This is a genomic window from Rhodococcus sp. AB351, from assembly GCF_049538275.1.
Lineage (GTDB): Bacteria > Actinomycetota > Actinomycetes > Mycobacteriales > Mycobacteriaceae > Rhodococcus.
Genome location: NZ_JBMVFW010000015.1, coordinates 1 through 85,404, shown reverse-complemented (window position 1 = coordinate 85,404; position 85,404 = coordinate 1). Strand labels below are relative to the sequence as shown.

The following is an 85,404-nucleotide window of genomic DNA, read 5'->3' as shown; positions in this document are numbered from 1 at the left end:
CGGGTCTCCCGCTTCTACGGCGCCGCGTGCTGATCCGGGCTTTGTTGTCCTCAAACGATTCTGGTGGTTTCGACGTCGCTGAGCGCGGTCGGGAACACCGAAGTTCGGGATCAGGATTGCTTGCGGAACAGAATCGCGGAAGTCGGACGGCGCGGCGTCGCCGCATCCGGACCCGGTCCCGTGCATACACCGACCCGGATCATCACTTGCGGCACGCCCTCGATGCGGGCCGTTTCCCGCAGGAACGCACGTGAGGATTCGGATTCCGTCAGGTGCGTGACGGAGCAGGTGGCCAGTCCACGGGCGGTGCACGCGAGGAGCACGGCCGATAGGGCTTCACCGCTCCGCAGCCAGTCGAGCCGCGTGTCCGTCGTGGTCGACAGGAGAAGTATCGCGGCTCGGTCCTCCGTCTCTGCCGACTCGCCGGTCGCGTTGCCGGGAGGGAACTCCCGCTCGGTCGCCACCGTGCGCCGTCCCGGTGGGAGTGCGTCCGGAGGTATTCCGTCCGGGTACATCGCATGTCCGGCCCACCAAGAAAGTTCCGTCTGATAGGCAAGGTCGGAGCGGCGTTCGCCGACGATGCGACGGGACAACTCCTCGAGTGCCGGTCGCTCGTGTTCGGCGATGGCACTCAGGCGGACACCCGCGGGTTCGACTAACATCTGCAGAGCGCTCTCGGTCCGAGCCCACTCCTGCGGAGCCCCCATCGGTAACCGCTCGGTACGTCGGCGGCCGATCGCCTCTGCCATCCGGAGGTCGGTGTCGGTCACCGCGTCAACTCGGCGGAAGCGCAGCGTCGCGAGACAACGACGATTCGTCGCGTCCGGCATCCGTTCGACCACGGTCGCCCAGTATCGGGCGATCAACGCCGTCCGGAGATGGTGCAGCACCGCTCCGCAGGACAGCAACATCTGGCGACCGGACGGATCGGTGGCCGGCAGGATGCGATCGTTGTCGCTGAACAACGTGAGTCCGTCCGCGTCCAGGATCCACCGCCACGGCTGACTGTTGTGCAACGACGGCGCGCGACCCGCGAGCGCAACTGCTGACTCGAGAGTCCGACGGTCCGGCATCGTCTCCACTGCTGCCTCCGGGTTTCGAAAGCGTCACCTTCCAGTGTCACGTACAGCCATCGGATTTCGACGAGATTCTCGCGGGACGACCGTAAGCTGAACGGGTGTACTCGTACAAGGTGATCGAGATCCGCGAGGGCATGCTCGGCGGGAAGATGTCCGGCGGCAAGCTCGAGAAGATCCTCAACGATCATGCCCGAGATGGGTGGCGCCTGAAGGCGATCACCTCCGCCGACATCAAGGGACGGATCGGTCCCGGTGGCGTCGAGGGAATGCTCGTGACGTTCGAACGCGAAGAGTAGAAGTCATGTCGCAGCGGATGCCGGTACCCACCGGTAGCGGCAGTAGCTCCTGTCGGCCGTTGCCGGCGACCTGAGCCGAAGGACGGACAGGTGTCGTCGCAGCCGGAGGTCCGCTCGGGTTCGACACTGGTACTCGCAGTGCTGGCGTCGGGCCAGTTCCTGATGACGCTCGACAGCTCGGTGATGAACGTGTCGATGGCGACCGTCGCGCAGGACGTCGGCACCACGATCACCGGCATCCAGACCGCGATCACCCTCTACACCCTGGTGATGGCATCCTTGATGATCACCGGCGGAAAGGTCGGCACGATCCTTGGTCGACGTCGTGCGTTCGGCATCGGACTGGTGATCTACGGCATCGGCTCGTTCGTCACGGGACTCGCCCCCAACCTTGCGGTCCTGCTGCTGGGATGGTCGTTGCTCGAAGGTATCGGCGCAGCCCTGATCATGCCGGCGATCGTCTCGCTCGTCGCGGCCAACTTCCCTCCCGAACGACGTGCCGCAGCGTACGGCCTGGTGGCAGCGGCCGGTGCGTCGGCCGTGGCCGTGGGGCCGTTGCTCGGCGGGGCGGTCACGACATTCGCGTCGTGGCGCTACGTCTTCTTCGGTGAGGTCGTCCTCGTGGCGCTGATCCTGCTGGTGCTGCGTCGCATCGAGGACGTTCCCCCTCACCGCGTCCACCTCGATCTCGTGGGATCTGCTCTGTCCGTCGTCGGTTTGGGATCCGTCGTCTACGGCGTCCTGCGCTCGAGCGAGTGGGGCTGGGTCCGGGCCGCGCCCGGCGGTCCCGCCGTACTCGGCCTGTCCCCGGTCATCTGGCTTCTCGTGGCGGGCTCGCTTGTGCTCTACGCATTCGTGCGGTGGCAGACCGCTCTCATGGACAAGGGACGCGATCCGCTCGTCGATCCGAGGATGTTCGCCAACCGACAACTCGTCGGCGGGCTGACGATGTTCTTCGCGCAGTTCGCGGTGCAGGCCGGAGTCTTCTTCTCCGTCCCTCTCTTCCTATCGGTCGTACTCGAACTCAGCGCGGTCGAGACCGGTGTGCGGATCCTGCCGTTGTCGATCGCGCTGGTGCTGGCCGCAACAGTGATCCCGAAAGTGCGACCCCACGCCGATCCCCGACGCGTCGTGCGCGTCGGCCTGGGTTCGATGATCCTGGGAATCCTGATCCTCGTCGTCGGTATGGACCCGGGTGCCGATGCGGCCGTGGTGTCGATCCCCATGTTGTTGATGGGTCTCGGGCTGGGGGCGCTGGCTTCCCAGCTCGGCGCGGTCACGGTCTCGTCGGTACCGGATTCCGAGAACGCCGAGGTCGGCGGTTTGCAGAACACCGCAACGAATCTCGGGGCGTCGCTGGGCACCGCGCTGATCGGATCGATCCTGATCGCCACCCTCACCACGTCGGTCGTCGCAGGAATCGAGAACAACCCCGACATCCCGTCGTCGGTTCAGCAGCAGGCGACCACCGAGCTGGCCACCGGTGTGCCGTTCCTGTCCACGACGCAGTTGCAGGCCGGGCTCGACGAGGCGGGTGTCGACCCGTCCACCGCGGAAGCACTCGTCGCGGTCAACGCCGACGCGCGACTCGAAGCGCTGCGCGCCGCGTTCGCCGTGACATTGCTCCTCGCGATCGCGGCGCTGTTCGGGACCGGACGGCTGCCGCGACGAGCGGTCGGAACACCCCCGCCCTAGAAAACTTCGGCGGTGCGCGGGTCAGGACGCGAGCAGACGGCGGAACGAGCTGCGGTGAAACACGATGGGTTCGACGTCGGCGTCGGTGAGCAGTTCGTTGATGCGAAGCACGACGATGGCGTGATCGCCCGCCGGGACCTCCTGCTCCACCGTCACGTCCATGCGCACGCTCGTGCCGGACACGAACAGGGCACCGCCCTCGCGGCTCTCGATGTCGATTCCGGCGAAGCGGTCGCCGTTCTTCGCGGCGAGCACCCGCGCGGCACCGTCGTGCTCCTCGCTGAGCACGCTGATGCCCAGGTGCGGGAGCGACGACAGTCGCGGCCACGTGGTCGAGGTGTTCTGCACGCAGAACGAGACGAGCGGCGGGTCGAGCGACACCGGAACGAAGGTGCTCGCCGCCATCCCGATCCGCTCCCCGTCCACCTCCGCGCAGATCGCGACGACGCCCGAGGGAACGTGCGCGAATGCCTGACGCAGAGACGGTCCGTCGAGAGTGGTCATGAGGCGGCCTCGTTTCGGAGTGCGGCGGACAGCACCGGCGACCAGCGTTCGGCGTAGTCCGCAATACGGGTATCGGTTGTGTAGGTCGAATCGTGAAGATACAGGCCGGGCGCCGGGCTCGTGGCGCCCAGTTCCACCAGGACGGGCTTGAGCAGCAGGTCGGGCGCGAGTGCGTGAGCGGGCCCGGCACCGAGCATGAGCGGCACGGCGACGACGTCGCGCAACCCGTCACCGGTGGCGAACTGGTCGAGGAACAACTTGAGGACGCCCGTGTAGGTGGCCTTGAAGGTGGGGCTCGCGAATACCACGAGAACGGCGGCCGCGACGGTCTCGACCGCGGCGGCGACCTTCTCGTCGCCCCAGCCGAGCAGTCCCGCTCCGAGTGTGATCACGTCCACAACGTGATCGGGCTCTCGTCCGGTAAGCGCCGTGGCGAGGCGGGCTCCGGCGTCGAGGGTTCGAGATGCGGGCTTCGGGTTGCCCGCGACGACAACGATCGTCACTGGAGTTCACCTTCCGGATCGGCCCTCCGGTGGAGAGCGGAGTACCCCGCCATCCTTCTCCCCGGTCACACGTACCGGAACCGTTTCGATCCTTACGAGCGGAAACCTCGACGCCCCCTCGGTAGGGTCGGGTGGATGAGTGTCGCGGATTCACAGTCAGCCCCCACCGACGGTCTCGCGGGATGGGCGCTCGACCTGATGGACCGCCTCGGCGGTGTCGGTGCCGGCATCGCCATCGCACTCGAGAACTTCTTCCCTCCGCTGCCCAGCGAGGTCATCCTGCCGCTCGCCGGATTCGCCGCGAGCCTGGGCAGTTTCACCCTGTTCGGTGCGCTGTTCTGGACGACCCTCGGTTCGGTGGTCGGCGCTCTCGGCCTGTATTCGATCGGCCGCTGGGTGGGTGAGGACCGGATCCGTAAGGTCGTGCGGAAGTTGCCGCTCGTCGACGTGGAGGACCTCGATCGTTCGACCGCGTGGTTCGAGCGGCACGGACGCAAGGCCGTCTTCTTCGGCCGGATGGTGCCTGTCTTCCGGAGTCTCATCTCCATCCCTGCCGGTGTCACGCAGATGCCGATCTGGCAGTTCCTCGTCTTCACCACCACGGGCAGTCTGATCTGGAACTCGATCTTCGTGCTGGCCGGTTACCAGCTCGGCGAGAACTGGAGCGCCGTGGAACCGTATGCCTCGGTGCTGCAGTACGTCGTGATCGCCGTCGTCGTCGCGGTGATCGGTTACGCGCTCGTGAAGCGGATCCGCTCGCGGTCGAAGGACAGTGCTTCGGAGAGCCGCGACTGACGGTCAGCCCCACACGGTGATCGCAGTGCATGCACCCGCCACGACCAGGACGGTGACGATGTCCCCGAGCCGCAGTCGCAGCGGTGGGCGGGTCGCCGATCGAGGACCCCGCACCGACAGTGCATCGCCGAGATCGCGGACCTGCCGCATCGACACCGACACCACCGCGCCGACGGCGTCGATCACCTCCTGCCACCATCCCGCCGGATTGCGGAAGCCGGGCCGGCCGCGCACCTTGCGGGCGGCGAACAGCACGCGCATCTCGGCACGCACGGTCGGCAGCATCCGCAACGCCAGCGCGCACACCGTCACCCATTCGTCGACGGGCAGCCGCAACAACCGCAGCGGCGAGAACAGGACCGGCAGGGCGTCGACGAGATCGGACAGCCGCGTCGTCCACCCCACCAGCGACGCAAGGACCAGCAGCCCCACGCCGAGCAGAATCGTCCGGACGTAGGCGGTGAGTCCGCCACCCGCGGCGTTGAGCACCAGGCCGACGGCAAGGACCGCGAACACCCACCACGGAATCGTCGGGACCACCCCGCGCGGGATCCGCGCGACGAGCACGCCCACGACCAGCACGGCGAGCAGGATGCCGAGCCCGATCCAGCTCGGCGCCAAACTCACCGCCACCGACAGTGCCGCTGCCGACAACACCTTCGTACCCGCCCACACCCGGTGCAGGGGTGTCTCCCGCGGCACAGGTCGCAGCAGGATGACGGGGCGGCGCTGCCGCGTACGTGTGCGACTCATGTGATCACCGCTCCCGTCTGCTCCACGATGCGTCCGTCCTCGAGAACCACGGTGCGCGAGCACACCTCTTCCATGCCGTGCAGGTCGTGGGAGATGACGACGATGGTGACGTGCTCGACCGCGCGCAGGTGGGCGAGGATCGAGACGACCTCGCGGCGGCCCTGCACGTCCAGCCCGGCCAGCGGTTCGTCGAGCACGAGGACCCGCGGGGTGCGAGCGAGCTGGGCGGCGATCGCGACCCGCCGCATCTCTCCTCCGCTGAGCCGGTCGATCGGGCGGTCGATCAGTTCGGGACGCAGACCCACCCGGTGCAGGACGGCGGCGACGTAACCGCGGTCGGTGTGCGGGAGTCCGGCCACCTCGGAGATCTCCTGCGCGACGGTCGGTCGTTGCAACTGGAGCCGGGCCTGCTGGAAGACCATGCCCACTTCCCCGTGCAGGTCGGCGGTCGGGGTGTCGTGCAGGACGGCCGTTCCGTGGGTGGGGCGCATCAGTCCGGCGACGATCCACGCGAGCGTCGACTTGCCCGAACCGTTCTCCCCGACGACGAGCATTCCTTCGCCGCGGCAGATCGTCAGCGACACCTCGCGCAGGGCGGTGTGCGCCCAGGGCGTGCCGGCCGCGTAGACGTGCGTGACGTCGCGTAGTTCGAGAACCGGCTGCGGGAAGGACGGGGCGGTCGCCGGGACCGGCGACGGCAGTGGCTGCGGCGCAACCCGCGGGACGATCCGGCCGTCGGCGATGTGCACGACGCGGTCTGCGGCGCGGGCTTCGTCGTCGAGGTGGGTGACGAGCACGACCGCGGTGCCGTCGTGCGCGACGTCCGCGAGCAGGCGGATCAGGTCCGCGCGACTGTCCGCGTCGACCATCGCGGTGATCTCGTCGGCGATGAGCAGTGCGGGTCGCCGGGCCAGTGCGCCCGCCAGTGCCAGTCGCTGGAGTTGCCCGCCGGACAGATCCTCCGTGGCGCGGTCCTCCATCCCGGCGAGGCCGACGCGGGCGAGCAGATCCTCGACGTCGACGTCGTCGATCCCCCACCGCAGGTCCTCGGCGACCGTGCGACCGAGCACCTGACTCTCGGGATGCTGCAGGATCATCGCGGTGCCACCGGGGCGTCCCGGCCCGACGGGCCCGGGACGGTCGACCAGGCCGACGGTCGGCTCCAGTCCCGCGAGCAGCCGCACGAGTGTCGACTTGCCCGAGCCGTTGCCGCCGACGATCGCGACGAACTCCCCCGGTTCGATCGTGAGGTCGATGTCCGACAGGGCGTCGCGGTCGGTTCCCGGATACCGGTAGCCGACGAGCCGCAGGGCGACGGGCAGCGGAGCCGGGTCGGCGGCGGGGTCCTGCTCGGGCCAGTCGACCGACCGGGTCGCCCACGTACTGCGCAGGGCCACCACGCGGAAGATCCCGAAGCACAGCAGTGCGGTGCCCACGGTCCCGATGAGCACTGCGCCACCGATCCACACCCACCACAACCGCACCATGATCTCGAGGGTCCGGTCCCAGGTGTCGACGAACTGCTGGCCCGCACCGGCCGCCTCGAACGCCCGGATCGTGCCGCGCATCGACGCTTCGAGGGCCTCGAGCAGTAGCACCCGGGTCCGGTCGAACAGCAGCAGCAGACCGCAGGCGGCGGCCGCGAGCAGCAACCCGGCCGGGACGGAGCCGGCCAGCACCGCGAACACCGCCGCGTGACCCCACCGGCGGTGCGCGAACCCGACGAGCGTTCCGATACCGGACAGGACGACGACCGCGGCGACGGCGAACGGCCCACCGGCCACAAGCGCAACGACCCCGGCGGCGACCGTCGCGGCGACGATCGCGCGCAGGCGGCCGGTGGCGGCGAGGAAGGCGACGGGCAGCGCGACCAGCACTTGGGCGACACCGACGGGTATCAGTCCCGCGACGACCGACAGCACAGCCGTCAACGTCCCGAAGACCGCCGCTGCGGCGGCCTCCGGTGGTCGTAGAGGTCCCCGTGTCCTGGTCACCGATCGCACTGGGCCCAGTCTGCCAGCCGCTAGGAGGACCGCACGTTCTCCGGTGGCGTCATCTCCACCCGCACGCCGACGAGCCGGACCTCGCGTTCGTGATCGAACCGGTCGAGCAGTCCGACGGCCGCATCCGTGACGGTCGCGAGATCCGTGGTGGGCGACGGAAGAGCGACGCTCGCGGTGTGGGTGACGAACGGCGCGTAGCGGATCTTCAGCGCGACCCGCACTCCCTCCCGTCCCTCCCCGCGGACGTCGTCGACGGCCCGCGCCGCGAGGTCGCGCACGCACCCGACGATCGCGTTCCAGTCGCCGACATTGTGTTGGAAGGTCGTCTCCCGACTGCGCGACCGCGCCACCCACGGTTCCGCCGACACCTCCGTCGAACCCGCACCGGCGCCGAGTCCGACGAGCCACGGGCCGATCTTGGGTCCGAACCGCGCCGCCATCTCGTCGACCGGGGCACTCGCCAGCTCGCGGACCGTGCGGATGCCCATGTCGTCGAGTTTCTTCACCGTGCGCGAACCGATGCCCCACAACGAATCGGGTGAGCGCTCCCCCATCACCGCGAACCAGTTGTCGCGCGTCAACCGGAAGATCCCGCGGGGCTTGCCGAAACCCGTCGCGATCTTCGCGCGCAGGACGTTGTCGCCGATCCCGACGGAACAGTGCAACCCGGTCGCGTCGAGCACGGCGGCCTGCACCTCGCGTGCGAACGCCTCCGGATCGTCGTTCTGCACACCCATGAACGCCTCGTCCCAGCCGAGCACGTCGACGACCGTGCCGAAGACGCGGAGGGCGTCCATCACGACCCTGCGAGACCTCGTTGTAGGTGTCGGCGTCGACGGATCGGACGTGCCCATCCCTCATAGGTTCGCGCGATCGATCCCCCCGGCCACGACGGCGCATTCGCTACGACTTCTGCTATCCGCTGCAGAAATTTCCGTAGCGGATGGCGATTCTTGTAGCGGATGGACGATCACATGATGTGGTGCCGCCCCACGGGCAGGACGAGCGGCTTGCCGGAGACCGGATCGGAGATCACGCGACTGTCCAGACCGAAGACCGCCTTCACCGTCTCACCGGTGAGCACATCCGAGGGGTCCCCCGAGGCGTAGATGCTGCCGTCGGCCATCGCGACGAGGTGGTCGGCGTACCGCGCGGCGAGGTTGAGGTCGTGCAGCACCATCACGATCGTCGTGCCGCGATCGCGGTTGAGGTCGGTGAGCAGGTCGAGGACCTCCACCTGGTGGCTCACGTCGAGGAAGGTGGTGGGTTCGTCGAGCAACAGAAGGTCGGTCTGTTGCGCCAGCACCATCGCGATCCACACGCGCTGCCGCTGACCGCCCGACAGTTCGTCCACGGAACGCTCGGCGAGTTCGGTGGTGTGGGTGGCGGCGAGTGCATCGGCCACGGCCGCGTCGTCCTCGCGGCTCCAGCGTGAGAGCACCCGTTGATGAGGATGCCGACCGCGGCCCACGAGGTCGGCGACGACGATGCCCTCGGGTGCGATCGGCGACTGCGGCAACAGACCGAGGGTGCGGGCGAGTTTCTTGGCGGGCAAGCGGTGGACGTCCTTGCCGTCGAGCAGGACGTGCCCGCCGCGCGGCGACAACAATCGCGACATCGACCGCAGCAGCGTCGATTTCCCGCACGCGTTGGCGCCGACGATGCACGTGATCCGACCAGGCGGCACCTTCAGATCGAGATTTTCGACGACGGTGCGGTTGCCGTAGCCGAGTTCGAGATTCTCGGCGATCAGGGTGTGCGTTGCGGTCACAGCGAGCCTCCCGCGCGGTTGGAGCGAATGATGAGGTAGACGAGATAGGGCGCGCCGAGCGCACCCGTCACCACCCCCACCGGGTAGCGCGTGCCGAAGGCGTACTGGCCGACGAAATCCGCGACCAGCACGAGCAGCGCCCCGACGAGTGCCGCCGGGACGAACAGCGACGTGCCCCGCCCCACGATCCGCGCGGCGATCGGGCCGGACAGGAAGGCGACGAACGCGATGGGTCCGGCCGCGGCGGTGGCGAACGCGATGAGCCCGACCGCGGAGACGATCGCGAACACCCGCGTGCGTTCGACCCGCACGCCGAGTGCCTGCGCCGCGTCGTCGCCGAGCTGGACCATCGACAGGTTGCGTGTCTGCACGAGCAGCACGGGCCCGAGCACCAGGAGGGCGACGACGACGGGCACCGTCGCACCCCACGTCGCACCGTTGAGGCTGCCGGTGAGCCAGCGCATCGTCTCCTGCAGGTCCCACGTCGCCGCCGTGCTCAGCAGATAGGAGGTGACGCTGTCGAGCATCGCGGCGATGCCGATGCCGATGAGGAGCAGGCGCGTGCCCGCCACCCCACCGCGATAGGACAGCCCGTAGATCAGGAGGGCGACGGCCAGACCGGCGACGATCGCGAAGACCGACACTCCGGTACCACCGAGGCCGAGCACGATGATCGCGAAGGCCGCCGCGGCGCTCGCCCCGGAGCTGATGCCGATGATGTCGGGGCTTGCGAGGGGGTTGCGGAGCATCGTCTGGAAGGTGATGCCGCCGAGGCCGAAGCAGATGCCGGCGACCACCGCGAGGACCGCGCGGGGAAGTCTCAGGCGGCCGACGGCGAAGGTCGCCCCGGCCACGTCCTGTCCGAAGACGACGCGCAACACATCCGCGGGCGGATAGAAGGTCCGGCCGAACATCAGGCTCGCCACGAAGGCTGCGGCCACAAGGGTCGCGAGCGCGGCGATGACGAGACGACGACGTCGCCCGCGTCGTACCCGGTTCGCGGCGAGTTCGTCGATGCCGGTGTCGGTGGTCTCGAGTGTGGCGGTCACAGTTCGCGCAGTTTCTGCCGTCGGACGATGTACACGAAGAAGGGCGCCCCGATTAGCGCGGTGATGATGCCGACGTCGATCTCGGCGGGTCGCGCCACGATGCGGCCCACGACGTCGGCGGCGGTCAGCAGTCCCGCCCCGACGAATGCGGAGAAGGGCAGCAGCCACCGGTTGTCGATACCGATGAGCAACCGGCACAGGTGCGGCACGACGAGACCGACGAATGCGATGGGGCCGGCGATGGCGGTCGCCGCTCCGCACAGCAGCACAGCGCCGAGCGCGGCGATGCCGCGGGCGAGAGCGACGCGTTCCCCGAGTCCGGCGGCCATGTCGTCGCCGAGCGCGAGGGAGTTGAGGCTGCGCGCCGACAGCAGGCAGATGACGAAGCCGACGACGAAGAACGGCAAGGCCTGGGAGATGGCGTCGTAGTTCGCGCCGCCCACGCCGCCGATCTGCCACGACCGCACGCTGCCGGCGATGTCGCTGCGCGGCAGGATCACGGCGGTGACGAACGACGCGAGCGCCGCCGAAGTGGCGGCACCGGCGAGGGCGAGTTTGAGGGGTGTCGCTCCCCCACGCCCGAGCGACCCGATCGTGTAGACGAACACCGCAGCAGCGGCGGCACCGATGATCGCGATCCAGATGATCGAGGTCTGCGTCCACAGTCCGAACCACGCCATGCCGATCACGACGGCAAGCGAGGCGCCCATATTGACGCCGAGAATGCCCGGGTCCGCCAAGGGATTACGGGTCACCCCCTGCATCACGGCACCGGCGAGACCGAGCGCCGCGCCGACCAGCAGCGCGAGCACCGTGCGCGGGATGCGCTTGGCGATCGCGCCCTGACCGATGTTGTCGGTGGCGCCGCCGAGGGCCGCGACGATGTCGGCCCAGTCGACGTTGCGCGAACCGATCGTGATCGATGCGATCACCAGCAGGACGAGCACACCGAGCAGAACGAGAAGCCAGACGGAATTGCCGATGGCCGAGCGCCCCTTCTCGGGGGCGCTCGGCATCGACTCGTCGTGTAGTGCGGTCACTCCGCGTTCGTCTTGGCAGCTGCGTCGGAGAGCAGCTGGACGTAGTCGGAGAGGACCCAGGAGATCGCCAGCGGCGTCGGGTTCGCTGCGGTACCGAGCGGGCCGGAGCCGTCGAGGAAGACGATCGAGCCGTTGCGGACGGCGGGCATCTGCGACAGCAGCGGATCGGCCTCGAGCGCGTCGACGAGTTCCTGGTCGCCGTAGGTGACGATGATCTGCACGTCGTCGAAGACGTCGACCTGCTCGGCGCTGACCTTCTTGGAGAAGGCGTCGTCGGTGGAGGCGTCCGCGACGCTCTTCGGGGTGGCCAGTCCGAGGTCCTCGAAGAAGGCGGCGCGGGTGTCGTTGGCGGTGTAGAAGCTGACCTGGCTCAGGTCGGCGGTGTCGACGTGGGTGAGGAACATCGTCGCCTTACCCTCGAGTTCGGGGTGGGCGGCGGCCGCGTCGGAGATCTCCTGCTCGAGGCTCGCGACGAGCTCCTTGCCCTCCTCGGCCATGCCCATTCCGGCACTGTTGAGCTCGATCATGTCGCGCCACGAGGTGGCCCAGGGCGCCTCCGGGTACGCGACGACGGGAGCGATCTCGCTGAGGGTCTCGTAGTCCTCCTGCGTCAGACCGGAGTAGGCGGCGAGGATGACGTCGGGGTTCGTGTCGGACACGGCCTCGAAGTCGATGCCGTCGGTCTCGTCGAACAGCACGGGGGTCTCGGCGCCGAGTTCCTCGAGACGCTCCTCGACCCACGGCAGCATGCCGTTGCCGTCGTCGTCGCCGAAGTTGGCGGCTGCCATTCCCACCGGCACGACGCCGAGCGCGAGAGGCACTTCGTGGTTGGCCCAGTTGACCGTGGCGACGCGCTCGGGCTTCTCGTCGAGGGTGACGGTGCCGAGCGCGTGCTCGATGGTGATCGGGTACTCGCCCGAACCGGCGGAGCCGGAGTCGGCGGTGTCCGAGGAGTCGGAGGATCCACAGGCTGTGAGACCGAGGGCGACCGCGACGGATGCGGCGGCGATCGTCAGAAAGCGCTTCGAACGCATGGAGGCAGAACTCACTCTCGTACGGGGTGGGGGCTCGGCCCTATCTGCCGCGAGCAGTTAGGCGAGGTTTGCCTAAATCTAATGTCGAACCAGATCCGGCGCAATCGCTCGATCGGGACAGCCCCTGTAGCGATCGGGACATCACCCTGCGCGGAACATCCCGGGCGTCGTGCCGGTGACCCTGCGGAAGGCCGCACCGAACGCGCTCGCCGATCGGTACCCCACCTGTTCGGCGACGTCGTCGACGTCGGTGCCGTGACCGAGCAGCATCACCGCGCGCTGGGCACGCACCGCCGCGACCCAGCGCCCGAGGCTCAGGCCGGTCTCCGACCGGAAGGTGCGGGTGATGGTGCGGGTGCTCACCCCCAGTTCGGCCGCCCAGTCCGAGAGCGTCCGCGGATCACTGGGGTCCTCGGCGATCGCTTCGACGATCGGCCGCACGACCGCCGATGACGGCACCTGCACCATCAGTTCGTTCTCGGCGGGGGCGAGCACATCGATCACCATGCGTTCGGTTAGCGACCGCGACCCGTCGCCGAGATGTTCGTCCGCCAGCCGGTCGAGCAGCAGCCGCAGCAGCGGCGTCATCTCCACCGCGACCGGACCGTCGGACAACGACGGCGCCGAGTCGATCCCGAAATGCGCGGTGCGATACCAGGTTCCGGCGGGCATGACGCCCCAGTGGAGCATGCCCGCCGGAATCCACAGTCCCATGGTCGGGGTGATGGTCCACGTGCGCGAACCGATGGTCGCGGTGGACGCACCCCGGTCGTTCCACAGCAACTCGTGCGTCGGATGCGAATGCGCCTCGAAGCGGATCTCGCGGGAGACGAGCTCGTCCATGCCCGCGATGACGAACGGCACGTCGATCTCACCGGCCTCGTAGACCGGCAACGTCCTGCTCTCCGCCGCCTCGACACTCTTCACTCGGCCTCCTCCGCTGCACGACGACGACAATCCTCACACGTCGCGCTGCCGAGGCGCCGGTCAGGACAGGATCTCGACGTACCCTTCCGTGCCGTGCACGCGGATGCGCTGTCCGTCGCGGATGATGCGGGTCGCGTCCTCGACACCCACGACGGCCGGCAGCCCGTACTCGCGCGCGATGACCGCGCCGTGGGTCATCACGCCGCCGACCTCCGTCACCAGCGCGCTGACGGTGACGAACGCCGGGGTCCAGCTGGGGTCGGTGAACGCCGTGACCAGGATGTCACCGGGTTCGAGATCGGCCCGCTCCATGTCGGTGACCACGCGGGCGCGGCCCTCCACGACACCGGTCGACACCGCGATACCGGGTAGCGCCCCGTCGGGCAGTCCGTCACGGCAGTACGCGCCGGTGAGCGTCTCGCCTGTCGACAGCAGCACCCGAGGCGGCGTGAGCGTGGCGAACGATGCGAACTCCCGCTTCCGCTCCGCAACGAGGTCGCCGACCGGCCGCGGCGCGCGCACGACGTCCTCGAGTTCGTCGAACCGCAGAAAGAAGATGTCCTCCTTCTCGTTGATGACTCCCGCTCGGACGAGACGTTCCGCCTCGCGCAGCAGTGCCTGCTTGTAGACGAAGTAGCGGCCGATCATGCCGTACTTCGGGTACTCCCGATATCCCGCGAAGGCACGGACCCGGTCGACGAGCCTCTCGATCTCCTCAGCCTTCTGTTCTCCGTCTGGGAGTCCCCGCACGCGTTCTAAGAGTTCGCGCTTCTTCTCCTCCGCCTGGCGGCGACCCTCGTCGAAACGCTGTGTCGCGGCACCGGGTTCGAAGTTGTCGAGATTGCTCACGATCATCGGCACCAGCATCGTGGGGCGCTCACCCCACCTGGGCCGGGTGATGTCGATTTCCCCGACACACCGCCTGCCGTACCTGTCGAGGAAGTCCTCGAGTGCCGCTCGTACCTGCGGTCCGCCCTCACGCGCGCCGAGTGCGTCGAGGAAGCGTGCGTCGTCGAAGCCCTCCGCGTCGACCTGGCGCAGGAACGCTACGACATCCGGGTACGGGCGCGCGGCATCGGCGACGTCGAGCAGCGCCAACCCCATCTCCGAGGTGACGTTGTAAGGAACAGACCGGGAGATGACGTCCGCAACGTTCTTCTCCCCCAGCCATTCCCGACCCAGCTCGTTGAGCCGCTCGGCGGCCTGCATACCGGCGGCGAGCACCTCTCCGACCTCCTTACCGAACAACGATTCCTGCAGCTCGCGGATGTCGGCGCGCATGAAATCGAGCAGCGCCGAACCGGTTTCGTTCTCGATGAGACGCGCCGACTCGGCAATCGCGGCCTCGTTGCGCGCCACGAGTTCGGGCACGACGGCAGGGTCGATCTCGTCCGGGGCGGGTGGCAGACCGACCCGCGCGGCGGCAGGATCGTCCGGGCGCGTCGGGACGAATCCTCGATCGAGCACGGTTCGCAGCGCGTCGCCGAAGAGCGGGTCGGAACTGCCGATCATCCCGACGATGCCCGGCCCCTGGGTGGGTGAGGCCAGCATGGGCGTGACGTCGACGAACAGCCGCCCACCCGCGTGTCGCATGGGCGCACGGCTGGTCAACTGCCACATGGAGATTCCCAACGGTTTCAGCGGATCGGTCATCATCTGCTGGTGACCGACGGAAAGGTAGACGTGGTTGTCGTCGTCGCCGGCCTCCGGGACGGGGAACAGCGTGGTGATCGGGCGGCTCTGCACGATGTGGAAGACGCCGGCGGCCAAGCACCATTCGATGTCCTGGGGACGCCCGAAGTGTGCTTCGATGCGTCTGCCCAGCTTGACGAGTTCGACGAGGTGCGTGTCGCTCAGCACCGGTGCCTCCTGGCGCTGCGTCCGGTCCACGACCTCGCCGGCACGCACCGCGTACGCGTCGGCGTTCACCAGACCCGACACCAGGTCGTCGCCAAGCCCGGCGACCGCATCCACGCAGGACACCGTGCGATCCGAGGTGACGGGATCGGCGGTGAACAGCACACCCGATTCCTGCGGGAACACCATCCGCTGCACGACCACCGCCATGTGTACCTTCCGATGGTCGAAGCCGTTGTTCACCCGGTAGGCGACGGCACGCTCGGTGAACAGCGAGGCCCAGCATCTGCGCACGTGCCGGAGAACCTCTTCGACGCCCCGGACGTCCAGGTAGCTGTCCTGTTGCCCCGCGAACGACGCCGTCGGCAGATCCTCGGCGGTCGCGCTCGAGCGCACCGCGACGGGCACGTCCTCCCCGAGTTCGCGGACCCGCGCGGCGATCTCCTCCGCGATGTCGCCGGGGATCGTGCACTCTTCGATCTCCGTACGGATCTGCGTGCTCAGCGCTGCGATGTCGTCGGGTTCGGCCTTCGCGAGTCGCTCGAGCAGGTCGTCGACACGCGGTAGCTCGGAGAGCACCGTTCGATAGGCGTCCGTCGTCACGCAGAACCCGTCGGGCACGTCGACGTCGTCGATGCGCCACAACTCCCCCAGGCTCGCTCCCTTGCCACCCACGATCGACACCGCCGTGCGGTCGATCTCCCGAAAATTCTGTACGTAGCCCATTCCAGCTCCCCACCTGCGACTTCAATGCTGTGTGGGCGAGTATGAACCCAATTTTCGATCCTCATGAGGGCCGAGGATCCGGTATAACGTGAGAGGGGGAAGACGAATTCCGACGCTACAGCGGCGCGCCGAACTGCGAACCCAGCCGCAAGGCCTGATCCGCCACCCGTTCCGCCAGATCGACCCGCTCCTCGAGACTGCCGGTGAGCAACACCCACGAGCGCCCCGTGGCAGTGAGCGCGTCGACGAACCACTCCGTCACCTGCGCGCGGATGTGTTCGCCGTCCCGGATGCCGTCCTGCACGAACGGAACACCTTCATGATCGGTGAGCAGATACAGCGCTTGCCGGTCGCGGACACCGCGCCACGCCCGCTCACTGCTGCCGAGATAGCGTCGCTCCCACACGGTGGTCGCGAAGGCATCGGTGTCGCAGACGAGCAGCGGAGACCCCTCCCGTGCTGCCTGTTCCTCGAGTCGCGTCTGTTCGACGGCGATGTTCTCGAAATCGTCGCCGGTCCACACGATGTCGTCGACGGTTCCTGTGCCGAGCTTGTCGTAGGTGACCTGTCGGCCGTATTCCGGCACCCAGCCGGTTCGTTCCCACACACCACCGCGAGCCCGGAATCGGCGCACGAGTTCCCGGCTCACGGTGGTGGTACCCGTGGATTCGGCGCCGAGGACGACGATGCGGGTCGCGAGGCCGGCACGGGCCGGTGCGTCAAGATCGTCCCAGCGCCCAGCGAGATCGTTTCGACAGGCTGTGCCGGATGCGGGATGCGCGACACGCAGCGGGTCGACGCACACGTGCGTGGCCGAGAAGCGTCGAGCGAGTTCGTCGCCGTACTTCTCGCTGGAGACCACCGCATCGACCGGAACATCGGTGACGGTGCGCGCGGCTGCTTTCATACAGGCGACCTGCGCGGTCCATACGGTGTCCGATTCCAGATCCATCGGTGCGTCGCACGGGATCCCCGTCACGGTGACCGCCGTGTCGGCGGCGTGCGATTCGCGCATCCACGACACGCGGTCACCCAACGGAATCGTCTCCGCCGCAGAGGACATGACGACGACTGTGACGCGCTCGGCGACCTCTGCGGCACGCCGGACGAGGTGGTGGTGACCGACGTGGGGTGGATAGAACTTCCCGATGACGAGTGCATGCCGATACATCAGCGCACCTCCACGACTTCCCGCTCGGCCGCCATGGAGCGTCGCCAGGCAACCAGACCCCGGACGCACAGGAGTAGGAAGCCTGCGTACAGCAACGCCGTGAGCGTCAGTCCCTTGTGCAGGTAGAGCGGGATGTAGATCAGGTCGGCGGCGATCCACAGCAGCCACGACTCCCACCGTTTCTTCGCCTGTCCCCATGTCGCGAGCAACGACAGCACGGTGGTGGCTGCGTCCCAGAATGCGACGGTCGAGTTCGTCGCGACCTCCAGCAACGCCGTCAGCCCGATCACCGCAGCGACACCGACGACCGCGAGCACGCTCCACTCGGTCGTGTTCGTGCCCGTCACCGGCAGGGCATCCCCGTCCCTGCCCCGCGCCCAGTTGCTCCACCCCCACACGGCGAGCGCGATGTACACGACCTGCAGTCCGGAATCGGCGTAGAGCCCGGCGGTCGCGAAGAGCAGGATCCACACGAGGTTGTTGGCGATACCGATCGGCCAGTTGAGGATCGACTGCCACCCCACCAGGTACACGCACCATGCGCCGCTGACGAAGCCGAACACTTCGGCCCAGGTGGTGGGCGTACCGAGTGCAGTGAACGCCGTCGAGTTCAGAAATGCGATCATCATCGCCGCCTTTCGCTTGTGGCAGCGATTAGATCATGTTTGCTCTAAATGATGCAACGGTGAAATCGACTTCGGTGTTCTCGACGGCGCTATACGACGTCGAGAACACCGAAGTTTCGGGAATCAGCGGGGGTCGGGGCCCTCCACGAGCGGCAGGGATTCGTCGGCGGTCCACGCGTTGAGCGAACCGTCGTACACCGCAACGTCCGACCGACCTGCAGCTGCGAGCGCGTGCGCGAGTCCGGAGGCCGCGATGCCGCCGCCGCAGTAGGTCACCGGCTTGACGTCCGGGTTCAGAGCGCCCGCCTTGTCGAAGATCTCGCGCAGTTCCGCCGCCGGCTTCAAGCGTCCGGTCGACGGGTCGACGAGATCACCGAAGGGGATGTTGATGCTGCCCGGGATGTGCCCGCGTCGCGGGTAGGACGGGCTCTCCCCGCGGTAGGTCGCGGGATCCAGGGCGTTGATGATCAGTGTGTTCGGGTCGTCGAGCGACGCCGCGATCTCCTCCGTCGACCGCACGAGCTCGGGCCGGTGCTGCGAAGTGAACGTCGCACCGTGCGGGACCACCTGCTCGTCCGAGACCGGATATCCGGCGGCCTTCCAGGCGGGTAGTCCGCCGTCGAGCACGGCGGCGTCGTCGAAGCCTTCGAGCCGCAGCTGCCACCACAGTCGCGCGGCCCAGATGCCGTTCTTCTGGTCGTACAGCACCACGCGGCGTCCCTCGCCGATGCCGACCGCACCGGCGGCGGTGGCGAACCGTTCCGACGACGCCGCGGTGAACGGTTGCGGTGCTTCGTGATCGGAGAAGTCCGTGAACAGGTCGGCGTAGACCGCGCCGGGAATGTGCTCTTCCAGGTAGGTCGCCAACCCGGGTTCGATGTGCACGGACCCGTCCGGCGGCGTGCTCAGGTGCACGGTGGCGTCGACGACGACGAGGTCCTCGTCCCCCAACTGCTCGTACAGCCACTCCGCGGAGACGGTGTTCGGCTTCGTGTCGCTCATCGAGGTCCTCCTCTGCTCTCGGTATCTCCTTCCAGTAGAGCAGCCATACGACTTGGGTGGGTTCGTCCCCGCTCAGCGGGGACGAACCCACCGAAATCGACGTCAGTTCTGTTCGGTTCCGCTGACGGCGAGGTTGTTGCCCCGGGTCTCCGACGCGATCCACGCGGCGAGGATCGTCACACATGCGGTGCCGACGAGGATGAGGCTCAGCGGGAGACTGGATCCGTCCGACGCGACCAGCAGGCTCGCCGCGATCATCGGTGTGAAGCCGGCGCCGATCAGGCTGGCGAACTGGTAGCCGAACGACACCCCGGTGTACCGCACGTCGGTGCCGAACATCTCCGACAGCATCGGTGCGAGCGGCGCGTACATCGCCGACTGCACGACCTGCCCGAACAGCAACGCGACCGTGAGCAGCGCGATCGAACCCGTGTTGATCATCATGTACAGCGGGAAGGCATACAGCACCGCGACCGCCGCCCCCGTCAGACTCACGGCGCGACGTCCCACACGGTCGGACAACGCCGAGAAGCCGGGGATGGTGACGATGGAGACGACGGACATCAGCACGAGAACCCGCATGACGGTCGACGAGCTGTATCCCACCGATGTCGTGTAGGCAATGATGTGCGACGTGATCAGCGCGGTCATCGCGAACGGGCCGATACCCACCGCACACGCGAGAACGAGCGGGCGTGGACGTCGGAGCAGTTGCAGTACCGGCGGTTTCGCCTCGGCGGCGACCTCCGCTTTCGCCGCAGCCTGCTCGAAGACCGGACTCTCGACGACGCTCATGCGCACGTAGAGACCGATCGCCAGGAGCGCTGCGCTGGCGATGAACGGGAGGCGCCAGCCCCACGATTCGAACGACGCGTCCGGCAGCAGGGTCGCGAGCATCACGGCCGACGTCGACAGCAGGAATCCGATCGGCGAACCGAGCTGCATGAGCCCGGTCCACAGCCCGCGACGCCGGTCGTCGGCGTGCTCGGCGACCATCAGTGCCGCGCCACCCCATTCGCCACCGACGGCGACACCCTGCACGACGCGCAGCGTCACGAGCAGGACGGGCGCCAGCATGCCGATCTGGTCGTAGGTGGGCAAGATGCCGATCGCGAAACTGGCGATACCCATCATCACCATCGTGATGACGAGCATCGACTTGCGCCCGAGGCGGTCGCCGAAGTGCCCGAACACCAGGCCACCGAGTGGTCGTGCGACGTAGCCGGCGGCGAGTGTTCCGAAGGCGGCGATCGTCGAGACCGCCGAGTTCGACGACGGGAAGAACAGGTCGCCGAAGACGAGGGCGGCCATCGTGCTGTAGAGCAGGAAGTCGTAGTACTCGATGGTGGTGCCGAGCAGGCTCGAGAGGGTGACCTTCCGCAGTTGCGCGATGTCACCGGACGGCGGGCTCTGTACGTCGCGTGCTGTGTTCGTTTCCTCGGTGGGGGCCGACGCAGGCTGCTCCATTCAGCACTCCTGGGGATCGCAGGGACGGAATCGATGGGGTCACAGCGGTTGCGTGACGCCCATCACCTCGACTCTGTCGACCCGGGCGAGACGATCCAAGGACGCGCCCGCTCAATGGGACGTTCCCGGAAGGCTCAGGACCGAACGACGATTTCGGTGGATCCGGCCCCGCTGAGCGGGGTCTAACCCACCGAGATCGGGCGAGCGTTCCAGCTGTCCTCGACCACCCGCGGCTTGCAGGCCTGATAGGCGCCGGTCACCAACACGGCGACGGCGACGGTCATGAAGGCGAACGAGGCCGTCCAGCCCGAGGTGAGGTCGTGGAAGACACCGAACAGCAGCGGGCCCAGGCACGCGACGGTGTAGCCGACGCCCTGGGTGAATCCCGAGAGAGCGGCGGATCCGGCATGGCTGCGGGAGCGCAGGTTGATGAGCGTCAGGGCCATCGGGAACGTGCTCGGCCCGAGTCCGAGCAGGACGATCCACAAGATGGGCGCGCTCATCGGCGCGATCCACAGACCGGCGAACGCGATGAGGAAGCACGACGCGCACGCCACGACCACGGGGAACGGATTCTCCATCCGCGCGCACAGCGACGGAGCGCCGAACGCGGAGACCAACCCGAGCAGGGCGAACAGTCCCACCATCGCGCCTCCGAAGGCGGGACTGGCTCCGGCGTCGGCGAGGATGTCCGGGATCCACGTGAACATCGAGTAGGTGACGAGCGAGGTCATGCCGAACATGCCGGCCATCCCCCAGCCCACCGGCGACCGCCACACTCTGCCGTCAGTCTTCGGGTCGACGGGAGCCACCTCCCCGGTATCGGCATTCCGATGACGCAGCAGCACCCACACCCACGGGACGGCCGCGGCGAATCCGACGAGCGCCCACACCCCGAGCGAGACGCGCCAGCCGAAGGCGTCGGCGAGGGGAACCGCGACGAAAGCGGGCACGATGGTGCTCAGCTGCACGCCGACGATGTATACCGAGCTGACGAGTGCCAGCGTGTCGGAGAAGTAGCGCTTGACCAGAGGAGGGATGACGACGTTGCCGATGCCCATCCCACCGAGCGCGAGACCCGACAGGAGCAGCAGCGACCACGTGTCGGTCATGAGCGCGCGGGTCGCCATGCCCACGCCGGCCATGAGCATCGCGATCAGCGCGGTGCGTTCGAGTCCCCATCGTCGGCCGAGCGCCGGGGTGGCGAGTCCGAAGGCCGCGAACATCGCAGTCGGGATCATGCCGAAGACACCGACGACCGTGGACGAGAAGCCGATCTCCTCACTGATCTGCGCCGCCAGAGGGCTGAACGAGGTGACCGCGAGTCTCAGCACGAGGGCCGACATCGCGATCGCACAGAACACCAACAGCCGACCACGCAGAAGACTCACACGGGAAATCATAGGATGATGGGATGACTTTGGGAAAACCTGTTCAGCGGACGAACCTGATCGAGCAGGTCACCGAGCAGTTGCGCAGTGAGATCTGCAGCGGTCGCTGGAAGGTGGGCGAGAAGATCCCCACCGAACCGCAGCTGTGCGAGTTCACCGGCACCGGACGCAACACCGTCCGCGAGGCCGTGCAGGCGCTCGTCCACACCGGCATGCTCGAACGCCGGCAGGGCTCGGGCACCTATGTCATTGCGAACTCCGACGTCACCGGCACCCTCGGCAAGTACTTCGCCACCGCCCACGAACGCGACGTCCTCGAACTGCGGCAGGCACTCGACGTCACCGCCGCCGTCCTGGCCGCGCGCCGACGCACCCCCGACGACGTGGCCCGGCTCGAGCAGTTGCTCGCCGAACGCAACCGGCTGTTCGCCGGATCCGACACCGACGCTGCGGTGGCCGCCGACGTCGCCTTGCACCGCGGCATCGTCGAAGCCAGCCACAATGCGGTGTACCTCGAGTTCTACGACTCGCTGCTCCCGTCGATCCGGCGGACCATCGACCGGCACGTCCGCGTCACCGGTCTCGGCTTCGAACCGGAACACACCGCTCTGGTCGCCGCCGTGATCGCCGGCGACGAGAACGCGACCGTGGAGGCGGCGCGGGCCCTGTTCGCGGAACTCACCGACTGAGGCCGCCGCTCATCGGACCCCGGCCGAGCGCAGGGCGTCCGCGAGGGTGTACGCCTCCGGAGAGCTCAGGAGAAGTTCGTCGAACTCGACGCCCGGGCCACCCAGCGCGACACGCAGCACCGGATGACCTCGCTTCATGGCGACCAGGCGCTTGATGCCGCGCGGGTGCCGGAAGGTGCCCACCTTCAAGAAGCCGGAGATCACCATGCCCGATCTGATGCCGAGGATCTCGGACGTCCATCCCGGAAGGACCTCCACGCCGGTGATCGCCGAGATCGGCACCTCCATCGCGGATCGGCGGACCATGAAGGCTTCCCACCGAGAGAAGGACAGGTGGAGGGTTGCGTTGTCGTATGTCGTTTCGGCCATGACGTCGGACCTTCCGTCGACGGTAAACTGACTACAGCACTGAGAACATTATCACGTTGATAACAATGATGGGTAGGTACCGATGGCGAAGACGTCCCCGATCGCGGAAGTCGTGCTGCATCCGGTTCGACTGCGGATCGTGCAGCAACTCGGAGGACGGCAGCTGACCACGAGCGAACTCCGGTCGGCACTACCCGACGTCACCCAGGCCACGCTCTACCGGCACGTCGCAGCATTGATCGACGCCGAGATCGTCACCGTCGTCGACGAACGTCGCGTGCGTGGAACCGTAGAACGCACCCTCGCGCTCGGCGACCGCATGGCACACGTCGGCCACGACGACCTCGCGGCGATGAGCGACGCCGAACTGCGCAATGCCTTCGTCACCTTCCTGGGTGCGCTCGGCGAGAGCTTCGACAAGTTCATCGGGGACGACGATCGGAGCCTGCGGGACTATCTGGGTTTCGGGACCACCCCGCTCTACGTCACGACCGACGATCTCGCGGAGATCCAGAGCAGGCTCGCCGACATCCTCGCCCCGTATCGCACGGATACCGGTGACGACCGAATGCGCATCACCCTGACGACCGCGGTGATACCGGCTCCTCCCAGCACTGCTTCCGAAGAGGGGTAGAGGCCGGCAGAGGAGTAGACCTCAGCGGAACTCGTCGACGTGCGCACCGGCCCACTGCGCGAAGATCGTCGTGGGCCGGCCGAAGTCGAACCGATGTCGGACGGTTACGCCTTCCCGTACCGTGTCTGCGGGAGGTAGACATGACAATTGCCGGTTCACTGTTCCGTCTCGCAGGTCCCTTCAACTCCATGGTCATGGCAGCCGCCGGTCTACCCGTCATCGGTAACCGGATCCGTAACTATGTCGCACCGATCACGTACACGGGTCGAAAATCCGGCAGGACGATCACGTTGCCGATCAGTTACCGACGTTCGGGCGACTCTGTGACGATCGGCGTCGCGATGCCCGACGAGAAGTCTTGGTGGCGCAACTTTCTCGGCGTCGGTGCTCCCATGAGCATCGAGCTCGACGAGGAGGAACGCACCGGTCACGCCGTCGCGACACGCGACGAACGCGGGCGCGTCGAGGTTGTGCTGCAGCTCGATCCCGCCTGATCCGGTCATCCGAGACGAGCGGGGCACCCGACCCCACGGTGCGGCATATCATTCCGGTGAACAACGCGCGTAAGGGAATTCGGCGGCGGTAACCTGAGCGGTACACGACATCATCACGATGCCGCTGGACACCATCCGGAAAATTTCGCTGGGATCCTCTCGGAGGCCGACGTGCGTGGATTCGGTATCGATCTCGGAACAGCCAACACCGTCGTCGGAACTCCCGACGAAGGCATAGTCCTCAACGAACCGTCGCTGATGATGGTTCGGACGAAGGAACCGCGCCGAGCACTCGCGATCGGCAAGGAGGCGAGCGACCTCGTCGACCGCACACCCGGTGGGATCACTCCCGTCCACCCCATACGCGACGGGGTGATCGTCGATCTCGAAACGGCACGGACATTCGTCACGGCCGTGCTCGCCCAGCTCGCGCCGCGCCGCCGCTACGGCATCCGGCCCGTGGGCGTCATCGCAGCTCCCGCCGGGGCCACGCCTCTCGAGCGTCGGGCTCTGCTCGAGGTGGGGCACGAGGCCGGTCTGCGGAAGGTCGGGTTGATTCCCGAGCCGGTCGCCGGTGCCATCGGTTGCGGGATCGACCCGCTCGAGCCCCGAACCCATCTCGTCGTCGACATCGGCGGTGGTACTTCGGAAGTCACCGCTCTCTGCTACGGCGGTGTCCTGTCGCACCGCAGTTGCCGCATCGCCGGGGACGACCTGACGAGCGCGATCCTCCGATACCTGCGCGCGGAACACCAGATCCTCGTCGGTGAACTCACTGCCGAGCGTGCCAAGGTGGGTGCGCCCGAGACCGCCGACGAACGGTCGCTCGTGGTCGAGGGTCGCGACGCCGCGACCGGCCGCGCGCGTCTGGTGACGCTCGAGACCGAGGAGATCATGGATGCGGTCCGGCCCACCACGACGAGCATCGTGCAGACGCTGTCGAGCTGCCTCGACGACCTGCCGCCGCGCGCGATCAGCGACGTGATGGCCGAAGGCATCCTGGCGATCGGCGGCGGATCGATGCTGCGTGGCGTGCCGCAACTGCTCGAGGAGGCCTTCGGCCTGCCGGTGAAGACGGCCGAGCGTCCCCTCACCTGTGTCGCCGAGGGCGCGACCTCGTGCATCGAACACGCCGACGTGATCGCCGCCTACGCCGCCTGATCCCTCAGGGAGTCGGCGTCCGGAGCTGCGCGAGGTAACGCTCGAGCAGACCCTTGACGACCGGTCCCGAGGTGGCCGATCCGAAACCACCGCCACGTACCAGCGCCGTCACCACGACCTCCGGCGACTCGGCGGGCGCCACCGCGGAGAACCACGCGTTGAGTCCCTTGCCCGGTGCCGACGGATCCTCTGCCGTGCCGGTCTTGGCGGCGGCCGTCACCGGCAGGCTCGCGAGCTGACCGGCGGTGCCGGCCGAGGCCGACGCCCGCATGCCCGCGCGCACCGGTTCGAGCTTGTCCGCGAACGACAGCCGGCGCGGCTCCTCGGTGGGAATCGGGACTGTGTCGCCGGGCCCGTAGGCGGCAGCGAGCTTCGGGGTCACCATCTGGCCCGACGCGATACCCGCCGTCCACCGCGCGACCTGGATCGGCGTGGCCGTGACGGTGCCCTGACCGATACCCATGAGCAGGGTCGAGCCCGGATACCAGGCGCCGCCGATGCTCTCGACGTTCTCCGGGGTGCCGACGAAACCTGCGGATTCGGCGGGCAGGTCGATCCCCGAGGGAGCACCGGCGCCGAGTTCGGCGGCGGTCTGCGCGATGCGGTGGGGACCGAGCAGGTCGGCGAGTTGGTAGAAGTAGACGTTGTCGGACCACTGGATCGCCCCGAGCAGGTTGTTCGGGCCCATCGGCTGCCAGTTGGCGAAGGTGTGACCGCCGTAGGTGTAGGCCGCGCCGCCCGCCAGGAAGGCGTCCGGGGACAGCACGTCGAACGCGGCGTTCGTCGACGCCGTCACGATCTTGAACGTCGATCCCGGTGGTGCCGCCGTCTGCACCGCGTGGTTGAGCATGCGGCCCGGACCCGATGCCGCGGTCTGCGCCGCGATCGCGGCGAGGTCGGCCGGGGGCCCGTAGACGTTGTTGTCGTAGCCGGGGACGCTGGCCAACGCCAGTACCGCACCGGTGCGGGCGTCCATCACCACCGCCGCACCGAGGTCACCGCCACTGGAACGCACTGCCTGCGCGAGCGCGTCGGTCGCGGCCCGCTGCATGCCGACATCGAGATGCAACCGCAGGTCGTGGCCGCGGATCGGATCCACCCGCTCCCCCGTGCCCACCGGACGTCCTGACGGATCGACGTACACGCACTGCCTACCGTCGACGCCGCGCAGCAACGCGTCGTACTGGCGCTCGAGCCCGGCCTTGCCGACCCGTGAACCGAGCGCGAGTGTCGGCCAGAGTTCCATGTCCTGCTCGTCCGCGATCCCGACGTACCCGAGGAGCGACGCCAGCGTCTCTCCGTGCGGGTACTGCCTGCGCCCCGTCGGGTAGACGAGCACCCAGGGCAGCTGAGCGTCCACGATCGCCCGGGCCTGTTCGGGCCCGACTCTTCCGAGCACGACCTGGATGTCCCCGCCGGTACTGCTCCGCAGTTCCTCGTCGAGCTTCTCGGGGGGCATGCCGAGCAGGGCGGCGAGTTCGTAGCGCGCCGACGGGACGCCCTCGGCGAACATCCGGGCGACCACGGCGACGGTGTACTCGGCGACGTTGGTCGCGACGGGAACGCCGGTCCGGTCGAGGATCTGGCCGCGTTCGGCGGGCAGGCGGATGCAGCGCAGCATCTGCGTGTCGCTCGTCGCGCGGAACTCGGTGCCGTGCTCGGTCTGCATCTGCCACGCGAACACCGACATGGCGGCGAGCGAGGCCGTCAGCGTCAGCGCACCCACCGACACTCCTCGCGGCAGACGCCGCTTCTTGGGGTCGGTCACCCACAGCGGCCGGGTCACCCCGTCGCGGCGCACTGCGAGCACCAACCCGATCGAGACGAACCCGATGATCGAGGCGGTGCCCCCGTAGCTGAAGATCGGGATCGGCATGCCGGTGTGCGGTAGCAGCGACAGGCTCTGGGCCACCGACACCACGGTGTGCAGTCCGAACACACCACCGATGCCCGCTGCGACGAGTGCCGCCTCCCGGGTGCGTGCGACGCGGGCGGCGACCACGGAACGCCACACGATGATCACGACGGCCGCCACCACGGCGATGCCGGCGACCAGACCCCACCCGTACACCAGGCTCGCGAAGGCCAGGTCGTGTTCCGACTCGGGGAGATATTGCGCCCGCAGGTCGTAGTCCGGTTCGCGTCCGAGGCCCCACCACCCCGCACTGCCGATCGCGATGTCCGCCTGCCACGCCGCCCACCCCGATCCCTGCGGGTCGGCGTCGTTCGACAGGAAGACGTGGATCCGCTCGAGCTGATACGGACGCAGGAACAACACGGCCATCGGCAGCGACGCGAGCCCGAGCGCGAACAGCGGGAACAGCGACCGCAGCGGGACTCTCGCCAGGATCAGCATGAGCAGCACGGTCGCCACGAGCACGACGGCGGTCGAGAGGTCGGGCTGCAGTGCCACCAGGGCGATCGGCACCGCCGACACGATCAGGACCCCCACGAACCTGCCGAGCGTGTATCCGCCGGCCAGTATCGCGGCGGGAACCATGACCAGAGCGAGCTTGGCGATCTCGGAGGGCTGCAGGGTGAACACACCCAGGTCCAGCCAGCGCTGTGCGCCCTTGGTCGCGATGCCCACCAGCGGCACCGCCGCGAGCAGGACCACCGACGCGGTGAACAGTGCCCACCCGAACCGGCTCAGAGCGGCAATCCGCATGCGCGACGTCACCCACATCGCACCGACCCCCACGGCAGCGAGCAGGGCGTGACGCACTGCGAGCGACGACATGCCCGTCGAGATCATGTTGAGCATGCCGAGAGCCACCAGGGCGACGGCCGCCGTGACGAGCCAGGGATCGGACGGGTGCCTATCCGCCGTCACGAGAGCCCCCGGGCACGCAGGCGGCATTCTCGACGGGAACGTACACCGGCTCGGACGCGGCCGCTGCAGGGACGGTGGTGACCGCGGCGACGGCGAGTGCCGACCCGGGTGGCAGGTCGACGCTTCCGATGCCGTAGGCCTCCGGGCTTCCCGCCGGCACCGGCAGGGTGATCGCCCCGCCCGGCAGTGTCACGCCCGTACATCGGTCGTAGACGGTCAGATTCCACGTGACCGCACCGATACTCGCCGCAGGGTCGAGCCCGACGTCGACGCGGACGGTGCACGATCGTCCCGGCTCGCAGGGACCGTTCGCGAAGCTCGCGGCGACCTGCGTGATCGGTCCGGCGCTTCCGGGGAGACCGGTGCCGACGGGCCCCGGCACGGGCGCTCCCGGCGCGACTTCGGGCACCGGTGGCGGTGGTGAAACCGGATCGATCCGGTCGTCCACCGACGACTCCACCGGGTCGAGAAGTGTGTGCCAGCCCCGATTCAGTTCCGACCACGCCGTGGGAGCCACCCACACCAGCCCGACGAGCGCGATGATCGCGAGCAGCGCCATGACGGTCCGGCGTCGCGGCAGCCGTCGCTTCTTGCGATGCCACACCTTTCCCGCCGGCGGGCGACGGCGATTCGGGACGAAGGTCCTCTCTTCCGTCAGGCGCGGCACGTTCGTCCACTCCGCCGTACCGTCCACCGGACGAGCAGTTCCCTTCACCACCGAGACGAGCGCGGCGATCTGCGATCGTTTCCTTTCGACCTCGGTTTCGTCGAATTCGGTTGCAGCAGCATAACGAACGCGTCTCGCCAGACCGACGAGATCCGACGACTCGGTAATCGCCGCGTCCACTCTCTCCTCGAGCGCTTCGTTGCGGCAGTTCGTCACGATTCGGCGAAGGAGACCGGCCGTCGCGTCGCGCATCTCGTCCCAGGATCTTGCGTTCTTGACGCAATCGATGGTGAGCTGACCACCCTCGGATACCATCACGGCGTCGCCTCGGAGGCGGATCGGATGGTGGCCCCGGGTGTGCGCGAGTTCGAGTTGATCGACCGTATCGGTGACGAGCAGCGCGGCCTGCGCAGACGTCAAAGTCGCTACGGCAAGCAGTCTTCCGAGTTCTACGCCGCCCCCTGCGTCGTCGTCCGTTCGCGTGGGCGGTCCGGATCGAACCTCGACGGGCTCGTAGTCTCTCGCATGGATTCCCAAGACTGCTTCGATCATCGCACATCCCGAAAACGCCAGGCCTCCCGCAAGTGTCAGCAGACCGGAGCGGGCGGGTGAATTGACCTTGAATTGCCTTTCCCACTTGACGACTCGTTACCGAAATCCATTGTGTGTCATTTGCGCAAGAGTTGCCTCGACTTTCGAACGAAACCTTGCGGCACTCCTGCCCCGGAGACTGTTACCCCCGGGAACACCCACCGGTCACTCGTCGTCCGCATACACCGTGTCGGGACGTGCCGGGAAGTGACGTCGAGCGTCGAACGGTTCGAGCCAGACCTGCACCGTCGCGAACAGTCCGCGTTGCGGGAGCCGGAAGTCACCGAGGCGGTCCTGCTGGGTCAGTGGACCTTCCGGGCCGAGATCCACTCCATTTACGACGGCGTGTTCGGTGTGCGCGGCCCACAGTTGCCGCGGGTTGGCCCGGAACCACTGCCCGTTCGGCAGGTGCCCACCGAGTCGCATCCGGCCGGCGCCGAGCACCGGTCCGGCGACGCGACCCATCGCGGCCAGCACCGTCGGGCTGTGCCAGAGGGCGTCGGGCATCAGACTGCCCGCCGCGTTCATGAGGGTGGTCGCCGGCGACGTAGTCATCCGGAGATCCCACTCCAGTTCGGCACCGACCGTCACGTGCAGGTCGGCCGGTCCGGTCCACTCGGCGCGCACGTCGGTCTGCTCGGTGCGGCTCAGCGCGCGACCGAGATAGCGCGGGCAGCTCAGCTCGGCCGGGACGTCGCTGTACACCGTCCACGTGCCGTCCGGGTCGCGATGCCATACCGATGTGAAGCCGTCGCCGATGCTGTTGGTCGGGAATCTGCGCAGCGCCAGATAATGGCCGCTCGCGAACGGTGCGCCGATCACGGCGTAGCCGGCGAAGCGCTCCCCGGAAACCCGGGGCAGTTCGCAGGACTGCTGGGCGGCTGCGTGCGGGGTGATGGTCATGTCGTCCTCCTCGATTGCGGGTACTTCGATCCTGTGCTCGCCGCGTCCGCACGTCATGGGGCCGCTGCCTCATCTTTCGGACCGGACATCGTGCGAGGACACTGAGTCCATGACGTCCACGGGTGACGGTCCGCGACGGGCGGAACTGGTCGCCGCGCTGTCCCTCGCCATCGATCTGGGTCTCGGGCAGCCGATGGAGCACATGCTGCGCTCGGCAGTGATCGCCACACGCATCGCCGACCGGATGGGTCTGAGCGCCGACCAGCGGGACGTCGTCTTCTACGCCAACCTGGTCGCCTGGATCGGGTGCCACGCGGATTCCCACGAACTGGCACGGATGTTCGGCGACGACATCGCGTTCCGCGCCGACACGTACGCGGTGGACATGACGGGGCCCCCCTTCTTCCGCATGCTGATGGGCCACAGCGGGCGGGGACTGCCATACGCCGAGCGCTTCCTCCATGCCACAGCCTTCCTGTTCACCGCGCGCCGGCAGGTGTCCGAACTCATCCGATCCCACTGCGGGTCCGCGAGTGTTCTCTCCGATCGCGTCGGACTGGACCCTCGGGTGAGCGCGATGCTGACCTTCACCTTCGAGCGCTGGGACGGTGCGGGGCTGCCTTCGGGCGTTCGCGGTGACGAGATTCCCGTCGAGATGCAGATCGTGCAGCTGGCCGACGTCGCCGAGGTGTACGTACGTCTCGGTGGGCCCGCGCAGGCGGTCGCTGTCGCTCGTGCCCGAAGCGGAACCCAGTTCGGCCCTCGTGTGGTGCAGGTGTTCGTCGACGACGTCGACGCGATCACGGCGGGTGTGCTCGAACAGGACGCATGGTCGGCGGCGCTCGCCCAGGCGTCCGATCGTGACTACATCCTGAGCAGACCCGAACTGGACGAGATGCTGCGGGCGATGGCGGATTTCGTCGACCTGAAATGTCCTTACCTGTTTGGGCATTCGAGACGTGTGGCGGATCTGGCGGCAGCTGCGGGCCGGCATCGTGGACTTCCGGTCGACGAGGTCGAACTCCTCTACCGCGCGGGTCTCGTGCACGGACTGGGACGGATGGGTGTGCCCAATCAGATCTGGGAGAAGGCCGGTCCGCTCACCACCGCGGAATGGGAGCGGGTCCGCTTGTATCCGTATCTGACCGGACGGATCCTCAGCCGCGTCGGCGGGCTGGAGCCGGTCGTCGCGGTTGCTGTGACGCACCGCGAGCGACTCGACGGTTCCGGATATCCCGGCGGACTCCGGGCCGCCGATCTGGGCGTGACGGCGCGGATCCTCGCCGCCGCGGAGACCTATCAGCGGCTACGAGAGCCTCGACCGCACCGCAAGGCACTGACGGCCGAGGCCGCGGCGGCCAGGATGTGCCGCGACGCGCAGGCTGGTCGACTCGACACCGAAGCGGTCGAGGCCGTGCTGCTCGCGGCGGGGCACCCGACGAAGCGACGCGCGCCCTGGCCTGCGGGACTGACGGGTCGCGAGGTGGAGATCCTCAGACTCGTCGCTCTGGGGTATTCGAACCGACAGATCGCCGACGAGCTGGGCATCGCGCACAAGACGACGCGCAATCACGTCGAGCACGTGTACACGAAGCTCGACGTCCACAACCGCACGCAGGCCGGGCTGGCTGCCATCGACCTCGGCCTGAGCTGATTAATGTGGATCTGCCCCCCGCTTTCCGGGGTCGAACCCACACAAATCAGTGTCCGCACCAGACGATGCGCCAGATGTATGCCGACGTACTACAAGACTGGGTACTTCCTCGCCTCCGCACGCGACGGCGCGACGAGCCGGACGATCTGGTGTTCTCGACCGATATATACGCCGTCGAGAACACCGGATCGGAACGGCGTCCTCGTCCCCTTACCGCGGGTCGTCGGAGTGGCTGACGATATTGACGACCGTGCCGTCCGGTGCGCGCACGAAGAACCGCCGCACTCCCCACGGCTCCGTCGTCAACGGATACACGATCTCGAACCCCCGACGCTGCGCCTCCTCGTAGGCCGCTTCCACCTCGTCGCCGACATGGACGGAGATCGCCGAGTCCACGGGAGCCGATTCGTCACCGCTGACCAACTGGACGGTGGCACGACCGTCGGGAGTGGTGAACCGCGCGACCCATCCGAGATTCATCTCTTCGACGCTCAGCCCCAGATAGTCCGCGTAGAAGCTCCGCGCCTCCCCGATGTCCGGGACGTTGATGTTCGTGGTGATGCCGGTCGGACGCATGCGGTCGCTCCTTCGACGATCCTCGGTGGATTCGACCCGCTCAGCGGGGTTCATTCCACAAAAATCGAGTGATGGGTCATCTCGAATTCGAGTACACCACTACCCGCGCTTCGGAGTCCCGAGAATGAGTACGCAACCCGGACAGTGGCGGCTGTTGGACGAAGCCGAGGCCGCTGCACTCTCCCTGTCCGACGAATCGCACACCCCGCCCCGAGAAGGACGAACTCACCGTCGCTGCGCGAAAGTTCTTCCGCAACAAGGGCGCCGACTACCTCGATGATCCGAACGTCTCGTCTGTCGGCGTCGGATACAAGCATGTGGACGGCAAACCCACCGGCGAGCTCGCCGTGCAGTTCACAGTGAATGAGAAGGTGTCGGAGCCCGAAGCTCTCGAAGCATTGGGCACCTCCCCGCTTCCCGAGAGCATCACCGTGAACGGTGTGAAGGTTCTGACCGATGTGATCGAGCGGTCGTACGAACCCGCATTCCATCGCGCCCCGGAAGCAGCGACGCCGCCCCGGAAGACGCGACTGGATCCGATCGTCCCGGGTGTGAGCGTCGGGCACACGAGTGTCAGTGCCGAGAACGTCGACCAGCTCGAGGTGCTCGACCTCGACAAGTTCCGGGTCTTCCACGTTCCGCCGGCCGAGATCGAACAACGCGCCCTGCTGCGGTTCCCGCAGGCCATGCGTGATGCGGATCTGCAGGTCGCGACGGAGGCGATCACCGAGCCACTGGATTCGGTGGCCGCCATCCACTGGTGACGGCTCGATAGGCGTGGGAGCGTTTGCGTCCCTTTAACTCTCGCGCGCTGAACCGAGGCTCGCTTCGCGTGTAGCGCGAACGAGCCTCGGTTCAGCGCGTCAAGTTGCGCCTGTTACAGTCGCCGCGCTGGTCTCGAGGGGGTCGAGATCACGTCGAAGGGGGGCACGTGAAGTCGCTTCTGCTGCGTAAAGTGATGCCGATAATCGGCGGGATAATGGCGCTGCTGCTACTTCCTCGGGTGTCCGCGCTCCTGGGTCCCGAGATTCCATCGGTACCGACCTTGGTACCGACGACATCCGCTCCATCCACACAAACGAGCCCACGAACCCTTCCCCCGCCATTGCCGGAGGGGTTCCCCTCCATGTTGCGTCCACCGCCTCAAATGACCGCCGCGCCGGGCGGTCCGCAACCGATCAGCACCAGATACGGTCTCACATACGATATTCCGGCGGACTGGACCAACGACTACCGCTCTATCGCTGGGTGGTCGAACAAGGACGACCGGGCGAGCTTCGGGGCAATCGGGCATTTCGGCGAAGGGTACTGCTCGGAGAACGACGGCGCTCAACTGGCGATGTCGGGTGCCGCAGGTTCACGGGACCTCGATCTTCTCGCGGTCGCGTCGAAGGAGATTCGAGCTGTCGAGTGGATCTTCGGTGACGACGCGGGCACACTACCGACGGTCGAGTACGCCGAACCTGTGTGGTTCGAAGTGGCCGGCCGTCCGGCCGTCCGACTCTCCGCCCACGTCACGGACATCCCGCAGGTCAGCGAGTGTGACCCCGAAGCCGCCTTATTCGACATTGTTGCGACACCTGGATACGCCAGTGCGGAAACCATGGTGCTGATGGTCGAGATACACGAAGGCATCGACGGCGCATACGATGTCGGCGTCGCAGACGAGATCATTGGGACACTCCGGCCGACGTAAGCAACTTACCAAGGCCAGCACCACCTCGACCGACCTGCGAAATCCACGGGCGGCAACGTGCGGCCACGCACCGCGCTCGACGAGTCCAATGGGGCCACCTGTTACAGTCTCCGCGCTGGTCTCGAGGGGGTCGAGATCGAGCCGAAGGGGGGCACGTGAAGCCGTTTCTGCTGCGTAAAGTGCTGCCGATAATCGGCGGGATAACAGCACTGTTGCTACTTCCTCGGGTGTCCTCGTTTCTCGGTCCCGAAGTCCCGTCCGTATCTACCTTGGTGCCGACCACGGTCGCGGCACCGAGCCCTTCTACACCGCAGACCACGCGACCTCCCCTTCCGGAGGGTTTTCCCTCCATGTTGTTTCCCCCACCGAAGCTCGACGTCGAGCCAGGGCAAACGCAACCGATCGACACCAGATACGGCCTCACCTATGAGATTCCGGCGGACTGGAAGAACGACCACGGCGCTAGCTCCGGATGGTCCGGTGAGGAAGGTCATGCCGTCTACGGCAGCGTCGGTTCGTTCGGCTACGGGTCCTGTCCCGAAAAGGACGGAGGCTGGCTGGCGATGTCCGGCGTGGCGGGCTCGCGAGGTATCGACCTCGAAACCGTAGCTACCGAGAGGATCCGAGATGTCGAGTGGATCTTCGACGACAACGCCGGCACGCGGCCGACAGTCGAGTACACCGCACCCGTATGGTTCGAGATCGCTGACCGCACCGCCATTCGAATTTCCGCCCGTATCACTGATATTCCGGAGGTCAGTGGTTGCGAACCCGACGCCGCCCGGTTCGACATCGTTGCCACCCCGGGCTATGCGACGGCGCAGACCATGGTGTTGATGGTGCAGGTCAACGAAGGCGCGTACGACGTCGATGCCGCCGACGACATCATCGCAACGCTCCGACCGTCTTGATCGACTTTTGGACTCATTGACACCGCAGCACTGTGCAGATCCCAGTCGATGGAGCTCTCGTCGAGTGCACTCGACGAGACGAACCGCGGCACCTGTTACAGTCTCCGCGCTGATCTCGAGGGGGTCGAGATCCAGTCGGGAGGGGGCACGTGAAGTCGTTTCTGTTGCGCACCGTACTGCCTATTGCAGGAGGGATGGCAGCAATCCTGCTGCTACCGCGGGTGTCCTCGATTGTCGGCCCTGACGTCCCCTCGGTTCCGACTTTGGTGCCGACTACCTCCGCGCCATCGGCACCGGTGGGTCCACGAACCTCTCCCCCGCCATTGCCGGAGGGGTTCCCCTCGATGCTGCGCCCACCGCCTCAGATGACCGCCGCTCCAGGTGCGCCGCAACCGATCAGCACGAGATACGGTCTTACATACGATATTCCGGCGGACTGGACCAACGACTACCGTTCTATCGCCGGATGGTCCAACGAGAACGACAAGGCCAGTTATGGAGCTGTCGGGTTCTTCGGTTACGGTTATTGCCCGGAGGAAGACGGGGGCTGGCTTGCGATCTCCGGCGCGGCAGGTTCGCGGGACCTGGACCTCGAATCGGTAGCGCAACAAGAGGTCCGCGCCGTCGAGTGGATTTTCGACGACAATGCCGGAACATTGCCGACGGTCGAGTACACCGGCCCCGTATGGTTCGAAGTCGCAGGGCGGCCCGCGGTCCGCGTCTCAGCCCTCGTTACCGATATCCCGCGAATCAGTTCGTGCGAACCAGGCTCGGCCCGCTTCGACGTCGTGGCGACGCCAGGTTACGCCACCGCAGAAACCATGGTGTTGATGGTCGAAGTCCACCAGGATATCGATGGCGCGTACGAGGGCGGGGTTGCAGACGACATCATTTCGACGCTTCGACCCACCAAACGAAGCGCACCAAGAAGACAGAAAGTGTCATGGGCGAAACATTCAAGGCAGCTCCCGAAGAAGTAGCCGGAGCCGCTGTGTTATTCGATGACATTGCCGACGACGCCTCGGCCTCCACCGACTACATACGTGCGGAATGCAGTGTTCAGCAAGGATTGGGCGCAGGTGTACTTGCACTATTGAGCGCCCCTCTGGCAGCGACCGCGGAGTTCATGTCTTCCCGGTACGGCGGCTTGGCGGCGGTTACTCGGTCGACCGGTGTGGAGCTCAACCGAGTTGCGTGGATGTACGCAGACCAAGAGGCCCAAACATATGACGCTCTCAACGCGAACATACTGTTCGAAGAGCTGATCGACGCCCACTACGACTCGTACACCCCAGCGCCCGGCCCCGCAGCTCCGTTCCTCGACCCGGTGACTTACCGGAAGGCAGAGGAAGTAGACCTTCCGCTGTCCGAAGTAGGAGCCGAGGATATTCGGCAAGTCATCGCGGACGCAGCAGGTTGGCTCGGAGACGTCGACGACGCGATTCACGCTGCAACGGGATGGAGTCCGCTCCTGCAGTTCGTGGAGCCATTGACGGGAAACTGGAACGAACTGAAGCGTATCGGCGACGCATACCGCATCGCAGCCGAAGGTATGGAGACGTGCGGTTCCAACGTCCGCGCCGGCTATGAACAACTCGATCCGCATTGGGACGGCGCCGCGGCTCAAAGCTTCACCGAACACGCTGAACGCCAGGCAGCAGCTATGGAGTGGGAAGGCCCGGTAGGCCGAGTAGCGAAAGAGATGTGTTTCTTCACCTCCGACAAGGTCAGACAGGCGGCTATCAGCGGGGTTCGGCGACTCGCCACGATGCTGGAAGCGGAAGTCTCACTCGAGAACACCACCCAGGCATTGAAGTTCGCCGTCAAGAAGATCCCCTGGATCGGCACGTACATCCAGGTGAACGCCATTGTCGAGATCATCAGACAAGCGGCTTCGCAGATCGATGATCTCGTGGATAGCGTGCGGGAGATCGTCGAGGCGCTCGAAGGATTCCTTGCGGCGATGGCATCTCCGTCCGGCTATCTCAACGAGAAGTTCGAAGAGAAGCTTGCACCGATAACCGACGCCTACACCGACACCAAGACGAAAGCCGAACTCGCCATGGACATCGCCCGCGTGGCCGATGCAGGCGATACATACAACGCCCCCAAATCCGGCTATGTCGTCGGCGACGACCCCTGGGCGGATGCCGTATGAGGGACGTCCCGCCCCACCTGGAAGCAGCCGTCCGCAGGATCCAGGACGCCGGACAGGCCATCGACACCCGCCGCATCCGCGCCGACCAGGTGAGCAACGGTGACTGGGATACGCGCATCGACGTCGACGAAGCACTGATGAGCCGGCTCGCCGAAACCGACGCCGCATCCGACGCGCTCCGAGCCTTCGCGGCCCGCGTCGACGCAGGCACAGCCGAATGGCGCGACATCGAACGGATCCTTCGCACTCTCCCTCCAGAGGTGATCGAACTGAAAGCATCGAAGCACTACCGCTGGCGTTGGGATCATCAGCCACCTGCCGCAACTCCGGTCGAGGACGAGCCAGAGCCGTACAGAATTCCCTGGCAGCGATGATCGACCATCACGTGCATTCGTTGTAGAGCTATCCCTGCGGACGTGGATTGCGAGCTGGTGCAGCTCCTCCTGATTTGGGTGGTTCCAGCCCCGGATAGCGGGCCTGGAACCACTCAGGAACATTTCGTGGGGTTCCTCCACCTCAGCGCTGCACTGACTTGTTTCAAGCAAATTGCTCCAACGTGCCGGTGGCGTACATCCGAGTGGTCGGCAGCACGATGTCTTCGGTGTGCGATCGAGTCATGCCGGAAGAGTATGCACCCGGCGGCCGGCCATATCGGCCGGCGTCAACTGCTGCATGTCACATTCGGCAGCTCCGCACCGATAGGGGCGAGTGGGCGATGAGTCGGTTCCGGCTGATATACGTCTGCTTGTTCGCAGAAGAGTTGGAGTGAAGCAGTGAGACACGAGTCGTTGTGGCGAAACAAGACGGTCGAGCAGTCCGGACTCGTGGTCCAGTTACTTGCCCAGCCGGCGGTCAACCTGGCCCTGGTCCACAACTCCGTCCCGTTGGTTTCGAGTCTTCGCGTCACGAACTCGTCCGGTCGGCCGGCCGTCGACGCCACCGTCACAGTCCGACTGTTCGGCAACGGTGAAGAACTTGCGCCGACCTGGACTCGCACATACGAAGGCGAACTGCCCGATGGCGGCGACGCCTACTGGGATGACTTCTCGGACCTCGTCCCTGCAATTTCCTATCTGCGTGCACTGAACGAATCCCATCCTGCGACCATTTCAGTCACGGTGTCGACGATGTGGGCGGCGGACGTCAGCCTGACGATGCCGATACAGGTCCTTGCGCACAACGAGTGGTTCAACGCCCCGATCTGCTACGACTCTCTGACCGCGTTCATCCAGCCCAACACATCGGCTGTGCAGTCGGTCCTCAGCGATGCAGCCGAACTGCTGCGCACGAATACCGGCAGTTCGTCACTGGAGGGATATCAGAACGGTCCGGAACGGGCCGCGCTCATCGCCACTGCCATTTACGAATCGCTGCGGTCCCGAGGGATCCGATACATCGATCCTCCTGCGTCATTCGAAGAAACCGGACAGAAGGTTCGCACCACGGCTCAGGTTCTCGACCAGAGTTTCGGCACCTGCATCGACCTGGCGGTTACCTACGCCGCATGCCTCGAAGCTGCCGGACTTCGCCCCTTGCTCTGGCTCGTCACCGGTCACGCCTTCACCGGATTCTTGACCGACGATGCGTCGCTTCCGCTCCCGACGATCTTGGAGCCGAACGCTCTCGTCAATCTTGTCGAGTCCGGCAAAGCCGTCGCCGTGGATGCCGTCTACTACAACCAGACCGAGGCAGGAGACTTCAAGGGGGCGATGAAGCGTGCTCGGGAACACTTTGCGTCTCCCAACTCCCTTTGTGGTGTCGTCGATGTCGTCGCTGCCAGGAAGAGCGGTATCCGTCCGCTACTTTCCAGCAACGACGTTGTGCCCACGACTCAACCCCGGCAAGCCGACCTTCACGACGTCGTCCTCGCGCTACCCGACGAACTAAAGGCACGCGGCAATACCGACGATGTCGTCCTCGACACCACGGACCACGCGCCCGCGCGAGTTCGGAAGTGGAAGCGCGCTCTGCTCGATCTGAGCACTCGAAATCGCCTCTTGAACTTGAAGCCGTCCGCGCAGGTCATCGACCTCCATGTACCTCAGGACGGACTCCCGCTTCTCGACGACATCATTCACTCCGGCGACTCGATCACTCTCACTCCCAACGATGATCTGGCGTCGATCCACGAATTGCAGGGCGCGCGGCGAGCCTCGGAGATCGCATCCGATGTACTCCTGTCCTATCTCGCGGACGACCGACGGCTGTATGGCGCGGTTTCGCGTGACCTGTACGCCAAGCGGTTCAAAGAACTCGCTCGCACGGCACGCACCGTGCTCGAAGAGACGGGTAGCTCGAATCTCTATCTGACGCTCGGCGCACTCATTCACCGCACGTCGACCGGCGCGGAGGCTCGCGCTCCCCTCTTCTTGTTGCCCATCCGTATCGTCGGCGGCACCGGACGGAAGCCGTTCCAGATCACCGTCGACACCACCGAGGTCGCGACTCCCAACTAATGCCTCGTAGAGTGGCTTCGCCTCAAGCACAATGTGTCGATCGAAGCTCTCGAGTCCCCGAAGCTGGACGACAGCGGCCTCGACATCGTTCACGCTCTTCGCGGTATTCGAGCAGCTCTCGTAGAGAACAACATCGACCTGCGGGTCGACGAGGTTGCCACAGTAGCAATCTGTCAGTTCGGCACCTTCGGAATGTGGAAGGACCTCAACGAGCACTGGGATGTCCTCGAGCAGAGTCCGATCGTCCGGCACCTCACGCACCATGCCGGCGAGTCGTTCCGTGACCCTCAGGGCAATGAAAGCCTCGACAGTGTGGAGGTGGACGAGGCGTCCGTCCCGGTCCCCATCCCCGCGGACGGCTCGCAACTACGAGCAGTTGCGTTGGCTGCATCCGGACGCACGTTCGTCATCGAAGGCCCTCCTGGGACCGGCAAGTCCCAGACCATCACCAATCTCATCGCGCACGCGCTCGAACGCGGTAAGACCGTCCTGTTCGTGGCAGAGAAGCAGGCCGCACTCGACGTGGTCAAGAAGCGGCTGTCGAAGGTCGGTCTGAGCAACTTTGCACTCGATCTGCACGGCAAGAGTCAGCGTCCGAGTGCAATTCGCGAACAGCTCAAAGCCGCGATCGACAACAACATCTACTACAGCTCCCACAACTGGGACGCGAAGGTTGCCGAATTCAGGTCGAGGCTGGCGCCCCTTGCCGACTATCCCCACAAGATCCACAACCGCAACGGCATCGACCATTCGTTGTGGCGTGCCTTCGAGGCGACGCTGGAGGTCGGCGACGGACCCGTCGCTCCGATCCCAACCTGGTACGCCGCGCGACCGACTCAGCCTTGGGCCACCATCCGGGACACCCTCGAACTCTTCTCTCGTGCCGCCCATTCGTTGGAGATCCGCCCGGGCTCACCCTGGTCACTTACCGGGTCCGTGCCTCAGGGGATCGAAGACCAGCACGTCTCCCTCGCTGTGATTCGCTTCGCGGATGCGATCGATGCGGCTTTGGCGAGCCCACGGACTCGCACAATGCTCGAACGAGTGCAAACGCCCGAGGACGTCATTGCGCTGCTCCCCCAGGCTCGTCGTCAGCTCGGCCGTCCGGTTCCCGACGCAGCGACGCTCGCTTGGATGCGTAGTCCGCAATTCGCTGCTGCACGCGAAGCACTGTTCGTCGACATCAACCGCGCACATCAGGCTTGCGCACGGGTGTTGCGGACCTTCATTCCGATGTTCCTGAAATCGGGCGACGTCGACTTCTTCATTGCCGAGGCGGAGGAGTGTGACAAGGGTCTTTTCGGCAAGAAGAAGAAGGCCGAGCAGTTCCAGCGAAGCCTCGCACCGTTCGCCAACCCGGATGCCGACCTCGCACCCCAGGCCGTGCTTCCGTTGCTGCGGATGATCTCCATGGCCCGCGAACAGATCACGCACCTCCGTACAACCGTCCGCGATCTCCTCGGGCCATTCGCTCCGCCCACCTGGAATCCACTCGCTCCCACATGCACCGACGAGTTACGGCCGATCTTCGAATACATCGACGACACAATCCGTTTCGTCGACGAAACGCCAGGATTGTGGAAAGAGCTCGAAGTCGCCGGATTCCTGACGGATCACGAGATCCGCGTGCTCGACGAAGCGGGCGGCGCGTGGGTGAGCCTGCGTTCGTGCCTCGGAACCGCTGATGCCGACGTAGCACGTTGGACGAATGGCGACCACTGGCTCACTGCATGGCAGCGCGACAGCCGCGTCGTGCGGGAAGAGGCGCAGTACGGCGGTTCTCAGCGATTCTTCGCGTGGTCGCGCATGTCCGCATATCTCGAACCGTTGCGTCGCGCCGAGCTGCACGACTTCGTCGAAGCCCTTCTCACCGGCCAGATTCCTGCGGCCGATGCGCCGGTCGCTTTCATTCGTGGCGCAGCACGTGCTTCGCTCGACGAGCGGCGTCGCGCCACCGGGGTCATCAACTTCACCCCTGCCCTGCGCGACGGCGAGATCTCGGACTTCGCGCGTAGTGCAGACGCACTTCGCGGCGAGCAGGTCAAAGCGTTGCCGGCCGCGTTGCTGTCCCGTCGTCCGTTCCAGGCCGGTGCGCTCCAGGGTGAGGTCGGCGAACTCCGCCGCGCGCTCGAACGCAAACGTGGCGGCGCATCCTTCCGCAACCTCATGGCACGGTATGCACACCACATCCTGGCGGCGACACCCTGTGTCTTCGTCAGCCCGACGTCGTTGGCACAGTTCATCCCACCGGGTTCGGCGACATTCGACCTCGTCGTGTTCGACGAGGCTTCTCAGGTGACTGTCGCCCAAGCTATCGGTGCTCTCGGCCGGGGCCGCGCAGCCGTCATCGTCGGCGACTCGCAGCAGATGCCTCCGTCGACGTTCGGCCAGGTGAGTGCGGTCGACGATGATGAGGCGGACGAGGACGGGACGATTGCACCGGAGGATCTCGAGAGCATTCTCACCGCGTGCGTCGAGTCCGGAGTTCCACGCCTGTGGTTGTCGTGGCATTACCGCAGTCAGGACGAGACGCTCATCAACTTCTCCAACCAGAAGTACTACGAAGGCCGCCTCGCCAGCCTTCCGTCGCCCGGAGGGGACGACACGGCGGGTGTCGAATGGCGACGCGTCGACGGTCACTTCAACCGTGAGAACCGCAAGGACGGGTACCGCACGAACCGCGTCGAGGCAGAAGCCATCGTCGAGGAGATCCGCACCCGGCTCGCCACCCCGCGCCTGGCCGGCCAGAGCATCGGCGTCGTCACCTTCAACCTCCAGCAGCGCGTTCTCGTCCAGGACCTCTTGGAGGCATGCGACGACCCCCTCGTCCGCGAGCAGCTTCGTCCTGACAAGGAAGAGGGCATCTTCGTCAAGAACCTCGAGAACGTCCAGGGCGACGAGCGCGACGTCATCCTCTTCACAACGGCGTTCTCGAAGAAGCCGGATGAGTCCCAGCTGCCCCTCCAGTTCGGTCCTTTGAGCCGGGCGGGTGGCGAGAAGCGCTTCAATGTCGCCATCACACGTGCCCGTCGGAAGGTCGTGATCTTCACGTCCTTCGAGCCATCCGATATCGATCTGTCGCGCACGAAGTCTGTGGGACTCGCGCATCTGCGTGGGTATCTGGAGATGGCAGCGCAGAGGGTGGCTCCCAACCCGTCGGTGACGACGAACGACAACGTCGATGCCGTCCAGCGAAGCATCCGCACGGCCCTCGCCGACCGCGGGTACGAGGTGACTACGAACTACGGCCTGTCCGAGTTCGTTCTCGACATCGTTGTGCGAGAGCCCGGTTCCGATCATTGGCAGGTCGCGGTGATGCTGGACGGTCCGCGTTGGGCCGGCCGCCCGACCGTGTCCGACCGCGACCTCACCCCTCGATTGCTCGAAACTCTGATGCACTGGGGTTCGTCGGTTCGCGTGTGGCTTCCCGAGTGGATCGAGAATCCCGAAGCGGTGCTCGACCGTATCGATGCGGCTGTCGGCACAGCGCGTGAGCGCCGGCTTCAGTACGGAGAACAGCTAGCCAAGGAAGCGGAGGCACGCGCAATCGCGATCGCGGAGGCGGAAGCACGCACCCCGGAGGAGCTCGTCGTCGAGAACCTGGAGGTCTTGGCCGACCTCTCCTTCGCGAAGGATGAGTCCGAGCAGGTGCGCGTGCCCGACACGGCCCCGGAGGACCGGCACGAATTCGTCGCAGGAGTCGCGACGACTACCACCCCCACGATCCACTTCGACGAAACTCCGGCCCCGTCTTCCGCCGAACGCGACTGGCATGGTCGCGGCATTGCCTACACCTGTGCGCCGACTATTCCGCTCGGGGAGCGCGACGACCTCGACCGTGTCCACTCCAGTTCAGTACGGCAAATCATCACCGACGCCGTACGCGAGACGGTGGAAATCGAAGGACCGATCCTCCTGGAGCGGTTGGCCCGGGACGTCGCGAGACGATTCGGGTTCGACAGGGTGTCTGCAGCGCGCAGAGATTTCGTAATCAATTGTGTGCCTAATGAGCTGATTGCAACGACCTCTCTCGGGTCTTTCGTGTGGCCTCGCCAGCTCGACCGGGCCAATTGGCGCGGGTTCCGTACTACACCCGACGAGGTGAACCGCCCGGTCAGTGACATCGCGCCCGAGGAAATCCTCAACGCGATGCACGCCACCTGCGAGGGCCGGGAGCTCGACGTTGAAACCCTGATCCGGGAAACGCTGGTCATCTTCAACCAGCGGCGTCTAACGGGTCCCACCCGCGAGCGCCTGGAAGAGTGCCTCAATCTCGGTCTCAGGAGCGGGCGCTTGATTCAGTTGGGGTCGGTGATCCGATCCGGAATCTGACTGCGTCCGACAACACGCCTACTCGGCATCGGCCGTCCGGAACTGCGACGACCTCGTCGTGCGCCAAAGGCATTGGACAACAACGATGTCGAGGATTCTCCTTGCGCAGATCATCGTTCGATGCCAAGATTCCAAGATCGTCACCGACCCGTGTGGCGTCACAAGTGAAGAAGGCCCGCCAGGAGCGGCAACTCCCGACGGGCCGGATGTCCGACTATGCAGGAGTCGAACGTGGGCCAGAATACCCTGGCTGGCGGTGTGCGTCGTGGACCGCGCCTCGCCAGCAACTTCACCATCCTCAGCAATGCCGTCATCAACGACGAACGCTTGTCCTTCCGCGCCCGTGGCGTGCTCATCTGGTTGCTGTCGAAGCCGGACGACTGGCGTACTCGATCCGACGCGATCGCCGGCCAGTCACCGAAGGAGGGTCGCGACGCCATCCGCTCCGCCCTCCGAGAGCTGGCTGAGCTGGGCTACTTGATCCGGGAGAAGATCCAGAACGAGCGCGGGCAGTGGATCACTATTCAGACGATCTACGAGGAGCCGCGCACCGGCCCGGAGCCTGAAAAACCGACGCGCGGTCACGCGGACAACGGTATGTCAGGCGCTCTTATCAGTACTGATGAACCAAAGACGAAAACCAACCGCACCCGGCCGGCGTCGAATGCTCCGCTTACTCCGGCCGTGGCAGGCCTGGCAGCAGCCTGCAAGCAAGCGGGATTGATGGCGACATTCGCGTACCTCAAGCCTGACGCGGCAGCTGCAATCGAGAATCTGATCGAAACCCACGGCACCGCGAAGCTGGTCGCAGCAGCCAGGGCAGTCCATCGTCCGGAGAACCCCATGAAGTACGCACAAGCGTGGGTGCGGATGTGGCAAGAATTGACCGTCCCGCGCAGCGTCCCGGAGAAGTGCGACGACTGCGACGAGTACGGATGGTTACCGGACGACGAGTACGGGCGTGCGGTGAAGTGCCGGTGCCGCGTCGCTCGCGTCGCGTAAGCAGGCTTACACCCGTTGGATCACCTCTGAGAAGCAGAACTTCAGTCTTTTCGGACATGCCGTAACGGAATTCACGCTGCCGCCGAAACAAGCAAGTGCACCGGTTCGGCGTCCATTGCCGGCCCCTATGAATTGGTATCCACATGCTCTACTCCACCCCCGCGCATTCCATTCTTGCCGCGGTCATCCATACCTGCTTCCGCGTCGAGCAGGTGTAACCATGTCGACGAATCCCTCCCGAACGTCCCAACGTGACCGGGGAGCACGCACTCGCCTGGGAAAGCTCATCGCTGTAATCGCAATTGTGCTCGGCGCGATATTTGCATTGGCCGGTTTCACAGGAGCGTGGGGCATGGCAGTCTTCGGACTCCTTGCGATCGCTGCAGGCGTCATATACCTGCGCGAGGACCGCACCCGGCCTGCGCGCTACAAATGGGCGGCGTGGGCCCTCATCCCCGGCTTCGTACTCGCTGGCGCTACTGCCCCGGAGCCCGAACCTGAGCCGGAAACGCCCACTGCCGAGCAGACTTCCGCTATTGCAGCACCGGTCCCCTCCTCCTCATCGACTACGACTACAACGACGCCGCCACCGGAGCCGCTACCTGCACCGGCCAGTTTCGAGTTGGTCGACAGCGATGGCGCAACGCAAGCGCTGAAGACTCTTGCAACGATCAGCGTCCGCGATGAAGCACCTACCGTACAGTTCGACCTCTCTCGTTTCGGCGAAGAATGGTCCGACGACGTGGCAGTCGACGGTGGCCACAATGGCTGCGACACGCGTAACGACATCCTCCGCCGCGACCTGACGGCCGTATCACTCGATCCGCAGTCTGCGTGCACAGTCCGCACCGGAACGCTCGAAGACGTTTACACAGGCGATTCGGTCGCATTCGACGATGTCGTCATCGACCACGTCGTCTCGTTGAGCGATGCATGGCAGAAGGGTGCGTACGAACTCGATGCCGAGACCCTCCGGGACCTGGCAAACGATCCACGAAACCTTCAGGCGGTCGCACAGAGCGTCAGCACGGAAAAGGACGAGAGGGACGCTTCTGCATGGCTTCCATCGAACGAGGGATACCGCTGCACGTATGCAGCACGGCAGGTCGAGGTGAAGGCCGCTTACCAGCTGTGGACTACGATCACGGAACACCAAGCGCTCGAGGGTGAATTGCTTTCGTGTGGCGGCATTGCCCCGACGCCGACGCCCACGACTACCGAGCCCGCGCCGACCACAGAGCAGTACACACCTCCGCCGGCGGCTGCGTTCGTCGCTCCTCCCCCGCCGGTCGAGATCGAACCGGCACCAGCGCCTGCTCCTGCACCTGCACCCGCTCCCGCTCCCGCTCCCGCTCCCGCTCCCGACAGCGGTTACAGCGGCGGTTGCGGAGCGAACAGCTACGTCAATGTGAACGGCAACTGCATTCCCGGCCCTGTCCAGGCGCCCACAGCTCCGGCTGGAGCATCCGCCCGCTGTGCCGATGGCACGTACTCGTTCAGCCAGAATCGACGCGGCACTTGCTCGGGTCATGGAGGTGTCGACGAATGGCTGTAACTGCACTCGGCAGCCGACCTCGGACATGCAGTTGAGCACTGCACAGATTCCCGGACACAGAGATTCAGATCGAGTCGCTCGGTCACGGTATAGCTATTGTGGCTTGCATGACAGCAGCATGGGTGGTGCGATCCGGCAAGCTCGGAGAACGCGATCAGATCGCTCTCGAGCAATCCTGCTCCGGTGGCGGATGGGAAGAAATCCCGGATCTGACCGATTGCACCAGCCGCGACGACGTAGCGAAGGTCGTCAACGACGTTCTGAGTGGGGAAAGCAAGGGACGAATCCAAAATGCCGTCGCCCAGCTATGGGCACTACGAGGCCGAATCACACCCGGCGATATCCTGGTGATGCCGATGAAGACAACCAAACAGCTGGCTTTGGGCAGAGTCACGGAGGGCTACCGCTATCGCAGCGACAATTCGCCGGCGATGCGTCACGTGGTCTCGGTTGATTGGCAACGAACAGATCTTCCCCGCTCGGCCGTCAAGCAGGACCTGCTCTACACCCTCGGCAGCGTGTTAACGGTGTTTGCCCCCAGCAAGAACAACGCTGTGGCTCGCCTCGAGCATCTCCTCGACTACGGCACCGATCCGGGCGCTGTCGAGCCCTTGCCTACCTTGATCAGCCAAGGGGCGACATCGGTCGAGGCGGACAGTTCAGTCGATTCTCCGGAGCTGAGCACGGATTTCGAACAGGCGGCCACAGACCAGATTCTGACTCGGATCGGTGAGGACTTCGCCGGTCATGAACTGGCCGGTCTCGTGACTGCGGTGCTGGAAGCGGAAGGATTTCGATGCGACATGGCACCTCCAGGACCGGACGGTGGTGTCGACATCACCGCAGGACGCGGTCCGCTCGGGCTGGACACCCCGACCTTGTTGGTGCAGGTGAAGTCGGGCGGACAGGTGGGCGGACCGGTGGTGTCCCAGTTGCAGGGCGTGATGTCCGCACAGGGCGCAGATCAAGGCCTACTGGTGGCATGGGGTGGACTGACTCGCCCAGCGCGCGATCAGATGCGACACCATCGGCTGCGGATCCGAGTGTGGGAAGCGGCCGATGTGGTGGACGCGGTATTGCGTAACTACGCACGGCTCCCTTCTGGTATCCAAACCCGGCTACCACTGAAACAGGTTTGGATGCTGAGCAATCCGGAGGACTGACCGGAAAAGAGTTCGCCCCGGTCAATAGGCACTTACTGGCAGCAAGAAGTCACCGCTCGGCAATCCTGGCGAGGATGGCTTCGAAGGTCACCGGCGTGCGCCCCTCTCGATAAAGCGAAACTCCAGCACTGAGCCACGTTCGGCGACTGCTTCCGATCGCCCTGCCAAATTGGTACAACCGCGCCTCGATCGACTCGGGTGAGACTTCATACATGCCAGCCCATCTGTGCATGTCTAGGCAGTACCGGTTATAGGTTTGCTCAGATTCTCGACCGAGGGTGTATGACAAACCAGTGATGGTGGGTAAAGCAGAATCGACTCGCGAATCGAATATCAGGCATCGCGGATCCGCAGAGCCCCGGTTGCCGGTAAAGAACAGTATTTTGGTGAAGAACGCCCAGCCGAGTTGCGGCATCCGGTGGTCGACAAACGCTCGGTAGGCGCCCTCGATCCGGCCGTCGTAGCTAGCGGCAGCCGCAGTCCGTACCGCACGCAGCAGGTGGGGGCGCCCGTCCTCAGAGTTCGCGAACGCGATGATTCGGCTCGTGTTGCGGAAGTTGCCCATCGCACCCCAAGCAAGGGTGTCCCAAAGAACTGCAGCACCGCTTCGTCACTGTCGTCGGCACGAGCGACTTCGGCACTTCGAAACAATGCATCTCGATCGAGAAGATCCGAAGACAGCGTAATGTTATGACGGGCCCACAGTGCAGGTTTCACGTATACCGCAGCGAGCGTGGTGGTCAGTAATTTCGTGCGCATCAGGTCCGCAATACCGGCTTCGGCCTCCCGCCACATACTGCCCTTCTTACGGTGATAGCAAATTGCGTACCCCTTGAGTGGACTGCTCAATCACTCATCAATAACACTGCGGCGCTACACAACTTAATTACATTCGTTCATTTGGTCGAGGTTGTCCGCCTCATTGATGCAGTCGCTGTAGTCCTGCAGATCCGTCCCGATCTGATCGAGATCGTTCCCCAGCTGGTCGACGGCAGTAAAGAACATGACGATGCCGACGATGCCGAAGATCACTGCCAGCACGCTGAGGATCGTGCCAGCGATGGCCGTCTTCTTGTTCGTTGCCTTGTTCTTTCGGCAGCGACTTATTCCCGCGAGGCCCAGCGCGAGGCCGGTGATGCCGAGGATGAAGCCGATAAATCCGGTGATCGGCATCAGACAGAAGAGTAGACCGATGATCCCGAGGATCAGTGATGCGAGGCCGAGACCGTTCTTTTCAGGATTGACCGCCGTCGCAGGTGCATATCCGGCAGGTGGAGCTCCGGCCGGACGTGTTTGGTCCGTCCATTGGTTGCCGTCCCACCAGCGTTCGAGACCGGGGGTGTTGCCGTCGACGTACCATCCCGCTTGCGCGTTCATCGCTCATCCGTCCTTATCAAGGTCCTTTTCTGAAGAATCGGTAGGATCGCGATGGTTGTTACCGACGTCACACCAGAAGAAGTGGCGCCTTAGTCCGGGACCCGTTTTCCGACGAAGAACGACTGACGTTGCGCCTCGCACGGTAGGGGCGAGCTGCACCTATGTACCGGCGTCTTCGCCACCGCCCAGTACCCCAGCTCCGAGATTCGCCGATGAACCTAATGACTTCATCAGGTCGTAGGCACGCGCCGGGCTCGACAGGGTGGCGATGCGTCTGAGGAGCACGGCCTCAGCTTCCTCCCGCCACACCGCGTCCTGGAGTTTGCACTGCACGACTCCGGCGAGACCCGCGCGTAGATCCTGTCTTACCGCCAACGCACTGAGTTCCTGATGCGAAGCCTCTGCTGGGTCGATTCCACTCGGCACTTCGAGTTCCCACCATCCACTGCCCCGTAGAGCAACCCACGGATCCGCTGGATTCGGGGCGGATTTGGCGACTGCGAATGGCGCCAACAGTGCGGCCAGCTCCTTACGTGCGTCCGAGAACCGAACGAGCCCGAGATGCCTATCCGCGCCCTTCACCGCCCAGAGCAACACGACGAACTTGTATGCAGCACTTCGGCCACCCATCTTGAACACCTGGGTGGTCTCGAGGTCCCACAAGAGGCCGCCACGGGCGTGCTTACCGCCGTGATCGACCACGAACCCGAGTGCGGTGAGGCAATCGGAAACCGTTGCGAGCCCGCCGGAGAATTCAGAGCTGTCGCAGAAGTGCCCCGTCGCGTAGCCGTGTGCGACACCGGCAATCGCTTTCGAATCGTAGAAACGGCCGTGATAGACCAACCTGAAGTTTCGCGCTTCGGCATAGCTCCGCGTTCGCAGGAACTCTTCTTGTCCGAGTGCGTCGAACTCTTCGATCGCGGACAGGACCGCCGGTCGGGTTATCGCAGAGAGGTCCACCTTCACAGCCACAACCGTGATCTTAGTGTCCGCATGCAACGAACTGAGCGGGAGTCCGACCTGGGTGATCTTGAGCGTCGCTTACAATTCCGGCCATGGCTCGTATCCGCTCCATCGCTGCAGGCACGCAGAGGGTCCAAGCGCACCCGACCGAAGTCGACTGCTACTACAACATCATCGAAGACGGCGACGGAACTCGTCTCATCCACCTGAGCACCTTCGGGTCGGATCACCGCCAGTCCAAGCCGAAGAGCAGTCAGTCCATTCAGCTCGACCGCGACATGGCCGTCCAGTTCATCGAAGTACTACTCAAGGCTTTTCCGGATATCCTGCCCACCGCCAAGGCAGCACTCCCCAGCCCTAAGGACACAGGGGATCTGGCATGGCCGGCGGACGAATCGCCGATCTTCCAGTCACTCCTGCGAGAGCTCGGGATCAAGGAGTAACAACGATTACCGAACCTCGTTCGGGGAATCAGTGACGAGGTCTCCGTACTGCTGGAATGTGATCACCGCTTCTGCGAGCAACAGATCCGTGGCTACCAACGTCGGGCAGTGTTCCGCCACCCTACCCCAGTGTTCGAGCAGCGCGGGAGAGAGCAGGTCCCGCTCGATGTCGTGAGCTTCGAGTCGAGCCAAGCCTGCAGCCACGAGACTGAACGCCGGAACTGCCGTCCATGCGATATCCGTACCGGTCTCATCGAAAACGGCGAGGCGTTCGCACACTGCGGAGTAGAGCGCCGGTGAGCGCCGTTCCAACTCGATACTCATGTGTCGCGCCTCCGCACTCAACCCTTGCGGCGCGTCCGGTCCAGACCACCTTCCCTGCTGGTCGAACGCCTCGAGGTACGCGGACCACCGGGCTTCCGGGCTCAACATTGCCCCCGGAACGCTGCGTATCTCCTTGGCGAAATACTCCAATGCCTCATCTCCCAGAGAAACCAGATCTCTGACGATTTCATGCTCCGGTCGATCGGTCGAGGGAAGCGTGCCACAAACCAGAACTGCCATGAGTGACTCCCCGCCGTTCTCCTTCAGGTAGTCAAGGGTGTCGAGCCGTTCGCCCCGCACTATGCGACGACGCGCCGACAAGGACGGCAGATCGGAGACCTCGATCATGCATCCCACCCACGGGTTCGAATGCAGTTCATTCAAGGTCTCCGTCGAACTGAAGCTCTGCCGGGCGAGCTCGGTCCGAACAACAAGTGCCGGCAACTGGGAAGCAGGAATCGTACTGTTTCCCAACGACTCCAATGCACTCCGAGGATTCTCCGAAACCACCCGGAGCAACTCACGGCGCCTCTGACTCTGTAGAACATCTCTTGGGTCGTTCAGCGTCCGCGCCAGTACAGTCCAGACTTCAGGCATCACCTGCGGACTTCGCGGCGGATGACCTCCTTCCGCAAGATATCTCGACAGGCGCTCACGGTTCTTGTTCCGATCACGCTTGTACCCGGATTGCTCGACCTCGAACACCGGGCCATCGGGCCACACGGCCGACTCGGTATGAACCCACGGGTCCGAGACCCGAAGCTGAACGTAGAGATCACCCGCTGCTGCCAGCTCTTTCGGTAGCGGGACGCGGGTATCGGTCACCGGCGTCTCCCGCGCACCGGCCCACGGAGCCGTGGCCCACCAGACGTCCGCCACAAGATTGTCGACGACCCTCAGCCCCTCGAACACCATCTGGTCGTTCTCGACCCGGACTTCCCTACAGCTCCCAACCGGACGGATCTGCGCAACACTCAACCGGGCGACCCTGTGGTCTTCCGATATAGCGACAGCCGTGAGTGTGCAGTCCCCTGCCTTGCGTGCGGCGTCAGTGAAGACTCGAAGGTCAGCCTCGAAGTGACCGTCCGCAGTTCTCCGAGGACAGATCCATTTGAGTCGGTCGCCACCGCTGTCGCGCAATTCCAACCGTAGTGCAGTACAGCCGGGCACCTTCAGAGCCAACAAGGACTGCTCGTCGAGATCGGCGTGGAAGAGCACCGGCACCGACGATCGCCATCGGATTACGTCTCCGACCGTTCCCACGTGAATCTGAACGTGGGGCGGCGTCAATATCAACGTATGGGTGAGACCCGCCGCGGAGAAGTCCACATTGCGCTTCACCTCGTCCCGCGCGAATTCCATTGCACTCTGCGTCGGTCGGACGGCGCTACGAGAACGCACGTGTACGCTCACCGCGTCCAGGCCGTCCGAGACAGGTCCACGCACCCACCGATCGATTGTGACGTCGACACCCTCGAGCACGAATACCGTGAATCGCAAGCTCGAACCTGCGGATCCCGTTACCGCGATGTCGAATTGACCGACGAGACTACTGCGAACGGCGGCAAACGGGTCGACGATACGCGTCTCCACCCCACTGGCGTAAGCCGAGTCCGCAATTGGAATTCCGTTCTTGCTCCTGATGTGAACTCGCCACAACGAGTCGTCACCGTCCCGGCGTCCCGGGAGGCGAAGTCGAGGCGCTTCCGCGTAGACGGGAACTCCGGCCGACGTCGTCAGCCCGATGATCGCCGTGCCATTTTCCAGACGTGGTACCTCCACGACCCGGACACCCCGCAAAGTTCCCTTACGAGCGTCGGTCACCACGCGTAACGACATAGCTTCGGAAAGGTCTACCGCAGCAACTTGCCACTTATGCCAACCGCCCGGAGAACCGAAATGTGCATAAGGCTGGAGCTCGACATCAGCGACCTCGTCCACCAGACGAGCATGCTCCGGATATACAGCGAGTACTTCGTCCTTGGGTAGGACTACCTGATTCCGCAACCAGCGGCCGTCGCGGTCGAAGAGCAGCACCGGATCCTGACTGCGCACGAGCGGAATCCGCCAAGAAGATTCTACGGAGCTACATTCGATGACGAGCTCCCGAGCCGGTTTCGAGATCGGCAGTCGCGTCGGCTCCCATTCACGCCAATCGAGTCCCCACTCGCCGCGAGGTGTCACGACCGTAGTGTCCCCGTCGATCGACACCTGCCATTTCTCGTCTTCGCCGAACTCGGTGGACGGTAGTTCGACAACAACCTGGTCATCGAGGGGCGCGTACCGAACCGAAGGTGCCCGACGCCCATGCGCCTCAGATCTTGCGTATACGCCCCCTGTACTACCGAATGTGTGGGCTTCGAGCGCCGAAGAGATTCCGTCACGTAGAATCATCGGAATCTCGTGATGGTCCGTTCGGTCATCGCTCGGCGTCCGACCATCCAGGATTCGATCGACATTCTTCACGAGATAGTCGAGAACATCGATTGCGAAGGATCCGCCATACGCAATGAAGTTTCGAACAGGCTTGGCGAGCTTGAGCACCTGCGGGTTCTTGTCGGATCGTGCGATCCAATCCACGAGACCGGCCCCCGACGCCGAACGTCCTCGACGAAGGTACTCGTCGGCAACCTCAACGAGCGCACCTATGCAGTGGATAGGAACGCCGGCGTGCACCCCCAGCGTCTGGACGTACTGCCCTCGGAGCGGTGGGAATGCGTCGAGCCCGAAACGTTGAAGGTTCGGTTCGACGCATTCCCGGAGCGCGTTCTCGAAGGCCAGAGTCCGAGGAAGCCCGAGCTCTGCCCAGAAGCTTTCCCAGTACCTGCCATGTTCGTAGGCAAGCGCAGCGTGGCCGACAAGGGCGGTCATCGTGAGTGCCGGATAGCGATCGATGAAATGCCCGATCGCTCGACCTGTACTTCGATGACGCCGCGCAGCAATTCCATAGAAGCCCTGGATGCGCTGCACCTCTGCTTCGTCGAAGTCCGCGCGCACGGCGAGGTCGACCTCGGCGAGGCAAACCCGGAGCCTCCGCTCCTCGTCGCTCATCCATGCTTCGAGCTCGTCGAATGTCGAACTCTCCTCACGACCGACTTGCGTTGGCACCGTTGCTTCCTCCGCTCAGACGGGTCCTACCGTCGCAGAATCACAATCGCGCACCGGAGCTTCCGGTTTCAGCCGCGCGTCAATTTTTCGACCAAGTCCTCCGTATCTACCATCTCGAGTCGACAGAAGTCGATGCCGTTGTCCCGCAGCCAAGCATCTCGGTCGTCATCGTCGTCGGTAATGATCGCGACCTTCTGACTCTCCCAATAGATTTCCACGAGCCACCCGTCCCCCACCTCGACACCGATCTCCGGGACGGGCACTTGAGTCTCTGCCAGCTGCGACAGCAACGGCCGCGCCTCGACATCGACGAGCTTGAGCGCGTCCTGCCACGGCGACGACACTCCGCCGGCAATGGAGATCTCCTTGAAGATCTTCAGAGCACCACCCCTGCTGAGTTTGTCGTGGTAGCGCGCATTCCTATAAGTCCGCAGACAGCCGTAGCACGACGTCTCCTCACCGCAATCGCACGAGTTGAGTCGCTCGATCGCGCCGGCAAGGACGGCTCCAAGGTTCTCCGCGATCTTCTTGGCGGCCCCGGCACCGGCCGGCACGGTGTCGAACAGGACGATGCTTCGACGCCCATCACTGCTCCACGAGAGCGTTCCATCGATATCGTCCCGACTGATCTCCAGAACCTTCGACGCCCCCTCGAGCAAGGCGTACAGCACCGACAACCAGCGTGCTTCGCTCTCCTTGTCGTAGTTGACATCACCGAAGGTGAATTCCGCGACGTCGGTCTCGTAACGGTGGGCGAGAGAGACCACGTCGAGCGGACCGTCGCAAGGCTTACCCGTCGCAGGACGCTCATGCTTACGTGGTGTATTGCGGCCGGCCCGTGCCGTGGCCCATCCGCACCACTTGCAGAGAAGGAAACCGGCTCCTTCACCTTCCGAGATGACTGCCATGCGGGCACGAACTCCGGCCTTCGCTTCGACCGCGAGCCCGCCCGTCGACGTCCAGGTGAAGGTGTCGACCACCTCGCCGATGTCCTCGACGTAGCTCGCGCCGTTCCACTTCCGCTCGGGCGGGGCAGTACCGACATCTGTCGCCTTGCCGTCAGCGACGAAGCCGTACTCGGGGATGACGAACTTCCTGATGGCGGTGAACGGTTCCTCACATCCTGCGCACACGGCCCCTGCGTCCAGCGTGTGGGCGGCCTCGAACCGTTCGCAGTTCCGGCATACGCGGTACTCGAATTGCTCCAGCTCCCGCTTCGGCACGCGATGGATACCCCGCGACGTCCACACCTTTCCGCCTGCGACGATCTGGTTGCCAGGCGCGTAGTCGTAGATGGCCTGACTCAGATCCCGAGACAGCTCGAGGTTGCGGCCGACCGGTTCTTGGCAGTGTTGTGTGCGAAGCTCCACGGTATCGACCGGGAACCCGTACTTGGGGAGGATGTTCTTGTTCGCGAGGAAGCCGAGGAGCTGACGCTCTTCGATCGTGCGCAGTGTCTTCTGGAGATGATCGGCGATTCGGAACTGTTCGGCGTTCTTCGCTTCCTCGATGAGTTCTCGGAAGGTCTGGAAGTCGTTCTCGACTTCCTGTTCGACCTTGTCGAGCAGGTCCGACAGGTACGCCACCCAGTCGTCGTTCTCGAGACCTATCTGTTCCTGGACGTCCGGAGGAAGGATCCTGCGGAGATCATTCTTCATGGTCTCCGGCACCGGTGTGAGGAAGTCCTTGACACGTGACGCAGGAGAGGCGTCGCTGCCCGGTGCCGGACGGAAGAACTCCCCTGCCTGGGTCCATGCCTTACCCGTCGTCTCGACGCCGTGCCGGAAGTACGCCGCCAACGCCACAGAATGTGCATGGCGACGTCCGATCCGCTCGTTCTCGATCGGGATCCACGGGATCCGCATGGTGCCCGCGATCATGGACTTGGGATCCTGGAACTTCGCGAGATCATGTGAGCTGCGGTTCGCGTAGGTCAGGACGAGCGCTGCCGACGCTGCCCGTCGACCTGCACGGCCCGCACGCTGGACGTAGTTCGCGGTCTTCGGCGGCATATTGCGCATTACGACGGACTGGAGGTCGCCGACGTCGACGCCGAGTTCGAAGGTCGTCGAGCACGACAGAACGTTCACCTTGCCCTGGATGAACTCGCGCTGGATCTCTGCCGCCTGGCGAGCGGTCCACTGCGCGGTGTGTTCCTTCGCAGCGAGCGGTGCTGGGTTGAGGGTTCCGTAGATATTCCGGTAGTGGTTCGTGTCGCGATCGAGCGGCGGAACCTCGTAGGGCAAGAGCTTTCCTGCGCAGCTGCTGTTGGGGCACACTCCCCGCACGCTGAATGCAGTGACGCGCCGGCACGTGTCGCACCGGTACCACTCGCAGTCCATACCGTTGTGGACGGCGAGCTTGGTGTGTTCGATCTGGTAGGCATCGGCCTCGAACTTGTCGGGCTCGTGCTTGATGTATCCGTTCTCGAGAAGGAATCGCCAGCAGCCGTCGAGCACCTTGACCGGATCGAGGTCCTTCCCGAGTTCGGTCAGCACCTTCGACATGAAACGGACACGGTTGTTCGTTCCGTTGGCCCGGCCACTGGGCAACCACGAAAGAACCTTGCTCTTCGGGTTGGATCCGACACGGGTGATCCGAATTCGCATGTTGCGCGGCTCGAAGCGTTCACTCCGGATGTCGACCTCGTCGAGCAAGTTCACAGCACCTTGCATGCGAACCGTCTTGAGCAGCTCGTCGATGAGGGCCCACGCCTCATCTTCACTCAAGCCGAGCTGGGTCAGTCCCCGGGGCAGCGTCACCTCTTCACGCGAGACCGCAACGCGCATGAGGCCGAGTCCTTCGAGCGACTGCTTGTGGTCCATGGTCATGAGTTCGCCCATGACCCATTCGTTGGCAGCCTTCTCCATCGCAACGCGGCCGGCCGATTGCGGGAAGTGATGCGCGGCTTTGGCCTTCTTCTGCGCGATGAGGGCCAGATCCTCGACAGTGAGGTCTTCGTCCGCGTACTTGCGATCCTGCAACGCCATTGTGAGGTAACGGCGTTCGAGGAGTCGTCCGTAGGTGCGGCCGAGATACGGTGCTGCAAACGCTGCCGCTTGCCGTGAGTCGGAGAACATCAGCAGCTTGCGGCCTTCACCTACTTCCTTCACGGTATCGTCGACAGCGACGGGAAGCTGCTGGTACAGGGCAGTCGTAATGACCGCGGGCGCAGCGTTGACGTCGGTGCGCAGACGACGAACGAGCTGTCGCGCGCTCGCTCCGCATTCGGTACATGTACTCATGACCTTCTTGGTGCCTCGGTGTTCGCGCACACGCCGAATCTCCCCGCCAGGGCAATCGGCGATCGGGCACATCCCTTCCGAATCACACAGGAGGCCACAACCGGTGCAGAGATAACGAACGCCCGACTCCGGGGCGTTCGTATCGTCGCCGAGGGTGGCCTCGTCCTCGTCGACACTGGTGTCCACCGCGTCCGTAAGGACCAACCACTTGGCCGACGCATCGTTCTTTACGCTGGGTACGAAGAACTTTCCGTTCTTCCGGACGGAGACATCCCCCGCAAGGTGGACGGCACCACAACGTTGGCATGTGCCGAATTCGAACATCGCGCGACCGGTCTTGGGATCGATCTCGTGCCTGCCGAGCAGAACGGTCGGTTCGTCGCCGAAACTGACGAAGGCGCCCTCGGTAGCGCGTACGAACATGTGGTAGCGGGCGGACAGTACAGGATTTCCGCTTGTATCGACGACGGACGATCCGAGCGTGACAAGCGCCTGCAGCTTCTCGTCCGCTCGCGCGTCGTTCGGCCACAGCCTCTCCGCCAGCGAGAAAGCGTCCAGCGGGCCCGGGGCCAAGACCTGACGCAACGACACGATGGTCTTTTCCGTGTGCAATGCCTCGGCAACATCACCGTGGGGGGACCTGGACGCCAACTCGGTCAGATCCGCTTCAGGGGTGGACCATTCGAGCAGTTCATCATCCGTCATCTGCCACGTCGCGGGTTCGCGTCGTTCGAGGCGCGTCGGCGTTACCAGATCCTGGCGTGCCGGGTCGTCTTCGACATACTCGAAATCGGCCTGGAAGAGGTTGCGCGCAAAAGTCATCGCTTCCTGAGGCTCACCGTCCAACGATGCCGATGTCGCGATGCACTGCAGTGTCGAGTCGGGCGCGACGCGCTGACGCAGGCGTCGGAGGAGCAGGGCAACTTCGGAGCCCTGGGCACCGTCGTAGACGTGCGCTTCGTCGAGTGCGATGAACTTCCATGTACCGGCGTAGGGCCCGTCGAACAGGTCGAGGTCGGCCGGGCGCAGGAGCAGATACTCGAGCATGGCGTAGTTCGTGAGCAGGATGTGCGGGGGTCGAACCCGCATCTCTTCCCGACTGAGCAGTTCGTTGGGGAGCGGGTCCTGGCCCGGGTTCATCGTGCGATAAAGGCTTTCTGCCTTGTCCGCATATTGTTCGGTCTCACCCGTGTAGCGCCCGAAGGTGATCTCCGGAAGGTCCTTCAGCATCCCGCGCAGGCGCTTGAGTTGGTCGTTGGCAAGGGCGTTCATCGGATACAGAAGAAGAGCACGCACGCCAGGTCCGAGGGTGCCGGCCTCGCGTTCGGCGATCAACGAGTTGATGATCGGGAGCAGGAAGCTTTCGGTCTTACCCGAACCCGTACCGGTACTCACCACGATGTTGCGACCCGAGGTGACCTTGCGGATCGCTCGTTCCTGGTGCTGATAGAGCGGCCGGCTCAGATCGTCGGGGTTCTTGTACAGCGCAGTCAGTCCGGGCTGCAGCACCCCTTCCCCGATGAGCTCCGGAATCGACTTGCCCGGCGCATACGGAGGGGTCAGCTCCAACAGCGGTCCCTTGGTGAGGAGACGTGTCTCGTCGATCGCCGAATCGAATGCAGCCGCCATCGCAGGATCGCTCGGACCGAGCAGTGTCTTCAGGTACCGCTTGTAGGTCTCATCGATCTGGCGCGCAGTGACCAACGGGTCGAGTCGAGTCGACATCAGTTCTCTCCGATCAGATTGCCGTAGCAGGCGTGTGTTACAAGAGCTTCAGCGATGAGGAGGTCTGTCATCACGAGACCTGGGCACAGTCGGGCCATCACTGCCCACGCTTCCTCGAAGTCCGATGTGACAGGTGGGTGCCGCAGCATGTCGTGGGCCCTCATGCGCGCAAGTACAGCGAAGGTCAGCGACTGGAGGGACAGCAACATCCAGGGGTGTTTCACTGTGCTGACACCCTCGAGTTTCTCGTTGCGTGCGGCGACTTCCCTGTAGATCTGACCTCGGGTGCGTTTGATGACTTCGAGCGTCCGCACTGTGGCCGAGCCGAAGGACTGCGACCACCCCTGCTCAATCCATGTCCTGCGATTGTGGAACGCGTCGATGACTGCGCTGACACGCGTGTCCTCGTCGAGAACGGCACCCGGGACGAGACGAGCGTGTTCGAAGATCGACTCGACCTGCGATGCAGGCATCCCGTCGAGCAGGATGGTGTCCTTGTCGAAGACACCGCCGTAGAGCTTGGCGGACTTACCTCTCATCAGTACTTCGATGAGTGTCTTTCCACCCTTGTCTTCCAAATAGTCCAGTGTCTCCGCGCGCTCGGCTGCCACGTAGTCGCGCCGGTCGTACAGGGAAGGTAGGTCAGAGATCTCGATCATGCAGCCCACCCACGGATTCGGGTGCAGATCGTTCATCGTGAAGTCCGCCGCGAAACTGCGGTACACCAGCCCAGTGCGGATGAGAAGTGCCATCATTTCCGGCAGCGGAATCGTACTGCTCCCAAGCGCTTCGAGCGCCGCCCGCGGGTTCTCGGAGAGGATACGACCTAACGCGGACCGCAACTGCTGGGTGTGGACGTCTTCCGACTCCTGAGGGAGGAGAGCCAACGCAGCCCACACCTCGGGCATGCTCACGGCGTCGGCCGGTGCCGGACCTTCGCCAGCGAGGAAGCGTGACAGATTGTCGCGTTCGCGCGACAGGTCGTGCATCCATCCGGGCTGGTCGACCTCGAGGGCGTTGTCCCCCGGCCAGGACGGGGGCGTGACCGTCACCCACGGATCGTCGACGAACACGTGCGCGAGCAGAGGCCCGGCATCGACATAGGCTTCGGGCAGCTTGGCGTGCCCCTCGGTGACCTGAACCGTCTGTACAGGCAGCCACGGAGCAGTGCGGGCCCAGAGATAGACGGCGAGGTCTTCTTCTTCGGCCGGATTCTCCAGCACCAGAACACCGTCTTCGACGGTCATTCCCGTGCACAGCGCTGCCGGTCGAATATGTGCCAGAACAATTTTCGTCGTACGGCCATGTTCGTCGTCGACGAGGGCGACGATGCGGCATTGAGCGGCTGTCCGGGCAGCGTCGACGAAGACGCGACTAGGGGCCTGGAAGTAGTCGTAATGCGGGGTGTCAGGAGTGACATCCTTGATCAGTGCGCCGTCGACAGTCTCCAGTTGAAAGACCGCGGCCTCCGACTTCGGAGCATGCAGAGCGAGGTTCCGGTCTTCGTCGAGTTCGGCCGGTGTGAGGACTGCGGCTGCCGTGCGCCATGCCGCAGCCGCGCCCACAGGATCGACGCGCATCTGCACGTACGGTGGAGTCACTCGCAGCCGATAGGCACGCTCACGCTGCGTGATCGTCACGAGCTTGTCACGATCGCCCGGTGCGAACTCGACGCGCGGATGTGGCACCGCGAGGTCCCATTCGCTGCTCACGGTAGCGACTACTGGGGCGAGACCTCCGGCCACCGGGAAGCGGAACGGACGAGTGTACTCGATCGAAATACCTTCGGCGAGGAACGCCTGCTGCCGCAGATCAGACCCGATCGGACCTGAAACGTGGATCTCGAAGAGACCCAGCACTGCGTCCTCGATCGGCTCGAAGGGATCGACGACGAGCTCTTCGTCCGTGCCGTGTACTTCGGTATCGACCATCCAGCCGGACGAGTCGGGTCGCTTCACACGGATGCGCCAGATCATCTCCTGCTTGCCGGGATTGGCAGGCAGGGTGATCTCCGGACGCGATCCGTACACGGTGAGACCGTTGAGGGTCTGCAACCCGTCGACGGCCTCGCCGTGTTCGAAGGTCGGAGTCGTCGCGTCGCGGACTGTGCGAACTCCACCGGGCGCGCGCGAACCGCGCCGAGTCAGAACGATGGATCTGCATGTCGAGAGGTCGAGCTCGGCGACGGACCAACCGGTCCAACCGACAGGGACGTCGGGGGTGAAGGTCGGTATCAGCGTGTGCCCCGTGGCCGTATCGACCACTTGAGCATCACTGGGATATACGGCGAGCACGCACTGGCGCGGGAGCACCGTGTGACGGGGGATCCATCGACCATCGAGGTCGAAGATCAGCAGCGGGTCGTCCTTGTCGATCACCGAGAGCTGAGCAGACTCCTCGCTGGGTACGTGCTGCAGCAAGATCTCGCGGACGGGACCGGTGACGGGGACCTGCGTCGGCGGATGTTCCTCGTCGGCTCGCACACCCCATCCGCGTTCGGCCAGAGCCTCCCGAGATACTCCGTCGAACGACACACGCCACGGCACGTCGGGCTCGACATCCGGGTATGGCACCTCGACGACGATCTGCCGATCCAGCGGCAGGTATGCAATCGTCGGTTTGCGTCGACGCCGGGTTCGCGGTGTGACGGGCCGCGGTCCGCTTCCGAACGGCCGATCGCGCAGCAGCTCGATCAGCTTGTCGAGCAGCAGCGTCGGCAGGCCGGTCGTGGACGTCTCGAGGTCGATCTCCGAAGCGGCCCATCCCTCGTTGTCCACCGTGAATTGGACGAACTCGATGATGCGGTTGAGGATGTCCACCGCGAGCTGGTCGCCGTACAGGATGAAGTTGCGGACAGGCACATCCAGCGAGTTCATCCGGTGCTTCTTGCCCGGTTCGCGCAACCACTCGATGATCGCCGCGCCCGTGGCCTCCGTACCCGCGACCATGCGTTCTTCGAGGAGGTCGATGATGTCGCGCATGCAATAGACCGGGAAGCCGGCGTGCAGGGCCATCAACTGCACGTAGTCGTTCTTCAGCTCGGGGAACTTGCGCAGCGTGAACCGCGTCAAGAGGCGGTCGAGCGACTTGCGGAGCGCTTGTTCGAAGGTCTGCTCGCGCGGGAGGTCGAGCCGTGCGAAGAACTCGTCCCAGTAGCGATGCTGTTCGTATCCCAAGGCCGCCTGACCGACGAGGATGGCGAGCGTCAGTGCGGGGTACTTGGCGATGACGTCCTCGGCGGCTTTGCCCACACGCAACATCTCGGCGGCCTGGCGACCGTACATGTCCTGAGCACGCCGGATCTCGTCCTCATCGAGGTTGATCTCGACTACGAGAGACGCCTTCTCCAGTCGCCGCGTGATCTCGAACTCCTGGTCGGACAGCCACTGCTGTCTGAACGACGCCCCACTCAAGAAAACTCCTCCCATACCAGCCCGCCGACACCTTCGCACACCAAACCGACAGACCTCACGAAAAGGTCATGTAACAAGTGTTTCGTTCGCAAACGTTAAGTTGGTACATCAAACTGTCGAACGCCAGGAGTCACCAGCACATGACCACCTCCGTACCGAGCGAAGAGCTCAACGTCGCCCCGGGCTCGATCGTGGTCGTCCGCGATGAGGAGTGGCTGGTCACATCGGCCGAGCAGGGCTCGGACGGGTGGCTCGTGAAGGTCCGCGGTCTGTCCGAATTGGTCTCGGAGACCACCGCGACGTTCTATTCGAGCCTCGACCGGATCGAGGTACAGGACCCGCGCGAGGCGGAGGTGATCGCCGACGACTCCTCCGGCTACCGCAAGGCGCGGCTGTGGCTCGAAGCTCTGTTACGTAAGACACCCTTCCCCTACGGGGACCAGACGCTGACGGTGTCGACACAGATGCTCGCCGACTCCCTCGGCTATCAGCGGGCCGCGGTGGCGAAGGCGCTCGATCCGCAGCACATTCGTCCCCGCATCCTGATCGCGGACGCCGTCGGCCTGGGCAAGACCCTCGAGATCGGCATGATCCTGTCCGAGCTGGTCCGACGTGGACGCGGTGAGCGGATTCTGATCGTCACCCCGAAACACGTGCTCGAGCAGATGCAGCACGAACTGTGGTGCAGATTTGCTCTCCCCTTCGTCCGATTGGACTCGGCCGGCATCCAGAAGGTACGGCAGAAGCTGCCGGCCACGCGGAACCCGTTCACCTACTTCAAGCGCGCGATCATCTCCATCGACACCTTGAAGAGCCCTCGTTACAAGGCCCACCTGCAGCGTCAGCATTGGGATGCGGTCGTCATCGATGAGTCACACAACCTCACGAACGTCGGCACACAGAACAACGAGTTGGCTCGGGTGCTCGCTCCCAACACCGAAGCTCTGATCCTCGCGTCGGCCACCCCGCACAACGGTCGGGAAGAGTCGTTCGCGGAGCTGTTGCGGTTGTTGGATCCGACGGCCGTCGCCGCGGATGGCACGTTCACGAAGGACGACGTCGCCTCCCTGCTGATCCGCCGCCACCGGCACCATCCGGAGGTTGCGGCGGAGGTGGGGAGCGACTGGGCCGAGCGCGCCGAACCGGTGCACCAGTTGGTCACCCCATCCTCAGCAGAAGATGCCGTTGCGCAGGAACTTTCGCAGAAATGGCTGCATCCGCAGTCGGGCCGTTCCCCGTACTCGGGTGAGACAAAGGCATTGTTCCCGTGGACATTGGCGAAGGCGTTCCTCTCCTCCCCCGCTGCGCTCGCCGAGTCGATCAAGCAGCGGCGCGCCAAGCTCGACCCACACGTCCCGGCGCAGGCCGCCGAGCTGGCCGCACTGAACACCCTCGACGAGCTCAATGCGAAAGCGCTGAACGAGTCGGCGGGCAAGCAGGCCGCACTGGTGCAGCGGCTGAAGGACATCGGTATCGGCGCAAAGTCGCCGATGCGCGCGGTGGTGTTCGCCGAGCGCGTTGCAACCCTGCGGTGGCTCACCGAGCACCTCCCGAAGGCGTTGGGGCTCAAGGCCGAGAACGTCGCGATGCTGCACGGTGGCCTGTCCGATGTCGAGCAGCAGGAGATCGTCGACAGCTTCAAGCTCGAGACCTCCCCGATCCGGGTGCTCGTCACCGGCGATGTGGCGTCCGAGGGTGTCAACCTGCACGCACAATGTCATCACCTGATCCACTACGACATTCCGTGGTCACTGATCCGGATCGAGCAGCGTAACGGTCGTGTCGACCGGTACGGGCAGAAGCATCCACCGGTGATCTCGTCGCTGATCCTCGAGCCGTCGGATGCCGACTTCTCCGGCGACCTGCGGGTGCTTTCGCGGCTGCTCGAGCGGGAGAACCAGGCACACGGCACTCTCGGTGACGTTGCATCGCTCATGGGCAAGCATTCGGTCACCGAGGAGGAGAACGCGATCCGCGACGTACTCGTCGGCAAGTCCACCCTCGACGAGCAGATCCGCGAGATCGACGAAGTGGCCGATGGCGACGACCTCGATGCATTCTTTGCTCAGTTCGATCTCGACGAAACCAATAGTGACGCAACGGAAGCCGCGCTGCCACAAGCGCCACGGCAGAGCCTCTACCCGGACGACCTCACCTTCCTCGACGAGGCGCTCAAGGCCGCATTCCACGACGTGCCGAACGCAAAGCTCGAGGACGGCGGCGTCGGGTGGACGGTGCACGCCAACCATGCAGTTGCGGAGCTGACGCCGCCGCGGGATCTGCGACAGCGTCTGGCCCAGTTGCCGCAGAACTATCTGCAGCACGGCAAGGTCCTCGAACGACTCACGCTGGCGACCTCGCCCGAGATCGGCAACGCTCAGCTCGCGGCAGCGCGAGAAGGCAAAGGCGTCGCGGGCACGACGTGGCCGGAGGCCCACTACCTCGGACCACTGCATCCCGTGCTCGACTGGGCCAGCGACCGTGCGCTCAGCGCCCTGGGCCGGAATCAGATCTTCGTGATCCGAGGCGACGTGCATGCGCCAACGGTGCTGCTGATGGGCACGTTGATGAACCGACGCGGGCAGTTGATCTCGCGGGTGTTCTCGACCGCCGCGTTCCCCAGCCCGAGCAATCCGTCGTTCTGTGTCGTGGAGACCCTCGCCGACCTCGACTTCCTCACCACGGATACGGGCCTGCGGCCGGGGTCGGCGAATCCCGGCCCGGTTCCGAATCCCGAGCAGTACCGCGCGCTGGTGCCGATCGCGGTGGACGAGGCCACGACTGCAATGCAGATGGTGCTCGACGCACAGGAGGCGGCCGCCACCGAGCGACTCGACCGGTGGCGCAAACGCGCCGATCGTTGGCATGCCGGCGCCGAGCAGCTCGAGCTCTTCGGCGGGCAGCGCAAAAAGGTGGACACACTGTCTCGGCGGATCGCGGAAGAGCAGCGACTCGCCGAATCTCTAGCCCCCACCCAGCAGTTGGTGCGTCCACTTCTCTTGATCGTCCCCGCTGTTCAGTCCAACGGAAAGGACCAGTAGTCGTGGCCTCCTTCGATTCCATCGTCATCGGCGAGGACTGGATCAGCGAGCACTACTTCACCACCGACTCGGCGAAGGAGTCGTTCCACGGCAAGGTGCTCGAGCTGCGCAAGCTGTGGGATGCGGAGAAGAAGGAAGGGCGCACAACGGTCCGCGACGACTTCCTCGCAGCCACGAAGGAACTTCAGACCGCGCTCGCTGGGCTCGCCGAGAACCCTGACAATGCCTCCGAGGCGCATGCCCTGGTCCGGACGACGTTCGGCTACCTGGCTGCGTTGTCGGCGTTCACCGCCGAGCGCGCGGGCTCCGAGCTGGAGATCCCGAACTCGAAGCTCGACGGTGTCGCCGAAGTGTTGTTCCTGCAGGCCGTTCCTGTCGCCTCGATCGAAGATCTCCTCGACCCCGATACGGGACTCTTGATCACCCCGGCCGTCGAGGACAACAAACCGATCGAGTCCGCTTCGAAGGCCGTGTCGGCGGCGTTCCGCTCGGATACGCCGCCCGCGTTCGTGGTGGTGCAGGCCGGGCAGTGGTTGCTGCTCGCGGAAGCCGAGCGCTGGGCCGAGGGGCGCTACCTGGCCGTCGACCTGCTCGTCGTCACCGAGCGCCGGCACGAGGCGAAGGGCGGCGAGGTCGACCGCGTCGCTGCGATCTTCGGTAAGCAGGCGTTACTGCCGGACGCGGACGGCAACATCTGGTGGACCGGAGTGCTGGAAGACTCGGTCAAGCACACAGTCGGCGTATCGAAGGATTTGCGCGAAGGCATCCGGCTGTCCATTGAGATCATCGCCAATGAGGTGGTCCGACGCCGCGCCGCCAAGGGTCTGACCCTCGAGGGGATCGACGGGGAGGACCTGGCGAAGCATTCGCTGCGGTTCCTGTATCGGATCCTGTTCCTGCTCTACGCGGAAGCAACGCCCGAGATGCGGGTGCTACCGACCGGTGCAGCCGAATACGAGGAGGGTTACGGTCTGGACCGGCTCCGGGAGCTGACGCTCACCGAGCTGGTGTCTGACCAGGCCCGTAACGGCACCCACCTGTACGAGTCGCTGGCGACGCTTTTCCGGCTCGTGGATCAGGGCCACACCCCCGCACTCCGTGATGAGAACCCGGACGATCCGGCGCCGGGTCTGGAGTTTCAGCCGCTACGTGCGGACCTCTTCTCCCCGGCCGCGACCGCGCTGATCGACGAGGTCGGTCTCGGCAACGAGGCGACACAACGCGTGCTCGAGCACCTGCTCCTTTCGAAGGAGAGCAAGGGACGAAAGGGTGCCGACCGCGGCTTCATCTCCTACGCGGAGCTGGGCATCAACCAGCTCGGAGCGGTGTACGAGGGGCTGATGTCGTACACCGGATTCTTCGCCGAGGAGGATCTGTACGAGGTCGCGAAGAATGGTGACCCGGAGAAGGGTTCGTGGGTGGTCCCGGTGGACCGCTCAGATCATCTAAACGAGAAGGACTTTGTTCGAGCAATCGATGAGGCAACTGGCGAAGAAAAGCCGGTACTGCATCAGAAGGGCACCTTCGTATTCCGGCTCGCCGGCCGCGAACGCCAGCAGTCGGCATCGTACTACACCCCAGAAGTCCTAACGAAGTTCGTGGTCTCGCAAGCACTCGAGGAGTTGCTGGATCAGGACGGCGAGCGGACCACGCCCGAGCAGATTCTGCAGCTCACCATCTGCGAGCCGGCCCTGGGGTCGGGCGCGTTCGCCATCGAGGCGGTCCGTCAGCTCGCCGCCGAGTACCTCAAGCGCAAGCAGGAGGATCTGGGTGAGCTGATCGACGCAGATCAGTACCCGGTCGAGCTGCAAAAGGTTAAGGCGCACATTGCCCTGCACCAGGTGTACGGTGTTGATCTCAACTCAACCGCGGTCGAGCTCGCCGAGATCTCCCTCTGGCTCGACACGATGGTCGCCGGTCTGCAGGCACCGTGGTTCGGCCTACACCTCCGCCGCGGCAACTCACTGATCGGTGCGCGGCGGTCAGTCTACTCACCGAGACTGCTCGCGAAGAAGCAGTGGCTCAAGACACCTGCTAAGGACGTACCCCTGGGTGAGGAGATAGGCGCCGGCATTCACCACTTCCTCCTGCCGTCCGAGGGGTGGGGCGCGGTGATCGACACCGCCGAAGCTAAGGCCTATGCGCCGGAAAAGCGCGAAAAGTTGCGGTTGTGGCGCAACGAGATCCGCAAATCGCCAAGTAAGACGATCGTCAAGCGCCTGCAGGCGCTGGCACAGCGGGTGGAAACGTTGTGGGAGTTCACCCTTCGTCGGCTGACGATCGCAGAGTCTGAAAACCGACGGGACATCTACCTCTGGGGTTCCGATCCGGTCTACCACGCACCAGCGGTGTCGCGTGAGGAGGTTGAGAATGTCCTCAGCAATCCGAATGGCGCATACCAACGCCTCCGCCTGGTAATGGACACATGGTGTGCGATGTGGTCCTGGCCTATGACTGCCTACGTGGAACCCCCAGACTGGGACACGTGGGTTGGCGGCATCGAAGCAGTTCTCGGCGTACCGATCAAGGAAACCGCCGCCGAACGACGGGGCCAGCTAAGTATGGGTCGAGACACAAGTTGGCAGGACCTAAACATCGCGGAGGATAACGATCTACTACTGTCGCGGACGATGCCTGTTGAACGTGCACACAACCAATTCCCGTGGCTCGTGGTCGCACACGATATTGCGAAGAGACAGGGCTATTTCCACTGGACACTCGACTTCGCGCCCGTATTTACACGGGGCGGCTTTGACCTCCAGGTTGGAAACCCACCATGGGTACGGCCCGAATGGGATGAAGCTAGCGTTCTCGCAGAACTCGACCCGTGGTGGCAATTGACGGAAAAGGCCTCGGAGACCGCCAAGAACGGGAAGCGCGCCGCGATGCTTTCCGCCACGGATGCAGCTATCCGAGTACTAGATGAGCGAGCAGAGCAAATCGGGCATCAGGAACTACTCAGCTCCAGCGTTGAACGACCAATTCTGATCGGTCTGCAGCCGGACCTTTATCGCTGTTTCATGAACCACACTTGGAACTCCGCCAGCAGCAGCGGGATAATTGGCCTTGTGCATCCTGATAGCCACTTTCAAGAGCAACGCGCAACCCTCCTCAGAGAGCAATCATACTTACGGCTAAGACGACACTGGATCTTTAAGAATCAACAAAAGTTGTTCACTGACATAGGGAATACCCGAGAGTTTGGCGTCCATATTTATGGGAGTCGACTGACATCTGTACAGTTCATTCAAGCGGCATGGCTGTACCACCCCGACACAGTTGTCAGGTCGCTTTCACACGACGGATCAGGAAAGTCCCCGGGAGTAAAAAACGCACGCGACGAGTGGGACACCTCGCCCCACGCAAATCGCGTCATCCGCGTGACGGACTCGGTACTGAAGAGCTGGGCCGAGCTCGTGGATGCACCCGGCACTCCTCCGACCCACGCCCGTATGCTGTACCCAGTAAATTACGAAAGCTCGCACACACTTCAGAAAATTTCCGCTTCACCAAGACTCGCCGAGCGGGGCTTCGACTGGACTGCCGGATGGCACGAGTCCGCCGATCGAAAGCGAGGAGTATTCAACCTTCGCTCGGCGGTAAATTCAGCCTGGTCATCAGTTATCCTCCAGGGCCCACACATTACCGTAGCGAATCCCATCTATCAACAGCCGAATACATCCATGAAGAGTCATCGGGACTATTCGGAGGTTGATTTAAACTCGATTCCCGCCGACTTTACACCAAGGACAAGCTACCAATTCTCAAGGCCCTGGCATGAGCTTTCGGATTTATATCCGAAGTGGAACGGAAAGCCTAGCTCGGAGTTCTTTCGAATTGCGTGGCGGGGAATGTCTGATCCCTTTTCGGTCCGCACCCTTCAATCTGCGATCATTCCGCCGGGAGCTTCCCATGTTCACGCTCTGCCATCGATGACTAGTAGAAGCACGGTCGAGCTGGCCATCACAGCCGGATTCTGGTCCTCGATACCGATCGACTTCTTCATTCGAGCGGCAGGAGTGTCCACAATTAACCAAAGTATTATTGGTCGATTGCCACTACACATCGGCCATCCCCTTGAGCCCCATCTTCTCCTTCGAACCCTCCGTTTAAATTGTCTCGTCGACGCGTACGCCCCTCTTTGGGAGGAGCTATTCGATCCATGCTGGCGAAGCGATTTCTGGGTTCCGCACATTGGCAACGAATATCCCGATCGCGCGACACTCGGCGGCATCAATTCTCAATGGGAATGGTCTACACCACTTCGGCGCGCCGCCGACCGCCGCCAAGCGCTGATTGAGATCGATGCAATCGTTGCAATCATGTTAGGTATCGAATCTCATGAACTGCTAACCATCTACCGCACTCAGTTCCCGGTTCTGCAGAAGTACGAACGCGAAGCTCTGTACGACGCAACCGGCCGTCTGCTCCCGACCAAGCTCGCGTCCGAATACCGCAAGAAGGGCTCCTCCCTCAAGCCTGCCGACCTCACCGTAGACGGCCTCACCTACCAGGAACCCTTCACCCCCGTCGACCGCGAGCGCGACATGGAACTCGCGCACAACCACTTCTTCAGGATTTCCGAATTCAGCTAGGTCCGGGGATCGAGAATAAACATGCAAGAATCGCCTCGAAAGGGACACGGTGTTCACAGAACCGCCAGACTTGTGCGAGACTGCCATGGAAGGGGTGGTTGCTGATCTTGAGTGCGGACAGCGATCCGCACTCAAGGTAGAACTAACCGATAGTGGAGTCATCCACGCTGTTAATTCCCCGCACGGGGATGGGTTGATCACTGAAACAGTGATAATGTGTGCCATCCGTAGCACCGTGGTGCAACACGGAGTCGAGGCGACTCGACAGTGACCACTCCTTCATCTCCAGAACTCCCGGTCGAATCCTCCTGGCAGGACGACCTTGTCGACCGTTCCTACCGGACATATAAAGCCAGAATCAACACGGCAGTCCGACTTCGGGTCCGAAATCATGTATGGAACACTGTTCTCATCTCCGCAACAACCAGTTCAGCAATCGCCGGTATTGCATTGGTTGCAGATTCGAAGCTATTCGGAGAGCAGGGTTCTACTATTTTTGCAGCAATGTCCGTTCTCGTGCTCGCAGCTTCTCTTGTCGTAACGGGGAAGAATTATGAGGGCAGATCACGGGATATGTTCGACAATTATCGAAAAATCCAGAGATTGTCCGCCAAGGCCGAGATGCTCGTCAAACAAAAGAATCGGCTCAGCAAGCTTGTAAACCACAGATCCATTTTAGAAATAAATCGCGAGCTCGAAAAGCTGTTCGATGATTATCAGGACCTGCTGGACGCATCCGAGAATCATACGCCTTCCGATCATAAGTCTAAGAAGACTAGTGGACGACCGCGGTCCAAATTCTATCTGAAATCGGGAGTGAAGCCTGCAGTACAACAGGAGACTACTGCAGACCAGCAGTGTTCCGAAGGTGCATCGGATTTTGGAAAAAGGATGGAACCGAGAGTTCAGGACTTCATCACATACGGCCCTCTGATTTTGTTAGCTCCATCTTCAGCGGTTCTCCTGAAGATTTTCTTTTGGGCATTCTAAGGGGTCCAATTGACGGCTTCACGCAATTTTCGCACCCAAACCAGCGCACAGAACTTGAGACGCATTTACCATGAAAATGTGGAGTTAAGCGTCGCAGTCGGTAGGGATGGGATTCATCCCAAGACTCTCAAGTCCAACCTACAAATCGAGGTTGATCGCATCAAGTTTAGAATGCGAAACGGGAGTCATCGGTTTACCCCATATCGGCAGATACTCAAAGTCAAAGACGCAAACCGCAACCCCCGCGTTCTATCAGTTCCGACGGCGCGCGACCGAATAGTACTTCGGGCTTTGATGAATACTCTGAATGCGACGTATACCCTCCCTCAACAAGAGCGCCCTCACCAGAAAGTTGAACGGATCAGGGCTGCGCTTGACACCGGCGATTACTCTGAGTGCCTTCGAATCGACGTGGTGGATTTCTACCCATCGATCAGCCACGAAATTCTCCGAAAAGAGCTCGCCCAGAGGATTCGGAAGCCGGAATTATTGACCCTAGTTGGGCGAGCATTGTCTACGCCGACCCTCCCCGATGGCCATATCAAGAGTAGGAGCCCCAACCTCAATGGGGTTCCCCAGGGTCTTCCCATTTCGAATGTTCTAGCGGAAATATTCATGCTTTCGATTGACGAACAGTTGGCAGGTATAGCTGGCGTTAGCTACTTCCGCTACGTCGACGATATTGTAATTCTTTGCCAAAAGGATCAGGCTGGAAATATATACGCTCGTGCATCGTCACTACTTGACGAGAAAAATATGAGACTTCATCCCCTTGACACGCCTGGGAAGACCTCAATCAGTCCGCTTGACGACGAGTTCGACTTTCTCGGATACGTATTCAAGAAAGGCAAGGTTACCGTCCGCGAATCAAGTCGACACCGTCTCGAAAACTCCATAGCGCGCGTTTTCACGCGATATCGATACCAATTGAAATCCAAATCCGGGTCTTCCCGACATGATTGGAACAGGCGATGCACCGAGGCGCTTGAATGGCACCTCAACCTACTTGTGACCGGCTGCATCCACAATGGCCGACGACACGGCTGGCTCCACTACTTTTCCCAGATCAACGATACTGAGATGCTCAAGAAGTTTGACCTACAGGTCGATCGAATGATCAAGAAGTACGGGATCACGGGTGAGGTGATGCCAAAACGGTTTACCTCGGCGCACTGGGCAATCAGATGCCCTAGCTCGCGACGCTCATACATCCCAAACTTCGACGCAATCAAGACGGACGAAAAAAGAGATACACTTTACCGGATATTTTCCGTATCGTCCCGCGTTTTGCGCACGCTGACGGACGACGAGGTGTCACATATGTTCTCGGCGAAAATTAACAAGGCTACCACTGACCTTGAGAAGGATATTGGTTCTGTCTACAGAAAATGAGCCGGTGACAACTATCTGGTCAGCAAATTCACTTCGAAATTAAGTTCGGATGAAGTCACGGCACACGACAGAACGGGAAGGGCAGACATCAATCATGGGAGCTCTACTCCCCACTCTCCAGGCCGACCGCCTTCGGGAGGGCCTGACCGACTACCTCGCAACCACCTTCGCTCTCACGGACCCCGACGCCCAGGGTGCCCTATCGGACTTCGTCGGCCATCCCGACACCGGCATGTTCAAGGGCCCCTACGCTCGCCTGCGCCTGCCGTTCGCGCCGGCGAGCGGCAACTGGGGCATGCACCTCGACTGGTGGCCAACGGGATTCACTCCCTACGGCCACCAGGCCGCCGCGTTTGAGCGATTGTCCACGAAGATCCATAGCCGTCCGCAGCCCACGCTCGTCACCACGGGCACCGGCTCCGGCAAGACCGAGGCCTTCCTCTATCCGATCATCGATCATGTCCTGCGAGCGAAGACCGCCGGTGTCACCGGGATGAAGGCGCTCATCCTGTACCCGATGAACGCGCTCGCCAATGACCAAGCCGAACGCCTCGCCCGACTGATCACCGAAAATTCCGAACTGTCCGGCGTCTCAGCCGGCCTCTACACCGGTGAGCAATCCACTGGTGGCCGCACCAAGGTCACCGTCGAGGGTCTCATCACTGACCGCTCACTGATGCATGCCGCTCCCCCGGACATTTTGCTCACCAACTACAAGATGCTCGACCACCTGCTGCTGCACCCCGACCGCGCCGATATCTGGCGCCTCTCTGCAGACTCACTGCAGTACGTCGTGCTCGACGAGTTTCACACCTACGACGGCGCGCAAGGCACCGACGTCGCAATGCTCCTGCGCCGCCTCGGCCTCACCGTCAAAACCCATTGGACCGACACCTCGCCCGTCACAGACACTGATCGAGCCCGGCCCCTGGGCCGGATAACCCCAGTCGCCACCTCCGCGACCCTCGGCTCCAAGGCCGAGCCCAGCGCGATGCTCGGCTTCGCGCACACCGTCTTCGGTGAGGAGTTCGACGGCGACGCCGTCATCGGGGAGACCCGGCTGTCCTCCACTGAGTGGCTGGCCGACCGCGACACCGCCCTCGACCAGCTCTACCGTCCGATTAACCCGTCCGCCCATGACGCTGCCAAACGCCTCGACGAATTCGCCGCCGGCACGGTCAGCAACGCCGCGCTGACTGCGGCCGTGCTCGCCGAAATGTTCGAGCGAAAAGAAGTGTTCGATCGCATCGACCTGTTCGGGACCGCAGACGACCTCGACAGCGACCGCGGCCTCACTCCCACCGACCTGCGTCACCTTGAGCCCCTCGAACAGCTGCATCTCCTCAAGGGGCATCCGCTGCTGGTCCGGGTCCTTGATCACGCTGTCGACGCAGTCTCTCTCGCCGACCTTGCTGAAGCGCTGTTCGATGCGCCTGCCTCCGACCGCGACACCCGCGGCATTCGGGCCGCGCAACAACGCTTCCTTGATTATCTGTTCGCAGCACTCTCCCATATCCGTGCCGAAGTCGGCCGTGCCGCGTTGAACGTCGATGTGCACCTGTGGATCCGGGAACTCTCCCGCATCGACAGGGCGGTTTCCCCCAGCACCACCTACCGTTGGTCCGACGACGGCGTCCACGAAGACGGCGATGTCATGCACCTGCCGGCAGTCTTCTGCCGACACTGCGGACGATCCGGGTGGGGTGCACGCCTCGCCCCCACCGGCCACGCCCTCGACGTCACCGACGACGCCATCCGCGCCGACCACGCAGCCGGCGCGTCCCGCTTCCGCGCGCTTATCTCCGCGCCGGCCGAAGCACTGCTCGACGCCACCCGACCCAGTTCACCGATCGAAGGCCTGCGCTGGTTCCGCATCGACGACCGCGAAATCTCCGACACTGCACCGGATCCGGACAGCACCGAACAACTCGAAGGCAGAGTCCTGCCGGTGCTCGTCCTGACTGGTGCGAATGCCGAAGAGGACTCCAAGAACGACATGTGCCCGGCGTGCGGTGTCGCCGACGGCATCCGCTTCCTCGGTAGCGCCGTTGCCACCCAGCTTTCAGTGACGCTGTCGAACCTGTTCGGTGACGCCCGCCTCGACGCCGACGAGAAGAAGGCGTTGATGTTCACCGACAGCGTGCAGGACGCCGCGCACCGCGCGGGCTTCGTCCAGGCCCGCTCCCACACTCTCAGCCTGCGCTCGACACTACGCAGCGCCCTCGGTGATTCCACGCTCAGCCTGCCCGAACTCCGTGACGCCGTGATCGTGCGCGCCGGCGACGACCCGGCCCGTCGTTATCACCTGCTCGCCCCTGACATCGTCGACCACGACGAGTTCACTCCGTTCTGGAAGCCCGACGCACCGACCAAGGCACGCAAGGACGCCACCAAGAAGGTGGAGAAGCGCCTCGAATTCGACATCGACCTGGAATTCGGCCTGCAGTCCCGGCTCGGCCGCACCCTCGAACTCACCGGCAGCGCCGTCGCCGAGGTCGATCTCGGCGGGCCGGAGCGTCCGGTGAGACTCGGCCGTGCCGCCCTCAACGCCACCGAACACCAACTGTCTCTCACTCCTCCGGACAACGCAGCCGTCGCCCGTTGGGTGCGCGGTACCGTCGAGCGGGTCCGCACGCGCGGCGCAATCCGCCATCCGTGGCTGCTCAAGTACATCGAGAAGGACGCGAACCGTCGCTGGGTGTGGGGCGCGCGCCCCAAGGGTGAGGGCATGCCCGCGTTCCCGAAGGGTCGCCCTGCCCCGGCGTTCCCCGCGATCGGATCACGCACTGTCCCCGAAGGATTCGACGCGATCACCGCAGTCTCGTCCTGGTACGCACGTTGGGCGTCGCAATGCCTCGATGTCTCACCATTCGACGGCAGCTTCCTCGCCCGGTCGCTGTTCTCGGTCCTTGCCGAACAGCGAGTGCTTACCGCGGTCCTCACCGAAAGCGGACTCACCGCCTACGGCCTGCCTCCCACCACAATCATCGTCTCGGCCCCCACCGACGCGGATCTCGCTGCCGGCCGGCACTTGCTGGTGTGCAGCGTGTGTCAAACCCCCACCCCGGGTTCGGCCACCGTCGTCGACGAACTCGACGGCGCCCCGTGCCTGCTCGTCCGATGCCCCGGCACTCTCACCCGCGCGCCGAAGGCACAGAACTTCTACCGCCGCCTCTACGACAGCTCCGAGATGAAGCGCGTCGTCGCACGGGAACACACGTCGCTCCTGCCGACCGCGACCCGACTCGGTTACGAGACCGCGTTCAAACGCGGCGGCGCCGACCCGCAGGCTCCCAACGTCCTCGTCGCTACGCCCACGCTGGAGATGGGAATCGACATCGGCGACCTCTCCACGGTGATGCTCGGTTCGCTGCCGCGCACCGTCTCGTCCTATCTGCAGCGCGTCGGCCGTGCCGGACGTCTGACCGGCAACTCATTGGTCCTTGCATTCGTCCGTGGTCGCGGTGAGCACCTTCCGAAACTGTACGACCCGACGTCGGTCATCCAGGGTGACGTCCGCCCGCCCGCGACCTTCCTCACCGCCGAGGAGATCCTGCAACGGCAGTACATCGCGCACGTCATCGATCGCCTCGCCCGTGACCCCAACACCGTCGCCCCGCGTGGCGCACGCGCGGTCCTCGGCAGCTTCGATCCGGACAGCTGGATGGCCAGATTGCTCGCAACTGTCGACACCGACGCCGACAAGCAGGTCGATAAGTTTCTCGCCCAGTTCGACGGCGTCCTCGACGCCGCTGCCCGAGACTCCTTGCGAACGTGGGCAACCCCAGGCGACGACGGTATGCCCAGCGGTCTCGTCACTGATCTACAGGAGGCCGTGCACCGCTGGAACCGCGATCTCACCGAACTCACCGCACGCCGCGCCGCTGTCGAAGCCGAGATGCCCGAGTTCGAGCGCCGCGCAGCGTCACCCGCCGCAACAGACGACGACCTGCGCGACTTGCGCACCGCCAAGGGCTCCCTGCGCCTTCTCGGCGGACAGATCCACGATCTCACCGAGGACTACTGGATCAGTGTCCTCGAACGCTACGGCGTTCTGCCCAACTACACGCTCCTCGACGACTCCGTCACCCTCGATGTCGGTGTCACGTGGATCGACCCCGACACCAACCAGTACATGGGTGAGGCCACCAGCTATCAGCGGGGCTCGCGGGTTGCATTGACCGAACTCGCACCCGGCGCCACCTTCTACGCGCAAGGCCTGGCCGTGCGGATTGATGCTGTCGATCTCGGGGCGGGCGAGTCCAACATTCATACCTGGCGGCTGTGTCCGCAGTGCGGATGGGCTGGGATCACCCTCGCCGGGGAGGAACCGCCGGTCGTGCACTCCTGCCCGCGCTGCGGGACCGGAGCCATCGCAGACGTCAGCCAGCAGCTGCAGGTCGTCGAGATGGCGCGGGTATCCGCAGAGGTTCGACGCGATGAGGCATCGATCAATGATTCCCGCGACGAGCGGCACAAGGAATCGTTCACGGTCGTCACCGCTGCAGACATCGACCCCGTCAACGTGGACCGCGCGTGGTTCGTCGAAGAACATGAGTTCGGCGCGGAGTACCTGCGCCGCATGGATGTTCGCTGGCTGAACATGGGCCGCCGTACGTCGCAGGGACGCACACGTCACATCGCCGGACAGGAAACCACCACCGGGCTGTTCCGGGTGTGCTCGTCCTGCGGGCAGCTCGACAAAGCTGCGGGTCGCAATTCCCGCTACGAACACCGCAGCTGGTGCCGGCACCGCAACGCCGCCACCGAACATGTCCGGGAGATCGCGCTCGCCCGCACCCTGCGCACCCAAGGTGTGCTGCTCCATCTGCCCCGATCACTCGAATACGACACGTTCGCCCATCCCAGCCTGAGCGCGGCGATCCTCCTGGGCCTTCGGCAGGTCATCGGCGGCTCCCCTGAACACCTCGACGTCGTCACCATCACCGACGCCCTCTACGCCCCGAACCAGCGTGCGCTGCTGATCCACGACACCGTCCCGGGTGGCACCGGCTACCTCGCCGAGTTCGCCGACCCTGCCAAGGTGTGGGCGGTGCTCGACGCCGCGCGCACCGTCGTGCAGAGCTGCGACTGCGCCGAACACGACCGGCTCGCCTGCCACAAATGTCTGCTTCCGTTCGCACCGCCACACGAACTCGACCGGGTGTCGCGGAAGGTCGCGGTTCGGGTTCTCGATCAGATCCTCGGCGTCGACGGCGACGCCGAACCGGACCGGCAGGCTTGGCTGGACGCCGTCACCGAAGAGGCACCCGCCAAGCCGATCGGTAGCGAGGAATCTCCGCTGGAGAAGGAGTTCTACGCCGCGTTCGTCGAACGGCTGCGATCCATCGGCGCCACGGTGAAGGAATCTCCCGGCACCTACGGCCCATCCGCGACGATCGTGCTGCCCGGCAAGAAGATCCGCACCTGGAAACTCACCCCGCAGGTTCACATGGCCAACTCGAAGCCCGACTTCGAGTTGAGCACGACCGATCCCGATATTCCCCGGATCGCCGTGTTTGCGGACGGCCGCAAGTACCACGCAGTGCCCGGCTGCAATCGCGTCGCCGATGATGCGGCCAAGCGGGCGATCCTGCGCGACAGCGGCCATCTGGTGTGGTCGTTCGGACATGAGGACCTGCAGCGGTTCAAGGAAAACGTAGCCGTCACGCCGGCGTGGCTCTCCGAGCAGGCCACCACCAACATGATGAAGGCAGGCAACCTCCGGCCGGCACTCGTCAAACTGCTGTCCGCAGACCCGATCACGATGCTGCTCGCGTTCGTCAGCGACCCCGACCGGGAGGCATGGGAAACCGTCGGTCGCTGGCTGCCGTTCGGATTCGTGGGTGGCAACAACCGCAGCAAAGGTGACGGCGACACCATCGCCGCCGTCGCCCTGGATCTGCTCGACGGCGGCAAGCCCTCATTCGGAGACGGCGTCGACATGTGCTGGTCGTACGCCGACGGGCCGTTGACCGTCACCGCCACCATGCGCACGGGTACCCGCGCGATGAATGCCGTTGTCGTCGTGGACGACCACGACGATCGGATCGAGATCCTCGACGGACGCGCGTGGAAGGAATGGCTACGGCTGTCCAACTGGTTCGGGCTCGGCGGTATCCACCGCATCACCACCCGAAGGCTCTTGGAACTCGACTCCAGCGCACCCGTCGAGGCACCGACTTCGGCCACGCTCAGCCCGGAATGGCAGGACCTGTTCGATTCCACCGTCTCCGATGTCGAGAAGCAGCTCGTCCTCGCGCTCGCCGAGACCGGCGTGCCGGTCCCCGAGCTCGGGTACGAGACCGAGGAGGGCGAGGTCGTGGACTTCGCGTGGGGCGAACATCGCATCGGCGTGCTGCTCGAGCCCAACGACGAGGTCACTCGTACGATGTCCGAGTCCGGGTGGACGCTGTGCCCACCGGATGCTGAACAGATCGCGGCAGCGATGAAGAACGGAGTGTCCTGACCGTGGCGAATCTGGTGATCGCGCCCAATACCGAGGCGCATTCGGTCTCGGAGAAGAGGTAAGTAGTGAAGGGCAGTATCAGAAGGATCACCGAGTTATTCGACGGAAACAGCAAGCACCTGCTGATCCCGGTCTACCAGCGGAACTACGACTGGAAGCTCAAGCACTGTGCCCGGCTGTTCGACGACCTGGTCGATATTGTCCGCCAGGACCGTGAGACGCACTTCTTCGGCGCGATCGTGGGTCATCCGGAGGACTCTTTCACCTACGTCGTGATCGACGGTCAGCAGCGGCTGACAACCACCAGTCTCCTGATGCTGGCGCTGATCCACTCACTCGACGACGGCACTGTCACATCCAAAGCTCCGAACCTTGCATCGGATATTCGTGACAGCTACCTCGTCCTAAAGACCAAGCACAATGCAACCAAGTTCAAGCTCAAGCCGGTCAAGAACGACAACGAGGCTTACAGCCGCTTGCTGCACGGAGATGTCCCGATCGAATCCTCCACCATCACCGCCAACTACCGATACTTCCGCGAGCGGATCACTGGAGGCGAGCTCGATGGTGATCAGATCTGGGAGGCGATATTCCGCCTGCAGGTGATGGCGTTGGATTTAGAGAAGCAGGACGATCCTCAGCGGATCTTCGAGAGCATCAACTCGACAGGACTCGAGCTCAGCGAAGCCGACAAGATCCGAAACGTGGTGCTGATGCACCAGCCGAGCCACCAACAAGAGGACCTGTACGAGAACTACTGGAACCGCATCGAGAAGGCTGTCGAATACCGCACCGACTGGTTCATCCGCTTCTATCTGGTCTCGAAGACAGGCAAAACGCCCCGACAGGACGCGGTGTACGAGGCGTTCCGCGAATTTCAGAAGAACGCCAAGTCGAGCACCCGCGAAATCCTCTCGGAGATGCGCGACTACGCCGAGTACAGCCACGAACTCAACACCGCCAGCACCGGGATTCCCGCGGCGGACAAGAGGTTGCGTCGGTTCAACATGGTCAAGCACGACGTGACGCTGCCGCTCACCATGCCCCTCCTGGGCGAGGTAAAGGCCGGGACGGTGTCGGCTGACGACTTCACACAGGTGATCGTCATCCTCGACTCCTACCTGTTCCGGCGCTTCATCAGCGGTGTCCTCACCAGTGCCCTCAACAAGATCTTCGCAACCTTGTACTCCGAGATTCATCGCCTTAGAGGCGAAAGGGACCGGTTCTCAGATGTGCTGGCGTACTCGCTACGCCGACGCACCGCCTCGGGCCGGTTCCCCACCGACGAAGAGTTCAAAGAATCATTTGCCACCCGTAACCTGTACAACATCAAGGGCGAGAACCGCAGCTATCTGTTCGAGTGCCTCGAGAACAACTGGTCCAACGACACCCACGATATCGCCAAAGCGCTGGAGAGCCAGTCGATCAGTGTCGAGCACATCATGCCGCAAACACTGACCTCGGCATGGCGGAACGACCTGGGTCCCGATGCCGAAGAGATCCACGCGACATGGTGCAATCGAATCGGCAACCTGACCGTGACCGGCTACAACTCGAGCTACTCCAACTCGACATTCGTCGAAAAGAAAAAGCGCGACAATGGGTTCGATCACTCGCCGTATCGCCTCAATGCACTGTTGAAAAGCTCCGATGTGTGGACGGTGGCGCAGCTCGAACAGCGAACCGAGGCACTGACCGAAGTCGCGCTGAAATACTGGCCCCTGCCATCCACGGACTTCGAACCGTACGTACCGCCTCTGCCCTCCGTACCGATGGGCGACGACGAGTCCTTCACCAACCGCACCATCGCCTCATTCGAGTTCGGCGACACTCGCAAGACGGTCGCAAGCTGGAAGGACGCTTACGTCGAAGTGCTCCGCATTCTTGTCGACGAACGCCGCGAGGAAATCTTCGCTTACGCATCGGAATCGAATGATCTGACAGTTGTCGATGATTCGTACGAGATACCCACTTGGGAGTCCCAGGTTGTTCCGGGACTGACGGTGATGACCGCGAACTCGACCCGATCGAAGCTGGCATCCCTGCGGAAGCTGTTCAATCATCTCGACGTGGACACCGACGACCTGGTGTTCACGCTCCGCAACAACGACACCGCCGTGCCTGCGGACATCGTGGACGAACCCGGTCCGTTCGCAGAATTGACGAAGTTCCTTCCGAGCATCGAGGAACTCTCGTCTACGGCGGCTACCGAAGAGGACACTCGTGGCCTCCGGAAGGAGTTCACCGAGGCCTTCACCAGGTTCACCGTCGCGAACCCCCAGGGGACGCTTCCGGGAAAGAACCTCCCCGACTTGGAGACCAAAGCGTTCATCGAGACGGCAACGGCCGAAGATATTCTCGCCGCGCTGAGCCTGATGTTCCAGGTCGAGAACATAATGCCCCAGTTCCACCGCCTGATCGCTTCGGGAACAGTGGTGCAGTGGCTGACCGCGCTGGCGTCGAGCTCGATCGGGGTCAGCGACGAGCACCGCGGCACCACCGGCAGCCTCCCTCTCGATGGCACGGGCACCCCGGCCACCGCGCAAGCCTCCGTCACGCTCTCGCCGCAATGGGAAGCACTACTCGATGCCACCGTCTCCGACGTCGAAATGCAGCTGGTAATCGCATTCGCCGCAGCCGACCTGCCCGTGCCGACCGTCGGTTACGAGACCGACGACGGCGAGGTCCTGGACTTCGCATGGGACGACGTCCGCATTGGGGTGCTGCTCGACCCTGACGACAACACAGCAAACAGGATGTCCGAAGCAGGTTGGACGCTGTGCCCACCCGATGCCGCACAGATCGCGGCAACGATGAAGAATGGAGTGTCGTAACTGTGGCGAACCTTGTCATCGCATCGAACACCAAAGCGATGAAGAAGCTCGACAAGTCGGTCAAGGAAAAAGAGTGGGCCTTCATCGAGAAGCTCGCGAAGGACCACACCGCTCCGGGCCTCCATATCGAGCCGATCCAGAAGGCCGTCGATCCGCGTGTTCGGACCGGCCGGGTGGACCTCCACTTCCGTGCAATCCTGTTCAAGATCGACGCCAAGCTCGGCGACGATCCGACGTTCATCTACATGGGTACGTGGCCGCACGATGAAGCCAACAAGCTCGCCGAGCGTTCGAAACTTCGCGTGAACCCCATCAACGGCGTCCTCGAGGGCATCATCGGTGAGCTCGACGGAGAGGAAGACCGCAAGAAGCGGACGGTGGTCCCCGACCCTCGAGGTGAGCTGAATCGTGCCGTGACGGCTCAACGACCGTCTTATCTCGGTGCCACGTTCAGTCTCTCTGATCTCACCGACCGTCTGGGACTCGACGTCGACCTCGCCGAACGCGCGCTGGCCGCTCCGGATGAAGACACTGTCCTCGACATCGCTGCGAACGCCGTTGGGTGGCAGGGCAGCGCCCTCCTCGACCTCGCCACCGGTCTACACATCGAAACAATCCGGGAGAAGCACGGATTCACCGACAGCCCTGTCGATGACACCCTCGACGAGGACGAACAGATCCTCAAGGCACTCGAACAGCCCGCGTCGAAGATGCAGTTCACCTTCGTCGAGGACAACGAGGAACTTCGACGCGTTATCGAGGGCGGCGACTTCGCGGCCTGGCGGACGTTCCTGCACCCCGAGCAGCGCAAGTACGTCGAACAGAACTTCAACGGCGCATTCCGTCTGTCCGGCGGAGCCGGCACAGGGAAGACCGTCGTCGCGATCCACCGCGCCCGGCGCATGGCGAAGGCGGATCCGACTACACGGATCGTCCTCACCACCTACAACAAGACCCTTGCGGCGGATCTCAAGGCGGCACTGAAGACGCTCGATCCCGACCTCCCGGTCGCCGAACGGCTCGGCGAGCCCGGCGTCTACGTCGACGGCATCGATGCCCTCGGCTACGCGGTCCTCAACCAGACCGGCGACATCGGTGCAGCGGCCGAGGCAGTACTCGGGTATCGCACCGAGCTCTCGCACCAACGAACCAACAGCGACAAGGTCTGGCGCGACGTCGCGCAGTCTGTCAACAGCGGTCTCGATGCGAAACTCGCGACACCCGGTTTCCTCGAGAACGAGTACGTCGCCGTAATTCTCGCCAACAAGGTGACGACGCTGGAACAGTACGCGAAGGTCGCGCGCCCTGGTAGAGGCGTGCGGCTGACTCGACCGCAGCGCATCGCAGTGTGGAAGCTGGTCGAAGCGTACCGCCGGCAGAGCCGCATGGACGGAAGTTTGAGCTTCCCGGAGATCCTCGCACTCGCTGCCGAACAGCTGCACCTCAGGGTCGAGGCCGGCAAGGGATTCCTCGTCGATCACGTGCTGGTGGACGAAGCCCAAGACCTCCACGCGACGCACTGGACCCTGCTCCGTCATCTTGTCGCAGAAGGTTCGAACGATCTCTTCATCGCCGAGGACTCCCACCAGCGAATCTATGGTCAGCCCGTGGTGCTCGGTCGGCTCGGCATCAAGATCGTGGGACGTTCACGACGGTTGACCTTGAACTACCGCACCACAGCCCAGAATCTCCACTTCGCAGTCAGCATCCTCTCCGGAGCCGAGTACAAGGATCTGGAGCAGGGCGACGAATCCACCAGTGAGTACCGATCTGCGCGTCTGGGCCCGAATCCGACACTGATCGAATGTACCGATCCTGCAGATGAGCTCGACAAAGTCGCTGAGCTCATCAAGTCCTGGATCGAGAAGGACGAGATCGACCCTGCAACGATCGCGGTCTTGACTCGTGGCCAGAACGACCGCAGCCAGTTCGTGAGGGCCCTCGGCGAGCGGGGTGTCGAGGCACGTGCACTCGATAGCAGCCCCGCAACCAATGGTCACGTACAGGTTCTCACCATGCACCGATCCAAGGGCATGGAGTTCTCCCGCGTCGTCCTCGCCGGCATCGACGACGCTCATGTGCCCTCCGCAGCAACGATGCGCTCCGTTCCCGAAGAGGAACAACCCGAAGCGCTGCTGCGGGAGCGGTCACTGCTGTACGTCGCGGCGAGCCGGGCGCGAGACGCGCTCGTAGTGACGTGGAGTGGTAGGAAGTCTGCACTGTTGGGGAACTCGAACGACTGAGACATGAGATGGGGACAGCCATGCCGCAGATACGCCGTACCGGAATATTCCTGCACACCGGAAATCCGGAATCGAAGGCTCGCACTCCGCGCAGTGGAGGTCGTGACGTAAAGAGCTCGGGTACCGGGGACCCAGGCAGGCTGCCCAAACCCAAGTCGACGCCGAAGAAGTCGCCGAAGTCCGGTCCTCTTTGCAGCTGGTGTGGCTCGGCGGCCAAGAAGTCTGGCCCGAGTTCTCAACCTCGATGTCGCCGCTGCAAGCGCCTCGAAGCCATAATTTCCGACGCCGCGGCCTATCTCGGCCAATATGGCCTACGGCCACTCGGCTCATCCACCGAGTCCGATTCACCGGATGAAGCCGCACATAGAAAGGCGGCATCTGCAGCTCGTCGAGAGCTCAACTCCGTGCGGAAATCTCGCACAGCGAAAGCTCCTACCGGTCGAGCAAAGAGGAAACTGGCCCAGACCGCGTCACCTGAATCGAAGTCGTCCCCAGTGGAGTGGGGGGCCAAAAACCAGCCCAAACGGACAAGATTGCCCGGACCAGGCCGCGATGACCACGCCAGAATCCTCCGCACGTTAGTAGAACTAGACATGCGCATTGAGGCTGAACGACGAAGCGGCGTACTCGAAACTGGCGGAGGACGCGCACGATTCGCCCAGTTGCAACAGCAACGGCACGAGCTTGCCAGTAAAGCAGCGAAGATCCAGGCAAGGGCCAGACAGAGATAGCGGATAGCCTGATGCCTGTACTCCACGTAGCTTAGTTTCGGCTTCCGAAGGCGGTGGCAGGTCCCCGATAGTCGGTCCGGTCGTTTCTAGAGCCGGTTCCTCTGTGCAGTCGATCAGTCGATCTCGCACGCCACGGGCTGGTGCCGGTGGGTGCATCCGGCAGCGTACTCGGCGGGGGTCTTGTACCCCAATGCCGAATGACGGTGTCGGTGATTGTGGTCGTCCTTGAAGTCCTCGATCACCACCCGGGCCTCGAGCAGAGTGGGCCAGTAGTTGCGGTTCAGACACTGATCGCGCAACCGGTTGTTGAACGATTCGATGAACCCGTTGTTCCACGGCGTACCCGGCGGAATGTAGGACACCCCCACCGACCCAGCACAGAAGTCCCGCAGCGCTTCCGAGATGAACTCCGGCCCGTTGTCCATGCGCAACACCAGCGGCGGCCCACCCCACATCGCGAACGCCTTCTCCAAGCCTTCGATCAACCGCCCGGCGGTGATCGAGCGGTCCACGATGTTCAACAACGACATCCGGGTATGTTCATCGACCATCGACGCGATCTTCACCGTCTTGCCGTCGACGGTCGAATCGAACTGGAAGTCTAATGCCCACACCACATTCGGAGCATCCGCGTCGACGACCGGAACGGAGGACAGGCCGGCACGTTTGCGGCGTGGAGCACGCCGGACCTGCAATCCTTCTTCTTTCCACAGGCGGTGCACCTTCTTCTTGTTCACCTCGATGCCCTGGTCGTAGCGCAGCCATGCCCACGCCCGACGAAACCCGTGCCGCGGATGCTTGCGGGAATACCTGCGCAACTCTGCGCGCAGATCGGCGTCCGGGTCGCCTGGTGTCTGCGCCAACGGCAACCGCCGGTAAACCGATCGGGAGAGCCCAACGACCTTGCACGCGAACCGCTCCGACATCTGTAGGGTGTCGGTGAGCATGGTGATCGCGGCGCGTTTGGCGGTCGGGCTT

At 64.1% G+C, this 85,404-nt stretch carries 56 protein-coding genes and 1 pseudogene; 28 read left to right on the top strand and 29 right to left on the bottom strand.

The window, feature by feature from the left end; genetic code table 11:
* Positions 1 to 110: 110 nt before the first annotated feature.
* On the bottom strand, positions 111 to 1,073 hold the full coding sequence (locus ACPCXD_RS20455) for an Acg family FMN-binding oxidoreductase (protein WP_202400071.1): 963 nt from the start codon (positions 1,071 to 1,073) through the stop codon (positions 111 to 113).
* 104 nt (positions 1,074 to 1,177) lie between these two features.
* On the opposite strand from ACPCXD_RS20455, the gene ACPCXD_RS20450 reads away from it, so the two are divergent.
* On the top strand, positions 1,178 to 1,375 hold the full coding sequence (locus ACPCXD_RS20450) for a DUF4177 domain-containing protein (protein WP_006552868.1): 198 nt from the start codon (positions 1,178 to 1,180) through the stop codon (positions 1,373 to 1,375).
* 90 nt (positions 1,376 to 1,465) lie between these two features.
* Positions 1,466 to 3,070, top strand: a complete 1,605-nt coding sequence (locus tag ACPCXD_RS20445) for an MFS transporter (RefSeq protein ID WP_423661053.1) — start codon at positions 1,466 to 1,468, stop codon at positions 3,068 to 3,070.
* 21 nt (positions 3,071 to 3,091) lie between these two features.
* Here the strand turns inward: ACPCXD_RS20445 and ACPCXD_RS20440 are convergent, their stop codons facing one another.
* Positions 3,092 to 3,574: a flavin reductase family protein gene (locus ACPCXD_RS20440; protein WP_016692074.1), complete on the bottom strand. Its 483-nt coding sequence runs from the start codon at positions 3,572 to 3,574 to the stop codon at positions 3,092 to 3,094.
* Positions 3,571 to 4,077, bottom strand: a complete 507-nt coding sequence (locus ACPCXD_RS20435; RefSeq protein ID WP_088898743.1) for an NADPH-dependent FMN reductase — start codon at positions 4,075 to 4,077, stop codon at positions 3,571 to 3,573. Before ACPCXD_RS20435 ends, ACPCXD_RS20440 begins: the two co-directional genes overlap by 4 nt.
* A 135-nt stretch (positions 4,078 to 4,212) precedes the next feature.
* Between ACPCXD_RS20435 and ACPCXD_RS20430 the strand changes: the two genes are divergently transcribed.
* The gene (locus tag ACPCXD_RS20430) at positions 4,213 to 4,872 is read left to right on the top strand and encodes a DedA family protein (RefSeq protein WP_423661050.1); all 660 of its coding nucleotides are present in this window, start codon (positions 4,213 to 4,215) and stop codon (positions 4,870 to 4,872) included.
* Positions 4,873 to 4,875: 3 nt separating this feature from the next.
* On the opposite strand, the gene ACPCXD_RS20425 is transcribed toward ACPCXD_RS20430, so the two are convergent.
* The 14 genes from ACPCXD_RS20425 to ACPCXD_RS20360 all read right to left on the bottom strand — a co-directional run bounded on the left by ACPCXD_RS20425 (position 4,876) and on the right by ACPCXD_RS20360 (position 21,701).
* Entirely contained in the window at positions 4,876 to 5,625 is a 750-nt protein-coding gene (locus ACPCXD_RS20425; protein ID WP_145692463.1) for an energy-coupling factor transporter transmembrane component T family protein, read from the bottom strand.
* On the bottom strand, positions 5,622 to 7,619 hold the full coding sequence (locus tag ACPCXD_RS20420) for an ABC transporter ATP-binding protein (RefSeq protein WP_423661048.1): 1,998 nt from the start codon (positions 7,617 to 7,619) through the stop codon (positions 5,622 to 5,624). Before ACPCXD_RS20420 ends, ACPCXD_RS20425 begins: the two co-directional genes overlap by 4 nt.
* A gap of 29 nt (positions 7,620 to 7,648) precedes the next feature.
* Positions 7,649 to 8,425: a DNA polymerase IV gene (locus tag ACPCXD_RS20415; protein WP_514132888.1), complete on the bottom strand. Its 777-nt coding sequence runs from the start codon at positions 8,423 to 8,425 to the stop codon at positions 7,649 to 7,651.
* A 173-nt stretch (positions 8,426 to 8,598) separates the two neighbouring features.
* Positions 8,599 to 9,399 carry an ABC transporter ATP-binding protein gene (locus ACPCXD_RS20410; RefSeq protein ID WP_106200240.1) on the bottom strand — a complete coding sequence of 267 codons (801 nt, stop codon included), beginning with the start codon at positions 9,397 to 9,399 and terminating at the stop codon, positions 8,599 to 8,601.
* Positions 9,396 to 10,448, bottom strand: a complete 1,053-nt coding sequence (locus tag ACPCXD_RS20405) for a FecCD family ABC transporter permease (protein ID WP_423661045.1) — start codon at positions 10,446 to 10,448, stop codon at positions 9,396 to 9,398. Before ACPCXD_RS20405 ends, ACPCXD_RS20410 begins: the two co-directional genes overlap by 4 nt.
* A complete protein-coding gene (locus tag ACPCXD_RS20400) occupies positions 10,445 to 11,464 on the bottom strand; it encodes a FecCD family ABC transporter permease (RefSeq protein ID WP_423661056.1) in 1,020 nt (339 codons plus the stop codon). The genes ACPCXD_RS20405 and ACPCXD_RS20400 overlap by 4 nt, the downstream gene beginning before the upstream one ends.
* Positions 11,465 to 11,484: 20 nt before the next feature.
* Positions 11,485 to 12,522, bottom strand: a complete 1,038-nt coding sequence (locus ACPCXD_RS20395) for an iron-siderophore ABC transporter substrate-binding protein (RefSeq protein WP_277371340.1) — start codon at positions 12,520 to 12,522, stop codon at positions 11,485 to 11,487.
* Positions 12,523 to 12,663: 141 nt separating this feature from the next.
* Complete coding sequence (locus ACPCXD_RS20390; RefSeq protein WP_423661043.1) at positions 12,664 to 13,449, bottom strand: helix-turn-helix transcriptional regulator; 786 nt, start codon at positions 13,447 to 13,449, stop codon at positions 12,664 to 12,666.
* A gap of 60 nt (positions 13,450 to 13,509) precedes the next feature.
* A complete protein-coding gene (locus tag ACPCXD_RS20385) occupies positions 13,510 to 16,032 on the bottom strand; it encodes a phosphoenolpyruvate synthase (protein ID WP_423661041.1) in 2,523 nt (840 codons plus the stop codon).
* A 115-nt stretch (positions 16,033 to 16,147) separates the two neighbouring features.
* The gene (locus ACPCXD_RS20380; protein WP_423661039.1) at positions 16,148 to 17,203 is read right to left on the bottom strand and encodes an AAA family ATPase; all 1,056 of its coding nucleotides are present in this window, start codon (positions 17,201 to 17,203) and stop codon (positions 16,148 to 16,150) included.
* Complete coding sequence (pnuC, locus tag ACPCXD_RS20375; protein WP_423661037.1) at positions 17,203 to 17,832, bottom strand: nicotinamide riboside transporter PnuC; 630 nt, start codon at positions 17,830 to 17,832, stop codon at positions 17,203 to 17,205. Before pnuC ends, ACPCXD_RS20380 begins: the two co-directional genes overlap by 1 nt.
* Positions 17,833 to 17,952: 120 nt before the next feature.
* Positions 17,953 to 18,831 carry a sulfurtransferase gene (locus ACPCXD_RS20370; protein WP_016692111.1) on the bottom strand — a complete coding sequence of 293 codons (879 nt, stop codon included), beginning with the start codon at positions 18,829 to 18,831 and terminating at the stop codon, positions 17,953 to 17,955.
* 102 nt (positions 18,832 to 18,933) lie between these two features.
* Positions 18,934 to 20,298, bottom strand: a complete 1,365-nt coding sequence (locus ACPCXD_RS20365) for an MFS transporter (RefSeq protein WP_423661035.1) — start codon at positions 20,296 to 20,298, stop codon at positions 18,934 to 18,936.
* Positions 20,299 to 20,480: 182 nt separating this feature from the next.
* Entirely contained in the window at positions 20,481 to 21,701 is a 1,221-nt protein-coding gene (locus ACPCXD_RS20360) for a CynX/NimT family MFS transporter (RefSeq protein ID WP_160876237.1), read from the bottom strand.
* Positions 21,702 to 21,712: 11 nt separating this feature from the next.
* Between ACPCXD_RS20360 and ACPCXD_RS20355 the strand changes: the two genes are divergently transcribed.
* Positions 21,713 to 22,378, top strand: a complete 666-nt coding sequence (locus ACPCXD_RS20355; protein ID WP_160876239.1) for an FCD domain-containing protein — start codon at positions 21,713 to 21,715, stop codon at positions 22,376 to 22,378.
* Between the two features lie 9 nt (positions 22,379 to 22,387).
* Here ACPCXD_RS20355 and ACPCXD_RS20350 read toward each other — a convergent pair whose 3' ends face one another.
* On the bottom strand, positions 22,388 to 22,747 hold the full coding sequence (locus tag ACPCXD_RS20350; RefSeq protein ID WP_059383608.1) for a hypothetical protein: 360 nt from the start codon (positions 22,745 to 22,747) through the stop codon (positions 22,388 to 22,390).
* 82 nt (positions 22,748 to 22,829) lie between these two features.
* Here ACPCXD_RS20350 and ACPCXD_RS20345 point away from each other — a divergent pair, with 82 nt between their 5' ends.
* The 3 genes from ACPCXD_RS20345 (at position 22,830) to ACPCXD_RS20335 (ending at position 25,036) form a co-directional block, all read left to right on the top strand.
* Positions 22,830 to 23,381: a helix-turn-helix domain-containing protein gene (locus tag ACPCXD_RS20345; RefSeq protein ID WP_060654406.1), complete on the top strand. Its 552-nt coding sequence runs from the start codon at positions 22,830 to 22,832 to the stop codon at positions 23,379 to 23,381.
* A gap of 140 nt (positions 23,382 to 23,521) precedes the next feature.
* Positions 23,522 to 23,875, top strand: coding sequence for a hypothetical protein (locus tag ACPCXD_RS20340; RefSeq protein ID WP_159418783.1), 354 nt, complete (start codon positions 23,522 to 23,524; stop codon positions 23,873 to 23,875).
* Positions 23,876 to 24,046: 171 nt separating this feature from the next.
* Positions 24,047 to 25,036, top strand: a complete 990-nt coding sequence (locus ACPCXD_RS20335) for a rod shape-determining protein (RefSeq protein WP_301850898.1) — start codon at positions 24,047 to 24,049, stop codon at positions 25,034 to 25,036.
* Between the two features lie 4 nt (positions 25,037 to 25,040).
* Here ACPCXD_RS20335 and ACPCXD_RS20330 read toward each other — a convergent pair whose 3' ends face one another.
* The 3 genes from ACPCXD_RS20330 to ACPCXD_RS20320 all read right to left on the bottom strand — a co-directional run bounded on the left by ACPCXD_RS20330 (position 25,041) and on the right by ACPCXD_RS20320 (position 30,030).
* Positions 25,041 to 27,869 carry an FtsW/RodA/SpoVE family cell cycle protein gene (locus ACPCXD_RS20330; RefSeq protein ID WP_423661031.1) on the bottom strand — a complete coding sequence of 943 codons (2,829 nt, stop codon included), beginning with the start codon at positions 27,867 to 27,869 and terminating at the stop codon, positions 25,041 to 25,043.
* Positions 27,856 to 28,956 (bottom strand): hypothetical protein, encoded by a 1,101-nt coding sequence (locus tag ACPCXD_RS20325; RefSeq protein WP_301850904.1) that lies wholly within the window; start codon positions 28,954 to 28,956, stop codon positions 27,856 to 27,858. Before ACPCXD_RS20325 ends, ACPCXD_RS20330 begins: the two co-directional genes overlap by 14 nt.
* A 336-nt stretch (positions 28,957 to 29,292) precedes the next feature.
* Positions 29,293 to 30,030 (bottom strand): hypothetical protein, encoded by a 738-nt coding sequence (locus tag ACPCXD_RS20320; RefSeq protein ID WP_423661028.1) that lies wholly within the window; start codon positions 30,028 to 30,030, stop codon positions 29,293 to 29,295.
* A gap of 109 nt (positions 30,031 to 30,139) precedes the next feature.
* Between ACPCXD_RS20320 and ACPCXD_RS20315 the strand changes: the two genes are divergently transcribed.
* Positions 30,140 to 31,684: an HD domain-containing phosphohydrolase gene (locus ACPCXD_RS20315; protein ID WP_423661026.1), complete on the top strand. Its 1,545-nt coding sequence runs from the start codon at positions 30,140 to 30,142 to the stop codon at positions 31,682 to 31,684.
* A gap of 210 nt (positions 31,685 to 31,894) precedes the next feature.
* On the opposite strand, the gene ACPCXD_RS20310 is transcribed toward ACPCXD_RS20315, so the two are convergent.
* On the bottom strand, positions 31,895 to 32,260 hold the full coding sequence (locus tag ACPCXD_RS20310; RefSeq protein WP_423661024.1) for a VOC family protein: 366 nt from the start codon (positions 32,258 to 32,260) through the stop codon (positions 31,895 to 31,897).
* Positions 32,261 to 32,577: 317 nt separating this feature from the next.
* On the opposite strand from ACPCXD_RS20310, the gene ACPCXD_RS20305 reads away from it, so the two are divergent.
* The 11 genes from ACPCXD_RS20305 (at position 32,578) to ACPCXD_RS20255 (ending at position 47,533) form a co-directional block, all read left to right on the top strand.
* Complete coding sequence (locus ACPCXD_RS20305) at positions 32,578 to 33,024, top strand: hypothetical protein (RefSeq protein WP_423661022.1); 447 nt, start codon at positions 32,578 to 32,580, stop codon at positions 33,022 to 33,024.
* A 383-nt stretch (positions 33,025 to 33,407) separates the two neighbouring features.
* Positions 33,408 to 33,956 carry a DUF8017 domain-containing protein gene (locus tag ACPCXD_RS20300; protein WP_157741812.1) on the top strand — a complete coding sequence of 183 codons (549 nt, stop codon included), beginning with the start codon at positions 33,408 to 33,410 and terminating at the stop codon, positions 33,954 to 33,956.
* A 155-nt stretch (positions 33,957 to 34,111) separates the two neighbouring features.
* A complete protein-coding gene (locus ACPCXD_RS20295) occupies positions 34,112 to 34,867 on the top strand; it encodes a DUF8017 domain-containing protein (RefSeq protein WP_423661020.1) in 756 nt (251 codons plus the stop codon).
* Between the two features lie 344 nt (positions 34,868 to 35,211).
* Positions 35,212 to 35,847, top strand: coding sequence for a DUF8017 domain-containing protein (locus ACPCXD_RS20290; RefSeq protein WP_423661018.1), 636 nt, complete (start codon positions 35,212 to 35,214; stop codon positions 35,845 to 35,847).
* The gene (locus tag ACPCXD_RS20285) at positions 35,811 to 37,025 is read left to right on the top strand and encodes a hypothetical protein (RefSeq protein ID WP_423661016.1); all 1,215 of its coding nucleotides are present in this window, start codon (positions 35,811 to 35,813) and stop codon (positions 37,023 to 37,025) included. The genes ACPCXD_RS20290 and ACPCXD_RS20285 overlap by 37 nt, the downstream gene beginning before the upstream one ends.
* Positions 37,022 to 37,399, top strand: coding sequence for a hypothetical protein (locus tag ACPCXD_RS20280; RefSeq protein ID WP_423661014.1), 378 nt, complete (start codon positions 37,022 to 37,024; stop codon positions 37,397 to 37,399). Before ACPCXD_RS20285 ends, ACPCXD_RS20280 begins: the two co-directional genes overlap by 4 nt.
* 450 nt (positions 37,400 to 37,849) lie before the next feature.
* A complete protein-coding gene (locus tag ACPCXD_RS20275; RefSeq protein WP_423661012.1) occupies positions 37,850 to 39,481 on the top strand; it encodes a DUF4011 domain-containing protein in 1,632 nt (543 codons plus the stop codon).
* Positions 39,482 to 39,514: 33 nt separating this feature from the next.
* The gene (locus ACPCXD_RS20270; protein WP_423661010.1) at positions 39,515 to 43,813 is read left to right on the top strand and encodes a DUF3320 domain-containing protein; all 4,299 of its coding nucleotides are present in this window, start codon (positions 39,515 to 39,517) and stop codon (positions 43,811 to 43,813) included.
* 231 nt (positions 43,814 to 44,044) lie between these two features.
* Positions 44,045 to 44,815 (top strand): helix-turn-helix domain-containing protein, encoded by a 771-nt coding sequence (locus ACPCXD_RS20265; protein ID WP_085469598.1) that lies wholly within the window; start codon positions 44,045 to 44,047, stop codon positions 44,813 to 44,815.
* A gap of 352 nt (positions 44,816 to 45,167) precedes the next feature.
* Positions 45,168 to 46,370: a DUF3761 domain-containing protein gene (locus ACPCXD_RS20260; protein ID WP_423661007.1), complete on the top strand. Its 1,203-nt coding sequence runs from the start codon at positions 45,168 to 45,170 to the stop codon at positions 46,368 to 46,370.
* Between the two features lie 107 nt (positions 46,371 to 46,477).
* Positions 46,478 to 47,533: a restriction endonuclease gene (locus ACPCXD_RS20255; RefSeq protein ID WP_423661006.1), complete on the top strand. Its 1,056-nt coding sequence runs from the start codon at positions 46,478 to 46,480 to the stop codon at positions 47,531 to 47,533.
* Between the two features lie 49 nt (positions 47,534 to 47,582).
* Here ACPCXD_RS20255 and ACPCXD_RS20250 read toward each other — a convergent pair.
* The 3 genes and pseudogenes from ACPCXD_RS20250 to ACPCXD_RS20240 all read right to left on the bottom strand — a co-directional run.
* Positions 47,583 to 48,119: pseudogene (locus ACPCXD_RS20250) on the bottom strand (8-oxoguanine DNA glycosylase OGG fold protein); the annotation flags it as partial.
* A gap of 296 nt (positions 48,120 to 48,415) precedes the next feature.
* Positions 48,416 to 48,910 carry a DUF2510 domain-containing protein gene (locus ACPCXD_RS20245; RefSeq protein WP_193903471.1) on the bottom strand — a complete coding sequence of 165 codons (495 nt, stop codon included), beginning with the start codon at positions 48,908 to 48,910 and terminating at the stop codon, positions 48,416 to 48,418.
* A 159-nt stretch (positions 48,911 to 49,069) separates the two neighbouring features.
* Complete coding sequence (locus tag ACPCXD_RS20240) at positions 49,070 to 49,882, bottom strand: ScoMcrA-related endonuclease (protein WP_423661003.1); 813 nt, start codon at positions 49,880 to 49,882, stop codon at positions 49,070 to 49,072.
* Positions 49,883 to 49,965: 83 nt separating this feature from the next.
* Between ACPCXD_RS20240 and ACPCXD_RS20235 the strand changes: the two genes are divergently transcribed.
* Positions 49,966 to 50,316: a hypothetical protein gene (locus tag ACPCXD_RS20235; RefSeq protein WP_085469490.1), complete on the top strand. Its 351-nt coding sequence runs from the start codon at positions 49,966 to 49,968 to the stop codon at positions 50,314 to 50,316.
* Positions 50,317 to 50,322: 6 nt separating this feature from the next.
* Here the strand turns inward: ACPCXD_RS20235 and ACPCXD_RS20230 are convergent, their stop codons facing one another.
* The 3 genes from ACPCXD_RS20230 to ACPCXD_RS20220 form a co-directional block, all read right to left on the bottom strand.
* Positions 50,323 to 53,748: a hypothetical protein gene (locus ACPCXD_RS20230; RefSeq protein ID WP_423661000.1), complete on the bottom strand. Its 3,426-nt coding sequence runs from the start codon at positions 53,746 to 53,748 to the stop codon at positions 50,323 to 50,325.
* Positions 53,749 to 53,816: 68 nt separating this feature from the next.
* Positions 53,817 to 58,622, bottom strand: coding sequence for a DEAD/DEAH box helicase (locus ACPCXD_RS20225; protein WP_423660998.1), 4,806 nt, complete (start codon positions 58,620 to 58,622; stop codon positions 53,817 to 53,819).
* 95 nt (positions 58,623 to 58,717) lie between these two features.
* A complete protein-coding gene (locus tag ACPCXD_RS20220) occupies positions 58,718 to 61,732 on the bottom strand; it encodes a hypothetical protein (RefSeq protein ID WP_423660996.1) in 3,015 nt (1,004 codons plus the stop codon).
* Here ACPCXD_RS20220 and ACPCXD_RS20215 point away from each other — a divergent pair.
* The 8 genes from ACPCXD_RS20215 to ACPCXD_RS20180 all read left to right on the top strand — a co-directional run bounded on the left by ACPCXD_RS20215 (position 61,721) and on the right by ACPCXD_RS20180 (position 83,695).
* Positions 61,721 to 62,230, top strand: coding sequence for a hypothetical protein (locus ACPCXD_RS20215; protein WP_423660994.1), 510 nt, complete (start codon positions 61,721 to 61,723; stop codon positions 62,228 to 62,230). The genes ACPCXD_RS20220 and ACPCXD_RS20215 overlap by 12 nt on opposite strands.
* A gap of 41 nt (positions 62,231 to 62,271) precedes the next feature.
* Complete coding sequence (locus ACPCXD_RS20210; protein ID WP_423660992.1) at positions 62,272 to 65,172, top strand: helicase-related protein; 2,901 nt, start codon at positions 62,272 to 62,274, stop codon at positions 65,170 to 65,172.
* 2 nt (positions 65,173 to 65,174) lie between these two features.
* Complete coding sequence (locus ACPCXD_RS20205) at positions 65,175 to 69,767, top strand: DNA methyltransferase (protein WP_423660990.1); 4,593 nt, start codon at positions 65,175 to 65,177, stop codon at positions 69,765 to 69,767.
* Between the two features lie 267 nt (positions 69,768 to 70,034).
* Positions 70,035 to 70,757 (top strand): SLATT domain-containing protein, encoded by a 723-nt coding sequence (locus ACPCXD_RS20200; protein ID WP_423660988.1) that lies wholly within the window; start codon positions 70,035 to 70,037, stop codon positions 70,755 to 70,757.
* Between the two features lie 78 nt (positions 70,758 to 70,835).
* The gene (locus tag ACPCXD_RS20195; protein ID WP_423660986.1) at positions 70,836 to 72,149 is read left to right on the top strand and encodes a reverse transcriptase domain-containing protein; all 1,314 of its coding nucleotides are present in this window, start codon (positions 70,836 to 70,838) and stop codon (positions 72,147 to 72,149) included.
* Between the two features lie 94 nt (positions 72,150 to 72,243).
* Entirely contained in the window at positions 72,244 to 78,618 is a 6,375-nt protein-coding gene (locus tag ACPCXD_RS20190; protein WP_423660984.1) for a DEAD/DEAH box helicase, read from the top strand.
* Positions 78,619 to 78,683: 65 nt separating this feature from the next.
* A complete protein-coding gene (locus ACPCXD_RS20185) occupies positions 78,684 to 81,452 on the top strand; it encodes a DUF262 domain-containing protein (protein ID WP_423660983.1) in 2,769 nt (922 codons plus the stop codon).
* A gap of 2 nt (positions 81,453 to 81,454) precedes the next feature.
* Positions 81,455 to 83,695, top strand: coding sequence for a 3'-5' exonuclease (locus ACPCXD_RS20180; protein ID WP_423660981.1), 2,241 nt, complete (start codon positions 81,455 to 81,457; stop codon positions 83,693 to 83,695).
* 844 nt (positions 83,696 to 84,539) lie between these two features.
* Here the strand turns inward: ACPCXD_RS20180 and ACPCXD_RS20175 are convergent.
* The coding region (locus tag ACPCXD_RS20175) for an IS3 family transposase (protein WP_423660979.1) at positions 84,540 to 85,404 on the bottom strand (865 nt) is incomplete at its 5' end.

Bases quoted from the DNA above. Each gene is read 5' to 3' on its own strand.
- ACPCXD_RS20280 (WP_423661014.1), top strand. From the start codon at position 37,022: ATGAGGGACGTCCCGCCCCACCTGGAAGCAGCCGTCCGCAGGATCCAG.
- ACPCXD_RS20365 (WP_423661035.1), bottom strand. From the start codon at position 20,298: ATGGAGCAGCCTGCGTCGGCCCCCACCGAGGAAACGAACACAGCACGC.
- ACPCXD_RS20345 (WP_060654406.1), top strand. From the start codon at position 22,830: ATGGCGAAGACGTCCCCGATCGCGGAAGTCGTGCTGCATCCGGTTCGA.
- ACPCXD_RS20350 (WP_059383608.1), bottom strand. From the start codon at position 22,747: ATGGCCGAAACGACATACGACAACGCAACCCTCCACCTGTCCTTCTCT.
- ACPCXD_RS20425 (WP_145692463.1), bottom strand. From the start codon at position 5,625: ATGAGTCGCACACGTACGCGGCAGCGCCGCCCCGTCATCCTGCTGCGA.
- ACPCXD_RS20235 (WP_085469490.1), top strand. From the start codon at position 49,966: ATGGCTCGTATCCGCTCCATCGCTGCAGGCACGCAGAGGGTCCAAGCG.
- ACPCXD_RS20225 (WP_423660998.1), bottom strand. From the start codon at position 58,622: ATGGCGGCTGCATTCGATTCGGCGATCGACGAGACACGTCTCCTCACC.
- ACPCXD_RS20310 (WP_423661024.1), bottom strand. From the start codon at position 32,260: ATGCGTCCGACCGGCATCACCACGAACATCAACGTCCCGGACATCGGG.
- ACPCXD_RS20370 (WP_016692111.1), bottom strand. From the start codon at position 18,831: ATGAGCGACACGAAGCCGAACACCGTCTCCGCGGAGTGGCTGTACGAG.
- ACPCXD_RS20245 (WP_193903471.1), bottom strand. From the start codon at position 48,910: ATGAACGCGCAAGCGGGATGGTACGTCGACGGCAACACCCCCGGTCTC.
- ACPCXD_RS20320 (WP_423661028.1), bottom strand. From the start codon at position 30,030: ATGACCATCACCCCGCACGCAGCCGCCCAGCAGTCCTGCGAACTGCCC.
- pnuC (WP_423661037.1), bottom strand. From the start codon at position 17,832: ATGATGATCGCATTTCTGAACTCGACGGCGTTCACTGCACTCGGTACG.
- ACPCXD_RS20220 (WP_423660996.1), bottom strand. From the start codon at position 61,732: ATGGCCCTGCACGCCGGCTTCCCGGTCTATTGCATGCGCGACATCATC.
- ACPCXD_RS20260 (WP_423661007.1), top strand. From the start codon at position 45,168: ATGGCAGTCTTCGGACTCCTTGCGATCGCTGCAGGCGTCATATACCTG.
- ACPCXD_RS20400 (WP_423661056.1), bottom strand. From the start codon at position 11,464: ATGCCGAGCGCCCCCGAGAAGGGGCGCTCGGCCATCGGCAATTCCGTC.
- ACPCXD_RS20430 (WP_423661050.1), top strand. From the start codon at position 4,213: ATGAGTGTCGCGGATTCACAGTCAGCCCCCACCGACGGTCTCGCGGGA.
- ACPCXD_RS20440 (WP_016692074.1), bottom strand. From the start codon at position 3,574: ATGACCACTCTCGACGGACCGTCTCTGCGTCAGGCATTCGCGCACGTT.
- ACPCXD_RS20290 (WP_423661018.1), top strand. From the start codon at position 35,212: ATGCTGCGCCCACCGCCTCAGATGACCGCCGCTCCAGGTGCGCCGCAA.
- ACPCXD_RS20385 (WP_423661041.1), bottom strand. From the start codon at position 16,032: ATGGGCTACGTACAGAATTTTCGGGAGATCGACCGCACGGCGGTGTCG.
- ACPCXD_RS20300 (WP_157741812.1), top strand. From the start codon at position 33,408: ATGACCGCCGCGCCGGGCGGTCCGCAACCGATCAGCACCAGATACGGT.
- ACPCXD_RS20455 (WP_202400071.1), bottom strand. From the start codon at position 1,073: ATGCCGGACCGTCGGACTCTCGAGTCAGCAGTTGCGCTCGCGGGTCGC.
- ACPCXD_RS20415 (WP_514132888.1), bottom strand. From the start codon at position 8,425: ATGGACGCCCTCCGCGTCTTCGGCACGGTCGTCGACGTGCTCGGCTGG.
- ACPCXD_RS20285 (WP_423661016.1), top strand. From the start codon at position 35,811: ATGGGCGAAACATTCAAGGCAGCTCCCGAAGAAGTAGCCGGAGCCGCT.
- ACPCXD_RS20360 (WP_160876237.1), bottom strand. From the start codon at position 21,701: ATGATTTCCCGTGTGAGTCTTCTGCGTGGTCGGCTGTTGGTGTTCTGT.
- ACPCXD_RS20340 (WP_159418783.1), top strand. From the start codon at position 23,522: ATGACAATTGCCGGTTCACTGTTCCGTCTCGCAGGTCCCTTCAACTCC.
- ACPCXD_RS20355 (WP_160876239.1), top strand. From the start codon at position 21,713: ATGACTTTGGGAAAACCTGTTCAGCGGACGAACCTGATCGAGCAGGTC.
- ACPCXD_RS20255 (WP_423661006.1), top strand. From the start codon at position 46,478: ATGACAGCAGCATGGGTGGTGCGATCCGGCAAGCTCGGAGAACGCGAT.
- ACPCXD_RS20190 (WP_423660984.1), top strand. From the start codon at position 72,244: ATGGGAGCTCTACTCCCCACTCTCCAGGCCGACCGCCTTCGGGAGGGC.
- ACPCXD_RS20395 (WP_277371340.1), bottom strand. From the start codon at position 12,522: ATGCGTTCGAAGCGCTTTCTGACGATCGCCGCCGCATCCGTCGCGGTC.
- ACPCXD_RS20315 (WP_423661026.1), top strand. From the start codon at position 30,140: ATGACGTCCACGGGTGACGGTCCGCGACGGGCGGAACTGGTCGCCGCG.
- ACPCXD_RS20210 (WP_423660992.1), top strand. From the start codon at position 62,272: ATGACCACCTCCGTACCGAGCGAAGAGCTCAACGTCGCCCCGGGCTCG.
- ACPCXD_RS20380 (WP_423661039.1), bottom strand. From the start codon at position 17,203: ATGTATCGGCATGCACTCGTCATCGGGAAGTTCTATCCACCCCACGTC.